The following is a 115,343-nucleotide window of genomic DNA, read 5'->3' on the forward strand; positions in this document are numbered from 1 at the left end:
TGTGGTTAATTGCAAAATAAAAGGCTCTAAGTTTTGGGAACTTAGAGCCTTTATAAGCCATCTGTAGGATCGTTCAACCGATCATTTATCTCTTAACTGATCGGCATTAGCCACAGGAGCCTCCATTTTGCTCTGTGAGGTCTAAAACACTGACTGTGACATGGATACACTGTCATTATCATTAGGTCCCTTGACCTTGACGGTTTGATAGTTTTGAAAATGGCATAATCGCTATAAAATTGATCTACTTCAAAATCTCACACAGCGAAGGCGCTATAGTACATCTTGTCATCTCGTTAGTCTTTGACGGCTAACATGTTGAGCAAGATGACACTTCCTTTTGAAGGCTGACTTTACTTTCTCCTAATCAGGAAACTGATTAATTTTACAATTGGCGTAGGTTAATTGTTTTATAGATATTCCGACCACACAACTTTGTGTGGTTTTTTTTTGCCTCAATTTCACGATTGTCCTCCCTCCTAGCCATCGCTTATCTATTTCAAATACGGAGGTGTTGGTGGTCATGCCCAAGCCACATCGCCCTTTGAGCGTTGGTATATACAAATAACGTCAAGTCGCAGAAGAATAGAACTACTTGCTTCACGTTTATTTAAACGTACGTTTGATAATTTTAACAACTTGATTACAATGATTCAGGTCAGACCTCTTGTATTTAAGGAGAAACAATGGGCAAGCAGGAAGTGAAAACACGCCATGGTGAACGTGTTGCTATTGTCGCAGGGCTTCGAACCCCTTTTGCTCGTCAAAGCACGGATTTTGGCCAGGTACCAGCGGTCGATCTAGGCAAAATGGTAGTGAGCGAAATGCTTGCTCGAACCGATATCGATTCAAAGCTAATTGAACAAGTTGTATTTGGCCAGGTGGTTCAAATGCCTGAAGCACCAAACATTGCACGTGAAATCGTTTTAGGGACTGGTATGCATGTCCATACCGATGCGTACAGTGTGACCCGCGCGTGCGCGACCAGTTTCCAAGCAGCGGTAAACGTTGCAGAAAGCATTATGGCTGGCAGCATTGATGTTGGTATTGCTGGTGGTGCGGACTCTTCTTCTGTTCTACCCATTGGCGTCTCAAAGAAACTTGCCGCTAACTTACTTGCGTTAAGTAAAACAAAAACGCTGGGTCAAAAATTCAACATTCTTAAAACGCTGAGTTTGAAAGATTTAATGCCGGTTCCTCCTGCGGTTGCGGAATACTCGACTGGTTTGTCGATGGGGCAAACCGCAGAGCAAATGGCCAAATCGCACGGCATCACACGTGCAGAACAAGATGCATTGGCACACCGTTCTCACTCATTAGCGTCTCAAGCATGGAAAGAAGGCAAGATTCAAGATGAGGTGATGACCGCTTTCCCAGAACCGTACAAAAAGTGGATCTCTGAAGATAACAATATTCGCCATGACTCTACTCTCGAAGGTTACGCGAAACTGCGTCCGGCTTTCGATCGCCAATATGGTAGCGTAACCGCAGCAAACAGTACGCCTCTAACCGATGGCGGTGCCGCTGTGATGCTCATGCGTGAAGGCAAAGCAAAAGAGCTTGGTATGGAGATTCTTGGCTATATTCGAGGTTATGCGTTTTCTGCTATCGGGGTCGAGATGGATATGCTGATGGGGCCATCTTATGCGACCGCTAAAGTGCTCGAAAACACGGGATTAGAACTTTCTGACCTCACACTCATTGATATGCATGAAGCATTTGCCGCTCAAGCGTTGGCCAACGTAAAAATGTTTGCTTCCGATAAGTTTGCTCAAGAAAACCTCGGACGTTCAAAAGCGATTGGTGAAATCGATATGGATAAGTTCAATGTGCTTGGTGGATCGATTGCGTATGGTCACCCATTTGCCGCAACAGGAGCGCGCATGATGACTCAAACTCTGCGTGAATTGAAACGTCGCGGTGGTGGGTTAGCATTGAATACGGCTTGTGCTGCTGGTGGTCTTGGCGCAGCAATGATTTTGGAGGTTGAGTAATGAGCGAGCAAAAAGCATTTAGTCTAAAGATTGATGAGCAGAACGTTGCTTGGTTAGCCATCGATGTTCCAAATGAAAAAATGAATACGCTTCAAGCCGCTTTCGCTGATGAAATGAAGGAAATCTTTGCCGAGTTAAAAGATACTAGCGGCATTAAAGGGATGATTGTTCATTCTCTTAAACCAGATAACTTCGTTGCGGGTGCAGATGTACGTATGCTGGAAGCATGTACCACCGCAGGAGAAGCGGAAGCGTTAGCAAAACAAGGTCAAGACTTATTCCAACAGCTGTCTGATTTGCCTTATCCTGTCGTTGCTGCGATACATGGCCCTTGTTTAGGTGGCGGATTGGAACTGGCACTGGCGTGTGATTATCGAGTTTGTACTGATTCAAATGTAACCAAATTAGGTCTGCCAGAAGTTCAGTTAGGTTTATTGCCTGGCTCCGGTGGTACTCAGCGTCTTCCTCGCCTTATTGGTTTGTTGCCATCACTGGATTTGATTCTTACGGGTAAACAGCTACGTGCCAAGAAAGCGAAAAAACTGGGTGTGGTCGATGCATGTGTGCCGGAGACGATTTTGCTTGATGTAGCGAAGCAATTGCTCGAAAAAGGCAAAGTTAAGGGCAATAAAAAACAGTCAATCAAAGAGAAATTGGTGTCTGGCAGTGGATTAGGCCGTAAGTTTGTCTTTGAACAAGCCGCTAAGAAGGCCAACGAAAAAACGCGTGGTAACTACCCTGCGATGACCGCGATCCTTGAGGTCATTCAACATGGTTTAGAAAAAGACTTTGCTCAAGGTCAAGAGCTGGAAGCGAAGCGTTTTGGTGAGCTTGTGATGAGCTCCGAGTCTAAAGCCTTACGTTCGATCTTCTTCGCAACGACGGAGATGAAGAAAGAAAATGGCACCGATGCCGAGCCAGCGCAGGTGAAAAAAGTTGGCGTTCTCGGTGGCGGCCTAATGGGGGCAGGTATTAGCCATGTCACGGTGACAAAAGCAAAAACGCCAGTGCGTATCAAAGATGTTAGCAATGATGGCGTACTGAATGCTTTGAACTACAACTACAAATTGTTTGAAAAGCAGCGAAAACGCCGCATTCTAAGCAAAGCGGGTCTGCAAGCGAAAATGCTGCAACTTTCAGGCGGTATCGATTTTACGAGTTACAACCGTATTGACGTGGTCATTGAGGCGGTATTTGAAGATCTCGACTTGAAGCAAAAAATGGTGGCGGATATTGAAACCAACGCCAAACCAAGCACCATTTTTGCTACCAATACCTCGTCTCTGCCAATTCATAAAATTGCAGAAAAAGCACAGCGTCCAGAAAACATTGTTGGCTTGCATTACTTCAGTCCAGTTGAAAAAATGCCTTTAGTGGAAGTCATTCCGCATGAAACCACGTCAGATGAAACGATTTCAACGGTGGTAGCGCTGGCTAAGAAGCAAGGAAAAACGCCAATCGTGGTCAAAGACAAAGCGGGCTTTTATGTAAACCGCATTCTTGCACCTTACATGAATGAAGCGGCACACATCCTGTTGGAAAATGAACCCATTGAGCAGTTAGACGGTGCTTTGCTTAATTTCGGTTTCCCTGTGGGTCCAATCACGCTGCTTGATGAAGTAGGCGTAGACATTGGCGCGAAGATCATGCCGATCTTGGTTAATGAGTTAGGTGAGCGATTCAAAGGTCCAGACGTATTCGACACATTACTGAACGACGGCCGCAAAGGTCGTAAGAGTGGTAAAGGCTTTTATACCTATAAAGATAAGAAGAAAGAAGTCGATAAGTCGGTTTACAAGCTACTTAAGCTAACCCCAGAATCGAAACTGAGCGATAAAGACATTGCTTTGCGTTGTTTATTGCCAATGCTCAATGAAGCGGTACGTTGTCTTGATGAAGGCATCATTCGTTCGCCGCGCGACGGTGATATTGGGGCACTCTTCGGCATTGGTTTCCCTCCATTCTTGGGTGGGCCATTCCGTTACATGGATCAATTTGGTTTGAAGGAACTGGTTGAGAAGATGAACGAATTTGCAGCGAAATATGGCGATCGTTACGCACCTTGTGATGGTCTTCTGACTCGCGCTGGTGAAGGAAAAACGTTTTACTAGCAAAGATTGCCACCATTAATAAAAAGGCTTGCGTGATGCAAGCCTTTCTTTTTTCTTTCTCTTTTAAATGCGCCTTTCGGCAAACTAGCGTTTATTTCTTTTTGTCTTTCTTGCTTTTGTCATGGCCTTTGCCTGGATTGTCATCGCCATGAATGCTTGAGTTGCCTTTGTCACCCTTATTGCCTTTATTATTCTTGCCTGATGAACAGTCGTCTGACTTAATCGATACATTGTCACCATTAAGGCGCAAGCAATCTTCGCTTAATTCAAAATCATCGCCTTTGATGGTGATGTTTGCGTAAGCTGGGGCAAGTGGCATTAAAACAGCAGTAAGTAATAGTAGCTTTGTCATATTGTCCTCATGTATGAGTATGTATTTTTGAACAAGGTAATTGCAACATAAACGTCATTGCGATATTTACCGTTTTGCACTACTTGGGCTATCCGAGACCACAATCCTTAGGGCGTAGCTGAAACTCTTCAATGGAACCAATTTCTTTTCCAAGATGAATATGTGGCGCATCAGCATGAGCTTTGCCCTGAGAATGCATCACTAATCGGTTTGCTGTGCGCGGCTTCAACTCATTGATAACAAAACGAATCATGTCGGTTCGCGTTAAGCCTTTTAATTCTTGTAACACTTTTTCACGCTGGTTGAACTCAGCGTCTTTATTGCCTATGGCAACCCATAGACGCTGCGCACGACCACGTAACGTGGTATCCGGTGCTGCTATCTGATTCCATAGCCCCCGCTTACTGCTGTGCCATTGATACTCGTTAAGCTCTAACAGCACCATATAAAAGGCATTCAAAAACTCATCTATTGAAGTGACAAGCTCTGCAGGCGCGGCGTGCGGAGATTGCACATACAGCACAATCCCCGGATGACGATTGAGTGGCATGTTACCCGTTCCAACCATATAGCCAAGTTGTTGCTTAGTGCGAATTTCATGGAAGAACGTCGCTGACATCAGATGGTTGGCCAAAGAATAGAGTGCGATACTACGAGCTGTGGTATCTGTACATTGGTGGTATATCACGACCGCTGAATCTTGCTGATTACAGTACACTTCACGCTGAAAACTACCGCGGCCTCCCAACATGACCAACGGACGAAGTGCCTCTTCGTAGCGTTGTTCCTTCACACGTAACGCATTTTTTAGGGTGGTTGCCATGTCATGAGCTTGTTGACGTTGCCAATCGCCGTAAACGAACATTTCAACGTGCAATTCGGAAAGAATCGATTCAACGAATACTGAAAGCTCGTCGACCTCAATCTCTTCTAATGCTTCGACCAAGGTGGCATAAGGGGGATTGTTTGGCTGAAGCAAACCAGTTAATGCATTGAAGAGCTGTGAAATTGGACGATCTTGAGACGAATTTCGCCAATTACGTAATAGTTGTTGTTTAATGGTTTCGAAGCGAATCGGATTGAAATCTCGTGCGGCGAAACGGAGTAGGATCATCTCTAACAGTTGTGGCAGTTTTTGGCTAAAGCCCGATAGCGTAAGTGTCACGCCGCCTTGGTGTGCATACATGTTGTAGCCCATGCCAGCGATCTCAGCTTGATAGGTTTCTTGAGCCAGAGAGTCGAGGAACATTTCCACACATAAACGGGTTTTGACAATATTTTTGGGAGATGCAACCGCATGAGAGCTATCTATCGCAACATAGACTACTCCCTTGGGAACTCGAAACTCATCATCTTGAAGATGCCAAAGTCGGAAACCCTCTAAATCTTCAACCAATTCTGGCAACGATCCGCCATTTTCAAATGGGCGAGGATCCAACTCATAACCAATGTATGGGTTCTTTTCGGGTAAGACGAATTGCCAGCTTGGATCGATTTGATGGTAGAAGCGACGCTGCTCATCACGGAATTTTGTGACAGAGTAAGGGGTAAAATACCATTCGGCCGTGCGGTTGTACTCTAACCCTTTTGCGATCAATGTGATACGGACATTATCTATAACGAGATATTGTAGTAGAGATAGTTGTAACTGCTCATCATAGCCAGACATTTTATAATCACCATAGATGATATCTTCTGGCTGATAGTGCTGCATGTTGATGACGAGATGGCTGACGAGATCGAGTGGACGAGATGGCTCTTGAAAACGGAAAGCCGACTCTAGTACGGCTTGTTTCTCAAGGTAGCGCCATTCGTCCATGCCATCTTGTTTGATCATTGATAAGTACTGGAATACCGCTTGAACGATGTTATCAATATGGTTCACCCCGTCAGGAGTCAGTGTGCAACTTACGGTGAAGTCTCGGTAGTTACTGCCACTTGCTCCTCCGCCTGCAGAAAGAGAGGTTATCCAACCTCGGCTTTTGAGTTCCAGCATTAAGCTTCCTTCACCTTCATAACCCAGCAAGTGGGCAAAGTAGGAGAGGGGTTTCACGGTGTAGTATTGATCCATGCCGGGCATTGGGAAGGTGAGTATCAACTTGCGAAATTCTTTAATAGGTTCTACCTGAACCAAAATACCCGTGCTGTCTTCACCGCTAATTGGTACATCAATAGACTTGCCGACCAGTTGGTGATTTGGGATATCGGCAAACATGGTTTCGACCCATGCCTGTTGCTCGTCAAGCGATTGCGGACCAAACAAGGTTAATGTCATTAGATCTGCGGAGTATTCGGAGTGGTGGAAGAGGACGATTTCATCACGAATCGACTTTCCGTTTCTGTCGCCTAACGTTTCTAAGTTACCGACTGAGAATTTTGAAAAAGGATGCTCGGGATTAATGATCTCTTTATTCACTTGATACAGACGACGTGAATCATCATTGAGTTTGAGCTTATACTCTGATTCGACCGCTTGACGTTCTTTATCTAGTGCTTCTTCATTAAACAATGGCGCAGTAAAAAATTGACTGAATCGGTCGAGTGCGGTTTCGAATGCATTCGGGTTCACATCAAAGAAGAAACACGAGTGTTCGGTTCCGGTCCATGCGTTATTCGTTCCGCCATGTTGACTAATATAGCTTTGAAATTCGCCTACTTTAGGGTATTTTTCTGTACCCAAAAAAAGCATGTGCTCCAAGTAGTGCGCGAGACCTTGACGATCGTCAGGATCATCAAAGTGTCCAACGTTCACTGCCAGTGCTGCTGCTGACTGTTGAGCCGTGTCAGAATGAATCAGCAACACGCGCAGTGCATTACCTAATGTAATGTAGCGGTATTGATTTGAATCGTTTGGACTTAAGTGCACGATGCGTCTCCAGATTTCGCATGACAGTCATTGGGAGCCCTAGGATGGGGCTGCGCAAACCTTGCGCGTCGACAAATGCTGTTTGCTGCGTTTTGTCTTTGGTTAGAATACTGCATAAGCCCAATAGCCAATGCTATCGAGTTCGAGCTATTTGAACCAATGTACTGAGTTCATGGCATCCTCGTATAATGTGATGAACTGAGTATATTCTTTTTAATAGATTGTTAAGAAAGTCGCTATCTTTAGCAAGCGAATTGATATAATGAACCAACAATTATATCAGTGTTTTTGTTTTGATATGACTAAAGTTAGCCCGATATCCTTATTAAAGATAGCAGTCAACCTTTTGGTAGCGATAGCTATCCCTAGGAAATAACATGAAAATTTTTATCTTGCGTCATGGTGAAGCTGAACACTTCGCGGATTCTGACGCCGAAAGACAACTGACCCAAAGAGGCAGATCAGAGTCGGAAGCCGTAGCCCGAGCTTGTAAAGACCAAGGTTTCGCCCAATTTGATAAAGTTTTGGTGAGCCCGTACATTCGAGCCCAACAGACTTGGCAAGAAATCAGCACGCATTTCTCTGCAGCGAGCATTGATACGTGTGAGGATATTACGCCTTATGGTCAGTCTGAGCAGGTCTTTGATTTCGCCAATGCACTGATCGAAGTGGAGAAGTTGGAATCGCTATTGTTTGTGTCTCACTTACCTTTGGTTGGTTATCTGACTTCTGAGTTTGTGAAAGACATGTCGCCGCCGATGTTTCCGACATCTGGATTGGTGTGTGTTGAATATGATCCACAAACACATTCAGGCGAATTGTTATGGCATATCACCCCATAGGTTAGGTGCATAACGAAAGTGAAATAAAAAGGCAGGGGTATCCTGCCTTTGTTTTCCTTACAGAGAAGGTGTTTATTTCTCTGGAATAGAGAGAAGAACGAGTAGCGCACCATCGCCACCGAACTCAAGAGGTGCTTGGTGGAATGCCATCACGTCAGGATGTTGAGCCAACCAAAGTGGCGCTTTCTGTTTTAATATGTGCTTACCGATGCCGTGTTGCACACACGCACAGTGGATCTCGTTTTTCACGCAGTAAGCGATCATCGCACCGAGCTCACGCTTGGCCTCTTGCTGTGTCATGCCATGCATGTCCAAGAAGACGTCAGGGACGTATACACCACGACGAAGACGTTTCACTTCATAAGTGGACACATCGTCGCGCGCATAACGAGTGGGACCTTCTTCATTAAGAAGCGGAACAAACTCATCAGAAAAGTAAAATTCAGCGTCACTCGCTTCACGGTTTGAGCGCTTGATTTCTTTTTGCTTAGTATTTTTTTTTGGTTGCTGGATTATGGTATCCTGTCGCAACTTTTTTACGCCCTGTACTGCATCCTTAAACAAGGCGAAATCGTCATCATGTTCGGTGTCTTTTTTGCTCATTAGGTAAACAATTTCATTTTTACAATTTATGGCAGTATTGTAGCGCTTTTCGGAGGCAATTTTGGATAAGATTTTTGTAGAAGAGGCGGTATCGGAACTGCATACCCTTCAAGATATGATTCGTTGGACGGTAAGCCGCTTTAATGCCGCTAACTTGTTTTACGGTCATGGCACTGATAATGCGTGGGATGAAGCGGTTCAGCTTATCCTGCCAACATTATACTTGCCAATTGACGTGCCTCCACATGTATTGAACTCTCGCCTTACGACAAGCGAGCGTCTGCGTATTGTTGAGCGCGTAGTAAAACGCATCAACGAGCGTACACCAACGGCATACCTAACCAACAAAGCATGGTTCTGCGGTCTTGAATTCTTCGTTGACGAGCGTGTACTTGTGCCACGTTCTCCAATCGGTGAATTGATTCAAGCGGAATTCCAACCTTGGTTGGTGGAAGAGCCAACGCGCATTATGGATCTATGTACTGGTTCTGGTTGTATCGCGATTGCTTGTGCTCACGCATTCCCTGATGCAGAAGTTGACGCGATTGATATCTCTACTGATGCGCTGCAAGTGGCTGAGCAAAACGTGCAAGACCACGGCATGGAGCAACAAGTGTTCCCAATCCGTTCTGATTTGTTCCGCGACCTACCAAAAGAGAAATACAACCTGATCGTGTCTAACCCACCGTATGTGGACGAAGAAGACATGAACAGCTTACCGGAAGAGTTCACGCACGAGCCTGAGCTAGGCTTAGCAGCGGGTACTGACGGTTTGAAATTGGTTCGCCGCATTCTTGCCAACGCACCTGATTACCTAACAGACAACGGTATTCTTATTTGTGAAGTGGGTAACTCAATGGTTCACATGATGGAACAGTACCCACAGATCCCATTCACTTGGATTGAATTTGAAAACGGCGGTCACGGCGTGTTCATGCTAACGCGTGAGCAGCTAGTTGAGTGTGCAGAAGAGTTTAAACTGTACATCGATTAATTGATCGTGAAATGATGATACGAAATGCCGAGCTCTGTGCTCGGCATTTTTTTATCCGCTTTGCACCGGATCGGGAAAATTAAGGCTGTGTTGTTTTTCCACTAAATCGGGCTTTACATCAAAACGTAATAACGCCACTATGATTTCACGAAGAATTGAAAGGATAGCTGCGACGAACTGAAATGTTGGCGTGGCTGACAATAATTTGAGGAAGCAATGGCAGGAAATAGCATCGGACAACATTTCCGAGTGATGACATTCGGGGAAAGTCACGGTATCGCACTAGGATGTATCGTAGACGGATGTCCTCCAGGTCTAGAAATCACGGAAGCAGATCTGCAAACGGATCTCGATCGTCGCCGCCCTGGCACATCACGCTACACCACACAACGTCGTGAACCGGACGAAGTAAAAATTCTTTCTGGCGTATTTGAAGGTAAAACCACAGGTACTTCAATTGGCCTGTTGATCGAAAACACCGATCAACGTTCTAAAGATTATTCAGATATCAAAGATAAGTTCCGACCAGGACACGCAGACTACACATACCATCAAAAATATGGTATCCGCGATTATCGTGGCGGCGGCCGTTCTTCTGCTCGTGAAACGGCAATGCGTGTGGCAGCAGGTGCGATAGCGAAAAAATATCTAAAAGATGAATTTGGCGTAGAAATTCGAGCTTACTTGTCACAAATGGGTGACGTTTCAATCGATAAAGTGGATTGGAATGAAATTGAAAATAATGCGTTCTTCTGCCCAGATGCAGACAAAATAGACGCGTTTGACCAACTTATCCGTGATCTGAAAAAAGAAGGTGACTCAATAGGCGCTAAAATTCAGGTTGTAGCAACCAATGTACCAGTAGGTCTTGGTGAACCTGTATTCGACCGCTTAGATGCAGATATTGCCCACGCGCTAATGAGCATCAACGCAGTGAAAGGAGTGGAGATTGGTGACGGTTTTGATGTAGTTAATCAAAAAGGCAGCGAGCATCGCGATACGCTTTCTCCAGGCGGATTTGGTAGCAACCACGCGGGCGGTATTCTTGGTGGCATTTCAACTGGTCAAGACATCGTCGCGAACATTGCACTTAAGCCAACCTCAAGTATCACAGTCCCAGGTGAGACTATTACAAAAGAAGGTGAGCCAACTCAGTTGATCACTAAAGGTCGTCACGATCCATGTGTGGGTATTCGTGCCGTGCCTATCGCAGAAGCGATGCTGGCGATTGTCGTGATGGATCATTTGTTGCGTCATCGTGGTCAAAACTATGGCGTGACTACGGAAACGCCAAAGATTTAAGGTTGAATCTTATCTCGATAGACAAACAAAAGGCTGCTTAATGAGCAGCCTTGTTTAATTTTGATACAGTTAGATTCGAATGCGACTTTGGTGCCGATGATGCTAAATACGATAAGCCCTAGCGCATCCAAACGACTGACCAGGCCTTTAAGTTTGATCACCCATTTTGACAAACCAGTAGTCAGTACACCTGCGACACAGGTAATCGCTAAGAATTCAGGGGGGGAGTTACCCATCCGAGTGGGTAGTGACCGAGTAGGATATCGTGTGCGGTTCCACCGCCAATAGTCGTTGCACTGGCTACCAACATCACGCCAAACCAATCCATTTTTCTTCAACCGGCACTCAATGCACCAGTCATGGCTTCAGCTGTTATACCAATGATATACAACACACTTAGCAGCATAGAGGACATCCAACAAAAAAGTCACTTTCAGATAAATTCAGCTAATATCCAAACTTGTTGTGTGGCTTTACGCGCTAGATAAAAACGGCGACAATACGCTCTGCATATCAATTTGAAGTACAGAATCGATGATGAACCACGAATATCAAGACCTTATCGCTATCTTCAACGACACGTTTCTTGAATCATTTAACACCAAGTTAGAGCTCGGTGGTGATGAGCCAATTTACTTACCGGCAGACCAAGAGCATCCGCATCATCGGATTATTTTTGCTCGTGGCTTTTACGCGTCTGCGCTGCACGAGATTGCTCATTGGTGTGTGGCAGGACCAGAGCGTCGTTTGCTGGAAGATTTTGGCTATTGGTACGAGCCAGATGGTCGCACAGCAGAGGTTCAAGCCGAGTTCGAAAAAGTGGAAATTCGCCCTCAAGCGTATGAGTGGATTTTAGCAAAAAGTGCTGACTTCCCTTTTAACGTCAGTTGTGACAATCTACACGGCGATTTTGAACCAGATCGTCTTGGTTTTATGCACAAAGTGCATCGCGAAGTCATGGGGATCTTCGAAATGGGTCTTCCTCCTCGCGTAAAAATGCTATCGGATGCGATGCGTGCTTTTTATGACGTCCAACCTTTGGAAAAGTCAGATTTTATTGTTAAATAACCCAGAGAAACGCCATGATTATTGAATTTGAAGAAAACCTACTAGAGCTGATCGATGCTCGAATTGAGACAGCATCGGATGATGAGTTATTTGCTGGTGGTTATTTACGTGGTCACATTTCTCTGTCGGCAGCATCTTGTGAAGATGAAGGCATTAACGACGTGACAGAGCTTAAGTCTCGTATCGAAAACAGCCTAGAAGAAGCACGCTCAGAGTTGACGCCAGCGGATCGCATTATCGTTAACGATCTATGGCAAGAGCTTCAAGCGCAAGCTTAAGCCTCGGCTCGTTCTGTAAGCTTCTCGTTAAAACAAAAAGAGTTGGAATAAACTCTTTCGAAAATTTCGAACCTCTCCTTAAAATTTTTGTGGTTGTTGACCTCAGGTTTCGGTTTATTCTTATTAGATAATAATGTAAACAAGGAACAGCAGCCATGAAAATTATCGCTTTCGGTGCTTCTACCAGCTCTACCTCCATCAATAAAACCCTAGCGACCTATGCAGCAAACTTAGTCGAAGGTGCACAAGTGCGAGTGTTGGATCTCAATAGTTACGAAGTCCCGCTGTTTAGTGAAGATAAAGAGAAAGAAATCGGTCAGGCTGAAGGTGCAAAGGCGTTTCTGAATGATATTGCAGCTGCTGACGCGATTGTGGTTTCATTCGCGGAACATAACGGCTCTTACGCAGCGGCATATAAAAACTTGTTTGATTGGTCGACTCGTATCGAGCGTAACGTATTCCAAAATAAACCGGCAGTTTATCTTGCAACCTCACCTGGCCCTAGTGGCGCACAAACGGTTTTGGCAGCAGCAACGGGGTCGGCGCCGTATTTTGGTGCGGAAGTAAAAGCTGCTCTTTCTGTACCAAGCTTTTATGACAATTTTGATTTAGAGACCGGTGAGTTTCGTAATGAAGAGATCGCCGCGCAAGTGAAATCTGCGGTGGCGACATTGGGCTAAGTATTGGCTCCTCCCCCCTATCGAAAAGAGGGGGGAGGGCAAGACGGATTACAATTCTGTAATTGCCTTACCTTTACGCAGTTTTCTTACCCACATTCGACTTGGGTGCAGTTCAGTCAGCACATCAACAGGCAGTGGCAGTGGATCGCCACAGATTTGCGACGCTAATACTTCTGCCATCAATGGTGCTGAGCTCAAACCGCGAGAACCTAAACCTAAGAAACAGAATAGGTTAGGGAACTGGTGAATGGCTTCCACTTCCTCTTCTTTTTGAAGTTGTAGATCAGCGTATTGCGTTTTGATGGTTTCAAAGTCACCTACATTACCCACAAACGGCAGGTGATCGCGGCTAACACAACGAATGCCTTGGCGTGACATATTACCTGAGGTATCAACCTCTTTCGTCCAAGTTTGATTCGGTAGGCACTTCACCAATTTCTCCGCGTTATCCTTTTGTGCGTCTTCGTCAAACTCGTAATCTAGGTGACTGCGGTCATAGCTTGCGCCGATGCACAAGTGTTGATTATTCGGGTTAACAGGCGTCATGTAACCGTCGTAGCACAGTATCGTTTTCAGCTTAGATAGCGTTTTTGTTGCAGGTGCATGGCTGACTTGACCTTTGACTTGGCCCAATGGCAGATTAGCCGTTTGGGTTAGCGTTTGGAATTCACTGCCGTTGGCAACAACAACAGTCGAGTGCTCGAAGGTTTGACCGTTGGCCGTCAACGTCCAAAGTTGGCGTGTTTCATCCCATTCTAGCGATTCCACTTGGTGTTCGAACTTCGTTTCAAAAAGCGCTGTTTTTTCTAGTTGAGCAATCAAACCTCGGGTTAGTTCAGCAGGGCATAGCCAACCACCCAGAGGGTAGTGAACGGATGCCATGTCGATCGGTAAGCCAATTTTCTCTGCCGTCTCTTCGGCTGAAAGCTTGTGAATCAACTCTGGAGTGAAGTGACCAGCGAGCATCTTTTCCAACTTGTCTGCGGATTTGTCATCCCACATTAGTTGAGTGACACCACACCAATCGTGATCAAACTGAATGTCTTGCGCTGCTTGGTCGACAAACTGACGCGCGAACAAAAAGCCCGGGGCGAACACGCGAGACACGCCTGTGTGTGGACCATTTAGTAGCGGGTACACTGCACCTTGACGATTACCCGAAGCGCCTTCTGCTGGTTGAGCATCTTTACAGTAAAGCGTGACATTCATACCGCGACGAATGAGCGTTTTAGCCAGTGCAGCACTGGCAATGCCGCCACCAATAATGGCAATTGAATCATGCTTTGTTGCAGCGGTACGGTTGAACCAAGGCTTGTAGTTTGAATGTGCTTCGCGTTGCACCATAGAGCCTGCGATCATCTCTCGCTTAGTGCCAAAACCTTTGACTTTTTTCATCACAAAACCAGCTTCGTTTAAACCACGACGCACAAAACCCGCTGCCGTAAAGGTAGCGACACTACAGTCTTGCTTCGCTAATTTTGCCATGTTGTTGAACAGGTTTTGGTTCCACATCTCAGGGTTTTTGCTTGGTGCAAAACCGTCTAAGAACCAAGCGTCCACTAAGCCTTGTTCACTATATGGGACTTGCGGCATGCAGTCTTTAATATCACCGAACCAAAGGTCGAGCGTGATCGCGCCATCTTCTAAAACTATGCGGTGACACTCAGGGACGGCTGCTGGGTAGTGTTGTTGTAGCTTCTCAGCAAATTCTGCCAATTCAGGCCAAGATTGATGTGCTTTTTCTAAGTCAGCTTTGCTCAGTGGGTACTTCTCAAAGCTAACAAAATGCAGCTCTTTTAGTGCAGCCTCTGGATAGGCGCGACGAAATTCAGTAAACCATTGCCACACGGCTAAGAAGTTCAACCCTGTGCCAAATCCGGTTTCACCAATAACAAAACGCCTTTGGTCAAATTCCTGCCATCTTTCTGGTAGATGATTTTGTTTGAGGAACACGTAGCGTGTCTCTTCGAGACCGTTTACGTTGGAGAAATAAACATCATCAAATTGGTCAGAAACTGGAGTACCAGCTTCGTTCCAACCAAGTTCTGCGTTTTTAATCGAAGTCATAATGGTGCAAATATGTGATTTGGCGCGGTTAGAATACAGTGATTGTACGAATTTATGGGAAAGCTGACCACTTTTGTTGACTATCTTAGTTATCATCTAGCGGATTTTTGAATTATAGGAATGTCATAATGAAACGAGTCGTAATCACCGGTATGGGTATTGTTTCAAGTATCGGTAACAACGTCGAAGAAGTTCTAGCGTCTCTTAAAGCGGGTAAATCTGGCATCACTGCGTCTGAGCAGTTTAAAGAACACGGTCTGCGCTCGCAGGTTTGGGGTGATCTGAAAATCAACCCAGCAGAGCACATTGATCGTAAACAGATGCGCTTTATGGGTGATGCGGCTGCTTATGCATACCTATCAATGCAGCAGGCAATTGAAGACGCTGGTCTATCTGAAGAGCAAGTATCAAACGATCGCACAGGTATCGTTGCTGGTTCTGGTGGTGCTTCTGCATTCAACCAAACAGTTGCAACAGATACGATGCGTGCAAAAGGCGTAAAACGCGTTGGCCCTTATATGGTTCCACGTACAATGTCTTCAACCGTTTCTGCGTGTCTGGCAACACCATTTAAGATTCGTGGTGTGAACTACTCCATTAGCTCAGCATGTGCAACCTCAGCACACTGTATCGGCCATGCGATGGAGCTTATCCAACTAGGCAAACAAGACATCGTATTTGCTGGTGGTGGTGAAGAGCTAGATTGGTCACAAACCATGATGTTTGATGCGATGGGCGCACTATCAACTAAGTACAACGAGACGCCTGAAAAAGCTTCTCGTACTTACGATGCTGACCGTGATGGTTTTGTTATCTCTGGCGGTGGTGGCATGCTCGTTATCGAAGAGCTTGAACACGCTCTAGCCCGTGGTGCGAAAATCTACGGTGAGATTGTAGGTTACGGCGCGACGTCTGATGGCTACGACATGGTAGCACCATCAGGTGAAGGCGCAGTTCGTTGTATGAAGATGGCAATGCAAGACGTAGATGGCATCGATTACATCAACACGCACGGCACTTCTACTCCGGTAGGTGACGTGAAAGAACTGGGTGCTATCCAAGAGCTATTTGGTGACAACAGCCCAGCAATTTCTGCAACAAAGGCGATGACTGGTCACGCACTAGGTGCTGCTGGTGTTCACGAAGCAATTTACTCAACGCTAATGCTAGACAACAATTTCATTGCGCCAAGTGTGAATATCTCTCACTTGGATGAAGCGGCACAAGGTCTAGACATCGTAACAGAAGCTCGCGAAGCTGAGTTGACGACCGTAATGTCAAATAGCTTTGGTTTTGGTGGTACAAACGCGACATTGGTAATCAAAAAGTACCAAGCGTAAGCGACCCAAAGCTAACTGAATTGGTTGGGTTTTTATTCTCAGTAATGTAAACCCTGACAAACCAGTTTCCAGACCTGACCAGCTTATCTGGTCGAACAGACGCAGACTCTGTCCCAAGGAGAGCGGGATAGGATCCTTTTGTTCTGGAACGTTGCCCGGCGATATGCCGGGCTTTTTCTTTTTTTTAATTTTGGGGCTGAACGTGCTATTTCTTGAGATTTTTTGGGAAAAGGGCACAATCACTATACTCAAGTGACCTCAAATCCTGATGTCGTTTGGGGATACCACTCTTAAAAATGGATCTTAAACGCTAGCGCTATGAAAATTCTTGTTGATGAAAACATGCCGTACGCTGAAGAGCTTTTCAGCCAACTCGGTGAAGTGATTTTAAAACCCGGTCGTACACTGACAGCCGATGATTTAGTGGATGTAGATGCACTGATGATTCGCTCGGTTACCAAAGTAAATGCGGCGCTGATCAGTAAAGCAAACAAGCTGAAGTTCGTGGGTACAGCGACGGCTGGCATGGATCATGTCGACCAAGCACTATTGCAAGAAAAAGGTATTTTCTTCACCGCTGCGCCAGGTTGCAACAAAGTTGGCGTTGCTGAGTACGCATTCAGCGTCATGATGGTGCTAGCGCAGCAGCAAGGTTTCTCTGTTTTCGACAAAACCGTTGGTATCATTGGTGCAGGTCAAGTCGGTAGTTATCTAGAGAAATGTTTGAACGGCATGGGCATTAAAGTGCTCCTCAATGATCCACTCAAGCAAGCTGAGGGGGATCCTCGCAATTTCACCCCATTAGAAGAACTGATTGAAACGTCAGACATCATCACGCTACACACACCAATCACCAAAGATGGCCCGTATCCGACGCACCACTTGATTGATGAAATCGTTTTGAATGGTCTACGTGCGGATCAAATTTTGATAAATGCAGCACGCGGCCCTGTGGTAGATAATCGAGCATTAAAGCAACGTTTGCTGAAAAATGATGGCTTCACTGCTGCATTAGATGTATTTGAGTTTGAACCAGAGGTTGATATGGAGCTTCTGCCTCTGCTAGCATTCGCCACCCCTCACGTTGCAGGCTATGGTCTGGAAGGGAAGGCTCGCGGTACGACAATGATTTTTAATAGCTACTGTGAGTTTCTAAATAACGAATTACGTGCGCATGCCAGCGATTTACTGCCAACCGCGCCTGTTCCGACTGTGGTTTTGGACAGAGCGTGGGATGAAGCAACGCTGCACAACATCACGCAGTTAATCTATGATGTGCGTAAAGATGACGCGCTTTTCCGTCGTGAAATCAGTAAGCCAGGTTCTTTTGATCTGATGCGTAAAAACTACTGGGATCGCCGTGAATACAGCGCTGTCACGCTAATGGGTAACGAAACATGCAATCTTGCTCCATTAGCAGAACTAGGTTTTCAGGTTGAGGTAAGTCAATGAGCCAGCAATACAATGTTGCCGTTTTAGGTGCGACCGGTGCGGTCGGTGAAACAATTTTGGAAGTGCTTCAAGAGCGCAAATTCCCAGTAGGCGAAATCTTCCTGCTAGCGAGTGAGCGCAGCGAAGGCAAGACTTACCGCTTCAATGGTAAAACAATTCGCGTACAAAACGTGGAAGAGTTTGATTGGTCTCAAGCGCACATCGCGCTGTTCTCAGCTGGCGGTGAACTGTCTGCTAAATGGGCGCCAATTGCCGCTGACGAAGGCGTTATCGTGATCGACAACACCTCTCACTTCCGCTACGAGTTAGACATCCCACTTGTTGTTCCTGAAGTTAACCCAGAAGCGATTGCAGAGTTCCGTAACCGTAACATCATTGCGAACCCTAACTGCTCCACCATCCAAATGTTGGTGGCATTGAAGCCTATCCACGATGCTGTGGGTATTGAACGTATCAATGTATCCACTTACCAATCCGTCTCTGGCGCAGGTAAAGCAGGTATCGATGAATTAGCTGGTCAAACGGCGAAGCTACTCAACGGCCTCCCAGCGGATAAGAAGCAATTCTCTCAGCAGATTGCGTTTAACTGTATTCCACAAATCGACCAGATGATGGAAAACGGCTACACCAAAGAAGAAATGAAAATGGTGTGGGAAACGCAAAAAATCTTTAACGATCCATCAATCACAGTAAACCCAACTTGTGTGCGCGTTCCAGTCTTCTATGGCCATGCAGAAGCGGTTCACGTTGAGACTCGTTCGCCGATTGATGCACAAGAAGTGATTAACCTTCTTGAGCAAACCGAAGGTGTAGAAGTATTCCACGGTGAAGACTTCCCGACACAAGTTCGTGATGCGGGTGGCAAAGACCACGTAATGGTAGGCCGTATTCGTAACGATATTAGCCATCACAGCGGTGTAAATCTTTGGGTTGTTGCGGATAACGTACGTAAAGGCGCAGCGACAAACGCAGTACAAATCGCGGAAGTTTTGATTCGCGATTACTACTAATTACGCTCACAATTGATTTCAAAGCCTCGCACACAGCGAGGCTTTTTTGTTCGAACGAAGTAAATTAGTGTGAGATTAGTACGAATATGGTGAGAGCCACACATTTTTTTCCTTTAAAGCTATAGTTTTGCGTGTGTTATCCGATATATTTAACCGATCACCATTTCAAATCTTTACTAGCACCAAACTGAGCCTTCTATGCGTCAAAATTATAAGTGTTTGTTAGCCGCCCTTGTGTTGATGAGCACGACTCAGACATCGTCAGTGGTTCAAGCCGAAGGAATTCGTCTTGTGGGTCCTTCTGGCGAAGTGCAAGCCTCTCCGAGTTACGCTGGGGAGATTGAACGAGCGTTACCCGCTAATACTCAACCTTCGCGCTTTTTTGGCCCCACCGGTCAAAATGAAACGCTATGGTCGATTGCTTCTCAATTGCGACCTTCTCGTAATGTTTCTGTCCAACAGACGCTGCTTGCCATTTACCGAATCAACCCTCAAGCGTTTGACAATCAGAATATACATGAGTTGATCCCTGGTAGTCGTCTTCGTATTCCTTCATTAGAGCAAGTCCAAAGTGCAACCACAGCACAAGCTGTGGCGATTATGAAAGCCCATGAAGCGAGATCGAATCAGCCTAAACCACCTAAACCTGCACCGGCTAAATCTATCGTCGAGCAGCCAAAGCCAGTAGCAGAAACCACCAAGCCTAAAGTTACGTCGGAAACGGTTAAACCAGAAATGGCCAAACCTAAGCCGGTTAAATCGGTTGAGCTAACCCCATTGGTTCCTACCCTAACCACTTCTCCAGAAGGTGAGAAGCAGGTAAGTGCGCTTAAAGATAAACTTCAGATTTCTCAAGGTGAGCTTGAGTCGCTTGAAGAAAAGAATCATCGTCTTCGCTTAATGCTTTCTGATGTGCAAAACGAAGTAGAAACGCTAAAAACGGAGCTTAATGACGAAGCGCGTATCCGCACGGAAGTAGAAAAGTTACTGGCAGAAGAACGCAAGCGTCTTGATGAGCAGCAACGCATGCAACCAAGTACAATGGATAAGATTCTATCCAATGGCTGGTTAGTGGGACTTGCTGCGCTAATTCCAGGCGCATTGATCGCTTTACTTGTGGTCACGTTGTTGGGTCGCCGTGCGAAATCGGAAGAGGAACAGGCTGCGGCACAGGAGCCCCAAAGTATCGATCCATTAGCGGCGCCACTTGGATTAGCGGCCGCGGAGGAGTTAGAAGAAGAGTTAAGCTTGGATGATGACCTATTTGGTGATGATGAGAGCGCAAACCTATTCGATCAAGAAGAGAAACCAGAAGAGGATGATGTCTTTGGCAATCTTGATGACGATGATCTCGACTTCAACCTAGAAGGTGATGACGAAGAAGACCCATTTGCAAGCATTGGTGACGATGGTGACTTAGATGTTGGTTTCTATGAGTTTGATTCTTCCAACAATGGCATCAAAGTAAACGGTGAAGAGAAGGCCCTTGGGCTGGAAGAGATGGAGCGTGCACTTGATGAGGCTTCTCCAGAGCTAGAGATCGCAGATGATGAGCAAGTAGACTTTGATCTCTCAGATGAAGAAAGTGCCAATGACCCATTTGCAGACTTACTAGCGGGTGATGAGCCGACAGAAGATCTACAAAGTGACAGCATTGATCAGGCACTGCTGGATGATTTATTTGCTGATTTTGGTAGTGATGATCTTAACCTTGATGTAGAAGACGATAAGTCATCCTCTGCGGTTTCAGAGCTGGGCTTTTCTGTCGGTGAAGCCACTGAGGATGAAATCGACAAGTTACTGGCACAATACGATCAGCCAACAACAAATAGTGTCGAAGATCTAAGCAAAGAAAGTGATGAAGCGACACCGGATGAACTTGACCCGTTGGATGAGTTAGAAAATATTGCCGGATTGAGTGATGATCCGTCGATCGAAGAAGATAGTACTGAGCTTCTGGATGAGTTGATTGGTCTTGATGATGAAGACGCTTCAGATGACTTTGACCCGCTAAATGAGCTTGAAAAATTATCGGGCTTTGACGGCATAGAAGATCTTGACGAAGATAGCGTAGATCTACTGGATGAGTTACTTGATGATAACAATACGGATGAAGAGCTAGATGAAGACAGTAAAGAGCTTGACCCATTTGATGACTTGATTCGTGAAGATGATGAGCCAACGAATTCTGATTCCTTAAGTGATGATGATTTATTAGCATCACTCGGTTTTGGTCGTTTAGAGCCAGAGGTGACAGAGGGCATTCAATCACAGCCTCAGTCAATCGTTGAATCAAGTGAAAAGTTAGATGATGAACAGGTACTTGGTCTTGAATCTGGGCTCGATATTGATGCGTTATTGAGTGACAACCAGCCAGAAAGGGAAGTTGAATCCGAGCTTCAAACCGAACCGCTGCGCCAAGAAACCGATCTGGAGCCAGCGCGAGAGGAACCTGTTAATACCTTTGAAGGTAATGACACTTCTGATGACCTAGATTCAATACTTAATGACGAACCACAAGTCTCTAATGAACAAGATGTGCCTTTTGAGGCTGAAACAGCCCTTGATACGCAACATGAATTGGCTGAGGAACGTACTCATTCAGAGTCAGGTGAAGATGCATCAGAGCTTCTCAATAACTATGCTAACGCTTTAGCACAACAGTCTGAAAGCGAAGTAGACGAAGCTCCTGTATTTACACCAACACCCGATACCGTTGAGAACGAATTTGGCATTCCGCAAGAGGAAGATTGGTTAGTTGATGATATTGAGTCAGAAACGAAGCTAGAACAGGAGCCTATAGCTGCACGTTCGACAGAGACGGATATTGAAGATGAAGAATCCAACTTCGATGCTCTAGAGCTACCAGAATTCAACGAAGACGATGCGCTTGCTTCTATGGCGGATGAACCTGCGCAGCCTGAATCAGAAAAGGTTGCACCAGAAGCGGTGGTAACGGAGGCGGTAGAGGAAGAAGCGTTCAACCTTGACGACTTCGATCTTCCAGAATTCAACGAAGATGATGCGCTTGCATCTATGGCAGATGAACCAACCTTGCCAGAATCTGAAACGGCGGAGCTAAGCTCATCTGCGGAAATGGCAGAAGACAATGCAATGAGTTTCGATGATTTGGATCTGCCTGAGTTCGATGAAGAAGATGCATTAATGTCAATGACGGATAATGCAGAAGCTCATCAGCCAGTATTGCAGTCAGATAACGATCATGACGCACTATTTGAAGTATTCGCGCAACCAGGTGCTTTCATTGCTGATTTTGAATCAGAGAAGAATGAGGTTGAAACTGAGCTAAATGACTTCGAAGAAGCCGCAATGGCAAATTTGCTTGCGGAAAACGTTGATTCACAAGTATTTGATGGCAACTTAGACAGCGATACCGTTGCTAGCGCAGGCATGGACTTTGAAACCATGTTGGGCGTGGGTGATGATTGGAATGGTTTTAAGCTTTCCACCGAATGTACCTCTACGACAGCAGAGGTGCCAGAAGATCAGCGTGAAGTATGGGGCTCAGCAGCCGCATTGGCACAACCTGAAATCGCACCGGAGAATTGGGCGGAGCAGGATGACCTCGCAGACTTTGATCCTAAGAAGCATCAATTCATGACCATTGATGAATTAATGGCTCAAGTGGATAAAGACGGCGGTGAGTTTGAAGAGCAAGAACTAAAGCTGGATGTTGGCTTAAATGAATTCCCTGATGTAATTGGTGATATTGGCGACGTTGACGTTGATAGTAATGCAGAAGCTGCAGGTAAACTTGATTTAGCAAAAATCTATTTGGAAATGAATGATCCTCAAGGCGCGGTTAAGTTATTGGAAGAGGCCATCGTCTACGGTGAAGACGATATTCGCCGAGAGGCCAAGCATCTTATCGACGATATTCATGGTCGATAAATAAAAAGAGGCAGCAAGCGCTGCCTCTTTTTGTATCTGGAAGGCGTTGAGTATATACTTCCCGCCCCATTTTAGAGTTCGAAGGTTAAAATGAGAATCGCATTAGGTATCGAGTATAACGGTACAAACTACTTTGGTTGGCAACGCCAAAGAGAAGTGAAAAGTGTCCAAGAAGAGCTAGAAAAGTCACTATCGATTGTTGCGAATCACCCTGTGGAAGTGCAGTGCGCTGGTCGTACTGATGCCGGCGTGCATGGTACTGGTCAGGTGGTTCACTTCGACACCAACGTAAGCCGTAAAATGGTTGCTTGGACCATGGGGGCGAACGCAAACATGCCTAGTGATATTGCTGTCCGTTGGGCGGCAGAAGTTTCTGATGACTTCCATGCGCGATTCTCAGCAACAGCGCGTCGTTACCGCTATATCATCTTTAATCATGCATTGCGTCCAGGTATCTTGAGCTCAGGTGTGAGTCATTACCACGGTGATTTGGATGAAAAGAAAATGCATGAAGCGGGGCAGTACCTGTTGGGAGAAAATGATTTTACGTCATTCCGTGCAACGCACTGCCAGTCTCGCAGTCCGTTTCGTAACTTAATGCACCTGAACGTGACGCGCCATGGTGATTACGTTGTGATTGACATTAAAGCGAATGCCTTTGTTCACCACATGGTGCGGAACATCACTGGCAGCCTGATAAAAGTGGGACGTGGTGAAGAAAAACCAGAATGGATCAAGTGGTTGTTAGAAGCAAAAGATCGCAAATTAGCCGGGGCAACTGCGAAAGCGGAAGGCTTGTATTTGGTGGATGTGGATTATCCTGAAGAGTTTGGATTACCACAAGTGCCGATCGGCCCGCTATTTTTGCCAGATAATTTGAACTAAACTGCGAACTTGTTTCAAAAAATCGGTATTTTAGGCTGGATAAACACGAAAATTGTGCGCTATTAATGATAGCAAAAATAGGTACAACCAGTTTTTTATCTACAGTCGCGGTAAGATATGTTTTAATCCATCTGTAATATTTCGAATTTATATCTTTCGCAATGACGCGGAAGAATTGAGAGAAAAGGTCTTCCATGAGTTGGCTTGAAAAGATTTTAGAAAAAAGCAACCTTGTAAGTTCACGCAAAGCTTCTATCCCAGAAGGTGTGTGGACGAAATGTACCTCTTGTGAGCAGGTTCTATACCATGCAGAGCTTGAGCGTAATTTAGAAGTTTGTCCTAAGTGTAACCACCATATGCGCATGAGAGCGCGTCGTCGTTTGGAATCGTTCTTAGACGAAGGCATCCGTGTTGAGCTTGGCACCGAGCTAGAGCCACAAGACAAACTGAAATTTAAAGATTCTAAACGTTACAAAGAGCGTATCTCTGCTGCACAAAAGAGCAGTGGTGAGAAAGACGCCTTGGTGGTTATGCAGGGTGAACTGCTAGGCATGCCACTGGTAGCGTGTGCATTTGAATTCTCCTTTATGGGGGGATCAATGGGTTCTGTGGTAGGTGCTCGCTTTGTAAAAGCGGTCGACGCTGCGATTGAAAACAACTGTGCACTTATTTGCTTTTCTGCAAGTGGCGGTGCGCGTATGCAAGAGGCATTGATGTCTCTAATGCAAATGGCGAAAACCAGTGCCGCGCTTGAGCGTCTATCTGAAAAAGGCCTGCCATTCATTTCAGTGCTGACTGACCCAACAATGGGCGGAGTATCGGCGAGCTTGGCGATGCTAGGGGACATTAACATTGGTGAGCCTAAAGCACTGATTGGTTTTGCTGGTCGTCGCGTCATCGAGCAGACCGTACGTGAAGATCTCCCTGAAGGTTTCCAGCGTAGTGAGTTCCTGCTAGAACACGGTGCAATTGATATGATTGTTGACCGCCGTGAAATGCGTCAACGTGTGGGTGGGTTGATTGCTAAGCTGACTAACCACAAGTCTCCTTTGGTGGTTTCGGTTAACGAATCTCCAAATGAAGAGCCATATTCTGTACCAGAAGCGGACGAAAAAGGGTAAAGTATCACTAACACAAAAACCAAAGAAATTAATGGTTAAAGTTAGATGACCCAAAACTCTATTCCTCAAGCCACATCCTCCCTGACGGTGTGGCTTGATTATTTAACAAAACTCCATACATCAGCAATCGACCTTGGCTTAGACCGCGTTCAAGCGGTAGCGCAAAAAGCCAACCTCATTAAACCAGCTCCTACTGTGATCACCGTTGCCGGCACCAATGGCAAAGGCTCGACGTGTGCATTGATGGAAGCGATTCTACTGGACGCAGGCTACTCGGTGGGCGTTTACAGCTCTCCGCACCTGATCCGTTATAATGAACGCGTTCGTATCAACGGCGTAGATGCATCAGACAGAAAACACGGTGAAGCGTTTGACTATATTGAGAAGCAGCGCGGCGAGATCAGTCTAAGCTTGTTCGAATTCGGCACGTTAGCCGCACTTCGTATTTTCCAAGTTGAGAAAGTCGACGTTGTTCTGTTAGAAGTTGGTCTTGGCGGCCGTTTAGATGCAACCAACGTGGTTGACCACGATGTCTCGGTTATTACCAGTTTAGCAATTGACCATGTGGATTGGTTAGGTGATGACATCAATGTCATTGGCTTTGAAAAAGCAGGTATTTACCGTTCCGGAAAGCCTGCTATTTGCGGCCAACCAACCCCACCGGCTACTGTCGCGGCTCATGCTGACGATATCGGTGCAGAATTTTTCCAAGTGGGCATTCAATTCGACTACCAACTAACAGCTAAGGGCTGGAAGTGGAGTAGCGGTGCTTTTGCGCTTGAAGACCTTCCTGTTCCATCTTTACCTCTCCCTAATGCTGCGACTGCGTTAATGGCGCTTGGCGCGTCAGAATTGCAAATCACTGACATTAATATTGTTAATGGCTTGAATAATGCTCGGCTTGCTGGTCGCATGCAGGTTCTACAAACAGAGCCAGAAGTTGTTCTTGATGTGGCACATAACCCTCACTCAGCAGAGTATTTGGTTGAGAAGGTAAAAAGCCGATACAAAGGTAAGAATATCCACGTCGTTATCGCAATGCTGCATGATAAAGACATCAAAGCGACAATTGAAGCGCTAACGGTAATTGCAACACAATGGTATCCAGCATCGTTGACTGGGCCTCGTGCGGCGACAGCAGATGAATTGTGCCAATACTTGCCTGAGGGGCAGGCCCAGTTCCAAACCCCAGTAGACGCGTTTGAGAGTGCGAAAAGCAGCGTCGCAGACGATGATGTGATTCTGGTTGTTGGATCATTCCATACGGTGGGCGAAGTATTGGAACATTGGCAATCAAATAATGGGTAATCAAAGGTAATTTGATGGCAAGTAAATTCCAAAGTCGTTTAGTCGGCACCATTGTTTTAGTCGCGGTTGGGGTCATTGTGCTCCCTGACGTGTTAGATGGTAAGAAACTGCACTACAAAGAAGAATTTGCCAGTATCCCTATCAAACCTGAACTTGATAGTGATGTGGAAAACTTCGAAATTTTAGAGCCAGTAGAGGATGTTATCTCTCTGCCAGAATCGCCTGTTACTGCGACAATCAGTCAGTCAGAGGGATCCCAAGGCAGCGTTTCTGAGTCTGACGTTGTTCCTCAACCAGAAGTCGAAAAACAACCTGAGTCGGTTGAAGTGGTAGTTCGTCCAGTTGAAGAAAAAAATCAATATCAAGACTCGGCTTGGATCATTCAGTTGATGGCACTGAAGAATCATGACAATGCCGTCGCGCTTGTCGATGATTTACAGAAGCGAGGTTATCAAGCTCATGTGAAGAAAGAAAATAACTTTACCAGAGTGATTGTTGGTCCTGACGTGTCAAAAAGTAAACTTGAACGACAGGTCAAGGAATTACAAAAAATAACAGGCTCAAAAGGTCAATTGCTTAAATTTAAGCCATTAAATCCATAAGAAAACGTTTGCGTCAGCATTTTTTCTGTTAAAATGCGCGCCAACTTAAGATGAAGAAAACATGAATTGGTTAGATTTTGTCATTTTAGGTGTGATCGGATTTTCAGCTCTGATCAGTTTAGTTCGCGGTTTTGCTAAAGAAGCTTTGTCTTTGGTGATTTGGTTCGGAGCGTTTTTTATCTCCAGTAACTATTACACTAAATTAGCGGTGTACTTCACCAATATTGAAGATGAAATGTTTCGAAACGGAGCCGCAATTGCGGCGCTATTTGTCGCGACTTTAGTTGTTGGTGCGGTGGTGAATTACGTCATTGGCCAACTGGTACAAAAAACAGGACTGTCAGGTACTGACCGACTTCTCGGTGTGGTGTTTGGTGGTTTACGTGGAGTATTGATTGTTTCTGCGGTGCTGTTTTTTATGGATGCGTTTACAGCATTCCCAAGCTCGGATTGGTGGAAAGAGTCACAGTTGGTCCCAGAGTTCAGCCGTATCATCGCCCCATTTTTCGAGCACTTACAAGCAACATCAAGTTTTTTGTCTGGCACTATCTAGTAGTGCCAGCTACTGTCGCAAATCGAGGATTAGGACATGTGTGGTATTGTTGGAATCGTGGGCACAACGCCTGTAAACCAGTCTATTTATGACGCGTTAACGGTGTTACAGCATCGTGGCCAAGATGCCGCTGGTATTTGTACCATAGAAAGCAATCGTTTTCGTCTGCGCAAGGCGAACGGTTTAGTGAAGGATGTGTTTGAAGCAAAACACATGCAACGCTTGCAGGGTAATGTTGGAATCGGTCACGTACGTTACCCAACCGCTGGCAGTTCAAGTGCCTCAGAAGCGCAGCCTTTCTATGTAAACTCTCCTTTTGGTATTACACTCGCTCATAACGGCAATTTGACTAACGCTCATGAAGTTCGTCAAAAGCTGTTTGAAAAAGATCGTCGCCATATCAACACCACATCAGACTCAGAAGTGCTGCTTAACGTTCTCGCTCACGAAATTGATACCGTGAAGGGCAATATAACGGCAGATGACGTGTTCCGAGCGGTGACGAATGTACACCGAACGATTCGTGGTGCATACGCGGTTGCAGCCATGATCATCGGCCACGGTATGATTGCATTTCGTGACCCCCATGGTATTCGTCCGCTTTGTCTTGGTAAGCGCGAAGAAAATGGGAAAATGGAATACATGGTAGCATCGGAGTCTGTTGCACTTGATGCTGTTGGTTTTGACTTTGTACGTGATGTCGCACCGGGTGAGGCGATTTACGCAACGTTTGATGGTGAGCTATTCACTAAGCAGTGCGGAGATAATCCAAAACTTAATCCATGTATTTTTGAGTTCGTTTACTTTGCTCGTCCAGATTCATTTATCGATAAGATTTCTGTGTACAGTGCCCGTGTAGAAATGGGCAAGAAGTTAGGTGACCGTATTCGTGAAGATTACGCAGATCTCGATATCGATGTGGTTATCCCAATACCAGAAACCTCCTGCGACATTGCACTGCAAATTGCTCAAGCGATTGATAAGCCATATCGCCAGGGCTTTGTGAAAAACCGTTACGTTGGTCGCACGTTTATTATGCCAGGTCAGCAGCAACGTAAGAAATCGGTACGGCGTAAGTTGAATGCCATCCGCTCTGAGTTTAAAGACAAGAATGTACTGCTTGTGGATGATTCTATCGTTCGGGGCACAACGTCTGAACAGATCATTGAGATGGCCCGCGATTCAGGCGCAAACAAGGTGTTCATGGTTTCAGCTGCGCCGGAAGTTCGTTTCCCGAATGTTTACGGTATCGATATGCCAAGTGCGACGGAGTTAATTGCTCATGGTCGTGATAATGACAGCATTTGTCAGCAGATCGGTGCTGATGCGCTGATTTATCAGCGATTGGAAGACTTGGTTGAAGCTGTTGCTTTAGGTAATCAAGACATCGCCCAGTTTGATACTTCAGTATTCAACGGTGAATACGTGACGGGTGACATTGACCAGCAGTATTTGGATTTCCTAGATGGTTTACGTAATGATGATGCGAAGGCCGAGCGCGAAATTCAGCAGGATATTGCAAATCTAGAGTTGTATAACGAAGGCGCATAATGCTGTCTTTTTAATATAAAAAAACCAGAGTCTAGGCTCTGGTTTTTGTATCAGATTTCTGCGGCTATTAGTGAATGTGGTAAGCAATCACATAATCGATGAAAAGGCGTACTTTTTCTGGCAGGTGATCTTTGTGGTTATAAAGCATGTAGATGTCACGAGGGTTTGCGCTCCAGTTTGGCAGAACGCGTACTAGATCACCGCTAGCAATAAACTCTTTGATCATCACGTCTGGCATTAGCGTAATGCGAGCCCTTCCGAACAAGAGCTGCGTACCACATTTAGCGCATCTCTTCAGCTGTTGATGTGAGTCGCCGTAATAAAGGAGAGCACTCATGATAAAAACGCTCGCCTGCTTCAGTAAGAGAAAGTTTACGCGCGTGGCGATTTAGAAGCCTCAGGTTAACAGAATCTTCAAGTGCTTGAATGCGACAGGTGATAGTAGCTACCGGAATCATGGTTTTTCGTGACGTTGCAGTGTAGCTCCCATTTTCGACAACCAATCGAAACAGGTTTAGATCATCTAGTTTTATACTTCCCAGGCACGCTACATTACAATTTAGGGTTAATTTATAAATAACTTAGAGATCAAAGTTTGCGTTAAGTCAATATTTTGCACAATTTGCACACACCAGACCTTAACGAATAAAGACCGGTTTGGCATAGAATATTTGTGCAAATGGGGTTTACAAGCTACCTTTTAATCAAGGTGGAAGGGCCTGATATCTTGCTGCATGGTGTTCTGGACGGTCTTAATATAAAGATAATAATGTATAATTTGTTTTTTGACTAAGCTTTGTGAGGTAAAAGGTATGTTTAAGACTCACAGTCAAACGGCAAAGGTCTCAGCGCAGGAAGTGGTTAATCACAAACTGATTATGTTGGTTGACGATGATCCTATATTTCGTGGAGTCACTAGTGCCTATTTGGATTGCCAAGGTTATAGGGTGATAGAAGCCGGGAATGGCTTAGAAGCGCTCAAAATGTTGAGACAGTGCCAGCCAGATCTTGTTTTGTGCGATTTGTCTATGCCTGTTCTAGATGGCATAGAGTTTGTAGAAGAAGTAAGTCTTGAATATCCTTCTATGCCAATGATCGTCGTTTCTGCTACCGATGAAATGTCCGATGTTGCCAAGGCATTGCGCTTTGGAATAAAGGATTTCTTATCAAAACCGATCGCAAATTATCGATATTTATCTCAAGCAATTGATAATACGCTTGAAGATTGTGATCGCCACTTTTCCGAGCAGCGCGATTTTGCGAGTCAATGGTTTAGGGTCGATGATGGTGGCGAAATATCAGAAGAGCAAGAGCTACACTGGCATTTAGAATATTTACAGCAAAACCCCAACGCTGCACGAAACTTACTCCATGCGCTGTTGCCAGAAAAAGATACATCTCAGGGAGATTGGAAGTGTTCATATCGGTTGTTGCAATCGACGGATGTTATGCCTCTCGTTTTTGACTACCGTTGGTTGATAAATGGGCAGTTTGCTTTCTATCTTGTGGATTCAGCATCATCTGAAGATGGCGGCGTTGCGACGACATTGTTGGTTCGAGCTCTTTTTGATGATTATGTACGTAACTTAAGTAGCTTTAGCGCTGACCTTAAGGATATCGCAGAGGTTATTGAGAAAGGCATTCTCTGCTCTGAAGGGACAGGGGTTGTTAACGCAGTATTCGGAATTGCTGATCTTGCGTCTGCAACGGTATCTATTTTGCCTGCTGGCTTGGATAGCCAATGGTCAGATGGGGTCGCCAATCAACACATCGCTGCAAGTAATCGCTTGGGGGATGGCTGCATGAAAAACTTTATTACAAGTGACTTGCCAATTGACAGTAACGGGCAGTTATCGATTGGGTGTCTAGGCACTTCGAGCTTTGGTTTAAATATTACTAGACTTAATCAACGGGTTTGATTCGCTTATGAATGAATAGCAGCACGTTTGTATTGCTTTTTACTATAAGCCCGTTCGGTTTCATCTTTTGTTGCGCATATAACCTTACTCTTTGTCGGTGTTTAACGTTGGTTTATTAGGGTATATTTAACTAATGAAACAATAAGCGCTCACTTGTGTAACGTTTACTTAACGGTGTGCAATGAGAGAAGTAAACATAACTAATGAGAAGATACATCATGGCAGACAACGACGTTAAAGAGCCTTACAATATTTTTTACTTTTTAGGTTTTGTTGCAGTTCTTTTAATCCCAACGCTACCAGCAACGCTGACCTGGATTCGCGTAATGAACGGTTACGCTACTTTTTGATCGAGTAATTGTTTATTGGAGTTCACCATTCGTATTAAGCGCTATCTTTTAAATATAGTTGGTGGACTCTCTGTTTTGCTTGGCATTGCTGGAGTTGCCCTTCCTCTTTTACCTACTACGCCTTTTATGCTCCTCGCTAGTGCTTGCTTCTTACGTAGCAGTCCGCTATTTCATCAGTGGTTACACAAACACAAAACGTTCGGCCCTCTATTGACGAACTGGGATAAAAATAGAGCCGTAACCCGAGAAGTCAAAGCTCGAGGCGTAATTTTTATAGTGTTGAGTTTTGCTATTTCTATCGTTGTAGTGCCTTACATTTGGCTAAAGTTTGTACTTTTAGTGATGCTAATCGTTTTACTAGGCTGGTTTATACGACTCCCTGTGATTGAGTTGGTTGCTGACAGAGAAGAAAATCACTAAGATTGTAGGGAATAGTGTGCCCGCTCTTCGAGTGGGCGTTTGTATTTTCAACACCTGTGACTTTGTGAATATAAGCACATAGTGGTGAAAGCCTATTGTTTATTGCCCTCGTAATATTGCGATAAGAACGGCGGGTAATGAGCCAATCTAAGTAAATCGGTATTATGACTACAGAAACAATTTCTCTGATCAAATCTAGCATTAAAAGCATCGAAGATTACCCTAAGCCAGGCATCCTTTTTCGCGATGTAACGAGCCTTCTTGAAGATGCACAAGCATACCAAGCGACGATTCATCTAATGGTAGAACGTTACAAAGATATGGGCTTTACCAAAGTAGTTGGTACGGAAGCGCGCGGATTCTTATTTGGGGCACCGCTGGCGCTTGAGTTGGGTGTTGGTTTTGTTCCAGTGCGTAAGCCAGGTAAGCTACCTCGTCCTACTATTGCTCAGTCTTACGAACTGGAATATGGCGTAGATACACTAGAAATCCATGTTGACGCAATTGTAGAAGGCGACAAAGTATTGGTTGTCGATGATCTGCTTGCGACAGGTGGCACGATTGAAGCGACAACAAAACTTATCCGTCAGCTAGGCGGTGAAGTGAACCACGCTGCATTTGTTATCAATCTACCAGAAATTGGTGGTGATAAGCGCCTAGAAGGACTGGGCCTTGACGTATACAGCATTTGCGATTTTGAAGGGCACTGATACATTCAATGAGTTATTTAGCTTTAGCGCGAAAATGGCGTCCTAATAAGTTTGATCAAGTGGTAGGACAGAGTCATGTTCTTACTGCTTTAGAAAACGCATTGGCGCAAAATCGCTTACACCATGCGTACTTGTTTAGTGGTACTCGAGGCGTTGGTAAAACGTCGATTGGCCGACTGTTTGCTAAGGGCTTGAACTGTGAAACAGGTATTACTGCTAACCCATGCGGTCAGTGTGATACTTGTCGTGAGATCGATGAAGGCCGCTTTGTTGATTTATTGGAGATCGACGCCGCTTCTCGTACTAAAGTTGAAGACACTCGTGAGCTATTAGACAACGTTCAATATAAGCCTGCTCGCGGACGCTTTAAAGTGTACCTTATTGATGAGGTACACATGCTCTCGCGTCACTCTTTCAATGCGTTGCTAAAAACGTTGGAAGAGCCGCCTGAGTATGTGAAGTTCCTATTGGCAACGACGGATCCTCAGAAGCTGCCAGTGACGATTTTATCACGTTGCTTGCAGTTCCATCTAAAGCCAATTAGCGTTGATGACATTCATCAGCAACTTGATCACATTTTAGAAAAAGAGCAAGTTTCAGCAGAGGCAAGGGCTCTTGGTATGATTTCCCATGCTGCAGACGGCAGTATGCGAGATGCACTGAGCTTAACGGATCAAGCCATTGCGCTAGGAAACGGCGTTATTCAAACTGAAATCGTGAGCCATATGCTTGGTACGATTGATGCCGACCAAGCCATTCATTTACTGGAATCAATCAGTAGTAAACAACCCCAGCAAGCAATGGATAAAATCCAACAACTTGCATCAAACGGTGTAGAGTGGGATGGCTTGTTACAACAATTGGCATCGCAGTTACATCGTGTCGCTATGTATCAAGCATTGCCATCGACGTTGGATCTGGCACAACCTGATGCAGAGAAAATTGATTTATTGAGTAAAGCGCTGACGCCACAAGACGTACAGTTATACTATCAAATTGCCTTAAAAGGTCGTGAAGACCTGTCGTTGTCACCAAACGGCCGTGTGGGCATGGAAATGATAGTATTGCGCATGATGGCGTTTCGCCCATCAATAAGCAGCGGTGCTAATGTCATTACAACGACGGTACAAGCTCAAGCGGTTCCGGTACAAGCGGTGAGTCAGTCGAGAGTAGATGAAACACTGCAAGCGCCAATGAATACTCCGGTACAACCAGCACCGCAAGAGTCACCGCAGTCTGAAGCTCAGGCAGTCGCACATACGGGTGATGCTCCTGAATATCCGCCAGAGCATCAAACCGGTGGATATGGCATGCCACCACCACAATATGATATCGCGCCACGAATGGATGAGTCTTCTGCATCACAACAACAGGCGCAAAAAGCAACTCAACCAGCACAGGAGAGCGCACCTGCACGCCCAGGCTTGGGTGGTTTACGTCATCAGCTACGTTCACAGCGCCAAGGTCAGCAACAGGCAGCCTCTAATAACGGTGGCTCAAAAAAGCCTAAGGCGACATCTGCACAAAAAGAGTCGGTCATTGACCGTCTAGCGCAATTGCATGGCAATTCCGCGCAGGTGTCGCCCGCATCTTCACCGCAAGCGGAATCGTCTACAGTTGAAGATGAAGCGTATCGCTGGCGCCCAACCAAACAGGTTGAGAAAAAAGTGAATACGCAGTTGACACCGACGCAGCTTAAGCAGGCGCTTGAGCATGAAAAAACACCAGAGATGGTGCAAAAGCTGGTTGATGAATCGTTAGAGAAAAATGAGTGGGCGAAGTTAATCAGCCTAATGAATACGCCAAAATTGGTGGAACAATTGGCATTAAATTCGAACTATTACAAAGAAGGCTCAACGGTTTCGCTACAATTAAGAGGCAGTCAAGCACATCTAAATACTGACAGAGCGCAAAGCGAGCTATTAAATGCGCTGAATGCTGTGTTGGGGGAGGAGTGTCATCTAAGCATCGTTATTGGCGAAAGTGGTGAGACTCCTCTAGAGCTGCGAGACCGGCTCTATCAGGAAAAATTACAGCAAGCTCTGAACAGTTTGGAAAACGATCCGTATGTTCAGTTCATCGAGCGTCGATTTGCCGCAGAGCTTGATAGAGATAGTGTTCGCCCTATCTAAAAATTGAACACAGTGGGGTTGAAATCGTAAACTGACAGCCCCATTTACTGATGCAACACCTAATTAAACCAGAGAGATAAACATGTTTGGTAAAGGCGGTATGGGCAACCTAATGAAGCAAGCCCAGCAAATGCAAGAGCGCATGCAAAAGCTTCAAGAAGAAATCGCGAATATGGAAGTAACCGGCGAGTCTGGTGCTGGTCTAGTTAAAGTGACAATCACTGGCAGTCACAGTGTACGTCGTGTTGACATCGATGAAAGTCTGATGGAAGACGATAAAGAGATGCTAGAAGATTTGATCGCTGCCGCGTTTAACGACGCAGCGCGCCGCGTTGAAGAAACTCAAAAAGAGAAAATGGCTTCTGTAACTGGTGGTATGCAACTACCACCAGGTATGAAAATGCCATTCTAATCTGCTGACATTTAATTAAGCGGATTTTCAATGCGTACCAGCCATATGCTGGAGCAATTGATGGAGGCCTTACGTTGTCTACCTGGGGTTGGCCCCAAGTCGGCGCAGCGTATGGCCTTTCATTTGTTACAGCGTGATAGAAAAGGCGGTCTGCAGCTCGCAGATGCGCTAAGTCAGTCAATGACAGAAATCGGTCATTGCACCGAGTGCCGAACGTTCACTGAAGAAGATATTTGCCACATTTGTACCAATCCCAAGCGCCAGGAAAACGGTCAGCTTTGTGTAGTAGAAAGCCCGGCAGACATCGCTGCAGTAGAAGCCACTGGCCAATACTCGGGTCGATACTTTGTACTGATGGGGCATTTATCACCGCTCGATGGTATTGGTCCAAGTGATATCGGTCTTGATGTGTTGGACTATCGTCTGCGCCGAGGTGATATCTCTGAGGTGATTCTTGCCACCAACCCAACGGTTGAAGGGGAAGCAACAGCACATTACATCGCTGAACTGTGTAAAGAACACCAAGTGGATGCAAGTCGAATCGCGCATGGTGTCCCAGTGGGTGGTGAGCTTGAGCTTGTTGACGGAACGACCTTGTCCCATTCGTTACTGGGTCGACACAAGATTTAATAAATAAAAAGCCGCTGAACTCAGCGGCTTTTTTATAAATCGAGGGCGAATCAGTCGTTTGACTCAGTGCCCAGAATATTTTTGTAGATAAGTGCGCCCAGAATACCACCGACAATAGGTGCGACCCAGAATAGCCATAGTTGAGATACCGCCCAGTCACCAAAAAATACCGCTACACCAGTACTGCGAGCTGGATTTACAGAAGTGTTTGTTACAGGGATACTGATTAGGTGGATCAGCGTCAAACATAGGCCAATAGCGATAGGCGCAAAACCTTGAGGGGCACGTTTGTCTGTTGCGCCCATGATCACGATTAGAAACATCATGGTCATCACAACTTCAGTGACGAGCGCAGCCATAAGAGAGTATTGACCTGGAGAGTGTTCGCCATAACCATTTGCTGCAAAGCCGGAACTGACAATGTCAAAGCCTGCTTGGCCCGTAGCGATGATATAGAGTATGCCACCGGCGATCACACCACCAATTACCTGTGCAATGATGTATGGCACAACGTCTTTAGTCTCAAAACGACCACCCGCCCACAAACTGACAGTTATCGCGGGGTTTAAGTGGCAACCTGAAATATGGCCAATCGCGAACGCCATGGTAAGAACAGTCAAGCCAAATGCCAGTGCAACACCGACAAACCCAATGCCTAGCTCAGGGTAGCCTGCGGCTAAAACTGCACTACCACAGCCACCAAGCACTAACCAAAACGTGCCAAATAACTCTGCCATATACTTATTCATGTTGTTTCCTATTTCGGATTTAAATTACTCGTAGAACATAGTAGACACTAGTCAGTAACTGTGAGCAGCATCTGAAAAATTGGCCTAACAGGCAGCTAAAGATAAAGATGTCTCAACTTTGAAACGGAATGTTCAGTGATCGAATTAAATGATCGCTAGGAAAGTACGTGACATAAAGGCGATGGTTCAATTAGGGAGACTTGGTTGGTGATTAAGTCAGTTGTTCTAGTTCCGTAATATTTTTGATCGCGTCTTGATTGGTATTACCACACACGACAGGACACGGCTTAAAGTCATGGCAAACTTTAGGGCGCTCAGGTTTGCCAAAAAGCTTACATAGGTTGTCTTCATTCAATTGAATACAACGTTCTCCTGCTGCTTTGCCCTTTGGCATGCCAGGAATAGGGGAAGAGATACTTGGTGCGATACAGCACGCTCCACAACCCAATCGACAATCCATCTTAACGCCCTCATAAAAATCAGGGGGCAATTATGGACATTTTCAGTCAGATTGGAAGGGGAGGATGGAAATTCACTAGCCTAAATGAGAAACCGTTCGTTCGGTAAACTTGAACTTTTATTGCCAGAGGGGTATAAAACGCATCCTATCCCAATTCGTAATAAGTAGTAAGCGTAATGAACACACCATTTTGGCAAAGCAAATCGTTAGAACACATGACAGAAGAGGAATGGGAATCTCTCTGTGACGGTTGCGGTAAATGCTGTCTACATAAGCTGATGGATGAAGATACGGATGAAATTTACTACACCAACGTGGCGTGTAGCTGGTTGAACAGCAAAACGTGCTCGTGTAAAGATTATCCGAACCGTTTTACTTCAGGTGAAGAGTGCACCAAGTTGACACGTGAAGATATCGATGATTTCACTTGGCTACCACATACCTGTGCATATCGTCTACTTGCAGAGGAGCAGCCACTACCAGAGTGGCATCCGCTTATTACGGGGTCTAAATCAGCAATGCATGCTGCAGGTGAAAGCGTGCGAAATAAAGTGGTGTATGAAATTGAAGTGGTGAACTGGGAAGACCACATCTTAAATCACCCAAACCGACAATAATTGAATAAAAAAGCCTTTCACTATTGAGTGCAAGGCTTTTTTATTTTAACAGCATAATTTTTCTTGCAACCATGAAGGTGCTATGTCGAGCGTCACCCTCTTATAAAACGGTGGTATACAAACAAAAGCACAAAAGCGCCTACAGTGGCGGTAATGATGCTGCCGATATTAATACCATCTGCACCGCCTAATCCGAAGAAACTGCCAAGAAAGCCGCCAACAAAAGCCCCCGCAATACCAAGTACCATAGTGGCAATCCAACCCCCACCATCGTTACCAGGCATCAACCACTTTGCGAGAGCACCAGCAATCAGGCCAAGAATGATCCAAGATAGAATACCCATAAATTCTCCTTAATCGTTATTTCAATCGATATTACTACGCTTAAATCATAGTTCATCTTTTATAACTCGCATTAAACGAGTTACTGTATGAATCCACCACTTTCAATTTGTGCTCAACATACTTCGAGTATTTGTCATAGGAGAGCAAGAATATAAAAATGATTTTCTATCAGTTACATATGGGAATCGTCTTAAAATGTCACAACTAAAAACTAACAGGAATATTGGTGTAAAATTGTCGGGCACTTACTAAATTATGCCCAGCCTCTTACTTAGTGTAGTAAGCTTAAGGTGTTTGATTTCAAAGTATTATACTGTAGTTTTTAGTCGCTCTTATCCAATATCGTCTCTTGCGAGGTAAACATGACGTTTCGATTTCCTTTTGAAGTGCGCTTTCGCTTAAACGCAGTATTCGTTCTGCTTTTTGCGTTATTCTTGTTAATGGGATCCTTTCTTGTTAATGCGACAGAAAGTAGTGAGGTGAAGGAAATTTCGGCCGCAGAAACGTCTATTGATAATATCAATCAAGACATCCGTGATTTATCAGTGAGCTTAAAACAAGCCAGTGGCGATGAACGAGATGCGTTGCAACTTCAGCTGTTTCAAAAAAATGAAGAGCTCAGAAAGCGTCTAGCAAGTGCAATCAATAATCAGTCTATCCCGAACGACAAATTGATTGAGTTAGTTAAAACTCAAGAAAAATACGCGAAAGGGACTTTTGCTTACTTGGCTGATAAAGTTCACGCGCTCAATGAAGAGATCAATACAGCGAAAGATCAAGATAAGCTTCCTTTGATTAATACTTATCGTGAATTACAGCATTATTTGGATGTAAGTTTTGATGCCCGTTGGCAGAATCTAGCATGGCTTGCGCAACTTGGTGTACCAGACGAGCGTGCTGAAACGTTGTTTAAAGACAGCGTGGATAACCGAATGCGGTTATTGTCGGCATCGGTTGAATATTTGAATCAGCAAAAACAGTTTATAGGCGCGCAAATTTCATCTAGCCCAGAATCTGAAAAAGCGACCTTGCAACTAAGCCAGCTGATCATTAAGCAAAGGTTGGATATCGCTACGGACAGTTTGCGTTCACTACTTTCCATTGGAGACAAAGTCGGTTTAGAAACATCAGAATACAAACGCCAGGTACTTGAAGTCACGGGTAGCGTCACCCATGATTTGCTCAATGTAAAAGTGCTGTTATCGATTCTTAGTCATTGGACTAGTTCTGCAGGCGACTGGTTTGTAGATAACGCACCGCAACATCTTTTTCAGCTGTTTGTCTTTGCGCTGATCTTAGTCATTGCTCGCTCACTAGCTAAACTTACGCGTAAGGTTGTGAGTAAAGCCGTTGCTTCGCAGAACCTGAAACTTTCCCAATTAATGCAGGACTTTTTTATTTCGATGTCCGGTAAAGCAGTATGGCTCATCGGTATCATGGTCGGGTTGTCGCAGATTGGCTTAAATTTAGCCCCAATTCTTACCGGTTTCGGTATTGCTGGTGTGATCATTGGTTTTGCGCTGCAAGATACTCTATCTAATTTTGCAGCAGGTATGATGCTGTTGATTTATCGCCCATTCGATGTGGGTGATTTTGTGTACGCTGGGGGCGTAGACGGTAAAGTGAGTCACATGAGTTTAGTCAATACCACCATTCGTACCTTTGATAACCAGATTATTATTGTGCCAAACAGCAAGATATGGGGAGATGTGATAAAGAACGTTACCCATGAGCGTATTCGCCGTGTCGACATGGTTTTTGGTATTGGTTACGCCGATGATTTACTCAAAGCAGAATCTGTACTGGCCGACATTGTGACCTCTCACCCTGCAGTGCTACGTACTCCTGAGCCAATGATTAAAGTGCATACCTTGAATACGTCTTCTGTCGACTTCATTGTTCGCCCATGGGTAAAAACAGATGACTACTGGGATGTGTATTGGGATGTGACCAAAGAAGTGAAATTGCGTTTTGATCGTGAAGGTATTTCGATTCCTTTTCCTCAACAAGATGTGCACTTACATATGGTGAAGGAAAATAGAAAAGAAGCATAAACTTAGAATGACGGTGTTCAGGCTCTGCAAATCGCTGTAGTGCTGCGAAACCAATTCATTCTCACTCAACCCAACATGTTGATGTTTTTTACAATATAAATAAAAAGGAAAGTAAAGTGGCCGAGTTTAAATATAAAAATCTAAGCCAAGAAGAGCAAGACAAGTTAGATGCAGCGACGTTCCGTCGTCTTCTGGCTCATTTAGATGCAAACAAAGATGTGCAAAATATCGATCTTATGATCCTTGCGGGTTTCTGTCGTAACTGTTTCAGTAAATGGTACAAAGCAGAGGCAGAGGCGTTAGGTGCTGACATCAATATCGATGACGCTCGCGAGCGTGTTTACGGGATGACCTACGACGAGTGGAAACAAAACCACCAGCCAAAAGCGACACCAGAACAGATGGCTGCTTTTGAAGCTCGCCAGAAGAAGTAATTGGCGAGTACGTTAAGCCGATATAAAACAGCCCGCTGACTCAGCGGGCTTTTTTTCTATTGGCAATATGATTCTTACTCAGTGATTGGGCCGCAACATGCTGGCTCAACACAGCCTTTTGCTTGGATGATTTCAAGCTGCGCTAGGTAAGGTTGAATATCACCGATGTGCTCTTTTACCCACTCCATATTGTAGTAAGTATCTAGATAACGTTCACCAGAATCACAAAGTAGTGTCACTATCGAACCATTCTCACCACGTTGTTTCATCTCGCAAGCTAATTGTAATACACCGTATAGGTTGGTACCGGTTGATGCACCCACTTTTCGGCCTATTAAGCCTGATAGCCAATGTGCGGTTGCCACGCTTGCTGCATCTGGGATTTTGCGCATTTCGTCAACAACACCAGCAATGAAGCTTGGCTCAACGCGTGGTCGGCCAATGCCTTCGATCTTACTGCCGTTTTCGCCTCGGATGTCCGTATTGCCTGATTGGAAGTAGTCAAAGAATACTGAATTCTCCGGGTCAACCACGCATAGTTTAGTGTCGTATTTTTGGTAACGAATAAAGCGTCCGATGGTTGCTGATGTGCCACCAGTACCAGGACTCATTACTACCCAGCTTGGGATAGGATGATCTTCTAGCTTCATTTGGCTGAAGATAGAGTTGGCGATGTTGTTGTTGCCGCGCCAGTCTGTTGCACGCTCTGCATAGGTAAATTGGTCCATGTAGTGACCGTTTAGTTCTTCCGCTAGACGGCGAGATTCATCATAAATCTGGTCTGAACGGTCAACAAGATGTGCTTTACCGCCGTAGAATTCGATTTGTTCAATTTTCTTGCGCGCAGTGGTCTTTGGCATCACAGCAATAAATGGCAAGCCTAGCAGACGGGCGAAGTAGGCTTCAGAGACCGCTGTACTGCCTGACGATGCTTCAATAACCGTCGTTTCTGGACCGACCCAGCCGTTGCATATTGCATATAGGAATAGCGAACGAGCTAAACGATGCTTCAGTGAGCCTGTTGGGTGCGTACTTTCATCTTTCAAGTAAATGTCGATACCATCTAGAAAGGGTAGGTCAAGTTTGAATAGGTGAGTATCCGCAGAGCGTTGGAAGTCTGCTTCAATTTTTCGAACGGCATTGTTGATCCAGTTGTGGTCAGTATACATAACGTGTCTCCTCGAAAATTTGTAGGGTTTTTGTTTTTATCTGTAGGGATAATCTACCTATTAATAAAGAGAAAAACTTTGCTATTATTGTTTGTATAATCACCATGGATAGAAAAAATTTCTCTTTATTGAGGCTTTTGTAGAAATGAGTTTAGATAGAATTGATAGGCAGTTGCTTTCTTTACTGCAAAGCGATGGCACGTTGTCATTGAATGACTTGGCAGAGCGAGTCAGCCTGACGAGCACACCATGCTGGAAGCGGCTCAAAAAGCTTGAAGATGAAGGATATATTGAAAAGCGAGTGGCACTTTTGAGCGCAGAGAAACTTGATCTCTCTTTTATCGCTTTTGTACAACTAAAAACCAGCGACCACTCCGAAGCTTGGTATCATCATTTTGTGACCACAGTGAGTGACTTTCCAGAAGTGATGGAGTTTTATCGTATGGCTGGGGAGTACGATTATATGATGAAGGTATTGGTAAAAGACATGAAGCGTTTTGATGAATTTTACAAGCGCTTAGTAAACAGCGTGAAAGGATTATCGAACGTCACCTCGACCTTTGCAATGGAACCGATTAAGTATAAGACGGAATTGCCGATTAGTGGCATATAACGAGTAGGGATTAGCAGTTTAGAATGATAAAAAGGAGTGTTTGAGCACTCCTTTTGTTCCACAGAACTAAAGATTAACACTGACTTGAGTTAAGGTTACTTAGTAAAACGCATGACGCCTTCTTGAACAGCAGTTGCCACTAGGTGACCTTGTTGGTTGTATATCTCGCCACGCACTAATCCTCGAGTGTTGCTTGCGGTTGGACTTTCAATCGCGTACAACAACCATTCATCCATCTTAAACGGGCGGTGGAACCAGATAGAATGGTCGATGGTCGCAACCTGTAAATTTGGCGTCATTAAAGACACTTCGTGTGGGAAAAGTGCCGTGACCAAGAACCCCCAGTCAGAAGCATAACCTAATAAGTACTGATGGATAAGTTGATTCTCTGGCATTTCTCCATTTGCGCGGATCCATAGATATTGCTTCGCTTCTGCTTTTTTAGGGTTTAGAGGGTTTATGATATTGACAGGGCGCGTTTCGATCGGCTTTTCACCGCAGACGGTTTTTCGTAATTTTTCAGGTAGAAACTCAGCAATGTGGCTCGCGAGTTCTGTTTCTGAAGGGAAGTGCTCTGGTCCGGGGATATTTGGCATGGTGTTTTGGTGATCAAAGCCAGGAGCTTCGCCATGATAAGACGCGGTGAGGTAGAAGATCGGACGACCATTTTGAATCGCTTTAACACGGCGTGTACTGAAACTACGGCCATCGCGCAGATTTTCTACATCATAAATGATGGGTTTTTCTGGATCGCCAGGATATAGGAAGTAACTGTGGAATGAATGCACGGTACGAGCCTCGTCGACGGTGTAACGTGCCGCTGATAGCGCTTGTCCAATTACCTGACCGCCGTAAACCTGAGGTAAACCTAAGTTCTCGCTTTGGCCGCGGAACAAGCCTTCTTCTAGCTTTTCGAGTTGCAGTAGGCTAAGCAATTCTCGTAGTGGTTTACTCATGATGTCTCCTCACCGTTATTTTTGTTGTTGCTTCAATTATGAAACAAAATCAATTATTTGATAATTTCTAACTTAGTTAAACTATTGTCAAATGACAGAATTAAACGCAGACAGTGTAATAATCTCCCTTTATACTTAGCGCGAATTGATACACACGCAGAGGCATGTATGAAAAAAACACTACTACTTGTTACTTCTTTACTATTCGGTGCTGCACTAGTGGGTTGCCAATCTTCTCAAACAACACTAACGGAATCAGCCGAGGCATCTATGAAGATCATTACAGGTACAGTGGCTTACCGTGAGCGTATTGCATTACCTCCACACGCGGTGGTGACCGTCGCGCTTGAAGACGTATCTCTTGCGGATGCACCGGCAAAAGTTCTTGCAAAACAAACGTTCGAGACAGAAGGAAAACAAGTCCCATTTGCTTTTGAACTAAGCTATGACAGCAATGATATCAAACCAAATCACCGTTACAGCCTACGTGCTCGTATTGAAGTAGACGGCAAACTTCGCTTCATTAACGACACGAGCATTCCAGTGATTACGGATGCAGAGCAAACTCATCAAGCTAACATCCGTCTGGTGGGTACACGCTAATTTTTGCATTAAAGACTCATTAATGGCAGCTTATGGCTGCCATTTGTATTTTTTCAGTGACACTCTTCCAATTTCAGACACCTCAATCCCTTCTGATTCCAGTTTTTCTTTCTGTCTATCGAGATCTCGACCTTTCAATGATATTTTTCCTTGACTGTTAATTACACGAAACCAAGGAAGTTTACTGCCTTCAGGTAAATTCCCAAGCGCTTTTCCGACATGTCTTGCATAGCCGGGATAACCAGCCATTTTTGCTATATCACCGTAAGTTGAAACATTTCCTTTTGGAATTTGGTGAATTACAGCAAAGATTTGGATTAAAAATTGGTCCATACTTATAGTGTCCGCTGTTGTTTGCCAAGGAATGGTAATATACAAGACTTGTATTTCGCTATTCGTTCTTGCTCCTTAACATCATTTGCTGCTCTTCGTTTCTTAGTGTCCGTTGCTATCTCTTTTTTGAGCAGTGTCTTGATTCCAAAGAGTAAGTTTAAAATACAAACAAGGAATTCAAGCTTAGCTTGAACCAAGATTCACTCAACGACCTTTATCCCATTTTGATATGCCGTTGAGTAACCAACTCCGTTGGGGAAGCTAGGAGGCGCTATGATTTTTTCGACACTTCAATTTCTCATTACGACTTTACTTGCTGTGGTATGCACTCGTGCAATCAGTTTAAGTGAAGGCGATATTCCTTTTATTGCTTTGATGATCCCTGCCTTATGGATGTTGCCGCAAGGTGGTCTTGCTGGTCTCGTTCTGTTAGGTGCGATGACGGTTTATGGTGTTACTTTGTCCATGCAGCCAATCGCGTTGTCCGTTGGTGTGCTTGTTCTTTTTCCTCTGCTTATGGTGGTGTTCTCTCGTCGTAGTTCTTTAGGCGTGCTGCTTACAGCGGGCTTGATTGTTGTCACGTTACAAGTTGGCATTATGGTGACACAACAGTCTGACAAGCTCGGCGGTTCGGCATGGCTTACTGTCGTACAAACGCTCGCCGTGATCGTGATGTGGTGGTCGGCAAGGCACTGGAAGCCTTCGGAAAAACACAGCTGGTGGGCGCTATTGTTATTATTGCCGTTATGGCTTGCTGATTTACCTTATGCAGTACTTGTTGCTCTTAGTATCACGGGCATTCTGGCCTCGATGGAAGCTCTGACTAAGATCAAAAACTCTATGCGTTGGGGTAAACTACTTTGTTGGACTTTACCAACAGTGGGCTTTGCGGTGTTGGTGGTGAGCCCAAACATTGAAGTGCCGAACTCTGTCTTTGTTGTTTGGATGTGTTTACTTGGTACGGCGTGGATGACTGACTACATTTTACGCAGTAATGATGAGCAAACGGAGTTATAGAACGAGGGTATTGTTTTAATTAAATAGTGACCCGTACGACAAACTGTTGATATGTTTATGAAATCATTGGCAAAGTGTTATATGTTTTTGCTTTCATAATTTTTGCGTTTATAAAAATAAGAATTTAAACCTAACTATATGATAAATAGTTAATTATTAGAAACGTTGGTCATGGTAAAAGTTGTTCAAAGGTTGCTGTTTTTGGCTTGTTGTTTATTGAGCTTGAGTCTTAAATCCGAGCCCATTAATCCTTCTCATTATCAAGTGGCGACAAAAGCAGATGATGTCGTCACTCGGGTACTGTTTGATGCAATAGCTGCAAAGTTTAATGTGTCGATTCAGTATGTTAATTATTCTAGTTTCGGTGCTGCTCTTGATTCTGTTGCTCACGGAGAGAGTGACTTCGCCGCCAATATTACTTATACCGAAGCTCGAGCACAGCACTTTAGTTACTCGCGTCCGACCAATATCGAATATACTTACCTTTACGCTTTGCACGATGCCACGTTAGATGAAGTTGCGATTGTTGGGGTGCCCCAAGGCACTATTTATGCGGAGCTGATCAAGCAAAATTACCCAGAGTTACGACAAGTGCCCTACCAGGGCCATGAAGAAGCGGTGGAATTACTCCGATCTGGGCGCGTAGATGGCGTTGTTGATGCCATCAATCAACTTAAACCTATGTTGATTGAAGGGTTCGCTGCCAAAATGCTTAATGATTATATTTCGATTAAGCCTGTCTCTATCGTTAGCAAAAGGGGCACCTACCTAGAAGAACTCGATAAATTTGCTCGTTTTATTCATAGCGAAGAGGTGCAAAAGTTATTACGTGAACAAATTGCCCTATACCAATTTGAGTTGCGCCAAGCCGCACTGAGAAAGTCAATAAAACAGCTTCCAATCGACTTAAACCAACCTATTCGAATTAAATTTGAGTCTCTTTTTCCTTATGTCATCTATCAAGATGATGGTTCGGTAAAGGGGTTGACGGCAGATGCGGTCCTGCAAAGTTGTCGTATTTTGGCATTGAACTGTGAGGTTGTTAGTCAGCCGAATGAGAGCTGGGGAACCATGTATCAACAGTTCATTCAAGGTGAGTTTGATATATTGGCACCTTTGATTATCAGTCGAGAACGACGTGAGTTTAGTCATTTCCCACAACCACACTATTGGCCAACATCAGTGATGGTGAAACGCCTTGGTTATAAGACCAACGTTTACTCTGATGTCTCACAGCTTATTTCTGAACGTATTGGAGTCGTTAAAGATGACTTCTTCGATATAATGCTGACGCAAAGGCTACCACTTAAAGATCTGATACGCTATCAAACCCAAGAGGACCTTGTAGAGGCATTGCTTGCCCACGAGGTTGATTATATCGCCATGGATACCGCGATGTTGAATCACTTTTTGCGCCAGAGTGAGCTGATTCCCATTGAGAAAGACAACGCGATTGGAGAGTTTTACCAATCTCAGCTTTCAATTGGTCTTGCGAAAAATGAGCGTGGAGAGCTACTTACACCATTTTTCAGTCTGGCGATTTCGTTGTTGGATTTGGGAAAAATCGTTGCAACCTATGACCTTAGACCGGATTGGCGTACCGCGTTAGAGTATGAGGTTCGCTTAGCAACACAAACTCGATTTCTGTTTTTCTTGCTGCTTATCGTGGCGATGGGGGTCTCATTGTACCTATATAGGCAGTCTAATACCGATAACCTAACAGGCCTTAGAAACCGTCGCTCGCTGCAAGTGACGTATCGTAAAGGTGTCCAAAAGGATTTAACGATTCTTTATTTAGATATCAACAAATTCAAGCAAATTAACGATACTCATGGTCACCGAGCTGGCGATGAGGTTCTAAAATTGTTGTCGTTAAAAATACGTCGAGTGTGGGAAGGGCGCGCTTACCGTATAGGGGGTGATGAATTTATTCTTATCGGTTATCCCCCTAAGGAGCAGTTGGCGAGAGTTATACACGAGCTTAGCTTGCTTAATTTAGAATATGCACAGTTTGGTGAGCTTAGCCAAGTGACTATCTCTGTTGGGGTCTCCGAAAAACGCAGCCGGGTTGTCAGTTTGGAGCAAGCGCTACATTTAGCCGACGAAGATATGTATTTCAGTAAACAAGCATCACGCGATTATTCACTATCACATGAGTTAGCAGCACAAGCTTAACACCTTGAATTGTTCGAGTTTTGTTCAAACGGGTGTGAAAAAAGTAAATTCATCACATTAGCTCTTGCAATCTGAGAGGTGATACTGAATAATCCTCACATCATTTGAGACCAGCTCTCAAAACAGAATTATGGGGCTCTGGTCCTCTCGCAACAATAGCTCGTGAACTCGGTCAGGTCCGGAAGGAAGCAGCCGCAGCGTGTGACTTGTGTGCCGGGATGTGGCTGGGGTCCCACCCTTTATGAAGCCTGCAATATATGTTGTTGCAAGCATCACCTTTAAAAGCCTCGCTTATACAGCGAGGCTTTTTTCGTTTTCGACGTCTCTTTTGGTTCATTTTACTTTATTCTATAATTTGGCTCTCAAGTACATACCATTTTCTCCTGGGATATTTCATGATTTCAAAAAACCAACTAAAACTGCTTCGTGCTTTGGGTCAAAAGAAGCAGCGTAAAGCGCACAGCTTATTTCTGGTTCAAGGTGAAAAAAACGTGCTGGAATTAGCAAACAGTGCACTAAACGTAAAGCATATCTTTGCGACGGCAGAATTTCTTGAACAACATCGTCAAGAGCTAAATGGTTTTGATTGCATCGAAGCATCGCTAGATGATCTTACTAAAGCAAGTACACTAGTGAGTAACAATTCGGCAATCGCTGTGGTGGAAATTCCAAATGTAAAAATACCTCCGGCGAAAGGTTTGATGATTGCACTGGATGGTGTCTCTGATCCGGGCAACTTAGGTACGATCATTCGCGTAGCAGATTGGTATGGCATTAAGCATATTATTGCGAGCACAGATTGTGCGGACCCTTATAATCCGAAAACCATCAGCGCGACCATGGGCAGTTTCGGCCGCGTACAAGTGAGCCTTGTGGACTTACCAAACTACTTAGAAGACGCAAACTTGCCAGTGTATGGCGCTTTCCTTGAAGGCGACAGCGTGCATAAGACGGAATTCTCAGCAGAAGGTATTTTGTTGATGGGCAGTGAGTCTCACGGTGTACGTGAAGCCGCATCTAAGTACGTGACGGACAAAATTACCATTCCGGCGTTTGGTGGTGCCGAGTCACTGAACGTCGCTATGGCAACGGGTATCATTTTAGACAACATGCGTCGTCAACACAGCTAATTGAGTTAACGAACCAGATACAAAAAAAGCGTAACGATTTCGGTCATTACGCTTTTTTCGCTTTAATGCGCTTACTTTTCTAGCATGTCCAACTTGTTTGGTACACCGTTCCACTTTTCCGCGTCATCCATCGCAGGCTTCACTTCCGTTTGTACCGGCCAGATTTCTGCGAGCTCAGCGTTCAGCTCTTTATAGATTTCTTGACCGTCCGGCAGTTCATCTTCTTGGAAGATGGCCGCTGCTGCACACTCGTCAACACATAAGCCACAGTCGATACATTCAATCGGGTTGATTACCATAAAGTTTGGACCTTCGTGGAAGGCATCTGCAGGGCATACCGCGACACAGTCAGTGTACTTACATTGGATACAGTTATCGGTTACGACAAACGCCATGATAATCCGCTCTTAAGTTAGTCAAAATTGAAGAATGGGGATGATACTCATCCCAAGGCAAAATTCAACATTCACTATGTTAAATCCGACTCTCCACTTGGATTTAGTATGACAGACAAACCAATTTCTCGTAAAATGCGCGCCATTGTGAGCTGACCACTATTACGTTCCTCAAATTTAACGAGGGAAATGGGGGTTGGCTAAGACACCGACAACAACGAGACATCAGTATGATTCGTATTAATGAAATTAAACTTCCTCTGGATCATGAAGAAGGCGCGCTACTCGACGCGATTACTAACAAACTTGGCATTGATGCTGAGAAAGTTATCTCTTTTAACGTCTTTAGACGCGGCTATGATGCTCGTAAGAAAACCAATATTCATCTTATTTACACGCTAGACATCATCATTGAAGGTGATGAATCTACACTGTTAGCTAAGTTCGAAAAAGATCCACACGTTCGTCAAACGCCAGATATGGAATACAAGTTCGTGGCGAAAGCACCTGAGAACCTAACAGAGCGCCCAGTGGTGATTGGTTTTGGTCCCTGTGGTCTGTTTGCGGGTTTGGTTCTCGCGCAAATGGGCTTCAACCCAATCATTGTTGAACGTGGTAAAGAAGTACGTGAACGTACAAAAGACACGTTCGGCTTCTGGCGCAAGCGCACACTAAACCCTGAATCAAACGTACAGTTTGGTGAAGGCGGTGCTGGTACGTTCTCGGACGGTAAGCTATACAGCCAAGTAAAAGATCCAAACTTCTACGGTCGTAAAGTGATCACAGAGTTTGTGGCAGCAGGCGCGCCAGAAGAAATCCTATACGTAAGTAAGCCACATATCGGTACCTTTAAACTGGTTACGATGATCGAGAAGATGCGTGCGAAAATCATCGAACTAGGTGGTGAAATCCGTTTTAGTACGCGTGTAGATGATCTGCATATGGAAGATGGTCAAATCACTGGTGTGGCATTATCAAACGGTGAGGTGATTAAATCTCGTCACGTTGTGTTAGCGGTTGGTCACAGTGCACGTGATACGTTTGAAATGTTGTACGATCGCGGTGTTTACATGGAAGCAAAGCCGTTTTCGGTGGGCTTTCGTATCGAGCACAAACAAGCGATGATCGATGAAGCACGTTTTGGTAAAAATGCGGGGCACCCTATTCTTGGAGCAGCAGACTACAAACTGGTTCACCATTGTAAGAACGGCCGTACGGTTTACAGTTTCTGTATGTGTCCGGGTGGTACAGTAGTTGCGGCAACCTCTGAAGAAGGTCGTGTGGTAACGAACGGTATGAGCCAATACTCACGTGCAGAGCGCAACGCAAACAGTGCAATCGTTGTTGGTATCTCACCAGAAGTGGATTACCCAGGTGATCCGCTAGCTGGTATCCGTTTTCAGCGTGAACTCGAATCAGGAGCTTACAAACTTGGTGGTGAGAACTACGACGCACCAGCACAGAAAATCGGTGATTTCCTAAAAGGTCGCGATCCAAGTGCACTAGGTGATGTCGAACCGTCATTCACTCCGGGTATCAAGTTGACTGATCTCTCAAAAGCACTACCTGCGTTTGCAATCGAAGCTATTCGTGAAGCCATTCCAGCATTCGATCGTAAGATCAAAGGATTTGCGTCTGAAGATGGTCTCCTAACTGGCGTGGAGACACGTACGTCATCTCCAGTTTGTATCAAACGTGGTAAGGATTTCCAAAGCGTGAACGTAAAAGGATTCTTCCCAGCAGGTGAAGGTGCAGGTTACGCCGGTGGTATTCTATCTGCAGGTATCGATGGTATTAAAGTGGCCGAAGCGGTTGCTCGTGATATCGTAGAAGCGATGCAAAACGCATAATTTAATCGCCTGTTAAGACGTCTAAAGCCAGCCTAATTTGAGACTGGCTTTTTTATTTCATTCTGCATAGCTAATTGTTTATGGTGCGCATTTTTATTCTGATGCAGCTCTGACTCGACTTGCGCTCAAGCTTTATACACTCTTCGATTTCCCCCTAACTTGGTTTGCCTTTTACATTATATAAATATTCAGCGGTGTATTAATTGCTCCGTCTTATGTATCAATTCAGATAAAGAACAATAGACTAAGCCTATAAATAAAATTGCTAATTTCCATTTAGTAAAATCAAGAAATTAGACGACACTTATCTTAAGGCAGCAATAACGTGCCGATAAGGAGATTAAGAATGCACTCACTAAAAGTAAAAGATTACATGACGTTACAAGCAGTGTCCTTCACCGCAGGTATGTCGCTTACGGCGGCGCTTAATAAGGTGATGCAAAGTGTTACTCTTGGTGGTCCTGTTATCGACGAGCATGAAAAAGTCATTGGATTCCTCTCAGAGCAGGATCTTTTGGATGAACTGATTAAAACCAGTTACCACTGTCAGGATACGCATACGGTTCAAGAATGCATGCACAAAGATGTGTTGTCCGTCTCTCCAGAAATGTCGATCATTGAGTTGGCCGATATGATGAAGGTGGGGAAACCTAAAATGTATCCAGTGGTGGATGATACAGAGAAGCTTGTTGGCATGATCACTCGACGTGATGTGTTGAGGGCCATCGGAAAGTCGCTAGATGAATGCTTCCAACATCCCGTTTAGAAGCAAAACAATGTAGAGATAAGATAGAAAGGCGCCTCGGCGTCTTTTTGTCGTAAAGGAAGGATATGTCCACACAAGATGCCAAGTTTGTTCAAGGCTCTACCATGCGCCATATCTTGGTGATGTCCGGCGCTGGCTCGGTGGGGTTGATGGCACTGTTTGTTGTTGATTTACTCGATATGCTGTTCATCAGTATGCTAGGACAAGTGGAACTTGCTGCTGCGGTTGGTTTTGCTGGAACGTTAATTTTTTTCTCTACCTCAGCCTCTATTGGCACTTCTATTGCGATGGGGGCACTCGTTTCTAAAGCCATTGGTGCGAGAGATCTTGACCGTGCGAGGTTAATGAGCGGTAGTATCATGCTGACCGCTTTTATGATCAGCGTGGTCATCACCATTGGCATGTTTATTCACATTCCAGAGTTATTAGCCGCTATCGGTGCAAAGGGAGTGACTGCTGAGCGTGCACAAGCTTACCTCCACATTCTTTTGCCAAGCGCACCAATACTCGCACTCGGTATGTCTGCGGGTGCGGGACTTCGTGCTGCTGGCGATGCAAAGCGATCCATGTGGGCGACGTTATCGGGTGGCATCATCAATGCGATTCTTGATCCGTTATTTATCTTTGTTTTTAAATGGAACGTCGAAGGTGCTGCTGCTGCGTCGGTGATTGCACGCTTTACCGTATTCGCCGTTTCCTTCTACCCTTTGGTGAAAGTGCATCAATTGGTTGCTTTTCCTCGTTTTAATTTTGTTAGAAGTCACCTCAAAACTATCTTGGCGATCGCTATCCCTGCCATTATCACTAACACCGCCACACCGATTGGCAACGCGATAGTAACCACCTACATCGCTCAATTTGGTGAAGGCTTTGTTGCAGGATTTGCGGTGATAGGTCGTCTAACCCCCGTCTGTTTTGCTGTAATTTTTGCGTTGTCAGGTGCCGTTGGGCCCATCATTGGTCAGAATTTTGGTGCAGACCGCATAGATAGGGTTAAGAAAACGCTCACCGATTCGTTGTTTGTCACAACGGTGTACACTCTGGCGGTATGTCTCTTGCTTTATCTGTTGCAAGATTACATTGTTACGATGTTCAGCCTTACTGGTGATGCAGCGATCATCGTCGCCGCTTTCTGTACTTACGTAGCGATTAGTTTTGTTTTCAACGGAACCTTATTTGTGGCGAATACCTCGTTTAACAATTTGGGTCGGCCGTTGTACTCAACCGCATTGAATTTGGGGAAAGCAACGCTTGGCACGCTGCCTTTTGTTTACTTCGGCGCACAGTGGTATGGCGCACTTGGCGTGCTTTATGGACAAGCTGTGGGTACCGTTATATTCGGTGTTTTGGCTTTGGTTGTGTTGAACAAGCACATTAAAGATTTGATGCAGAATTTTGGCGAAGAGTTGGTGGAAGATGATCCGGCGATGACCTGCGTAATTACTTCTCCATTCTGTTCCCATGATGCGATGTTGATTGAAGAAATTGCAGCGGCGGTTGAAGAAAAAAACGATAATTAGTTTGCTATATTCATGTAATTGATGCTTGACCTTAGACCTAACTCTAAGGTTTATCCTTATCTGTAGGTAAAGTGTTATTACTAATAAGGAAAGCGAACTATGTGTACTAAACATCAAGGTTGCCAATCAGGCAAAATCAAAACAGCGGTGCCAATTAGTGCAGCTGACTCTTGCTGCTCACCTGCAAAACCTACGTTGACAATTTCTCAAGCAAGCGTGACTGCCTCTGGGGATTCTTGTTGCAGCGGTGGCGGCAGTTGCAGTCCCGATCCCGCTGATGAAGAAGGCTCTGCCGAACCCGTCAAATCGTCAGTTCGCAATAGTTGGCTAGTCTCTGGTATGGACTGCCCATCGTGCGCACGAAAACTTGAAAAAGCGGTCGCTTCTGTCGAAGGTGTCGTCCATGTCAAAGTACTATTTGCTACGGAAAAGCTGGTTGTTGATTTTGACAATCATGCTCTTGCATCGGCGATAGAACAGACTGCCCTACAAACTGGTTTTCCCCTGAGTTCGACTGATGCCCCTAAACAAAAAATGGAAAATAAAGGTTGGTTTGGCATCATTAAAGACAATATTCAGATTCTCTCTATAGCAGGTGCAATGGCATTTGCAGGCATTATTTCAGATTTTGAACCGCAGTTAAGTACATGGATCTTTACGTTGACCTGTTTACTTGGGTTGTATCCCGTTGCGCTGAAGGCGGTTAAACTGGCTCGTAGCGGAACCCCGTTTACCATTGAGACGTTAATGAGTGTTGCTGCACTTGGTGCGCTGTATCTTGGTGAAACCGCAGAAGCGGCGATGGTGTTATTGCTTTTCCTTATTGGTGAAAAGTTAGAAGCGTACGCATCCTCTCGCGCTCGAAGTGGTGTACAGGCTCTGATGGATCTGGTGCCAGAAAACACCACGCTAATGGTCGGAGGACAGCGCAAAGAAGTGCCAGCCTCACAACTTCAACCCGGTGACGTGATTGAAGTGGCCCCCGGTGGTCGTATGCCTGCTGATGCCCTACTGCTGACTCTTGCTGCAAGTTTTGATGAAAGTGCGCTAACCGGAGAATCGGTTCCTGTTGAACATGGTGCTGGCGGTAAAATCATGGCTGGCGCTGTGGTCGTTGACAAAGTGGTTCAAGTTCAAGTCACTTCACGCCACGGCGAAAATGCCATTGATCGTATCTTACATCTGATTGAAGAAGCGGAATCGCGTAAAGCACCTCTTGAACGTTTTTTAGACAAATTTAGCCACTGGTATACGCCTTTAATGATGCTGGTATCACTGCTCGTCATCATCACTCCTCCTTTGCTGTTTGCGCAGCCATGGGAAACCTGGGTATATCGAGGATTAGCATTGTTATTGATTGCATGTCCATGTGCTTTGGTGATCTCAACGCCAGCGGCGATCACCTCTGGTTTGGCGGCTGCCGCAAAGCGTGGCGCATTGATCAAAGGCGGGGCTGCACTCGAATTACTTGGTCGAGTTGAGTCGGTAGCATTCGATAAAACCGGAACGTTGACACAAGGTAAACCACAAGTCACGGATGTCGTCGCATTGGGTGTGAGTGAAGATCATCTATTAAGTCTCACGGCTGCAATTGAAATCGGTTCTAGTCACCCATTGGCGGTCGTGTTGGTGAACAAAGCGCAAGAGCAAGGTATTACTATCCCTGAAGCAACAGACAAAACCGCACAGGTGGGCTCTGGTGTTACCGGTATGGTAGGAGGCAAACTGGTGCAAGTGATCTCACCTTCAAAGGCGGATTTTCCATTATCGCAGGAGATCGAGCAGCGAGTGGCCAAACTGGAAGAACAGGGTAAAACCGTCGTTATTGCACGTTATGATCATGATGTGTTGGGTGTGATTGCTTGGCAAGATACATTACGCGAAGATGCGGAGCAAGCCGTCGCAGCGCTGAAGAAACTGGGTATCTCTTCCATCATGCTAACGGGTGACAATCCTCGAAGTGCCGAGTCTATTGCGGATCAAATAGGTCTGGATTACAAAGCAAGTTTGCTGCCTGCTGATAAAGTCCATTATGTCGAGCAGCTCTCTGGTCGCCACACCGTTGCAATGGTCGGTGATGGTATCAACGATGCTCCAGCGATGAAGGCCTCGAGTATTGGTATTGCAATGGGCGGTGGTACTGACGTTGCGTTAGAAACCGCAGACGCAGCGCTCACCCACAACCGCTTGGTCGAACTTCCGGTAATGATCGAACTTTCACGAGCTACTTTAAACAACATTCATCAGAACGTCGCATTAGCGCTTGGTCTGAAAGGCGTGTTCTTGGTGACTAGTTTGTTAGGTATCACAGGGTTGTGGGTAGCGGTATTGGCTGATAGTGGCGCAACTGCGCTAGTTACATTGAATGCATTAAGACTGCTTCGCTTTAAATCTAAGCAAGTTCAATAACTTAAATATTAGCCCGAGGTGCTCATTGTCTTGGTTTTTTATTGGTTACGAAACACACTGGACTCTTGGATGATTGAATTTAAAGGGCGTCATTTTCTATGCAACAAATTGGGTGCAACAAAATGACGTCCCTGCTCACAAAGTGTGACTTGATCCGATTTTATTTGAAAGTTTAAGTTTATTACATTGTTTCATTGTGACTGTGATCACTCAATATTAACAAAAGGTTCGCTACAGTGCTTCTGTACCCAACAACTTATTAATGAGCTTATTGTTTACAAAATAAGCCAAAAAGGAGCGACTTATGTCTCAAGCTGTCTTCCACTTAGGTGTTACTGAAGCCGATCTTAATGGTGCGACTCTTGCTATCATCCCTGGTGATCCGGCACGCGTTCAAAAAATCGCAGAACAAATGGACAACCCAGTATTCCTAGCAAGTCAACGAGAATACACACTATACCGTGCAGAGTTAGATGGTAAGCCTGTGGTGGTTTGTTCTACAGGTATTGGTGGCCCATCGACTTCTATCGCGGTTGAAGAGTTAGCGCAGCTTGGCGTTCGCACTTTCCTACGAGTTGGCACGACAGGTGCTATTCAACCAAACGTAAATGTAGGCGATATGATTGTAACGACCGGATCCGTTCGTCTAGATGGCGCGAGCCTACATTTTGCTCCAATGGAGTTCCCAGCAGTAGCAGACTTCGAAATTGCAGCAGCGATGAAAGCAGCAGTTGAAGAGTCTGGTGCTACCGTTCATATGGGGGTGACAGCTTCAAGTGATACTTTTTACCCAGGCCAAGAGCGTTACGACACTTTCTCTGGTCGTGTGGTTAAGCGCTTCCAAGGCTCTATGCAAGAGTGGCAAGACATGGGCGTTTTGAACTTCGAAATGGAGTCTGCAACGTTGCTAACTATGTGTGCAAGCTCAGGTTTGAAAGCAGGTTGTGTGGCGGGGGTCATTATCAACCGTACACAAAAAGAGATTCCAGATCATTCAACGCTGAAAGAAACGGAAGCTCGCTCAATTAAAGTTGTAGTAGAAGCGGCTCGTAAGATGCTTTAAGTACAACTTAATTGGCATTTAATCAAACGGGAAAAAACCAGAGGCTCGCCTCTGGTTTTTTCTATCTGCAGAATCTTATTTTGCCTGATTACGTGCAATAAAAAAGCAGCGAGAACGCTGCTTTTTTATTTGAACTCAAATGGTTAGATTTCGTCAGAGCCGCCTGCGGCTTTGAACCACGCACTCAGATGCGTTTTGAGATCTTTCAGTTCATCCGGGCCAATCAATGCTAAGCCCAAATCTTCTGCACGTGTAATATCATTATGACGTAACGGGCGGAAGCTCACGAGCATTGCTCGAGCTTGTAGGCCGCCTAATAGATCACGCAGTGATTCTAGCTTGTACAACGTATCATCGCCGTCGTCACGCATGCCTTTGGTTTTACATTCAATGATGTGCAGTTTGTTGTTAACGACGGTCGCAACATCAAGTTCATTACGAACTTCGCTTTCTCCGAGTTTGCGATAAACCTGCACATTCAAAGAACGGTCTTGAATCGTTGGCATGGTGTCTTGAATTTGCTTAACCGTGCTGTGAACTAGCGTCTCTAACCATTCACCATTCGAGAAACGGCGTGCATCTTCATCAGAAAAGGTGAGTACCCCGTTTTCGTAGGTCGCTATTTGCGCTTCGACCAAATCGGTCAGCAGCATGTTCAACTCGCGGTAGCCTTGTTGCTTCTCAGAAAGTTCAACATCCAACTTTTGCTCTTTGCGACAAGTGGTTGCTAGATAGTTCAGCGTCGCAAGGCCTGGGCCAAGCTCTAACGCGTTCGATGCCCAACGCTCCCCAAGCTCGTACAGTTTTTGGTCTAGCTGAGGAGGAAGGTCGATGTGGTGGAATTCGCCACTCGCACCAAAAATAGTCAGGTAATCGGAGATGGTAATGTGATCTTCTACTTGCGTATCGTCTTTGCCATCAGGGTATAGCCAGCAAAGTTTGTCGCTATTTGGTTCCACAACAAAGATTGGCCAATGGTAAGTACGGAACACCTCGTACACAGAAAGAAGTCGATGTCGCAGACCGCAGCTTGCGTTGAGTTTGACTTCTAACCCTCGGTTATGTAAATCCTGTGCCAGTGCTTGAATGGACTGTTTAATAAGAGAGGTATTGACCACAGAAGGAATCTCAAAAAACTCAGAGGTGATTTCTCGCTGTTCTAGTACCGTACTCAGTCGGTGATATACGCCTTCTTGGCTTTTGTCGCCAATAAACACGATATGGGTACTGATAGTACGATTATCTAATAGAGGAGTGATCAATCTCACGGGATCTTGATCAATAATACCAACATGAACAGCCATAGGTTTTCCTTCTTATTTGGCTTGCTCCAACAGAGTAAGTTAATGGATGAGCAGGCCATAATTACCATATGTAGACAAGGCCGTAAAAAAACAAGGGTGACTCTATAAAAAGTCACCCTTCAACAGTCGGTTGGCAGAAATAGCCTAATTAACCATAGTTATACTAAAGCTTAAATTGATGGACCAATTCATTTTGTTGATGTGCAAGCTGAGTCAGTGACTCGTTGGTTTGTGCGATGCTCGTCATGGCTTGGTAGCTTTCATCTGCGATGTGATTGATATCTTCAATATTACGAGCGATATCGGCAGATGTGGCACTTTGTTCAGCAGCCGCATGGGTAATGTGGGTACTCATTTGACTGATTTCCATAATCAGTGCTTGGATATCTTCCATTGAACTATTGGCTTTTGATGCTTGCTCGACAGACATCTCCATGTCATTCATACAACTCTGAATCACTTGATTTGCAGATAACGACCTTGCTTGTAGGTTGCTAATCATCGACTCAATCTCAGTCGTGGATTGGGTGGTCTTGGATGCAAGTACGCGAACCTCATCTGCCACAACAGCAAACCCACGTCCTTGTTCTCCAGCACGCGCGGCTTCAATCGCAGCATTGAGGGCAAGCAAGTTGGTTTGCTCCGCGATATTTCGGATTACATCGAGAATTGACCCAATTTGACCGCTCATTTTTTGGAGTTCAGAAACGGCGGAGACGGATTCATTCAGGCGGGCTTCAAGCTGGTTAATGGTAGAGATATTGCTGCTCATGACATTTCTGCCTTGGTCAGAAGCGGATTCTACACGTTGAACCATCTCTAATGAGCCTTGCGCACTTTGAGCAACTTCTTGGACCGAGTTGGACATTTCTGTCATTGCTGCAGCAACACTTGCTGTCTGAGCTCGCTGCGCATTAAGCTTGGACTGCGCTTGAGATGAAGTTGATTCATTGCTAGTGGCTGTCGAGGCGAGATTCTCAGACGCATCATTAAGCTTCACTAGAATATTATGCAGATTGTCGGCAAGCGTGTTGATGTGACCACTGACGCGGCTGAATTCGTTGTTGTAACGAATGTCGATACGCTGTGTCATGTCACCTTTAGCAAGACTTTCGAGCACTGTTAGAATGCGTGTAAGTGGTTCTCGAACACTGTGAGCGATATGGTAACCAATTGCGGTAGCAAGCAGTACCACCACCACGCCAATCACGATGGCTTTCGTCACACCTTGTGAGTAAATATTTCCTGCATCTGCGAGTGATTCATTCAATTGCTCTGTTGCTGTAGTAGTAAAATGCTCCAGTATTGACATACTAGAGTCGACTTTAGCGGCGAGGTTGGCAATGTTATTGTAAAGTGCTGCTCGTGCAGATAGGTAGTTGTTGTGTTGGTCTAACACACCACCACGCATACCCACGTCACGGGTAAATTGGTCGACAGACTCACCGAACACATCTTTAAGTTCAGGCAACTGAGCCACCAAGCCGTTGAATGCGTAATTCAGATGAGTTACCGCCTTACGGTTTTTTGCTACGGCTTGCGTTACAAACTCTGGATTTGAGCTCGCTAACGCATCTGACGTAATGACTTCTGCATCTTTTAGCTTAATAAAATAGCTTTTTGCCATCACTTTAACAGAGATTCTGGATTGATCGGCCACGAACTCTTTCAGACCAACCGAAAGCTCTGTGTTCAGTTGTTGGAAGCGACGAGAAGACTTTTGCACTTCTTCTTGTGCAACAAACATCGCTTCGTAGTTGTCCATGGCTTCCTTGGCTTCGGAAAAGTAGCTTTGCTCAAGTTCTTTAAGCTGAGAAAAAGGTTCGGCTAGGGAAGGATAGGTTTGGCTAGCAACCTCGAGTTGACTCAGAGTGGCTTTAAATTGTTGTTCAGATTTGACAAAACCCTGACGCATTTCATCCATACGTTGTTTATTTTCGGTCGTTAGAAAGTCCTTAAATGACTTGTCGGCAGAAAGAAGCTCGACGCTGGTTTGGTTAGATAAAGAGACTAGCGGCAGGGATGATGTGGAGACATTCTCAAATTTTCCATGAATATCGTTCATGCCTCCCATCATAATAGCAATCGTAATAGCAAATAGGATGATGATCAGCGTGAAGCCTGCATACATCCGTTTAATAACTGAACCTCGCATAAATGAGCGTCCTCTCCCAAAAAATGGCAAAATAAATAAGAATTTTCTTAAAAGTAACAAAAGTCTTTGGATTTTATGGAATTGTAGGCGCACGTTTTATGACGCACTCGACAAAAAAAGCTTCTCCATAAGTATATATATTGATAACGTTATGTGAACACTGTTTTTTATTGAGCTCATTTTGGGCTTAACGCATACTAAATAAGTTACACACCTTATGAAATGGAGTACCCATGGCGGAAGAAACCATCTTTAGCAAAATTATCCGTAAAGAAATTCCAGCAGAATTACTGTATCAAGACGATCTTGTTACCGCGTTTCGTGATATCAACCCACGTGCGCCAAGCCATATTCTTATCATTCCTAACAAGCTGATTCCAACAGCAAATGATGTGGAAGCAGAAGATGAAGCGATGATGGGACGCTTGTTTACCGTTGCAAGAAAACTGGCGAAAGAAGAGGGCATTGATGAGGATGGCTACCGCTTGATCGTTAATTGTAACTCCCATGGTGGGCAGGAGGTTTATCATATTCATATGCATTTATTGGGCGGCCGCCCTTTAGGCCCAATGGTATTAAGTTAATTATTAAGAGGTGGATGAAGCCTCTTCATCCACTTTTTCATTCCGGTCAGATTACACATTTGTGGAGATAAATGTGAAATATGGTGTGAAGCTATTTGGATTGATTAGCTGGTCCCTACTTACTACTGGGTGCGCGAATTTTTCCGCAGGCAACTTGTTCAGTCATTACAGCGATCAAAATAAAGAAATCTATCAGGCTGTCGTTGCTGGCGAATATGCCAAAGCTGAGCAACTTCAATCGAGTGATGCCGGAGGCGACATACTTGGCAACTTTGAGCACGGCAGAGTCTCTTTTCTTGCTCAAGATTACCCCACCAGCTTAAGCGCATTAGAAGTCAGTGAACGTGCCGTGCGTAAGCAACAAGAACGCGCCACTATTTCAGCAACCGAAACGGTCACCAGTATTGGTTCGCTTGCCGTTAACGACAATTTAAATGAATATCAACCCGCCGATTATGAACTCGGCTTTTTGCATTTATACCTCGGTCTAAATTATTTACAGAAGAATGATCTTGAAGGGGCTTTAGTCGAAGTGCGTCGTGCCAACCTAGTTCAGGAAGAGGCGAGAAAAGCACGTGAGAAGCAACTTAAACAGGCAGAAAAAGACCTTAAAAACCAAGGTGTTTTGACTGACTTAGGGAGCGTGCTTGCCAACTACCCGGATGCAGGCAAAACGCTGAGTGCGGTACAAAACGGCTACTTATTCTATCTTTCAGGTTTACTCTACGAAGCATCACGAGATTTGAATAGTGCGTATGTTGACTATCGACGAGCTTTAGCGGTTATGCCCGATAACAAGCAGGTCATTGAAAGTACGATGTATGCAGCAAAGAAATTGGGTATGCGACAAGACCTGCGTTTGCTGGAAAAACGCTACGGTAGGGCACCATCCACTTTGAGCAAATCTCAAGGCAGAGTGATCATTATTGATGAACAAGGTGTGGTAGAGGCATTGCAGGGATGGCGAATTGACTTGCCGATTTACGATAGTCGCGGTGATGGGGCGATTTACTCTTTAGCGTTACCTTATTACCCCAAAAGTGGATTGCAAACTTTTACAGATATGACGCTTAACGGAAAGCCTTTGCCTGCAAGCACGCTGGTGGATGTTAATGCGATGGCACAGAATGATTTGCAAGAGCGCTTAGCCAGTATCGTCATTCGTCAAGCGATACGTGTTTGGACCAAAGACCGCATCAGGAAAGAGGCAGCACAGGGAGATGACGTTGGCAATCTGCTGTTTAACGTTTGGAATACATTAACAGAGCAGCCAGATACGAGAAGTTGGCAGACGCTACCTGCGCAGGTAAAAACTGCCTCTCAAGTCGTTAAGCCAGGAAAGCAGCGCCTAGATATTGGCGATAAGGTATATCAGTTTGAAGTGCCAATGCAGCAAACAACCTTGGTTTGGGTTTCTCGTCAGGGAACGCATTCGACGGTGTGGCACAAGCAATTAGGGAGATTGTAATGAAAGCGTGGTTTATTAGCTTGGCAGTGATTATCGGTTTAATCGGATGTGCAGATAATACGGCCGGTATTCGAATCGACGGGCAAACACAAAATGTATTTTTTAATAACAATGTGTTGGGCAGCCGTTTGTTGGTCGACAACATAATCACAACCTATGTGGATGACCGTCCAAGAGGTATAGTGCAGTTGAGTAGCAACTACAAAGCGGACCAACATATTCTTTATCGCTTCTATTGGTACGACAACAATGGTCTGGAAGTAAACACCAACTCTGGCCCTTGGCGCAAGATGATCGTACGTGGATATGAACAAGTGACACTTTCTGAGGTGACGGTGAATCCAAACGGCACTCAATTCCGAGTTCAAATCAGAGAAGCTCAAGATAATTAAAATTTCGGCGGCGATGCTGCGAAAATACAACTAAGGAACTTTCATGAAAAAAAGTATTATTGCTCTTTTGGGTCTCGCCGTAATTTTGGGAGGGTGTTCAAACAAAGTCTCTTACGGCGATGCGCAGGCGACAGAAACCACCACCATCGATTTTGGTTCGACGGATCTACAAAAAATTGCTGGAGATATGGTCGACAGCATGATGATGTCAGGTTCTGTCGCGGCTATTACTCGTGACCAGCGTCCTATTGTTTTTGTTGAACGTATAAAGAACAAGACAAGTGAGCATATTGATACCGAATCGATTACCGATACGATTTCTACCAAAATGCTTAACTCTGGTAAGTTCCGTTTTGTTGATATGGCTCGCGTCGAGTCCGTTCGTGAGCAGCTTAACTTTCAAAACAATGATGAACTCGTAAATCAAAGTACGGCCATTCAGTTTGGTAAAATGGTTGGCGCGCAGTACATGCTTTACGGTAATTTGTCGAGTATCGTGAAAAACGCGGGTAGTAATAAAGACGTTTACTACAAGATGACTATGCGCTTGATGGATCTAGAAACAGGTTTAATTGAGTGGGCAGACGAAACTGAAATTAGAAAAGAACAGTCTAAAAGTTTATTTGGCCTCTAATTAGGTCGTATGGCGCAACGTGGAGGAGTGGTTGATGGCGTGGTTTTCTTGGCAACAAGCGAAACAGTTGGATCCGAGCCTTAATGCGCTCGATGGCTTCTTCACGGTACCTCCAGTGAAAGTACAGATTGTCACTGGAGGGTTAACCAATCGTTGTTGGCGATTGGAGTGCTCACAAGGTTTTGCTTATGTTTGGCGGCCAACCAGTCATGTGTGCAAAGCCTTTGCTATTTCTCGTCATAATGAACATCAAGTTCTTAATGCTATCTCACCATTAAATCTTGGCCCTAAGCCAGCATTTTTGCATGAACAAGGCTTGTTGGTTGAATGGCTTGATGGAGAGACGATCACTAAGCCAGGCATTGAGTTGGATGAGTTACTGCCGATCGCAGTAGCCATTCATCAATATCCGTGTCAGACAATCCCTCTCGTCCCTTTCTCTTACCTATCTCGGGTTGATCATTATTGGCTTGAGCTTTGTGGGAGGTATACGGGGACAGTGTTTGAAGCGCTGTATCACAAATGGCGAACCGAGCCGAGTATAGAGCCCATTCCATTGGCACTTTGTCATTTTGATCTTGGTTGTTACAACCTTGTCCGAGGCGATAATGGTGTTAAGGTCATTGATTGGGAATACGCAGGGCTTGCCGACCCAAGACTTGACCTTGCGCTTATTTTGCAATTAGCAGAGGTGCCTATCGAGCAAGGTGTGGCACAGTATTGTCAAACTCGCCAATTAAAAAATGTTTCTATTTGGTTGAAAGGTGTTCAAGCATGGCGTCCTAGAACGATGGTCATGGCAATGTTATGGTATTTACTCGCCTACAAATTGTGGAATGATGAACAATACTTGAACAGTGCACATGAGTTTAAAGACTTATTATGTTTGGAAGATCACTGTTTTGAGAACTGATGGCGTTTTCTCCTTTAACCATGAGGAAATAGTGGTAGTTTAACGTTAAGTGCCAGCATACAGGGAGAGGTACACATGATTATTTACTTGCACGGCTTTGATAGCACAAGCCCAGGTAACCACGAAAAAGTGCTTCAATTGCAATTTATTGATGATGACGTTCGTTTCATTAACTACAGTACACTTCACCCGAAGCACGACATGCAGCACTTATTGAAAGAAGTGTCGAAAGTGATTGAGCAGTCAGATGACCCAAATCCACTCATTTGTGGCGTAGGCCTAGGTGGCTATTGGTCTGAACGAGTTGGGTTTCTATGCGGTATTAAGCAGGTGATTTTTAACCCCAATTTACACCCAGAGAACAATATGGCTAGCCGCATTGACCGTCCTGAAGAATATGAAGACATTGCAACTAAGTGTGTTGAGCAGTTCCGTACGAAGAACAAAGAGCGTTGTTTAGTGATACTGTCAAAAGAGGACGAAGTCCACGATAATTCACAAACAGCGGCGGAGTTGGAGGCGTATTACCGGATCATTTGGGATGATACTCAGACACATAAGTTTAAGAAAATTTCTCACCACCTTCAAACGATGAAGGCATTTAAAGACGCATAACGCCTTCAAGCGACATAGCGGCAATCTTCTAACAGCACTTTTCGAGGTGCTGTTTTTGTATCTGCGTTTCTCCTCCAGTTATGTATGTGCCTATCAAACGCATTACATTTGTTACAAATGATAACTCTGAATTATGATTTATTGCTTTTGTAGCACGGCAACACTACATCAAAGTAGACGAAAATTGGTCAATCCGCATCAAGAGTAAGGATTTTTTGTTGCCATGAAGGGATTGCTCTATATAATGAAGATGGTAAAAATAATTTGATAAATATCAAAAAAAATTGAGAGCAAGTAATAAACTTGCCTATTTGTTGTCTGAGGTCGTGTTTTTCAGGCACGCAAGTCGATGCTAATCATACAATTAACAAGAATAAGTCAATATAAGATGGTATCGGTGTTAATCCAAAGTGAACTTGCCTCTAAACAGAATTCATCGGTTGGGTGCGTTGCGGCAGCATGTCTGTCAGCAAGCATCGGACTGAACCCATATATTCATTTTTTGTAGAGGATAATCATTGTGACACGCATTATCGTTGTAGGCGGCGGTGCTGGTGGTCTTGAGTTGGCGACCAAACTGGGTCGCACTCTTGGTCGTAAAAACCGAGCGCAAATTACATTAGTAGACCGTAAAGCCAGTCATTTGTGGAAACCGTTGTTGCATGAAGTTGCAACGGGTTCATTGGACGAAGGTGTGGACGCATTGAGTTACCGTGCTCACGCGAAGAACCATCACTTCGATTTCCAGATGGGCAGTCTTCAAGATATTGACCGTGAGCGTAAGGTGATCATTTTAAGTGAACTTACAGACGGCCATGGCGAACTTTTGATGCCAAGTCGCGAGCTAGAGTATGACATTTTGGTAATGGCAATCGGCTCAACATCCAACGACTTCAATACACCAGGCGTTCGTGAGCACTGTATTTTCCTCGACAGCCCCGAACAAGCGCATCGTTTCCGCAGTGAGATGAACAACGAGTTCTTAAAACTGCATGCAAAAAGTGGCAACGGCACGGTGGATATCGCTATCGTGGGCGCGGGTGCAACAGGAGTCGAGCTTTCAGCAGAACTTCACAATGCAGTGAAAGAGCTGCGTACTTACGGTTTTGGTGATTTAGACTCTAGCAAGTTAAATGTAAGTCTGGTTGAAGCGGGTGAGCGTATTCTTCCTGCACTTCCACCGCGTATTTCTTCTGCCGCACATCAAGAGTTGGTTAAACTTGGCGTTAACGTACGTACTGCGACAATGGTAACGCAAGCCGAGAAGGGCGGTTTGACGACGAAAGATGGGGAGAAAATTCCAGCACAAATCATGGTATGGGCTGCTGGTATCAAAGCGCCTGATTTCATCAAAGATATCGCTGGGCTAGAGACCAACCGCATCAATCAACTGGTAGTCAAAGGTACGCTGCAAACGACTCGTGACGATGATATTTTTGTCATTGGTGACTTGGCGCAATGCACTCAGCCTGATGGTTCATTTGTACCGCCTCGTGCCCAGGCAGCACACCAGATGTCGAGCCAAGCGTTCAGCAATATCGTGGCGAAGTTAAATGGACGCGAGATGAAGGATTATGTTTACAAAGATCATGGTTCTTTGGTTTCTCTAAGTCGTTTCTCGACGGTTGGTAGCCTGATGGGTAATTTAACAAAAGGCTCAATGATGGTTGAAGGTCGTATCGCTCGTGTAGTGTACATCTCACTCTACCGAATGCATCAAATGGCATTGCATGGTGTGATCAAGACGGGGTTGATGATGCTGGTTGGTCGCATCAATCGTGTCCTTCGTCCAAATCTGAAGCTGCACTAATAGGTAACCCCGGCTAGAGCCAATGCAGATTCCAAGTATAAGCCATCGTATGTCGGTGGCTTTTTTATTTTAAATCACTTGGTAACAGTGAATACACCACACCATCTCTCGGTTTTCCATGAAAGATAAAGCGGTCTCTCGCGATAGTTTCTTTCACTGCGCCAACGGATTCGATCAAAGATTGGCTCGCAGTATTATCTGGATCGCAGACGATTTCGATTCTGGTTAAACTCAGAGTGTCGAAACAGAATTCTGCCAGTGCACTGACCGCTTCTTGAGCGTAACCATTACGTTGGTAGCGATCCGCCACCCAGTAACCAATACTTGCCATATTGAACGTATGATAAAGCTCGTTCACCGCCGCCATTCCAAGTAAATTATTGTGCTCGCGATTGTAGATTCCAAACCCAAGAGCGTCAGTTTTAACCCAGTTCAAGCGGGTGGCTAATAGAAAGTCTTGTGCTTCTTTTAGAGTGATGTGTTTATCAGTCCAATCTAGCCATTTATGTAGGGAAGGGGAATTGGCCAATAAGCTTTGCAGTGAGTGCTCATCTTCTGAAGGGATAAGTCGCAGGGTCAAGCGAGGAGTAATGATTTCGAAATCTGGACTCATGAATGGATATTGCTCCTAGATACAATAAAGCGCAGCAAGCGCTGCGCTTTACTTTAATGTCGGTCGTTATTGAACGCGACGAACTTGGATGATCATCCCCACTAGTGGGTTGTCTAGGTAATGCGTTTCACCACTGCGCATGCGACGTTTTTGATCCAGTCGGTAGCTCTTAAGAAATGTTTCTTGTGTGACGGTTGGCGATATCTCTACTAGGTTACCGACTTGCACATTACCTTCTACTTCACCAAACTCGTCAGAGATTTGCTCTGCGGGTTGTGCTTCTACTCGGACTTCACGAACACTCGGTTCACGCAGGTCCAATGTGGTTTCGGCAAACAAATAGTGCTGAACATAGATTTGAATCTTACCGTCTAACTCGTAAAGTGGGCCGCTGATAACTTCTTCGCTGTAGCCATCGGTCATCAATGTTTGAGCATCGCCAGTGATTGGACTGCCATCCGCATAGTAAGAACCTGAGAAATCGCGACCACCAACGATTCGAAAAATTGGCGCGCTTGCTTTACCGCTGTCTCCTTGTCGCCATGCCACGTGCTTCAGTACTTTAAAGCCGGCATGATTGTTTAGCGCCGCTGCTTGAGCATTGAGTTGGAAAGATGAACGCGGCAACAGTGTTACACCTTTTGAGCTTCGGTAAGAGTCATTATCGAGGCTGCCGACATTACTCATTTCGATGGTTGGCAGTTGGTTTGGCCATGACTCACTGGTGCTTTCAGTGTCGATTGCTCGCTTGAAAATAATCACTTCAATATCAAATTGACGTTGCGCCCAGGATGGCATGGAGACACAAAGAAGCAATAACGGGATCAGTATTCTCATTCGACTATTAGCTCGTTGGTAATAAATTTTGTTTAAAATCATTCAGCAAGTCTTGTACGAACTGAATGCGTTTTCGTCGGTCTGTTAATGGTACGCTAAACTTGAACTTAGTTGGACCTTCCATTGCAAATTTTTGCGGCTGTGATTGCAGCAGTGTAACTAAATACGCTGGATTAATGTCAGCATCCGGGTAAAACTCAATAAATCCCCCCTTATCATGGGCTTCCAGCTTTTTAGCTTTGATCGTTCCCGCTCCAATTTTCAGCTCAGAGACTGTTAGGAGGTTCTTAGTTGCGTCAGGTAATAAACCAAAGCGATCAATCAGTTCGACTTTAAGCTCGGAAAGACCTTCACCGTCCGTTACGCTCGCAATACGCTTGTACATTGACAGGCGAGTGTTTACGTCAGGGATGTAATCGTCCGGCAGTAACGCAGGAATGCGTATCTCGACTTCTGTTTGTTCGCGAAGCAGTTCATCTAGCGATGGCTCTTTACCTTCTTTCAATGCTTCAACTGCTTGCTCAAGCATTTCCATATACAGTGTAAAGCCAACTGATTGAATTTGACCACTTTGCTCATCACCTAATAATTCACCCGCGCCACGAATTTCTAAATCATGAGTCGCCAGTGTGAAGCCTGCACCAAGATCTTCGAGTGAGGCGATGGCATCTAAGCGTTTAATCGCATCCTTAGTCATGGCTTTTGGATGCGGTGTCAGTAGGTATGCGTAGGCTTGGTGATGAGAGCGACCTACACGGCCACGTAGTTGATGAAGCTGCGCTAAACCAAGGTTGTCAGCACGATCCATAATAATCGTGTTTGCGGTTGGCACGTCAATACCCGTTTCAATAATGGTGGTACACACGAGCAAGTTGAATCTTTGATGGTAAAAGTCGTTCATGATGCGTTCGAGTTCTCGTTCCCGCATCTGACCATGGGCTACAGTGACACGAGCCTCTGGAACGAGTTTCTGCAAATCTTCAGCAGCTTTCTCAATGGTCTCTACTTGATTGTGTAGGAAATATACCTGACCGCCACGCATGATCTCACGCAGCACCGCTTCACGAACGACAGACTCTTCACGTTGACGAACAAACGTTTTGATCGCCAGGCGTCGAGCAGGAGGCGTGGCAATGATCGACAAGTCACGCATTCCACTCATCGCCATATTTAAAGTTCGTGGTATTGGCGTTGCAGTGAGTGTTAGGATGTCGACATCCGCACGCATCGCTTTTACTTTCTCTTTTTGGCGTACACCAAAACGGTGTTCTTCATCGACAATCAGAAGACCAAGATCTTGGAATTTTATATCACTCGACAGCAACTTGTGTGTACCTACAACAATATCGACTTTGCCATCGGCGACATCTTGAAGAATGACTTTTTGCTCTTTGGCTGATTTAAAGCGCGATAATACTTCTACCCGGATCGGTAGGTTAGCAAAACGATCACGGAAGTTTTCAAAGTGCTGCTGTGCCAAAAGGGTGGTTGGTACCAGTACCGCGACCTGTTTATTGTTATCGGTAGCGACGAATGCCGCACGCATTGCGACTTCTGTTTTACCAAAGCCAACGTCACCACAAACAAGACGATCCATGGCTTTTGCTTGGCACATGTCGGATAGTACGGCATTGATTGCCATTGCTTGGTCGTCGGTTTCTTCAAACGGGAACGTTGCTTTGAACGTGGCGTACTGGCCGCGATCCAGCTGGAATTTGTAGCCAGGTTTAAGCTCACGTTTTGCGTAAACGTCCAGCAGCTCTGCCGCAACGTCACGCACTTTTTCTGCCGCTTTACGACGCGCTTTTACCCAGGCTTCACCCCCAAGCTTGTGCAGTGGTGCACTTTCTTCTGCGCCACCCGAGTAACGGCTGATGAGATTGAGCGATGACACTGGTACGTATAACTTGGCATCATTTTGATATTCCAGCGTTACGTACTCGGTTTTCATGCCGCCCGCTTCAAGGGTTTGTAGACCAATGTACCGGCCGATACCATGGTCGATGTGTACGACAGGTTGTCCCGGCTTTAGCTCTGCCAAATGGCGGATTACGGTATCGCTGTTGACCGCTTTTTTGTCTTTTCGGCGACGCTGAATGACGCGATCGCCAAGCAAATCACTTTCACAAATCAGAGCGAAATTGAGCTCATTATGAATAAAGCCGTGTTCCGCCGCCCCTAGCGTCAGGCTGAATCGGTCATCAGAGTCGAGAGCTTGGTATAGCGAACCATGAACAACAGGTCGCACTTTAATACCTTGTAGTAGTTCTGTGAGTGCTTCGCGACGGCCTTCTGATTCGACCGAGAAGACGATCTTGCCAGTGAACTGTTCACTGAATTGACGTAGACGCGCAAGGGGTTCTTTGTTTTGTTGCTGTACACCAAGTTCGACAAGTGATTGTACCGCAAGATTCTGGCGACCACCGCGGCTTGCCACTTTATCAAGGCTTAATTGAGCCTGTGGCAACAGTTTTAAGTGGCTAAATAGTTCTTCTTTCTTTAACCACAACTCGTGTGGAGCAAGCAGTGGGCGTAACGGATCAATTTTCTTTTGGTCGTAGCGATACGCGACATCATTTAAGAAGGTGTCTACTGCCGCTTCTATATCACCAAAAATGATCAGTTGAGAATCTTGTGGCAAATAGTCGAACAGTGTTTCGGTATGATCGAAAAATAGTGGTTGCCAATACTCAATGCCTGCCGGCCAAGTGCCTTTGGTGACCTGCATGTAAATCGACTCTGGTTCGCGTCGCGCCTCAAACTGAGTACGCCAACGGGTGCGGAAATCTTCAATCGCAATTTTGGTCGTCGGAAATTCATGTGCAGGCAGCAGTTGGATCTGCTGGATGTCCTCGATGGAACGTTGATTCTCGGGATCGAAGGTTCGGATGGTATCGATTTCGTCATCAAAAAAGTCAATGCGGTATGGATCTGAACTTCCCATTGGAAATAGGTCGATGATCGACCCACGGCTTGCATATTCACCCGGCCCGAATACTTGATCGACATGACGGTAACCAGAATTTTCCAGTTGAACACGCAGTTTGTCTAGTGAGAACTGATCGCCAGTTTTGACCATTAGGGTATGTTTCAGCAAGAAGTCTCGAGGGGACTGACGCTGCAAAACGGTGCTGACAGGGACAATCGTTACCCCGCCACGTTGATGTGGCAGTTGGTATAGACGGGCGATGCGGTCAGAGATGATCTCCTGGTGTGGAGAAAAGTTATCATAAGGCAGTGTTTCCCAATCAGGAAAGAGACTCACTGGTTGGTCAGTAAATTGTTCGATTTCTGCTTGTAGTTTTAGCGCGATTTGTGGATCGGGCACCACAAGTAGCGAGTGACTTGAATGTTGTTTCGCTAGCTCCGCAATCGCCATCGGCAATGCTGCTCCGGGTAGATTACCGAGCTGTTTTTTGTCGCCACGTTCGGAAGGATTGGTGACGGAGAGAATCGTTGCTTTTGTCATGGTAATTATTTGTTATCTCGCTCTAATGAACGCTGACGTAGTAGTTTTTGTTGTTGGTATAGCGCGGCTTTGATCAGTAAATCTTGGTCGGTTTCTCTGAGCAACTTGTATCTAAGCGTGATGACAAAGCCTTGTTCTGAAGGTTCGCACTCTACTACCTGAGCGTAGCAGTAAATGGCTGCTGCCGGATGGTCTAAAAAGAGTTTTACGCGCACGACTTGTTCTACATCTATCTCAATATCCGATCGATAACTCAGTTGACTCGCTCCAAACTGAGTGGTTTGGAATCGCACCATTGCCTCATCTTGCTGCGAGAGCATAAAACTGAGCAGTAGGTTGAGTTTAGCATTTTGTGTGTCAAGCAGGTTGATGACGTGTTTTAGCTCTTTGTTTTGTAGTTCAAGACGCGCCTTGTCTGCCAGCATATCTAATTGGCTGAACTCGCTTGCCACGATAAAAGGGGCAGGGATTTCTGAGACAAACGTGTTTTCGTCTGGCAGAGCAAAGTCAGACCCTAACGCTTCCACGTTGATCGTCAGGTTATGATGTACGGTGAAGTATTCTTGCTCTGTCATAAATCGGTCCTTTTCTGCCAACGAGCACGCTAACTTAGAGATAGGGCTCTGATTATCGCTAATCAGGATAAGTTATCAAGCTTACCTGTTTTTCTGCTGGAACTTTTTGTTCTAAATGCAGACTTATTGCATGTCGTTGACAAATTTAGCGATTATCTTGTCATCTTCATAGATAGAGTAAGGTAAGATACTCGCTAGTGTACTATCTAAACAATCGGTTGATTTGTCCTATATGTATCATCCTATCTCACTGTTTATTGGTTTAAGGTATCTTCGGGGCCGCTCCGGAGATCGGTTTAGCCGTTTTGTTTCTTATATGTCGACTGCGGGCATCACGATTGGTGTGATGGCGTTAGTAACGGTGCTTTCGGTGATGAATGGCTTCGAAGCGCAATTAAAAGATCGCATTCTAGGTGTGCTTCCTCATGCTGTTATCTCGCAGCAGGATGGCAAAACATCACTGACTGATACCTCACCGGAGTTTATCCAACAAATGTCCTCCATTGCTGAGCCTGAACCTATCGTCCGAGGGGAAGCGATAATACAAAGCGCTGCGCAACTAACGGCGGGTTATTTGATTGGCATTGAGCCAAAGCGAGGCGATCCGATTTCGTATCATCTTATTGCCGGTCGGTTATCTTCACTGCAAGCGGGCGAATACAATGTATTTTTAGGTCATAGCTTGGCTCGCGCGCTAAAAGTATCTATGGGCGATAAAGTACGATTGATGGTCACCGACGCAACGCAATTTACCCCTTTCGGCCGAATCCCCAGTCAACGTAACTTCACGGTTGCTGGTATTTTCAATACAGGCTCAGACGTTGATGGCCAACTTATGATCGTTAACATGACCGATGCGGCTAAGTTGATGCGTTTTCCCCAAGATACGGTTTCCGGCTGGCGCGTATTTTTCTCTGACCCATTTATGGTGACTGACTTTGCCGATACACCAATGCCGGAAGGTTGGCAATGGAGTGATTGGCGAGCACAGCGCGGTGAGCTTTTCCAAGCGGTGAAAATGGAAAAGAACATGATGGGCTTAATGCTGGGGCTAATTGTTGGTGTCGCGGCGTTTAACATCATTTCTGCGTTGATTATGGTGGTGATGGAGAAGCAATCCGAAGTCGCGATTTTAAAAACACAAGGGATGACACAATCTCAAGTGATGGCAATTTTCATGGTACAGGGCGCGAGTAGTGGTGTGATTGGTGCGATTGTTGGCGGTGCTGTCGGCGTTGCTTTATCGCTCAACCTAAATGCGATTCTGGAAGCGGCAGGCGTTGCCTTGTTTAGCTTTGGTGGCCATTTGCCAATCGTGATTGATTCATTCCAAATTTTATTAGTGGTAGTGCTAGCGATTGCTCTGAGCTTAGCTGCCACTATTTACCCGTCTTACCGAGCATCTTCTGTTAAACCTGCTGAGGCACTTCGCTATGAATAAGCTATTAGAATGTCGTGATATTCGCAAAATCTACCGAGAGGGTTCGCTAGATACTGAAGTGCTGAAAGGGGTCAGTTTTGATATCGAGAAAGGCGAATTGGTTTCAATTGTTGGTTCATCTGGTTCGGGTAAAAGTACGTTGCTTCATATTCTTGGTGCTTTGGACGATGCGACACAAGGCGAAGTGGACTTTTTAGGGCAGAACCTTTCAACACTGAGTTCGAACAAACAAGCGGCAGTGCGTAATAAGCATCTAGGCTTTGTTTATCAATTTCATCACTTGCTGGCGGACTTTACCGCAGTTGAGAACGTGGCAATGCCGCTTCTAATTGGTGGTACTAAGGTCGATAAAGCGAAAGAAGCAGCCCAAGCTTTGCTAGAGAAAGTGGGGTTGGGACATCGCATGGACCATCGCCCGTCGGAGCTGTCTGGCGGTGAGCGTCAGCGTGTAGCTATTGCGCGTGCATTGGTGAATAAGCCGGATCTTGTCTTAGCCGATGAGCCAACGGGAAATTTGGATCATACTACTGCGCTAGCGATTTATGACTTAATGCGTGAATTAAACCAAGAATCAAATATTGCTTTTCTCGTGGTCACGCATGACAACGAGCTAGCAGCAAAGATGGACCGTCAAATGCATATGCAAGATGGTCTTTTGGTGGATCGTTTTACCACCGAACCTGCGTCTGTGGAGGGGTAGTTTTGTTTTCATCTTTAGCCTTGATGATTGGCGGTCGATTTAGTCGCGCGAAAAAGCGTAACAAGATGGTGTCGTTTATCTCTCTATCTTCAACGATTGGTATCGCCGTTGGTGTGGCGGTGATCATCATTGGTTTGTCAGCGATGAATGGCTTTGAGCGTGAACTGCAATCACGAGTGCTGTCTGTCATTCCACATGGTGAATTGGAGGGGGTCAATGGTCCACTGCACAATTACACTAGAACAATGAACCAAGCCATGACCCATGAGCATGTCGTGGCCGCCGCCCCTTACGTTCGATTCACGGGGTTAGCAGAAAAGGGCAGCAAGCTAAAAGCGATTGAAGTGCGTGGTGTGGATCCTGCTTTTGAACAAGCGGTTTCAAGTATGTCGGATTTTATTGATCCAAAAGCATGGCAAAATTTCTATGCGGGCCAGCAGCTAGTGATTTTGGGCCGTGGTGTTGCGAATGAGCTAAAGGTTGATGTGGGTGACTATGTCACTTTGATGGTCCCTCAGACTGGCAGCACCAATAAAGTCCAAGCGCCAAAACGTGTGCGGGTTAAAGTCGCGGGTTTTCTAACGTTGAATGGGCAAATCGACCACTCATTAGCGCTGGTCCCATTGGCTGATGCACAGCAATACGCGCGTTTGGGGGATGGGGTAACGGGCATTTCACTTAAGACCGATGATGTACTTAATGCGCCATCTATTGTCCGAGAAGTGGGTAACTTAATTGACGTATACGTGTATCTAAAGAGTTGGCAGCAGCAGTTTGGTTTCTTATATCGTGATATTCAATTAGTTCGCACCATCATGTACTTGGTAATGGTATTGGTGATAGGTGTTGCGTGCTTCAACATTGTATCGACCCTCATGATGGCGGTAAAAGACCGTGCGGCTGAAATTGCGATTTTACGTACGATGGGGGCGAAAGATGGCCTGATTAAGCGCATCTTTGTTTGGCAAGGTGTGTTTTCTGGTGTGTTTGGCAGTCTTGTAGGCAGTATTACTGGTGTCTTGGTTGCGTTGAACCTTACCCCATTTATTAAAGGGATAGAAAGCTTGATTGGTCATCAATTCTTGTCGGGGGATATTTACTTTGTGGACTTCTTGCCATCACAGTTGCATTGGCCTGATGTCGCGCTAGTGGCGATGACTGCAATGTTGCTCAGCTTGTTGGCAACGTGGTATCCGGCTTCTCGTGCGGCTAAGCTCAATCCAGCGGCGGTGCTAAGTTCAAAATAAGTAGGCGAGGCTCATTCAAGCTTGAACAGCCGTTAAAGGTTATAAAGCAAAAAGGACCGATATTCGGTCCTTTTCTCTATTATTCAGTTTGCTCAGTGTATTTCATACTCGAGTGACATCAAATTTCATTTCGGACGTTAATCGTCTCTCACTTCGAGCTCTGTAACCTGCGATTTGTATTATAACGTCTTATCTTATTTTACGTTTTTGCCAACTGCGAACGACGGAATAGCGCCATAGGCCTCGAATACCAAAGTAACCGACAATTGCAGAGGTAACCCCACAAATTGCACAGCCCAGTAGGAATGGAGGACCAATAGTGTTCATCTGCTGCATGATGAATTCCCACGATAGTTCGAAATTAAACGGTTGTGGCGGCACATGCATGACGAGCGCCCCAAGCTTGTAAGCGAAATAAAATAGCACGGGCATAGTGATTGGATTGCTGATCCAAACCAAAGCAACGGAAAGAGGCAAATTTACACCTAGCACAATGGCAAGACCTGCCGCCATGATCATTTGGCTCGGCAGCGGTACAAACGCCATAAACAGGCCAACAGCAAAAGCACCGGACGCGGAGCGACGGTTTAAACACCATAGATTCGGGTTGTACAGCACGTTGCCGAAGACCTTTAGTGCTTTTTGGCGTTTGATCAGTTCATGATCTGGCATGAAGCGTTTTATCAGCTTTCTAGGCATAGGACGACATGACTCTCTCAGAAAAAAGTTGGACCTTGGCGTTATTTGTAGCGAGCGTAATTTCGTCTAGCTGGTGGCCGACGATGCCAGATTGGCGTTGGTTGCTGCCGGGAATCATTGCCACTGGCTTAATAATCAAATTACATCGCGGCATTATTAGCATAGGCGTAATTTGGGGTATTTTGGTTGTCGTTGTCCATGGCAATATTATGGAGTATCAAAGACAAGCCCTGTTTCAAGCAGAGGGGAATATTACCATAATTGGTCGAGTTGGCAGCCCTTTTAAGCAAATAAGTCACGGATACGAAGGAATTGCGGAGATAAGTCGGGTGAACTCTCAAAGCCTGTTACCTTTTTTTAAACCGAAAATCCGTTTGATAACCCCTTTCCCACTCCCAGTTAACAGCCGCTTTACGACTCAAGCAACCTTAAAGCCAGTATTTGGGTTAAGAAATGAAGCGGGATTTGATGCCGAAAAACATGCAATGAGTCAGGGCATTATTGCTAGATCAACGGTGTCATCTCAAGCCAAATGGATTGTCCGTACCACACCTTCACTTCGTCAACATGTCATCAAATCAGTTACGGATGATATTTCCCAGCTTCAACATCTCGCCTGGATTCAGGCTTTGGCATTTAGTGAACGCTCACAGCTTACTGAGCAAGATTGGCGTCAGTTGCGCGACAGTGGTCTGCTGCACTTGGTATCAATATCGGGTTTGCATATCGGAATGGCGTTTAGCTTAGGTATGGGATTAGGTTTCGTCGTTCGTTACGGCTTTCCTAACCATATTTTGTTGCCTGCCTTTTTTGGTGTGGCCGTTGCGGTGGGCTATGCATGGTTGGCTGACTTTTCACTGCCTACAATTCGAGCGACCGCTGTTTGCGTGGTTTACGTGATGTTAAAGCTTTTCTTAGTGCATTGGAGCCCTTGGCGAGTTCTATTACTTGCCGTAGCATTACAGTTATTTTGGGAGCCTTTTGCGACGCTCAGCATAAGCTTTTGGTTGTCTTATTTATCGGTGGTGGCGGTACTGTTTGCGGTCAATGTGATTGAACAGAAAAGAGGAAGTTTGTTTTCCAAGCTCAAAGTGCTATTTAGCGTTCAGTTAGTACTTACTTTTTTGATAGTGCCTATTAGTGGTTATTTCTTTTCGGGGACGAGTCTATCAGCGATTATCTATAACCTCATTTTTATTCCTTGGTTTGGCTTTATTGTCGTGCCTTTAATGTTTTTAGCTCTTGCCTGCTCTTTACTGTCTCAGTCTTTATCTGCTTTCTTGTGGCAGTTACTAGACTGGGCGCTTTGGCCGCTGAGTTGGTCAATACAGTTTGCTGTGGGAAGTTGGCAGTTTCTAAGCGCTGAGGCGACGTGGTTGATGGTGGCTTTATGCCTGTTTGTGCTGTTTAACCGTTTTCTCGTAAAGCAAGCTTTGTTTGTTGTCGTTTTGGTCGTGATGAGTGTGGCAGTGTTTGATGAAAGAGAAAACGGTCGTTGGAGAATTGACGTACTAGATGTTGGCCATGGCTTAGCGGTAATTATAGAAAAGGATGGCGAAGTTATTCTATATGACACAGGTAAATCTTGGCATTCAGGAAGCATTGCAGAGCAGGTCATCGTGCCCATATTACATCGAAGGGGATATGATTCGATTGATACTTTCGTCATCAGCCATGCAGACTCAGACCATGCTGGTGGACGCTTAGTGATTGAAACACAGTTTTCTCCGATCCATAAGTTGAGTAGTCAGAATTACACTAACTTTCAGCCTTGCGTTGCTGGTGAGAATTGGCAATGGCAGGGGTTAGAGGTTGAGGTGCTTTGGCCTCCCAAAAGGGTGACGCGGGCTTACAACCCTCATTCATGCGTTATTCGTTTTACTGATCCGCGAACTCACTTTCGACTGTTGTTGACGGGCGACATAGAAGCCATTAGTGAATGGATCTTAATTCGGCAGCCTGAACTGGTCGCTAGTGATGTCGTACTTGTGCCACATCACGGCAGTAAGAGTTCATCCACTTCTGAGTTCGTTAACGCCGTTAAGCCCAAATTGGCAATTGCCTCATTAGCGAAAAACAATCAGTGGGGAATGCCAGCAAAAAGTGTGAAAGCGGCGTATCAGGAAGCCAACGCTCATTGGCTTGATACGGGAGATAAAGGGCAAGTGAGCGTGTTTATTAGTCAAAACAATTGGTATTTTGAAACCAAACGTGGTGATACATTTGAGCCTTGGTATAGGCAGATGCTGCGTAAGGGGGTAGAATAAGAGTCTTAATGTAAGAAAATAAAGCACTTCTATGTCGATAAATACTGATGAAACGACCTGGGCGACGTTTAAGCGTCTTTGGCAATTTATTCGCCTTTACAAATCAGGTCTGATCGTTGCCATCATAGCATTAGTGATTAATGCTATTTCAGATACCTATATGATTTCACTTCTAAAACCGCTTCTTGATGAAGGTTTTGGTAATGCGGAATCAGACTTTTTGCGTACGCTTCCTCTGATCGTTTTCGCCATGATGTTTATTCGTGGTGTGAGTGGTTTTGTCTCTACCTACTGTTTGAGTTGGGTATCCGGCAATGTGGTTATGCTGGTTCGTCGAATGGTGTTTAACCATTTCATGCACATGCCAGTTTCCTACTTTGATAAGGAAAAAACAGGTAATTTGCTGTCCCGTATTACTTATGACTCTGAGCAAGTGTCTGCAGCGACCAGCCAGGCGCTAGTGAGCATTGTCCGCGAAGGTGCAAGTATTATCGGTCTATTGGTACTGATGTTTTATAATAGCTGGCAATTATCGTTAGTTCTATTTGCAGTCGCGCCTTTGGTCGCTTGGGGGATTGGTGTTGTTTCGAAGCGATTCAGAAAGATCTCCAAGAATATGCAAACCATGATGGGTAATGTGACGGCATCGGCAGAGCAAATGCTGAAAGGTCACAAAGTTGTATTGAGTTACGGTGGTCAGGATATCGAAGGCAAACGTTTCGAGAAAGTGAGCAACCAAATGCGTCAGCAAAGCATGAAGTTGGTGACCGCTCAGGCTGCAGCTAACCCTATCATTCAGATGATTGCATCTATCGCGATTGTGGTTGTTTTGTACCTAGCAAGCATCGATTCGATTAAAGAACAATTGACGCCAGGTACTTTCACGGTGGTGTTCTCGGCAATGTTTGGCTTGATGCGCCCGCTTAAAGCACTAACTAGCGTCACGTCACAATTCCAACGTGGTATGGCCGCGAGCCAAACTTTATTTGCGTTAGTCGATCTAGAGCCAGAGAAGAACGAAGGCAAATTTACCGTTGAGCGCGCGAAAGGTGACGTATCGGTAAAAAACGTAAGCTTTACCTATGTGGGTGCGGAAAAACCTGCGCTTGAGAACATCAGCTTTGATATTCCTCGTGGAAAAACCGTCGCGTTAGTTGGTCGTTCAGGCTCAGGTAAGAGTACCATTGCGAACCTGTTCAACCGATTCTACGATGTGAGTGATGGATCTATTACTCTTGATGGTCATGATATTCGGGATTACGAGCTGAAGAACCTGCGTGAGCAATTTGCATTGGTTTCTCAGAATGTTCATTTGTTTAACGATACGATTGCCAATAACATCGCTTACGCAACAGAAGCTAAGTATACAACTGAAGACATTGAAAGGGCGGCTACCTTAGCCCACTCAATGGAATTTATCAGTAAAATGGAAAAGGGTCTCGACACCATGATTGGTGAAAATGGTGCCAGTCTTTCTGGTGGTCAGCGCCAACGTGTGGCGATCGCTCGAGCGCTGTTGCGTGATGCACCAGTTCTCATCCTTGATGAGGCCACTTCGGCACTGGATACGGAATCTGAACGTGCAATTCAATCCGCATTAGATGAGCTGCAAAAAGATAAGACGGTTCTCGTTATTGCCCACCGTCTGTCGACCATTGAAAAAGCAGATGAAATTTTGGTTGTGGATGAGGGTGCTATTGTTGAGCGCGGTACACACGCTGATTTGATTGCAAAAGATGGTGCCTATGCGCAGCTTCACCGCATTCAGTTTGGTGGTTAAGCACTGTGATTGAGAAAATCTGGTTTGAAAACCACCCTTTCAAATACCTTTTTTGGCCACTTTTGTGGCCACTAAGTCTGTTGTTTGGCGCGATCAGCAAATTCAAACGCCGGCAATATCAATCAGGTAAAAAACAAGCTTATAAAGCGCCAGTACCTATTGTGGTGGTGGGTAACATTACAGCAGGTGGTAATGGTAAAACACCAGTTGTAGTATGGCTGGTGGAACAACTGAAAAGACTTGGCTACAAGCCAGGCGTGGTGTCTCGTGGTTATGGCGCAAAAGCTTTGCAATACCCACTCATTTTAGATGCGAATACGCCAGCCCAGCATTGTGGTGATGAACCAAAGCTTATTTATCGCAGAACGGGGGCGCAAGTGGCTGTTGACCCCGTACGTGCGAATGCCGTAAAGGCTTTGCTTGATACCGGGGTTGATATCATCATCACAGATGACGGTCTTCAGCATTATGCGCTAGAGCGTGACATTGAGCTTGTGATTGTCGATGGCAACCGACGCTTTGGAAATGAAAGTTTGATTCCGCTAGGCCCGTTGCGAGAAGGGGTGGAGCGGCTTGAAAGCGTGGATTTCATCATTACGAATGGTGGTCATGCGCAGCAAGGTGAAATTGCGATGTCTCTTGCGCCATCGAACGCCATCAATCTAAAGACCAAACAGCAAGTGGATGTTACAAAGTTGAAAGATATAGTGGCGTTTGCCGGCATTGGGCACCCACCACGATTTTTTCATACACTTAACGTTATGAATGCGGATGTCAAAGTCACCAAGGGGTTTGCTGATCACCAGGACTTTGATCAACAAGAATTAGAAACATTGGCCCAACAAGGGGCGAATGTGATTATGACAGAAAAAGATGCCGTTAAATGCGAGAGTTATGCGCAAGACAATTGGTGGTATCTGCCTGTTTCTGCTCAGTTCGAACCAACGGATGCAGAGCGAATTTTAAAACGAATAAAAGAGGTTAAAGCGACTTATGGATCACCGTCTGCTTGAGATTGTAGCTTGCCCTGTGTGCAAAGGTAAGCTGACGTACGATAAAGATAATCAAGAGTTGATCTGCAAATTGGATCGCCTTGCTTACCCAATCAAAGAGGGTATTCCTGTTCTGCTTGAGCCTGAAGCAAGAACCATGAGCATGGACGAGGGACGTTAATGTCTTTTACGGTTGTTATTCCAGCGCGTTACTCATCTAGCCGTTTACCTGGCAAACCATTGGCAGACATTGGTGGTAAGCCAATGATTCAGTGGGTTTACGAGCAATCATTGCAAGCAGGTGCAGCTGATGTGATTATCGCCACTGACGATGAGCGTGTATCTGCAGCGGCAGAACAGTTTGGTGGCAAGGTTTGCATGACATCACCAAACCACGAGTCTGGCACGGAACGTTTAGCGGAAGTGGTAGAAAAGATGTCGATCCCTGAGGATCACATCATAGTTAACGTTCAGGGTGATGAGCCATTAATCCCGCCATCTATTATTCGTCAAGTGGCGGATAATTTAGCAGGCTGTGATGCTCCGATGGCTACATTAGCGGTTGAAATTGAGTCAGAAGATGAAGTTTTCAATCCAAACGCCGTTAAAGTGGTGGCTGATGAACGTGGCTACGCGATGTACTTCAGTCGTGCGACCATCCCTTGGGATCGCGATAACTTCGCCAAGCAAGAGAAGACGATTGCTAATCCTCTGATGCGTCATATCGGCATCTATGCGTATCGAGCAGGTTTTATTAATACCTACGTAAATTGGGCGCCAAGTGCCATTGAACAAATCGAGTGTTTAGAGCAACTTCGAGTGCTTTGGTATGGTCAGAAAATTCACGTTGCGGTAGCAAAAGATGCGCCAGCAGCCGGTGTAGATACTCAAGAAGATCTCGACACCGTAAGGGCCATCGTGGCTAAGCAAGCGCAATAGCTATTGATAAAATGCTAACGATAAAAGGCTCCTATGTTATTAGGAGCCTTTTGTTTTTTAGTGTCATCTTCTAAGTTGGTTTTAGGATCAAGCGTATCGGTTTGTGCGAAAGCCCTTTAGATATTTGTTTCGTACTGATTTCGTTTAGGACAGGTAGAAAGGATTTCTCTATGTCCTGTATCCTTGATCTCCTCTAAAATAACGTCAAAGCCCCACAATCGATAAACGTGCTTCAATACCTCTTCATAGCTTTTCGCTAGAGGGATGCGGTTATGGGGTACATATTGAAGAGTCAATGAACGGTCACCACGGACGTCGACATTAAATACCTGAATGTTTGGCTCTAAGTTTGCCAAATTGTACTGCGCAGCCAGTGTTTCTCTGATGCGTTTGTAACCCATTTCATCATGAATGGCAGCAACTTCAATGTAGTTCTTACGGTCATCGTCGTTGATAGCAAACAGTTTGAAATCGCGCATCAATTTTGGCGATAGGTACTGACTGATGAAGCTTTCATCTTTGAAGTTGTGCATTGCAAAGTGCAGGGCGTCTAACCAGTCAGAACCTGCGAGGTCGGGGAACCACTCTTTATCCTCGTCCGTCGGCTCTTCACAAATGCGTTTAATGTCTCGGAACATCGCAAAACCGAGCGCATAAGGGTTGATGCCGTTGAAATAAGGGCTGTTGTATGGTGGTTGTGCTACCACGCTCGTGTGGCTATGCAGAAACTCCAAAATGAACTTTTCTGAAACGATGCCTTCATCATAGAGGTGATTCAGAATGGTGTAGTGCCAGAATGTTGCCCAGCCTTCATTCATCACTTGAGTCTGTTTCTGAGGGTAGAAGTACTGACTCACTTTTCTAACGATACGGACGATCTCTCGTTGCCAAGGTTCAAGTAGGGGCGCATGCTTTTCGAAGAAATAGAGCAAATTCTCCTGAGGCTCAGTAGGAAAGCGAACCTTAATATCTTCGTCTTTTGTTTTTGCTTGCGGTACCGTTCGCCACAAATCGTTAACTTGAGACTGTAGATAGGCTTCACGTTCTTCCTGGCGTGCTTTTTCTTCGTTAATAGAAATCTTTTCCGGGCGTTTATAACGGTCTACACCAAAGTTCATTAACGCATGACAGGAATCAAGCAGCTGCTCTACTTCTTTGACGCCATAACGCTCTTCACACTCTGCAATATACTTCTTCGCAAACAGCAAATAATCGATAATTGAGCTTGCATCCGTCCAAGTTTGGAACAAGTAGTTGCCCTTGAAAAAAGAGTTATGTCCATAACAAGCGTGAGCAATAACCAAGGCTTGCATAGTGATGGTATTCTCTTCCATCAGATAGGCGATACATGGGTTGGAATTGATCACGATTTCATACGCTAGCCCCATTTGCCCATGCTTATAGTTCTGTTCTGTTTGAATGAATTTTTTACCAAATGACCAGTGGTTATAGTTAATAGGCATACCGATACTGGAATAGGCATCCATCATCTGTTCTGAAGTGATGACCTCAATTTGGTTAGGGTAAGTGTCGAGACGGTAAAACTCAGCAACACGTTTGATTTCTTTGTGGTAACGCTCCAGAAGGGCGAACGTCCAATCTGGCCCATCTGGTAGCATGTTGTCTCTTCGCTTATTTGCGGCCTCCCTCGAGAGGTTGTTCGTTGCGGTATTCATCGCTAGCCTCCTTACGCCGTTTCTTTTTGGAATAGTTCACGGAAGACTGGGAAGATATCCTCCACAGAGCGAATGTTTTTCATGGCGAAGTTTGGAAATGCTTCTGTCAGCTTTTCATATTCATGCCATAGTGTTTGGTGTGATCGTCGAGTGATTTCGATATACGAATAATATTGGCAATTGGGTAATAAGCGATTGACCAATAAATCACGACACCTTGGGGAATCGTCAGCCCAGTTATCGCCATCGGATGCTTGCGCGGCATAGATATTCCACTGACCAACTGGGTAGCGGTCTTTGACAATTTCATCCATCAGTTTGAGTGCGCTAGATACAATGGTACCCCCGGTTTCTTGTGAGTAAAAAAACTCATGCTCATCGACTTCTTTCGCTTGAGTATGGTGGCGAATATACACCACCTCAACGTTCTCATAAGTTCTGGTTAAGAATAGGTATAGAAGTACATAAAAACGCTTAGCGATGTCTTTCGTCGCTTGATCCATGGAGCCTGAAACGTCCATTAAACAGAACATCACGGCCTGACTTGATGGAACCGGGCGTTTTTCGTAGTTCTTAAAACGTAAGTCGAATGTATCGATGAATGGCACATTATCTATTTTTTTACGAAGCTCTGCGATTTCTTTTCTTAACCGATTCTCTTCGAGCTTTTGAGCTGGCTCGATATGTTCGATACGAGTGAGCTCCACTTCAAGCTCATGCAAAAGGCGTTTTTTGCCCGCAGTCATTGCGGTTCGTCGCGCCAGTGATTGCTGTAGTGAACGGATAATGGCGATATTCGATGGAATCCCCGCAGTTTGGAAGCCTGCTCGATGTGTTTTCCATTCGGTAATTTTGGCAATCTGATTTTTCTCTAAGTTTGGCAGTTCAAGATCCTCAAACAAGATGTCGAGATATTCATCTTTCGATATTTGGAATACGAACTCGTCTTGGCCTTCACCGTCAGGACTAGCATTGCCTTCACCAGCCCCGCCGCCCTGACCACCGCCTTTCGGACGCTCGATCTTGTCACCAGTGGTAAATTGGTCGTTGCCCGGATGCACACGCTCACGCATCCCACCTTTACCCTGATGGAACATGGGTTCGTTAATGTCTTTGTGTGGTATTGAGACGTCTTCGCCCGTTTCCGTATTCGTAATCGAGCGTCGATTCACTGCGTCTGCTACCGACTCTTTGATCTGCTCTTTATGGCGTTTCAAGAAGCGCTGTCGATTAACAGCGCTCTTATTCTTACCATTGAGCCTGCGGTCTATAAATTGCGCCATGAAATAGCCCTCTTCATGTTTCACAAGCGACCTAACTCATTCGCTGGGTTAGGATGACTTACGTACTCGTAGGTACCACTCAGAAAGTAGGCGAACCTGTTTCTCGGTATAGCCTTTTTCCATCATGCGAGCGACAAAGTCGTCGTGTTTCTTCTGATCTTCAGAAGAGGTTTTCGCATTAAATGAGATAACCGGAAGTAGTTCTTCTGTATTGGAGAACATTTTCTTCTCAATCACTGTGCGCAGTTTTTCGTAGCTGGTCCAAACAGGATTTTGACCATTGTTATTCGCTTTCGCACGAAGCACAAAGTTGACGATTTCGTTTCGGAAATCTTTTGGATTTGAAATGCCAGCGGTCTTTTCGATTTTTTCTAACTCGGAATTAAGAGATCCGCGGTCAAACAGTTGGCCAGTTTCTGGATCTCGATACTCTTGGTCTTGAATCCAAAAATCTGCGTAACTTACATAGCGGTCAAAGATGTTTTGACCATATTCAGAGTACGACTCTAAATAAGCCGTTTGAATTTCTTTGCCAATAAATTCTACATAGCGAGGTACTAGGTAACCTTTCAAGAATTCGAGGTACTTTTCTGCGAGTTCAGATGGGAATTGTTCACGCTCTACCTGTTGTTCAATAACGTAGAAGAGGTGAACCGGGTTCGCCGCGACTTCTGTTTGATCGAAGTTAAACACGCGAGATAATATCTTAAACGCGAAACGCGTTGATAGACCCTTCATGCCTTCGTCGACACCTGCGTAGTCGCGGTACTCTTGGTAGCTCTTCGCTTTTGGATCGGTATCTTTTAGTGTTTCCCCATCATAGACCCGCATTTTTGAGAAAATCGAAGAGTTTTCAGGCTCTTTAAGTCGTGAAAGAATACTGAACTGAGCTAAAGTCTCGAGTGTGCTTGGTGAACAAGGTGCTTTAGAAAGCTCACTGTTTTCAAGCAGTTTTTGATAGATCTTCACTTCTTCAGATACGCGTAGACAGTAAGGTACTTTTACAATGTAGACCCGGTCGAGGAACGCTTCATTGTTTTTGTTGTTGCGGAACGTTTGCCACTCAGACTCGTTTGAGTGAGCCAGAATCATACCGTCGAATGGAATCGCGGATAGCCCTTCAGTGCCATTGAAGTTACCTTCCTGCGTTGCCGTCAAAAGAGGATGAAGCACTTTGATTGGGGCTTTAAACATCTCCACGAATTCCATCAAGCCCTGGTTCGCCTTACAAAGCGCGCCAGAGTAGCTGTACGCGTCTGGATCATCTTGGGAGAAATGTTCTAGCTGGCGGATGTCAACTTTACCAACCAATGATGAGATGTCCTGATTGTTCTCATCACCTGGCTCAGTTTTGGCGATACCAACTTGATCTAGGATGGATGGGCGTACTTTCAATACTTTGAACTTAGTGATATCTCCACCAAATTCATGTAAGCGTTTCGCTGCCCATGGTGACATGATCGAGCGTAGGTAACGCTTTTCGATGCCATATTCTTTTTTAAGAATTTCACCGTCTTCTATTGCATTGAATAGGCAGAATGGATGGTCATTAACGGGACTACGCTCGCCATTTGCACTTAGTACATAGATCGGCATCTTTTCCATTAAAGCCTTGAGTTTTTCAGCTAACGACGACTTACCACCGCCCACTGGACCAAGGAGGTATAGAATCTGTTTACGTTCTTCTAAGCCTTGTGCAGCATGTTTTAAATAAGAGACGATTTGTTCTATGGCATCTTCCATACCATAGAAATCTTTAAATGTTTCATAACGTGATATGACTCGATTCGAGAAAATGCGACTCAGCCTAGGATCGAGAGCTGTATCAATGACTTTGGGCTCCCCAATTGCCATCAGCAATCGTTCTGCCGCGTTGGCATATGCGCTTTTGTCGTCTTTACACAGGGATAAGAAATCCTGCAACGACATCTCTTCATCTTTTGAAGCTTCATATCTTGATTGATAGTGGTCGAAAATACTCATGTCGCTTTCCCCTTTAATAGTCAGTCTACCGACGAACGTTGAAGCAGGTTTCTCTGCCATTACATTTGGCCTTCGTTGTACACAGTAATACACCCGGTTATCTCGTTTAGTTTGTGCTAACAGCATGATAGACAACATCAAAGATTTTGCTTTATGGGTAATTATCACTGCAACGAAGTGTGATGAATAGAGACCTTTCAATCACTCCCTTTCTATCTCTAAGCCTAGTCGGGGATTTGCAATTTTGCTTAACAATTATGAATTTATTGCTGAAGTGGGTTGTGAGTCAGGCTGTGATAGCAGGAGGAATTTATCCTGTGAATGAGTTGCAGCCAAATCAATAATTTGCCGTGAGAGTTCGACTTAGGTTGATTGTGAGTCGATGGCAGTATGGGGAAAGAGGAATATGGGGGAGGGGGGAGACGCTTAGCAAATAAAAGGAGAGCTAATGCTCCCCTTATCCGTTGCTTGGGCAATTATGCGCTAAAAATTTGCGCCATTTCATTTGCACAAAGGTGATATTGGCGAGGGCAGTTGCGCCATGTTCTCAGCATTCGGCGGTATTTTTCTAACATCGGCATCTGGCTATTGAAGTGGTGGTCTGCTTTATCAAATTGAGGGTACAGACCTTCTGAATCGACAAGGAAGCGTGTGTAATGCACTTGTTGAGCTTCGGTTGCAATGTCAAAACCTAAGAACTGTAAGCGACGCTGATCAACCTTGCCTTGCTCTTCATCATCAAGCATCTTATTTGATTCTTGCATTGCATGATACATTTCCATGATGTCGATGATTTCACGACATTCTGTTTCTGTAATACAGCCAAAATTTTTGTTCAACTCACGCATTTGTAGCTCATAACCTCGCTCGACGATAGTCTGTAGGCGCTTGTATTTAGGAGCGTTATGTGGATCCAGTTGAGACATTAGGTTGTACTGGTTTGATAGGATCAAACGTTGAGCGTTTGACATTTCCATGGTGACCTCACTAAATAATCTAATACATTTTTAATGTGCTTAGGTTAACGCTTCATACATTGATGAAACATGATCTCAATACATATTTAATATGAAAAAAGGCAATAATTGTCGAATTTGATTCATTTAAAGTAACTTGTTAACAGGTTTGATGAGGTCACACTCAGATGGGGAAGCTTTGACATTGCGTCGGGTAACAAGTGATTTACTTGTGGTAGTGATTGTAAATATAGTCTCTGTCGGAGAAAGCCCTTAACCATTCAGGTTTGAAAACGCTCAGTACCGCTAATGCCATGCCGTTAAGCATCCCTTCAGGGAAGGCAAGTAGAGGAACAAAAGCAAAGTAGTTATCTAAGATAGTTTGCCAGTCGTAGTGGCCGATATAGAGGTGGTAAAAGGCGTTGCCTAGCAAATGTAAGCTACCTGTGATTGCCCCATTGAAGAAGCCAGCGACAAAAATGAAAACGAATATATTTCTTGGTAGGAATTGATAGCTGAGAATGAAAACAAGCTGGCTAATCAATATGGGAATGAGGGCAGACAATACAAGCGAAGTTGGCAGCATAAGCAATGGAGTATCATGCAGCAGATGATTAGCAAGCATTGCTAGAATACACAGCAAGAAAGCCATGCGCCAACCATACATCATGGTCAGCGTTGTGATTGCGAGAAAGTGAATTTGCAAACCTTCTTTTACGCTAGCTTGCGCAGACCACAGAACAATTAACAAGAATAAGGTAGTAAAGACTAAGTGCTGAAAAGGCTTCTCTTGTACCATTTTGGGCCAAACGACTTTGCGAAAATCGGACACACAAAACGCCGTAACGACCCAAATGACAACGATAGTTGAAACTAAATTAAACCAATCCATGTCTCATTTTCCCTACTTAAGATACTAGAGCGCTCTGCTTACCATAGAAAAATACCAGCGACTGCGCTGGTATTGATGCTTTTATTTGCCTAATTTGAATTAGTACTTCACGTTCGAGTGATATTGAGAAAGAATCGATTGAATTTCATCCATCGTCTCTTTTGGCGGTGGATTTACCCCTTCTAACGGGTATTCAAGCCCCAGAGCTTCCCATTTGTGTGCGCCTAACTTGTGGTAAGGCAACAGCTCAACCTTCTCGATGTTATCCATGTCTTTGATAAACTCACCAAGCATGTGCGCCGCTTCAGGCTCATCAGTGTAACCAGGAACAACGACGTAACGAATCCAAGTCTTTTGGCCGCGCTTATGTAGATAGCGAGCAAAATCCAAAACACGACGGTTAGACACACCTATAAAGTCCTGATGAATCTCATCTTTCATGTGCTTTAGGTCAAGCATAACCAGATCGGTCGCATCCAGAACTTCATCCACAACGTCAGTGTGCTTGCGGATATAGCCGTTTGTGTCTAGGCAAGTGTGAATGCCTTCGGCTTGTGCCGCGCGGAAGAAATCTCGAACAAATTCAGGTTGAAGCATCGCTTCACCGCCAGAACAAGTGATGCCGCCACCGGACGCATTCATGAAGTGACGGTAGGTTTTTGCTTCGGCAATAATTTCTTCAACCGTGACATCTTTTCCGTCATGTGTATCCCAAGTATCACGATTGTGGCAGTACTTACAACGCATTAAACAACCTTGCAAGAAGACGATAAAGCGAATACCAGGTCCATCTACGGTACCACATGACTCAAATGAGTGAATACGACCAGTTGTTGACATCTTTTGCTCTCATTTCTAATAGATTATGCCTGTCATTTTATTACAAATTGCAGGGTTAAAACAGTCTTAGAGAGTTTTGGTTGCTTAGATCGTGAGTCCAGAAAGCGGCGAATGAGAGCTCACACACCGGGCTATCTGGATAGATAGGTACTCAACTAAAAGAAAGCGAATAATGAGAAAGAACCAGTGCCATAAACATCCGTTTGCGCTTGTTTATAATCAGGTGTTTTGATAGTGAAAGTTAAGCTTGCACCAAAGTGTTGGTTGTACCAAGCGGCGCCCGTAACGGCACTGGCTTGCCAGTTTTGCAGTGTGACGTCATAAGGCTCGGTTGGCTCAGGGATACCTGAACGGTCACCCTCGATAGTGATGTCGTTGAATCGATAGCGTCCTTCAAAGCCCGTATACAGAAACCAGCTCGACGTGCTTTTGGCTAACATACTGGCTGAAAATGGGCTTTCAACACTGATGTTGGCAGCCCCTAGGCTATTGGCTAAGTTGCTCCCCCAACGGAACATGACACCTTGCGAGATGTCGCTACGAAAGTTACCGACATTGAAGTCATTCACATTGGTGATTTCCCACTGAATATCTTTGCCTTCACTGCGCATTAATTTGTTAAATGCACGGTAGCCAACACTAAACGCGATTTCGTCATCAATTTGATACTCCCAACCTTGCGGGTCGGTTGAGCCTGTTATTCCATGGACAATATCTTGGGCTTTGCCGGAAAGAGAGCTTTCACCTGTTGCACCAATGGTGAAGTTATAACGAACGGCTTGATCTGCTGTGAGGGAAATATAGTTGATTTCTGTATGGAGATAGCCGGCGTAGGGGCGATCATCAGCAAGAGGGTAGTCGGCTTCAATATCACTAGGGGTCCACATTTTGTGGCCTAATACCAATTCTACTTTGTCAACGTTAGGCTGGCTATTAAGGGTGAACCACTTCCATTCGCTATCTTGCGCGAGTTGTGCGGTGGTATAAGAAAGAAAAACACCGTTAGTGTAGTCCTGATCAACACCAAAGATGCCATCGTTATCTAAAACAAAAGAGACTGTGGATTTCGTAGAGGCAATCGCAGTTGGTGAAAGCAAGGCGAGGGCAATTAATTTATTGAGCTTCATATACTTCATTTGCTAGCTTTTTTCGCATAATACGGAAGATTGCGAACAAAATCCTAAGCAATGTCACAACTCGAGAGGTGTATACAAAAAAAGGCCGATGCTTTCCAGCATCGGCCTTTGTTGTATTAATTAACGTGTTAATTCAACCGGTCTTATAGAGACTCAGTGAATGTACGTGCGATTACGTCAGCTTGTTGCTCTGCAGTTAGAGAGTTAAAGCGAACAGCGTAACCAGATACACGGATTGTTAGCTGAGGGTATTTCTCAGGGTGCTTAACTGCGTCTTCTAGCGTTGCGCGGTTAAGAACGTTCACGTTAAGGTGTTGACCACCTTCGATACCCGCTTCGTGGTGGAAGTAACCATCCATTAGACCAGCAAGGTTAGAACGTTGTGCATTTTCATCCTTACCTAGTGCGTTTGGCACGATAGAGAAGGTGTAAGAGATACCATCTTGAGCGTCAGCAAACGGTAGTTTACCTACAGAAGTTAGTGATGCTACGGCACCTTTCTCATCACGACCGTGCATTGGGTTTGCACCAGGAGCGAAAGGAGCACCAGCACGACGACCGTCTGGAGTGTTACCTGTTTTCTTACCGTACACAACGTTTGAAGTGATAGTAAGGATAGACTGAGTTGGGATTGCATCACGGTACATCTTAAGTTTACGGATTTTGCCCATAAACGTAGAAACAAGTTCACATGCGATGTCATCAACGCGTGCGTCGTTGTTACCGAATTTAGGGTAATCGCCTTCGATTTCGAAGTCGATTGCAATGCCATCTTCGTCGCGGATTGGTTTAACTGTTGCGAATTTGATTGCTGATAGTGAGTCAGCTGCAACAGATAGACCTGCGATACCACATGCCATAGTACGACGAACGTCACGGTCATGAAGAGCCATTAGAGACGCTTCGTAGCTGTATTTGTCGTGCATGTAGTGGATGCTGTTTAGCGCAGTCACGTATTGCTTCGCTAGCCAATCCATGAATGTGTCTAGGCGAGCCATCACGTCGTCGTAGTTTAGAACTTCGTCAGTGATTGCTTCAGACTTAGGACCAACCTGCATTTTTAGCTTCTCATCAACGCCGCCGTTGATTGCGTAAAGCATCGTTTTAGCAAGGTTAGCACGCGCACCAAAGAACTGCATTTGCTTACCAACGATCATTGGAGATACACAACATGCAATTGCGTAGTCGTCAGATTGTAGGTCAGGACGCATTAGATCATCGTTTTCGTACTGGATAGAAGAAGTATCGATAGACACTTTCGCACAGAAACGTTTGAAGCCTTCAGGTAGCTGCTCAGACCAAAGTACAGTGATGTTTGGCTCTGGAGAAGGACCCATAGTGTATAGAGAGTTTAGGAAACGGAAGTTTGTACGTGTCACTAGTGTACGACCGTCGATACCCATACCACCCATTGATTCTGTAGCCCAGATTGGGTCGCCAGAGAATAGCTCATCGTACTCAGGAGTACGTAGGAAACGAACCATACGTAGCTTCATTACGAAGTGGTCGATCATTTCTTGAGCTTGTTCTTCAGTGATCTTGCCAGCAGCGATATCACGCTCGATGAAGATGTCTAGGAAAGTCGAAGTACGACCTAGAGACATTGCAGCACCGTTTTGTGATTTAACAGCAGCTAGGTAGCCGAAGTAAGTCCACTGGATAGCTTCTTGAGCAGTTTGAGCTGGCTCAGAAATATCAAAGCCGTACTTAGCAGCCATTTGCTTGATTTGACCTAGAGCACGGTGTTGCTCTGCAATTTCTTCACGAAGTTGCATCGTTGCAGTTAGATCTTCGCCGTTCTCAAAACGCTCTTGAAGAGATTTGAATTGAGCTAGCTTGTCCTTCATTAGGAAGTCGATACCGTATAGTGCAACACGACGGTAGTCACCGATGATACGACCACGACCGTACGCATCTGGAAGACCAGTCAGTACACCAGATTTACGACAAGCTAGGATATCAGGAGTGTAGATATCGAAAACACCAGCGTTGTGAGTTTTACGGTATTCTGAGTAGATTTTTGAAATCATAGGGTCAAGAGTTTCACCGTATGCTTTGCAAGAACCTTCAACCATGCGTACACCACCGTTAGGGATGATTGCACGCTTAAGTGGTTTTTCTGTTTGTAGACCAACGATAATTTCTAGATCTTTTTCGATGTAGCCTGCATCGTGAGCAGTGATGGTAGAGATAACGTCAGTATCGAAATCAAGTGGTGCTTTAGTCGCGTTCTCAATTTTGATGCCTTCCATTACTTTAGCCCAAAGCGTGTTGGTTGCTTCAGTACCTTCAGAAACTAGGAAAGATTCGTCGCCTTCATATGGGGCGTAGTTCTTTTGGATGAAATCACGAACGTTAACTTCGTTTTGCCACTCACCCGCAACAAAACCTTCCCAAGCTTTAGCAAATTGCTCTGCCATGACATACCTACCTTTTTAGTAGAAAAAACACGTACTGGTTTCGCCGTTGAGCCAGCTATCTCCAACGTTACCTGGAGAACAGTACACTCTTAATGAATAACAATATTTATAGTCTTAAATAAGATAGTTTGGGTCATAAAACTATAAATATTGTCACTGCATTTAATGTGGGTTCTATCATACAACAATTTCAGACTATACTAAACTTTTTTTGCAAACCTTAAACTAAATCAATAAACACTAAAAATAATCGATAAAAATTGGGTAGCGACAAGCGCTACCCATATCAAAGTTGAGCAATAAGCTTACAATAGAGCAGGAATGCCGAACTGAGCTTCCAGCATGCCAACCGCAAGCATCGCGACCAAACAGATAGCTAGAACGCCAACAGGGATAACAATCTTATCGACAAACGATAGACGTGAAGCACGCTCTTTGTCACCAATTAGACCGTTGTTATCAAGAAGCATCGTTAGTGCCCAAGCCAGTACAGGGTTAACAACCGCTGAACCGAAGATACAGATGCCCGCTGCTTGTGAATCTTTCGAATCTTTAACCATCTGCATACCCGCTTCAAGAAGAGGTAGAGATACACCGACTAGCAGAGCGACGCGCATTACCGGTGGCCATACCGCAACGTCCATTGGGAAGCCAAGGATAGCAACAACCATAACGATCAAGCCTAGTAGGATTGAACCTGCAGGGATTGGGCGTTTAGCAATAGCTGCAGGGATCATGTACGTCCCCCAAGATGAGGTGATATTACCGCCACCTACCGCAGTACCAACCATTTGACGGATAGAACACATCGTCATCGTGTCATCTACGTCCATCAGTACTTTTTCAGTCTTTTTAGGGTAGTTAAGTTCTTGGAAGATACGGTGACCTAGGAAGTCTGGTGACCACATTGCTACCGCAAGGATTGCAAATGGTAGCGACGCGATGAAGTGTTCGACGTTAGGCAAACCTAGCATCCAACCTTCTTCAGTGCTGCCCCACCAGTAAACTGGGTTTAGGTTAGGTAGACCGGTTTCAGTGACGAATTTAATGTCAAAACCGGCACCTAGAACGAGCGCAATTGATAGACCGGTGAACGCACACACAGGGATTGCAAGCCAACGCTTGTTTACTTTTGCAAGGTAAGCGTACAGTACGATCGTTACCGCAAGAACGATAAGACCAACGTAACCCATGCTACCTGCAGCTACCGTGTCAGATTGAAGGCCAACAGCCCACTCCTGAATTGAGGTGATTTGGCTCATCGTACCCGTTAAGCCTAAGAAGATAAGCAAGCCACCGGCGGTACCTTCAGAGGTGAGGTTCACCAGTTTGGAACCACCTTTTAGGAAACTCAGTAGAAGACCGAATACACCGATCAAGATTGCCAATGCAAGAGGGTGAGCACCCGCGAGAGCGATGGTACCAATTAGAGGGATCATTGGACCGTGGTTACCGGCAAGGTTGGCTTTAGGGTTAATAAAACCAGAAGCAAGTACACAGAAAAGGAATGCAGGGATAAGCATTTCTACACGTGCAACTTCGATAGCAAACTCTTTGCCTAAGCTAACGTGATCCCATGCAGCTGTAAGACCTTCAGCCCAAGACATCATTACCGCAGAATACATCGCGATAATACCGATAGTACCAGCAAGTGCAGGAACAAGGTCTTCAAGCTCAAAACGGAAATCACGACCTGGCAAGTTCAATGCGTAGCGGCGTGGTTTCATGATTTGCAGTTCGTGATCTAGGTAGTCTGAACGGCTTGCGAACTCAGAAGATGGACGATGAAGCTCTTGATAGCTTTTCGTCTCAATATCTGAATCAGAGTGCGCTTTATTTACTGCGTCTGACATAGATTCCTCATATATTTTGAAAAATTATTAATTCTGAATTGAATATTAAAACCCGCGTCCTGCGGTACTTCCTATGCTAGCTATATATTAGTTTTTTTGTTGCACATATACCACGTGCCTAAGCATAGCTAATAACCTGTTGTGTTAAGGCACAAAAAATTCCTCATCATTAGGGCGGAGTTTAGCAAGATAGCCCTTTGGGGTGATTGATTTAGATCACTTTAAGAAAGGATGTGAAAGAAAACTACAGAAAGTGTCTGGCATGCGAACAACTTGGTGGTTTAGTGTGTAATTCGATTACACAAATTGCATAAAATTAGACTTTGTTTTGCGGAAATAATGCTCAATTGAACTTATTGATGCCATTCATAGATGGTGCGAAAAGCTGGCTTCATTCTTGCTTGATTTCGAGCAAAGACGATTTTTTGGCTAATCATTGCCGCTCAGTTTAGGAAGAATACATGAAACAGCTTAATGTGCTGCCGTTAGTGGCAATCATTTCAGGACTTATGGTCGGTTGCGGTGGTGGCAGTGGCGGTGGTGGCGGCGGCGGTGCTACCCCAAGTGATGTTGTGACGTTGACGTTTATTCAGAAAGTAACTACTGAACTTAAACCAAATGATAGTTGTACTCTATTTGGACAGGTGACAGAAAATGGTGTTACCACGTATACATATGCTAGAAAGGCGGCTGACGTAACGGTTTATATTCACGATGCAGTGGGTAACGTTGTTGAAACTAAAAAACCGGATGCTAACGGTATTCTGCGACTGGATAAGTACCCTTTGGAGCAAGGAAGTTATATTACAGTAATCGACTCACCGAGTGGGTATGATCCATTTTATAAAGCTCTTTCAATTCAGAAAAAATACTTAGAGTCGCAATTAATACAGGTGAACAGACCTCAGGTAGATAATTGCTATACAGCAGACTCATCCCCTAAACATAATACTGGGTTTGTATTAGCGACGACGCAAAATGTACAAGCAGATAGTTACGAGTTTTTATCCTCGAGACATAATCGCGGGGTTGTATCGTCTAACTTAAGCGAAGTAGAAAAAAACACAGATGAAGAAGTTCTAATAAAAGGTTATTCCAACAACACTCTGTCCGGTTATACCTTTGCTAGTAAATTTGGTTCGGCTTCCGAACCGTTTATTGTTGCTCTCGAACAACTCGATACAGATATGAACTGGTCGAATCAACTGTCATCAGATTTGGAATCTTTAAAAATTAGTGTATCAAAGGGGAAATACTCATATTCTTGGTATGAACCGAATGTCACGATTGAAGAAGAGTTTTCAATTTCTAGTTTAGAGAAAGGGTTTCATTATCAAGCTGAAGGCATATTGAGTACGGGATGGAAGTTTAAAACGGTCGGTCAAGTAGATGGAACTCTAGATGTTAATCTACCAGACTCTTTGGTCACTCATGATGTCGCACCATCGATTGTCAAATCGGGACTAAATGGTATCGTTGATGTTAAAGGCGTAAATTCATCTAATGAGCTAGTAGTTCGTGCGAAATACACGCAAAGCGTCAGCACCCCGACAATTATGACATTAGAACATGTTATTGTGGCTAGTCCAGATAATGGCGTTATTATAATCCCGGACTTGACAGGAACAGGACTAGCGTCAGAAAACCCACAGTCGTTGACGGTAGATACTTATGAATTTGTAAACTTGTCAGAGGGAGAAATTCAAAGTTTGCTCTCTCAATATGAGAGTACAGACGCTGTTGCTTTTGTAATTAAACCTAGTCAGAAAGCACAGCATGACACTGACCTTCGAACTCTCAAATATACACAGCTGTCACGGTAATTGTTAAAACTACAGAAATCTTTAACCCCTCTCATGAGGGGTTTTTTAATTTATTAAGCGCGTAAATAAGAATACATTGCTAATTATTGAATAATAATCTGCAATATGTGTTTTTTTATCTAGAGTGTACAGGTTAATAATTTGTTGCAACTTTAGTTTGGTGGTGATAATTTGTTCTCATTCAAAGAGGGCGGAGTCCCTTATTGCAGTGACAAAAAACACAGGGAGTAAGGCGCATGAATGATGTACCAGCGCTAGATATTAAAAACCTGCACAAAACATTTGGGCAAAATGAAGTCCTAAAGGGTATTTCTCTTTCCGCTCATAAAGGGGATGTTATCTCCATCATTGGCTCTTCTGGTTCTGGTAAGAGTACCTTCCTTAGATGTATCAACTTATTAGAAACACCGACCGCGGGTGAAATTTGGGTGAATGGTGAACTTATCCAAATGAAGAACAATCGCGCGGGTGAGTCTGTGCCTGCAAACGAAAAGCAGGTGCAACGTATTCGTTCTCGCTTGGCGATGGTGTTTCAAGGCTTTAATTTATGGTCACACCTCACGGTGTTAGAGAATGTGATAGAAGCACCGGTCCATGTTCTTGGTGTTCCTAAAGCACAGGCAATTGAAAACGCAGAGGTCCTACTGAAGAAAGTGGGGCTATACGAGCGCAAAGACTACTACCCAGGGCATCTATCTGGCGGTCAGCAGCAGCGCGCCGCTATTGCTCGTGCTTTGGCGGTTGATCCTGAAGTTATGCTTTTTGATGAACCCACTTCGGCACTTGACCCAGAACTCGTTGGGGAAGTCTTAGGGGTAATGAGAGATTTGGCAGAAGAAGGGCGAACCATGTTGGTTGTGACCCATGAAATGGCGTTCGCGCGTGACGTATCGAATCATGTTATGTTTCTACATCAAGGTTTGGTTGAGGAGCAGGGAGACCCAGCGAAACTTTTTACTAACCCGGATTCACAACGATTACAGCAATTTATTTCATCCATTTATTAGGTAAACAGCCCCTAATTTTTGTGGGCGGCATTCACTTGCCTCCCAAGCACGCACAACAAACAAAACCAAATAAAATAGCAATCACAGGAGTATGGAAATGAAAAAGTGGCTATTAGCAGCAACGCTTGCTGCAACGGCAGTGTCTGGTGTAGCTCAAGCGAAAGAATGGAAAACTGTTCGCTTTGGTATTGAAGGCGCTTACCCTCCATTTAGCTGGACCGAGACCGATGGTTCAATCAAAGGCTTCGACGTAGATATGGCGAACGCTCTTTGTGAAGAAATGAAGGTTAAGTGTCAAATCGTTGCTCAAGACTGGGATGGTATTATTCCTTCTCTGCTAGCACGTAAGTATGACGCGATCATTGCGGCAATGTCGATCACTGAAGAGCGCAAGAAGAAAGTGGATTTCACAGGTAAATACGCACAAATTCCAAACAAATTCATCGCTAAGAAAGGCGTAGGTTTAGACTTTGATAACCTGAAAGATGTCAAAATTGGTGTTCAACGTGCGACTACACACGACAAGTATTTGACTGACAATTACGGCGACGACGTAGAAATCGTTCGCTACGGTTCATTTGATGAAGCTTACCTAGATCTTGCGAATGGTCGTATCGCTGCGGTACTGGGTGATGCATCAGCGCTAGAAGAAGGTGTTATCAACAAAGCTGGTGGCGAAGCGTATGAATTTGTTGGTCCGTCTTTGACTGATCCTAAATGGTTTGGTGAAGGTATGGGTATTGCGGTTCGTAAACAAGACAAAGACCTAACGAAGAAACTGGATGCAGCTATCGTTGCACTACGTGAAAAAGGTGTTTATCAAGAAATCGCAGGTAAATACTTCAACTACGATGTATACGGCGACTAAGCCGTAATTAAGCGGCCGTTGGCTTGTTCCTAGAAGTCGCTAACGGCCGATTTTGAGTTTTAGGGATTAGGAACTCACCTATGCTGGATTTACAAGGATATGAAGCCTCGATCTTAAAAGGGGCGTTAGTAACCATCGAAGTCGCTGTACTTTCTCTGATTTTGGCTGTCGTTCTTGGCATGCTTGGCGCATTAGCAAAGCTTGCTCCTTACAAGTGGGCGAGAGCAATGGCGACGCTATACACCACCATTATTCGTGGCATCCCAGACTTGGTTCTGATGATGTTGATCTTCTTCGGTGGTCAAATTCTATTAAACAACAGTCTTTATTCTATCAATGAAACACTCAATGATTGGTTCACAGCAAGTGATCCTAATCATGAGTGGACCTCTTATTTACCTGATTATATTGATGTCAGCCCATTTATTGCGGGTGTACTAACCATCGGTTTTATCTTTGGTGCTTATATGGCAGAGACATTTCGCGGTGCGATTATGGCGGTAGATAAAGGCGAGTTAGAAGCGGCAAAAGCGTATGGAATGAGCTCGATCATGTCATTCAGAAGAATCCTCTTACCTCAAATGATCCGACATGCACTTCCTGGTTTTGGCAATAACTGGTTGGTATTACTAAAAACGACTGCACTCGTGTCGATCATTGGTCTTGAAGATATGGTGCGTATCAGCTCATTAGCCGCTGGTACAACAAAGATGCCATTTACCTTTTATATGGCAGTTGCAATTATCTTCTTGTTCTTTACTAGTGTCTCTACGGGCTTGCTTAAGCTTGTGGAACGTAAATTCAGCATTCACGCGAGGTAAACCATGGATTTTTCATTGATTGTTGAAAGCTTCCCGGTCTACCTAGATGGATTGTGGACGACAGTATGGTTGGTTTCTTTAGCACTTGTGATTGGTTTGGGCGTGTCGATTCCACTTGCGGTAGCACGTAACAGTACCAATTACGCATTAAGTCTTCCATCTTGGACGTTTATTTACTTTTTCCGTGGGACTCCTCTATTAGTGCAGCTGTACCTCATTTACTACGGTATGGACCAATTCTTCCCAGTAAAAGACACTCTTTGGGAGAATGCATGGTTTTGTGCGCTAGTGGCTTTCGTTCTTAATACTTCAGCTTACACAGCGGAAATTATTCGTGGTGCGATCAATGGCTTACCAAAAGGGGAAGTGGAAGCCGCGAAAGCTTATGGCATGAGCCCGTTTATGACTTATCGTCGTATCATCTTACCAAGCGCATTACGCCGTGCTTTACCTGCGTATTCGAATGAGGTGATCTTCATGCTACACGGTAGTGCGGTTGCCGGCATCATCACCATTATGGATTTGACTGGCGCTGCTCGCTTAGTAAACTCAAGATATTATGCGCCATTTGAGTCATTCTTGACGGCAGGTCTGTTCTACATGGCGTTGACGTTTATTATTCTGTGGTGCTTTAAAATGGCAGAGAAACGTTTCTTGGCGTATCTAAGACCATTAAGCTAAAAGTTTATCACTAGGTTGATACTAACGATAAAAAGAGCGCCAATGTGCGCTCTTTTTATCGTTGGTGAAAGGTCAGGGGCTATTTGAAGGTCGACCAGATAGGAGCATGGTCAGACGGCTTTTCGATTCCTCGTAGTTCGTAATCAACGTCTGACTCGATACATTTGTTAGCAAGAGATGGCGTTGCCAAAATCACGTCAATACGAAGACCACGGTTGTCATCAAAACCTCGAGAGCGGTAATCGAACCATGAGAAGCGGTCATTGACTTCTGGGTGTAAAGTACGGAAAGTATCTTCAAAGCCCCAATCCAGAAGTGTTTGTAACCACTCGCGTTCTTCTGGCTGGAATGAACATTTGCCCGTTTTCAACCAACGTTTCCGGTTTGGTTCTCCGATACCGATATCGGCATCAATAGGGCTGATGTTGATGTCTCCCATTACGATCAGTTGTTCATCATTGGAGTGGTGACCGTTTAGGTAGCTCATTAGATCTTTGTAGAACTGGCGCTTGTATGGATATTTGGTTTCGTGAGCGATATTGTCACCTTGCGGGAAGTAACCGTTGAGTACTGTCACCTTCTCGCCGTTTTCATCTGCAAACGTTGCCATGATCATGCGTTTTTGATGTTCTTCATTGTCAGTAGGAAAGCCCTTCTGCACGCTGATTGGCTCTTGTTTACATAGCATCGCCACACCGTAGTGCGCTTTCTGGCCATGAAAGTAAACGTTGTACCCCATTGCTTCGACATCTTCGATAGGGAAGGCTTCGTCATGAACTTTGATTTCCTGCAGACCGATAACGTCAGGTTGATGCTTATCGATAATGGCTTGAAGCTGGTGAAGACGCGCGCGGAGTCCATTAATGTTAAAGCTGATTACTTTCATTATTTATCCTTCTCAAGGGGATGGTTTGGTCAGAGATTACCATTGAAAATTGGCCTAAGAATAAGAGCGCTGTTAGGTTGTCACTCTAAATAGTCAGTTCTACTTGTTTGAAACAAGCTTGTTTTCTAAGTCATTTTTTACGATTTCGAGCGCTTTAAGTGCGGTTGCAGGATCAATTTTGTTTGTTTCCAATAAATAGATAAGATCAACGGCCAGTTTGACTTCTTCAGGCGCACTATCAAGTGGTGATATTGGTTGGTCAGACATTACTGATGTTTTTCCCTATGAGTAATTTGATTTTCGAGTTTCAGCAGCGCTGCTTGACAGCGCTCTAATCGCTGTTCTGTGGCAATGAGGGCCTTCTGCGCCTCTGAACGCATAAAGCTTGGTGCTATTTCTACCGCACGTTCCTTTTCCAACACCATTTCTCTTAAGCGGCGAGCCCATTCTTGGTGTTGAGCGAGCTCTTGATAAAGCACATTGATAGGCTTGCGGAAGTGACTACTATGCTTAATTTCGTTCTTACGAATTTTAGTGGTGGATATTTCACGTTGGATAGCACTAATTTGCGCAACTAATCGCTCAGTAAGGTACTCGGCACGCAACGTTGTCAATTTGCCTTCGTTCTGCTCCCGGATGATCGCATCCAGTGTCGAGTTTGCTTCTTTTACGCAAGGCACGAGTAAGCGAGAGCGGCAGTGGAACAAGCGCTCGTCAAAAAGTGGAACATGATGTTCACCTCGCTGGCGGTCAAGCGTTGCGGCTTGTTTGGACATCTGTTCTAGTTTTTCTGAAAGTTGATTAATGTTCATGTCAGACCTACAAACCATGCGTCATATGCCAATTTTATAGCAAGTGCGCTAACCACAGTAACAAATACTGGGCGAATAAACTTAGAGCCGAATCGAATCGCAGAGTGCGCACCAACAAAGGCCCCTGCCATTAAACACACGCCCATGGTTAAGCCTAGCACCCAGTTAATATGACCTAAAACCGCAAAAGTGATAAGAGAAGTGAAGTTACTGGTGAAGTTCATCGCTTTAGCCAAGCCTGACGCAAGCAAAATATTCAACCGATATAACGCCATAGAACTGACTGTCCAGAATGCACCGGTGCCCGGCCCAGCAAGACCATCATAAAACCCAATGGTTAGACCTTGCATGTACTGCTTTTTGTTTAGCAATGGACACGGTTCTGGTGTAGGGCTTTGGTGTGTGGAGTTGGGGGCTTTGTGGAATACGGTATACATAGCGGCACCCAGTATAATGAGCGGTAATACTTTTTCTAACCACTCTGTGCTAATCGCATCCACAAAAAGTGTACCGAGTGTTGCACCAATTAATGTGGCAATAAATGCACGGCCCCAGCATTGTGGCTTAAAGAGGCGCTTTTTGTAATAAGTAAAAGCAGCAGTAGAAGAAGCAAATGAAGCGGCCAACTTATTTGTCCCTAAAGCAACATGTGGAGGAAGCCCCAAAGAAAGTAGGGCAGGCACAGTAAGCATCCCCCCTCCACCTGCCACAGCATCGATAAACCCTGCAACAAAAGCGACAAGCGCCAACACCAACAGCATGGTTGGCTCAATCATTTCCATAAATGGTTTTTCTTCTAATATTCTATTTTGCGTTTAAACGGTGGCAGCGAGTCAATGAGTGCTTGTCCGTAGCGTTTGGTTACTAAGCGTCTGTCAAGAATGGTCACTCTACCAGAATCACGCTCTTTACGCAGTAAACGACCAACACTCTGAATCAGCTTTTTACTTGCATCGGGGACGGTGATCTGCATAAATGGGTTACCGCCTTTTTTCTCGATATATTCAGAATGCGCCTGCTCTACCGGTGAAGTAGGCACACCGAAAGGAATTTTGGTGATGATCAAGTTCTCTAACAACTCCCCAGGTAAATCGAGCCCTTCAGAGAAGCTTCCAGTACCAAATAGGATGCTGGTCTTTTGTTTATCAATGAGCTTTTTATGTTTTTTTAGAATCTCTGCACGAGAACTCTCTCCCTGAACTTGTAGCGCCCACCCGCGTTTGATGAAGTCCGCATTTAATGCGTCTGCGACTTGGTTCATCTGCCAATATGAGGAGAATAATACTAAGTTTGCTTTGTTGTCTTCTAAATACTTAGGCAAAATCTCAATAAGATATTCAGTAAACTGAGGTGCTTGCGGTTCGTACTGCATTGCTGGGATAAGCAACTCTGCTTGGTTTTGGTAATCAAACGGAGAGGCCAGCGCCAAAAATTGTGTGCCAGACTCCGGTTTCGCATCCACCCCAACTTGGTGACAGAAATACTGAAAAGAGTTTAGTGCGCGCATTGTGGCAGAAACCAAAACGGCACCAATACAGCGACTCCAAATTTGTTGATCCAACTGCCACCCAATCTCAAGTGGAGACACACTCACTATATAATCGCCTTCACGATCGGGGTGTTTCTCTAACCAACGAGCCAAAGGTGCGCCTTTGTCGCGAGTGGGCTCAGCCATTAAGCGCCAAACTTGAGCGAGGTTCTCTAAACGCTGAATATAGAAGCCCAATTCAGTCAAAGCAGGCTCTGCTAATTTTGATGACAGTTCGCCATCTTTTACGCGTTCGGCAATTAAGTCGGCAATTTTGGCTACGCTTTGGTTCGCTTTCTTACTGAGTTGTTTCAACTCTTTGGATTGGTTTTCCAACCAGGTCGGCAGTTCACCATGCTCAAAGCGATAGATACCTTCTTCAAAATGTGCGGGGTCAAACTGCTTGGTTAATTGGCTTAACGCGGGGATCAGTTCCTGTACGGACTCTTGTAAATCATTTCGAAATCGACCCACGCGCTTTTCATCCGCCAGTGAAGAAAACTTACTGGTGGATTGATTCAGTTTCTCTAACCACGCTGCCGCGCCTTTTAAGCTAGCGGATGCAGACGCATGATCGCGAGCAACGTGAGGCAAGTGATGCGCCTCATCGAACACATAAATGGTGTTTTCCGGTTCAGGCAAGATCACGCCACCACCGAGATCCGCATCTGCCATTACAAGAGAATGGTTGGCGATGATCACGTCGTTTTTGTCTAGTTCCGCACGTGCTTTTTGGAAAGGGCACCCACGGTGAGTCGGCAAGCTATTATTGCAGCTGTGCTTATCACTCACGATCAGCTGCCAGAGTTGGTCATCGATGGATTTTGGCCAGGAATCACGGTCGCCATCCCACTTACCTTGCGCAAGGGACCGATACATGGTTTCCAACAACTCGATGTCTTTCTTCTTCGGTTTAGTTTCAAACATGGCAAGTTGGCCACCATCGACGCCACATGCTGCAGCCAGTTTTTCAGCGCAGCAGTAACGTTGGCGACCTTTAGCGAGAATAAATGAGAACTCTCGATCAGTGATGCGACGAAATAGCGGCAAATCTTTGTTTACTAGTTGTTCTTGCAACGCCACTGTCGCTGTTGAAATGACCACTTTTCGGTTGTTATAAACCGCAACAGGGATGGCGGCCATCAAGTATGACAGTGATTTGCCGATCCCGGTTCCGGCTTCAGCCACCAGAAGACGATTGGACTTATGGTATTGCCCGCATAGCGTTTTCGCTATTTCCGCAACTAAGTAGTTTTGAGCTCTTCTCGGGACAAAGTTGTCGAGTTGTGCTTGCAGATTCTGGTAGCTAGTTCGAATCGATTTCTGAATGTTACTGGTTAGCATACGGGCCTCAAATGCGTTGGAGCCGAATAGTAGCACACATCACTAGTTGTACAGTAGTTCGCGAAATGGAATGCTTTTGTCAAGAATAGAGATCTTGTTCACAAAAAATATGAACTGCAACTAAATGAGACTGATTGTCAATCAAATGCAACATAAACCCAAGGTATTCATCTATTGTATGGTTTATTTGTCTTGTTTTTGTTTTATATTTAGCCTCTCAAAGGGGTATTGTACTGTATTGAGGTTTGTCTTTAGATGTATAAAAGTCAAGATGGTTGTTTGGATGTTAGTCGGATAAAGGAATTGTAATGATGTAAGTGTCTGTTATTATGTTGTTTTTATTTTTTTTGATGATGTGATTTAGAAAGTTTGACAGGCAGAGTAATCTTTTGCACTCTAACGCCCAGATTTTGAAGGCAAAGCATTGTTACGTTTCGATAACAAGCCGCCTCAAAAATATAAAAAAAGGGAATCGGACAAGGATATCCCGAACTAAGAAAAGGCAGTGGATTAATTATGAAAAAGACTCTATTAGCGCTAGCTATCGCAACTACAGCAACTTCTGTTAATGCAGCAGAAATTTACTCTAACGACGATATTAAAGTGGGCCTAAAAGGTGAGGTAGATATCTACCTAACTCAATCTGAAGTTGACAATATCAATGGCGTTGGTTCTGAGAAGAAAGACGCAGACGTATCTACTTGGGCTAAAATCCAATTAGACGCTGAGCAAAAGCTAAACGATCAGTTTACAGCATTCGCATCTTTCGAAATCGAATCTGACGGCAGCAACGCTAAGTTCGATGACGTTTTAGTTGGCTTCAAAACTGACACTTGGGGTATGGCTTTCGGTGAGACTGGCGACCTAGCAGAATCTGCAGACGCTATCCAAAAAGACGATATCACAAACGAAGGTAACTACATGGGCTCAACAGGTGGCCACCACCGTGAGTCTAAAGGTCACGGCGTTGTATTCAAAGGTCAACTCGTTGAAGGTTTCACTGTTGTAGCTGACATCAACACAGTAGCTGAAGATGGTGTTGATAACACTTACGGTATCTCTGCGGATTATGCATTCAACAACTTCTCTATCGGTGCGGCATACATCACTGGTGATGCAGCTAAAAACGTCGACTACTTACTAACAGGTGTATCTGCATCTGCTGAGTTTGGTGGCCTATACCTAGCTGCAACTTACGCACAGTTTGAAGGCAACAAAGGTTACGGTTACTGGGAGGCTTCTGAATACGGTAATGGTGAGACTATGGGTGTAGCAGCTTCTTACCAAATCGACGCTGTTCGTCTATACACTACTTACGCGGTAGCAACGACTGACGAACGTGTAAGCGACACTGGTGTTGTAACTAAAATCTCTGATGTTGATTCATATAACCTAGTAGTTGGTGTTGACTACGCATTCCGTGACAACATCCTATTCCTAGCTGAATACCAAACTGCTGACTTCGAGACAAGTACAAAAACTCTTGACGCTGACGGCGTAACTGCTGGTGTTTACTACACATTCTAATTCGTAGTTAACTATGCTATACAAAAGCCAGCTCTTAGCTGGCTTTTTTACATTTATTGATTAAGGAATCGTCCATGAACAAGTGGTATTTGAGTTTTGCTATTCTATTCTCTGCACCATACGCAACGGCTGCTCTTGATTTAGCTTCTGGTATTTCGCTAAATACTTTGAACGGAGAGGTTGTTGAAAGCGTGGAAGACGCTGTATTTACCGCTGGTGAGAACCAACTCGTTTTAGGTTACACGGGGTATTTGAGCGATAAAGGCAAACGCGAATTTATCAGTACAGTTCCTTACATTATGGTTGTTGATGTTCCTGAAAATGCGGAAATTGATGTTGATCTTGTAAGCCGAAAGTACGAGAAAATCTCAAAAAACGTAGACAGAGAACTTCCTATATTTAATATCTCTGTAAATGGTGATGAAGTCGAATTCGATCAAGAAGTTTTACCTCCTGCTAAAGGCGCATTGCCTTACAGCAATATTCCTCAGCTAGTTAAAGACTACAACCAAAAAAGAGGCTTAGTTTTTGATTCTGGAAAGATTCGTTCACTGAAAGAAGAACTCGCGGCAGTACAAACTGGCGCTGTGGTTGGTGTGACTGTTGCTGCTGATAGCACTGTCCAAGAGTCTGAAAATACACTTCAACTCAAGCTTTGGTATTCAAGAGCTAGTGAAGAAGAGCGTAAAGCATTTCAAAAATGGTTGATTGACCAAAAATAAGAGCAAAAGTTATTAGGGCGAAGTGTTCTCATATAACAGACACCTCGCTTTTTCATTTAGATCTATTCGATTCTTAAATCTCTCTCCACTCACCAGGTTGTAGATCATCCAACACAATCCCGCCCATGGAATAGCGTACCAAACGTAATGTAGGGAAGCCAATATGTGCAGTCATACGTCTTACCTGGCGATTTCGTCCTTCGATAATGGTAATGGCTAACCACGTGGTTGGGATGTTAGCGCGAAAACGCACGGGTGGATTTCTGTCCCAGATGTCCGGCGTTGACATCACCTCTACTTTGGCGGGCAGCGTCATACCATCTTTAAGCTCCACGCCTTTACGTAATTTCTCTAAGTCTTCTTCTTGAGGAGCCCCATCCACTTGCACCCAATAGGTCTTTGGTGATTTTGATGTCGGTTGCGTCAGTTTGGCTTGTAAGATGCCATCATTAGTGAGCACCATTAGCCCCTCACTGTCACGATCGAGCCGACCAGCAGCGTAAACATCTTTCACTGGTATGTAATCGGCAAGCGTTTTACGGCCCTCACCATCGGTAAACTGGCTCAATGTGTCATAAGGTTTATTGAAAATGATCACTTTACGATCTTCTGGGGCAATTCTAGGTTTTGCTATTGATGACGAGCGGCTTAGGCGATTTTGTCTTTTTTGACCTTGTCCTGTGGCGTTGCTTGGCTTTGCCGAGCGTTTAAAATGCCCCGGTTTAGATGGGTGACTACGACGACCTTTTTCATGGCCCGTGCGAGATGACATGTTAACTACCTTGCAAAATTGTAAATGAACTGTGTTTGAAAGTTTTATGTTTTCCTGATATCCGCTATCATTTTCGCGCCTAAAACTAACAAAAGCGCACAGAATAATAGACTATTTCGTGTTATTTGTTTAATGATATAGCTAAGTCGCTTTCAGTGATGGATTTCTGTTAGAAATACAGCTGAAAGTGCGCTTGGCACAAAGTGCACTCATGGATATAGAGTCAAATATAAGAAAGAGTGCGAACCGCATTTTGCGTTGGTGAGGAGAAATGCACTACTAACGTTAAGCAATGCGTCAATTCAACAAACTCAGTGGCTGAGTTATCAGCTTAGTTGAGTGAAAAATAGGGAAATTTCATGCCTACAGAAAAACCTACCATTATCTACACAATCACTGATGAAGCCCCAGCGCTAGCAACCTATTCATTACTGCCAATCATTCAATCGTTTACCGCTTCGTCTGGCATCAACGTAGATACTCGTGATATTTCATTAGCGGGTCGTATTATTGCGAACTTCCCAGAGCATTTAAAACAAGAGCAACGTATTGGTGATGCACTAGCAGAGCTTGGTGAGATGGCTAAGACTCCTGAAGCAAATATTATCAAGCTTCCTAACATCTCTGCTTCTATTCCTCAGCTAAAAGCGGCGATTAAAGAACTCCAGGTAAAAGGTTACGATTTACCGAACTATCCAGAAGAGCCAAATACTTACGAAGAAGAAGCCATCAAAGCGACTTACGACAAAATTAAAGGCAGTGCGGTAAACCCAGTACTCCGTGAAGGTAACTCAGATCGTCGTGCGCCACTTTCCGTGAAGAATTACGCGAAGAAAAATCCACACTCAATGGGTGCATGGTCAGCAGATTCTCAATCTCACGTATCAAGCATGACTGACCAAGACTTCTTTGGCAGTGAAAAGTCGACAACCGTTTCTGGTGCAACTGACGTTAAAATTGAGTTCGTCGCTGCAGATGGTTCAGTAAAACAACTAAAAGCTGCGTTCCCTCTACAAGATAAAGAAGTGATTGATTGTTCAGTGATGAACAAGGAAGCACTGGTTGCATTCTTTGAAAAAGAAATCGAAGAAGCGAAACAGCAAGACGTTCTGCTTTCTCTACACATGAAAGCGACCATGATGAAGGTTTCTGATCCAGTGATCTTCGGTCATGCTGTTAAGGTTTACTATAAAGATGTTTTTGCTACGTACGGCAAACTATTTGAAGAACTCGGTGTGGATGTAAACAACGGTATCGGCGATGTTTACGCAAAAATTGAATCACTACCGACAGAGCAAAAATCTGAAATCGAAGCCGCTATTTTAGCGGTATACGAGACGCAGCCAGAGCTAGCGATGGTGGATTCAGATCGCGGGATTACCAACCTTCATGTACCAAGTGACATCATCGTTGACGCATCGATGCCAGCCATGCTTCGCTCATCTGGCCAAATGTGGGGGCCGGATGGTAAGCAGAAAGACACCAAAGCGATGATTCCGGATCGTAGCTACGCTGGTATTTACCAAGCGGTAATCGACTTCTGTAAAGAGCACGGTGCATTTGACCCAACAACAATGGGAAGCGTACCAAACGTTGGTCTAATGGCTCAAAAAGCAGAAGAGTACGGTTCACATGACAAGACATTCATTCTAGATGCCGCAGGCACCGTACGTGTGGTTGATGCTTCTGGTACCGTACTACTTGAGCAGTCGGTAGAAGAGGGTGACATCTTCCGTATGTGCCAGGTGAAAGATGCGCCAATTCAAGACTGGGTGAAACTAGCGGTAACGCGTGCACGCGCAACAGGTGCTCCGGCCGTATTCTGGCTCGATGAAAATCGTGCGCACGATGCGGAGCTTATCAAGAAAGTTCATGCATACCTACCTGAGCATGATACGGCGGGTTTAGAGATCAAAATCCTTGCACCAGTTGATGCATGTAAGTTCTCATTAGAGCGTATTAAAGAAGGTCTAGATACTATTTCGGTAACGGGTAACGTATTGCGTGACTATCTAACTGACTTGTTCCCAATCCTAGAGTTAGGTACATCTGCGAAGATGCTGTCTATCGTTCCGCTAATGAACGGCGGTGGTTTGTTTGAAACGGGCGCAGGTGGTTCTGCACCTAAACACGTCCAACAAGTTGAGAAAGAAAATCACCTTCGTTGGGATTCTTTAGGTGAGTTTTTAGCGTTAGCGGCTTCGTTAGAACACCTAAGCGCTGTGACGGGGAATGTAAAGGCGCAGGTTCTCGCTGATGCACTGGATAAAGCAACGGGTGAATTCTTGGATAATAACAAATCGCCTTCACGCAAGGTAGGTGAGTTAGATAACCGTGGTAGTCACTATTACCTTGCTTCTTATTGGGCTAAAGCACTTGCAGAGCAATCTGTTGATTCAGAACTTGCTGCTGAGTTTGCACCAGTTGCAAAAGCGCTTGAAGAGCAAGAAGACGCAATCATTTCTGAGTTGAACTCTGCTCAAGGGGTGAAAGGTGAACTAGGTGGTTACTACTCACTCGATGATGAAGTGACAGCGGCACTAATGCGCCCAAGTGCAACTCTGAACGCTATCATCAAATAATCTAGGTTTACGCCACTTCGGTGGCGTATTTTAGTGCTGATAAACTATAAACCCGCTCTTTAGCGGGTTTATTTTCCTCTTCATAAAGTCAGTGCTATAACTAGCCTAAATTAATGAGAGCGAAGGGTTTGTCTGATTGAGCGCTCTAATACCAATCTAGATCAATAACAGGTCACTTTATTGCGCCGGAAAAATAGCTTAGAGCAAGACATAGATTGCAGTAACTCGTTATTCTAATTACTTACAAAATCTATACCGAAACTATCAGCGATTTTAACTAGCAAGAATGATCAATTACTTATTTAGATTGATATAGTTATTTGGCTTGGCTCTCTATTGGCACAACGCTACTCGCGTGTGAACCTTTTGGGCCTTTTTCAATCTCGTATGAGACTTGTTGGCCTGCTTTCAGTGTACGATAACCGTCCATTTGGATAGTCGAGTAGTGGGCAAAGATATCTCCTTCCTCTTCATCTGAACAGATAAACCCAAATCCTTTGGCATTGTTAAACCACTTTACTGTACCTGTAGCCATGCTTTTACATCCCTCATGCATTTTACTGATGTTTTTACTACTCCAAGCCATACCTTTAGCTTGGTATCATTATTAGTTCTCACTAATACACGTCGAGTTGAGCGTTCCATCTAAGACTTTGTCCCAAAGAAAGGCAGTCTTAAATGACGATTTATGCATCAACACTTTCCACTTTAGTCAATGAATCTCAGCAGTCAATAGTGAAATGCAACAATCAAAGTCATATTTTAAAACAAATCTCACTTAAGATTAACAACTTTGCAAACGGTTTGTCGGTCAGAGGCGTGGGGTTAGTTAAAAAGACTGTATGATTTGAATATGCTGAAGGCGCATACTGATCAAGCTGCACAACTTAGTGGAATCTACTAAATGAATAAAAAGTGAAATTTCGGTGATAGAAAGCATAAATTTAATTGATAACTGTGATCTCTTACTTTGCATTAACGTAGTGATAGGGTAAATGCATTGCATGCAACAATACCATTATTAGGGGATGCCTCTGACGGTTTGAAGACCAAAATCTTTATTTGCACCAGTGTAAGAGGTGCATTAATCTCTATATGAGGGCGCAACTTTTTATCTATCAAAGTCCATTTAGGTGCCTTATCTCACTACACCACTCGGCATGCTTATGGTAGATTGTTTTTATAGGTCGAAAACATCAACCCTTTGATAAGATATCTTTGAATTGCCATGAGTAAAAATTTTGAATGGGTGACTCCAGACTCTGATCTTCTGGAGCGAGAAAGTACAAAAGTTCAGCCGCCGAAGCTATACAACGTTGTACTCAATAATGATGACTACACACCTATGGATTTCGTCATAGAGGTACTTGAGCGATTCTTTTCTCATGATCTTGATAAAGCAACGCAAATCATGCTTAAGGTTCACTATGAAGGAAAGGCAATTTGTGGGACATACAGCGCAGAAATTGCTGAAACTAAAGTAGCGCAAGTGACGATGTACTCAAGGGAAAATGAACATCCGCTACTATGTACGATGGAGCAAGCGTAACAAGAAGACTTGCTCGAGCAACCAAGTTGTTCTTTCGGGAGGTACTTATGCTAAATAAAGAACTAGAGTCAAGCCTTAACGGTGCATTCGCTCGTGCACGAGATAAACGTCACGAGTTCATGACTGTCGAACACCTCCTACTCGCATTGTTGGAAAATGATGCAGCCAAGGAAGCCTTATTAGCCTGCAAAGCGGACCTTGATGCTTTGCGTAACGAACTCGATATTTTCATTGATCAAACAACGCCGTTGATCCCGCAAAGTGATGAGACACGAGAAACCCAACCTACCTTGAGTTTTCAGCGTGTGCTTCAGCGTGCGGTATTCCATGTTCAGTCTTCTGGGCGCAATGAAGTGACTGGTGCAAACGTCTTAGTCGCGATATTTAGCGAACAAGAGTCTCATGCCGCCTACCTGCTTAAGAAGAATGACATTTCGCGCTTGGATATCGTGAATTTTATCTCTCATGGTATTACGAAAGCTTCAGGCTCAAGTGAAGATCCATCTTCATCGGACTCGTTCGGTTCTGACAGCCCGGAAGAGACGAATTCAGATGAGCGCTTAGAGAGCTTTGCTACCAACCTTAACCAAGTGGCGAAAGCCGGTAATATTGACCCTCTGATAGGCCGAGATAAAGAGCTTGAGCGTACCATTCAAGTACTTTGCCGTCGCCGTAAGAATAACCCGTTGCTCGTCGGTGAAGCGGGTGTGGGTAAAACGGCCATTGCGGAAGGTCTGGCTTGGCGAATCGTAGAAGGCCAAGTACCAGAAGTCATTCAAGATAGTGTGATTTACTCACTTGATATTGGTTCGTTATTGGCGGGCACCAAATATCGTGGTGACTTCGAGAAACGTTTCAAGACAATTTTGAAACAGTTAGAAAAAGAAGAGGATGCGATCCTATTCATCGATGAAATTCACACCATCATTGGTGCAGGTGCTGCTTCTGGTGGTCAGGTCGATGCCGCTAACCTAATTAAGCCACTACTAAGTAGCGGTAAGTTACGTTGCATCGGCTCAACAACATACCAAGAGTACAGCAACATTTTTGAAAAAGAGCGCGCATTGTCTCGCCGTTTCCAAAAAATTGACGTTGTTGAGCCTTCATTGGATGACACTACAAAGATTCTGATGGGTTTAAAGCCGAAGTACGAAGCCCACCATGAAGTGCGTTACACCAATAAAGCGCTACGTGCTGCGGTTGAACTGTCGGCGAAGTACATCAACGAGCGTCATTTACCAGATAAAGCGATTGATGTCATTGATGAGGCTGGCGCTCGCAGTCGTCTGGCTCCAGCGAGTCGTCGTAAGAAAACGGTTGGCGTAGCAGACATCGAAGCGATGGTTGCTAGGATGGCTCGTATCCCAGAGAAATCAGTGTCATCGTCGGACAAAGACATCTTGAGAAACTTAGATGACAAGATGAAGATGCTGGTGTTTGGTCAAGACAATGCTATTGATGCACTGTCAGAAGCTATCAAGTTGTCACGTGCAGGTCTGGGTGTTGATAATAAACCTGTCGGATCATTCTTATTTGCCGGCCCTACGGGGGTAGGTAAAACAGAAGTCACGGTTCAGTTGTCCAAACTACTTGGTATCGAGCTTCTTCGTTTTGATATGTCTGAGTATGGTGAACGTCACTCTGTGAGTCGCTTGATTGGTGCGCCTCCAGGTTACGTTGGTTACGATCAAGGCGGTTTACTCACTGATGCGGTTCTCAAACACCCTCATTCGGTTGTTCTACTTGATGAGATTGAAAAAGCGCATCCAGATATTTTCAACTTACTACTGCAAGTGATGGATAATGGTACGCTAACGGACAATAATGGCCGTAAAGCGGATTTCCGTAACGTCATCCTTGTCATGACCACTAATGCGGGTGTCGCTGAAACAGAGAAGAAATCAATTGGTTTGATTCAGCAAGATAATAGTCACGATGCCATGGCGGAAATCAAAAAAGTATTTACGCCAGAGTTTCGTAATCGTCTCGACAATATCATTTGGTTTAATAGCCTAGATGAAAGCGTTATTCATCAAGTGGTTGATAAGTTCATTGTCGAGCTTCAGGTTCAACTTGATGCTCGAGGTGTGTCGATGGAAGTATCACAAGATGCACGCCATTGGTTAGCTCATAAAGGATACGATAAGGCAATGGGCGCTCGTCCTATGGGCCGCGTTATTCAAGAGCAGCTTAAGAAGCCACTTGCGAATGAACTGTTGTTCGGCTCGTTGGTTGATGGCGGCACTGTGAAAGTGACGTTGGTGAAAGATAAACTTGAGTTTGAGTACTTAAGTGAGAAAGAAGCGGCGCTTCACTGAAGCAACTGCTTTAAATAGCTGAAAAAGCGTGCGCTTAGTCGCACGCTTTTTTTGTTTATTTAATCTTCCTGCTGAACCCTTTAGTCGTCATTTATTCTTACTCCATAGGGAGTTTGCGAAAGTTCGATTCTTTCTTGGAGAGCGAATGCATGATCTTTTTATTGGCGCACTGAGTGTGCTTTTACTTGGATGTAAGCAAAATGCTCTCGAGTTAGTAAGGTAGGATGAAAAGTTCGAACCTATTATGAGTCTTATTGAACAGGGAAGAGCTTAGTTTGTTGATCTGGCAAGATAGCCGCTTCGAGTAAGACACGTGTTAGTGTTGATCCAACAAGCATCATGATTATTGTAGTGAATCAAAGACAATAAAAAACGGAGCGTAGGCTCCGTTTTTTATTGCATCCGAAAATCTAAGATTAACGAGCGCGGAAGACGATGCGACCTTTAGATAGGTCGTATGGAGTCATCTCTACAGTTACTTTATCACCAGTAAGAATACGGATGTAGTTCTTACGCATCTTACCAGAGATGTGTGCAGTCACAACGTGACCGTTTTCAAGTTCAACGCGGAACATAGTGTTTGGTAGAGTGTCAAGCACAGTGCCTTGCATCTCAATTACGTCTTCTTTAGCCATTTAATCCTCTTTAGAAATTAGGCAATATTAGCGCGCCTATTCTGCCGCTAAATAGTAATTATGTAAAGTTGGAGCGTATTCTACCCTTGCCAACGCTGATTTACTAGCCTTTGGTGACGCTGAAAGCGTGTTTTATAGTTCATCGCTGGACATTCATCGATCTGATATCCCAAATATAGCCAGTGTTTACTTGTCTGCAAGCAATATTTGATTTGGTAAAGTACTGCTAACGTACCGAGAGAGAGCGAAGAGTCGGGATCGAAAAACGTATAAAACGCACTAGCACACTTATTCATAATGTCAGTGACAGCGACAGCGAGTAATCGGTTTGATTCATCGTATATATGAAGAAAGCCTGTCTCTAGCCAACTCGTTTTCGCAAAGCGTGTGAACTCATCTTCTCGTGGTGGATACATAGTGCCCTTTTGGTGTCGTTTAGTAATGTATCGGCTGTATAGCTTAAACCAGTTATCATCGAGATCTGCTTTCATTTCCCAACGTAAAAGTGAGGCATTATTTAACAAACGTCTCTGGCTTTTAGATGCGACAAAGTCAGCGATAGAAACTCTTATCGGTTGGCATGCGTTACAGTGTTCACAATGTGGTTTATAGATCGTATTCCCACTGCGGCGAAAGCCATTTGCCATCAATATTTGATAGTTTTGCTCGGTATGTAAATTGGAATCAAGAGCCACGGCAACGCGTTCTTGTCGTTCGGGTAAGTAACTACAAGAATGGTTTTGAGTTAATCCAATACGAATGTGCTGAAGATCCGTGCTCATGATACAGAGTCCTGCAAAGTCTGTGGTGTAAAAGTTCCCAAAGCGGTCTTTTTATTCCTTAAAGATAGTAGCTTATCTATGAAATCGTCAC

Annotated in this window: 100 protein-coding genes, 1 other RNA gene and 2 pseudogenes (1 of these 103 running past the window's edge); 64 read left to right on the forward strand and 39 right to left on the reverse strand. The window is 44.7% G+C overall.

Annotated features, from left to right (window positions below):
• The first annotated feature begins 686 nt into the window (after nucleotides 1-686).
• Both fadI and fadJ read left to right on the forward strand, forming a co-directional pair.
• Nucleotides 687-1,994, forward strand: coding sequence for an acetyl-CoA C-acyltransferase FadI (gene fadI, locus AK965_RS04660; protein ID WP_099078515.1), 1,308 nt, complete (start codon nucleotides 687-689; stop codon nucleotides 1,992-1,994).
• Entirely contained in the window at nucleotides 1,994-4,105 is a 2,112-nt protein-coding gene (fadJ, locus tag AK965_RS04665) for a fatty acid oxidation complex subunit alpha FadJ (protein WP_099078516.1), read from the forward strand. The genes fadI and fadJ overlap by 1 nt, the downstream gene beginning before the upstream one ends.
• Nucleotides 4,106-4,196: 91 nt before the next feature.
• Here fadJ and AK965_RS04670 read toward each other — a convergent pair whose 3' ends face one another.
• Complete coding sequence (locus tag AK965_RS04670; RefSeq protein ID WP_099078517.1) at nucleotides 4,197-4,457, reverse strand: CG2 omega domain protein; 261 nt, start codon at nucleotides 4,455-4,457, stop codon at nucleotides 4,197-4,199.
• An 88-nt stretch (nucleotides 4,458-4,545) separates the two neighbouring features.
• Nucleotides 4,546-7,323 (reverse strand): insulinase family protein, encoded by a 2,778-nt coding sequence (locus AK965_RS04675; protein ID WP_099078518.1) that lies wholly within the window; start codon nucleotides 7,321-7,323, stop codon nucleotides 4,546-4,548.
• A gap of 377 nt (nucleotides 7,324-7,700) precedes the next feature.
• On the opposite strand from AK965_RS04675, the gene sixA reads away from it, so the two are divergent.
• Nucleotides 7,701-8,165 carry a phosphohistidine phosphatase SixA gene (gene sixA / locus AK965_RS04680; protein ID WP_099078519.1) on the forward strand — a complete coding sequence of 155 codons (465 nt, stop codon included), beginning with the start codon at nucleotides 7,701-7,703 and terminating at the stop codon, nucleotides 8,163-8,165.
• A 72-nt stretch (nucleotides 8,166-8,237) separates the two neighbouring features.
• Here the strand turns inward: sixA and smrB are convergent, their stop codons facing one another.
• Nucleotides 8,238-8,768 carry an endonuclease SmrB gene (gene smrB, locus AK965_RS04685; protein WP_099078520.1) on the reverse strand — a complete coding sequence of 177 codons (531 nt, stop codon included), beginning with the start codon at nucleotides 8,766-8,768 and terminating at the stop codon, nucleotides 8,238-8,240.
• Between the two features lie 61 nt (nucleotides 8,769-8,829).
• Here smrB and prmB point away from each other — a divergent pair, with 61 nt between their 5' ends.
• On the forward strand, nucleotides 8,830-9,762 hold the full coding sequence (prmB, locus tag AK965_RS04690; protein WP_099078521.1) for a 50S ribosomal protein L3 N(5)-glutamine methyltransferase: 933 nt from the start codon (nucleotides 8,830-8,832) through the stop codon (nucleotides 9,760-9,762).
• 216 nt (nucleotides 9,763-9,978) lie between these two features.
• Nucleotides 9,979-11,064, forward strand: coding sequence for a chorismate synthase (aroC, locus tag AK965_RS04695; protein ID WP_099078522.1), 1,086 nt, complete (start codon nucleotides 9,979-9,981; stop codon nucleotides 11,062-11,064).
• Nucleotides 11,065-11,144: 80 nt separating this feature from the next.
• Here aroC and AK965_RS04700 read toward each other — a convergent pair.
• Nucleotides 11,145-11,470, reverse strand: a pseudogene (locus AK965_RS04700) (trimeric intracellular cation channel family protein); the annotation flags it as partial.
• A 131-nt stretch (nucleotides 11,471-11,601) separates the two neighbouring features.
• Here AK965_RS04700 and AK965_RS04705 point away from each other — a divergent pair.
• The 3 genes from AK965_RS04705 (at nucleotide 11,602) to AK965_RS04715 (ending at nucleotide 13,090) form a co-directional block, all read left to right on the forward strand.
• The gene (locus tag AK965_RS04705) at nucleotides 11,602-12,132 is read left to right on the forward strand and encodes an elongation factor P hydroxylase (RefSeq protein WP_099078523.1); all 531 of its coding nucleotides are present in this window, start codon (nucleotides 11,602-11,604) and stop codon (nucleotides 12,130-12,132) included.
• A gap of 14 nt (nucleotides 12,133-12,146) precedes the next feature.
• Nucleotides 12,147-12,410 (forward strand): YfcL family protein, encoded by a 264-nt coding sequence (locus AK965_RS04710; protein WP_099078524.1) that lies wholly within the window; start codon nucleotides 12,147-12,149, stop codon nucleotides 12,408-12,410.
• 155 nt (nucleotides 12,411-12,565) lie between these two features.
• The gene (locus AK965_RS04715; RefSeq protein WP_099078525.1) at nucleotides 12,566-13,090 is read left to right on the forward strand and encodes an NADPH-dependent FMN reductase; all 525 of its coding nucleotides are present in this window, start codon (nucleotides 12,566-12,568) and stop codon (nucleotides 13,088-13,090) included.
• 48 nt (nucleotides 13,091-13,138) lie between these two features.
• Here the strand turns inward: AK965_RS04715 and mnmC are convergent, their stop codons facing one another.
• Nucleotides 13,139-15,157 (reverse strand): bifunctional tRNA (5-methylaminomethyl-2-thiouridine)(34)-methyltransferase MnmD/FAD-dependent 5-carboxymethylaminomethyl-2-thiouridine(34) oxidoreductase MnmC, encoded by a 2,019-nt coding sequence (mnmC, locus tag AK965_RS04720; RefSeq protein ID WP_099078526.1) that lies wholly within the window; start codon nucleotides 15,155-15,157, stop codon nucleotides 13,139-13,141.
• Between the two features lie 128 nt (nucleotides 15,158-15,285).
• Between mnmC and fabB the strand changes: the two genes are divergently transcribed.
• From fabB to purF, 10 genes are all read left to right on the forward strand, one after another.
• Nucleotides 15,286-16,497, forward strand: a complete 1,212-nt coding sequence (fabB, locus tag AK965_RS04725; RefSeq protein WP_099078527.1) for a beta-ketoacyl-ACP synthase I — start codon at nucleotides 15,286-15,288, stop codon at nucleotides 16,495-16,497.
• Between the two features lie 318 nt (nucleotides 16,498-16,815).
• Nucleotides 16,816-17,949: a 4-phosphoerythronate dehydrogenase gene (locus AK965_RS04735; protein WP_099078528.1), complete on the forward strand. Its 1,134-nt coding sequence runs from the start codon at nucleotides 16,816-16,818 to the stop codon at nucleotides 17,947-17,949.
• Entirely contained in the window at nucleotides 17,946-18,959 is a 1,014-nt protein-coding gene (locus tag AK965_RS04740) for an aspartate-semialdehyde dehydrogenase (RefSeq protein ID WP_099078529.1), read from the forward strand. The genes AK965_RS04735 and AK965_RS04740 overlap by 4 nt, the downstream gene beginning before the upstream one ends.
• Nucleotides 18,960-19,157: 198 nt before the next feature.
• Nucleotides 19,158-22,871, forward strand: a complete 3,714-nt coding sequence (locus AK965_RS04745; RefSeq protein WP_099078530.1) for a FimV/HubP family polar landmark protein — start codon at nucleotides 19,158-19,160, stop codon at nucleotides 22,869-22,871.
• A gap of 90 nt (nucleotides 22,872-22,961) precedes the next feature.
• Entirely contained in the window at nucleotides 22,962-23,756 is a 795-nt protein-coding gene (gene truA / locus AK965_RS04750; RefSeq protein WP_099078531.1) for a tRNA pseudouridine(38-40) synthase TruA, read from the forward strand.
• A 194-nt stretch (nucleotides 23,757-23,950) separates the two neighbouring features.
• Nucleotides 23,951-24,877 (forward strand): acetyl-CoA carboxylase, carboxyltransferase subunit beta, encoded by a 927-nt coding sequence (gene accD, locus AK965_RS04760; RefSeq protein WP_099078532.1) that lies wholly within the window; start codon nucleotides 23,951-23,953, stop codon nucleotides 24,875-24,877.
• A 45-nt stretch (nucleotides 24,878-24,922) separates the two neighbouring features.
• Nucleotides 24,923-26,185: a bifunctional tetrahydrofolate synthase/dihydrofolate synthase gene (gene folC / locus AK965_RS04765; protein ID WP_099078533.1), complete on the forward strand. Its 1,263-nt coding sequence runs from the start codon at nucleotides 24,923-24,925 to the stop codon at nucleotides 26,183-26,185.
• A 14-nt stretch (nucleotides 26,186-26,199) separates the two neighbouring features.
• Nucleotides 26,200-26,787, forward strand: a complete 588-nt coding sequence (locus AK965_RS04770; protein WP_099078534.1) for an SPOR domain-containing protein — start codon at nucleotides 26,200-26,202, stop codon at nucleotides 26,785-26,787.
• A gap of 61 nt (nucleotides 26,788-26,848) precedes the next feature.
• A complete protein-coding gene (locus tag AK965_RS04775) occupies nucleotides 26,849-27,340 on the forward strand; it encodes a CvpA family protein (protein WP_099078535.1) in 492 nt (163 codons plus the stop codon).
• 36 nt (nucleotides 27,341-27,376) lie between these two features.
• Nucleotides 27,377-28,891: an amidophosphoribosyltransferase gene (gene purF, locus AK965_RS04780; RefSeq protein WP_099078536.1), complete on the forward strand. Its 1,515-nt coding sequence runs from the start codon at nucleotides 27,377-27,379 to the stop codon at nucleotides 28,889-28,891.
• 67 nt (nucleotides 28,892-28,958) lie between these two features.
• Here the strand turns inward: purF and AK965_RS04785 are convergent.
• A pseudogene (locus AK965_RS04785) lies at nucleotides 28,959-29,424 on the reverse strand (LysR family transcriptional regulator).
• A 279-nt stretch (nucleotides 29,425-29,703) separates the two neighbouring features.
• Between AK965_RS04785 and AK965_RS04790 the strand changes: the two are divergent.
• The 7 genes from AK965_RS04790 to recR all read left to right on the forward strand — a co-directional run bounded on the left by AK965_RS04790 (nucleotide 29,704) and on the right by recR (nucleotide 35,464).
• Nucleotides 29,704-30,810, forward strand: coding sequence for a response regulator (locus AK965_RS04790; RefSeq protein WP_099078537.1), 1,107 nt, complete (start codon nucleotides 29,704-29,706; stop codon nucleotides 30,808-30,810).
• A gap of 203 nt (nucleotides 30,811-31,013) precedes the next feature.
• Entirely contained in the window at nucleotides 31,014-31,160 is a 147-nt protein-coding gene (locus tag AK965_RS04795; RefSeq protein ID WP_172438066.1) for a hypothetical protein, read from the forward strand.
• Between the two features lie 15 nt (nucleotides 31,161-31,175).
• A complete protein-coding gene (locus AK965_RS04800) occupies nucleotides 31,176-31,580 on the forward strand; it encodes a YbaN family protein (protein WP_099078539.1) in 405 nt (134 codons plus the stop codon).
• Nucleotides 31,581-31,744: 164 nt separating this feature from the next.
• Complete coding sequence (gene apt, locus AK965_RS04805; protein WP_099078540.1) at nucleotides 31,745-32,290, forward strand: adenine phosphoribosyltransferase; 546 nt, start codon at nucleotides 31,745-31,747, stop codon at nucleotides 32,288-32,290.
• An 8-nt stretch (nucleotides 32,291-32,298) separates the two neighbouring features.
• The gene (gene dnaX / locus AK965_RS04810) at nucleotides 32,299-34,422 is read left to right on the forward strand and encodes a DNA polymerase III subunit gamma/tau (RefSeq protein WP_099078541.1); all 2,124 of its coding nucleotides are present in this window, start codon (nucleotides 32,299-32,301) and stop codon (nucleotides 34,420-34,422) included.
• A gap of 82 nt (nucleotides 34,423-34,504) precedes the next feature.
• Nucleotides 34,505-34,834, forward strand: a complete 330-nt coding sequence (locus AK965_RS04815; RefSeq protein ID WP_005460082.1) for a YbaB/EbfC family nucleoid-associated protein — start codon at nucleotides 34,505-34,507, stop codon at nucleotides 34,832-34,834.
• 30 nt (nucleotides 34,835-34,864) lie between these two features.
• A complete protein-coding gene (gene recR, locus AK965_RS04820; RefSeq protein ID WP_099078542.1) occupies nucleotides 34,865-35,464 on the forward strand; it encodes a recombination mediator RecR in 600 nt (199 codons plus the stop codon).
• A gap of 50 nt (nucleotides 35,465-35,514) precedes the next feature.
• Here recR and aqpZ read toward each other — a convergent pair whose 3' ends face one another.
• Entirely contained in the window at nucleotides 35,515-36,213 is a 699-nt protein-coding gene (aqpZ, locus tag AK965_RS04825) for an aquaporin Z (RefSeq protein WP_099078543.1), read from the reverse strand.
• Nucleotides 36,214-36,424: 211 nt separating this feature from the next.
• The gene (locus tag AK965_RS04830; RefSeq protein WP_099078544.1) at nucleotides 36,425-36,673 is read right to left on the reverse strand and encodes a YkgJ family cysteine cluster protein; all 249 of its coding nucleotides are present in this window, start codon (nucleotides 36,671-36,673) and stop codon (nucleotides 36,425-36,427) included.
• A gap of 176 nt (nucleotides 36,674-36,849) precedes the next feature.
• Here AK965_RS04830 and AK965_RS04835 point away from each other — a divergent pair, with 176 nt between their 5' ends.
• On the forward strand, nucleotides 36,850-37,290 hold the full coding sequence (locus tag AK965_RS04835) for a YcgN family cysteine cluster protein (protein WP_099078545.1): 441 nt from the start codon (nucleotides 36,850-36,852) through the stop codon (nucleotides 37,288-37,290).
• Nucleotides 37,291-37,382: 92 nt separating this feature from the next.
• On the opposite strand, the gene AK965_RS04840 is transcribed toward AK965_RS04835, so the two are convergent.
• Entirely contained in the window at nucleotides 37,383-37,634 is a 252-nt protein-coding gene (locus AK965_RS04840; protein ID WP_099078546.1) for a GlsB/YeaQ/YmgE family stress response membrane protein, read from the reverse strand.
• Between the two features lie 363 nt (nucleotides 37,635-37,997).
• Between AK965_RS04840 and AK965_RS04845 the strand changes: the two genes are divergently transcribed.
• Both AK965_RS04845 and AK965_RS04850 read left to right on the forward strand, forming a co-directional pair.
• Nucleotides 37,998-39,689 (forward strand): mechanosensitive ion channel family protein, encoded by a 1,692-nt coding sequence (locus tag AK965_RS04845; RefSeq protein ID WP_099078547.1) that lies wholly within the window; start codon nucleotides 37,998-38,000, stop codon nucleotides 39,687-39,689.
• Nucleotides 39,690-39,805: 116 nt separating this feature from the next.
• Nucleotides 39,806-40,123: a DUF1244 domain-containing protein gene (locus AK965_RS04850; RefSeq protein WP_099078548.1), complete on the forward strand. Its 318-nt coding sequence runs from the start codon at nucleotides 39,806-39,808 to the stop codon at nucleotides 40,121-40,123.
• Between the two features lie 74 nt (nucleotides 40,124-40,197).
• Here the strand turns inward: AK965_RS04850 and AK965_RS04855 are convergent, their stop codons facing one another.
• Nucleotides 40,198-41,292, reverse strand: coding sequence for a PLP-dependent cysteine synthase family protein (locus AK965_RS04855; protein WP_099078549.1), 1,095 nt, complete (start codon nucleotides 41,290-41,292; stop codon nucleotides 40,198-40,200).
• Nucleotides 41,293-41,437: 145 nt separating this feature from the next.
• Between AK965_RS04855 and AK965_RS04860 the strand changes: the two genes are divergently transcribed.
• Entirely contained in the window at nucleotides 41,438-41,905 is a 468-nt protein-coding gene (locus tag AK965_RS04860; RefSeq protein ID WP_099078550.1) for an Lrp/AsnC family transcriptional regulator, read from the forward strand.
• 95 nt (nucleotides 41,906-42,000) lie between these two features.
• Here AK965_RS04860 and tesB read toward each other — a convergent pair whose 3' ends face one another.
• Entirely contained in the window at nucleotides 42,001-42,861 is an 861-nt protein-coding gene (gene tesB / locus AK965_RS04865) for an acyl-CoA thioesterase II (RefSeq protein WP_099078551.1), read from the reverse strand.
• Between the two features lie 168 nt (nucleotides 42,862-43,029).
• Between tesB and AK965_RS04870 the strand changes: the two genes are divergently transcribed.
• Complete coding sequence (locus AK965_RS04870; RefSeq protein WP_099078552.1) at nucleotides 43,030-43,464, forward strand: YbaY family lipoprotein; 435 nt, start codon at nucleotides 43,030-43,032, stop codon at nucleotides 43,462-43,464.
• 30 nt (nucleotides 43,465-43,494) lie between these two features.
• On the opposite strand, the gene AK965_RS04875 is transcribed toward AK965_RS04870, so the two are convergent.
• Nucleotides 43,495-43,797: a DNA base-flipping protein gene (locus AK965_RS04875; RefSeq protein WP_099078553.1), complete on the reverse strand. Its 303-nt coding sequence runs from the start codon at nucleotides 43,795-43,797 to the stop codon at nucleotides 43,495-43,497.
• Between the two features lie 273 nt (nucleotides 43,798-44,070).
• Between AK965_RS04875 and AK965_RS04885 the strand changes: the two genes are divergently transcribed.
• From AK965_RS04885 to AK965_RS04900, 4 genes are all read left to right on the forward strand, one after another.
• On the forward strand, nucleotides 44,071-44,814 hold the full coding sequence (locus AK965_RS04885; protein ID WP_099078555.1) for a hypothetical protein: 744 nt from the start codon (nucleotides 44,071-44,073) through the stop codon (nucleotides 44,812-44,814).
• 171 nt (nucleotides 44,815-44,985) lie between these two features.
• Nucleotides 44,986-46,989: a GGDEF domain-containing protein gene (locus AK965_RS04890; protein ID WP_099078556.1), complete on the forward strand. Its 2,004-nt coding sequence runs from the start codon at nucleotides 44,986-44,988 to the stop codon at nucleotides 46,987-46,989.
• Nucleotides 46,990-47,125: 136 nt separating this feature from the next.
• An RNA gene (gene ffs / locus AK965_RS04895) (signal recognition particle sRNA small type) lies at nucleotides 47,126-47,222 on the forward strand.
• A gap of 162 nt (nucleotides 47,223-47,384) precedes the next feature.
• Nucleotides 47,385-48,119 (forward strand): RNA methyltransferase, encoded by a 735-nt coding sequence (locus AK965_RS04900; RefSeq protein ID WP_099078557.1) that lies wholly within the window; start codon nucleotides 47,385-47,387, stop codon nucleotides 48,117-48,119.
• Nucleotides 48,120-48,190: 71 nt separating this feature from the next.
• Here the strand turns inward: AK965_RS04900 and fdxA are convergent, their stop codons facing one another.
• The gene (gene fdxA, locus AK965_RS04905; protein WP_099078558.1) at nucleotides 48,191-48,514 is read right to left on the reverse strand and encodes a ferredoxin FdxA; all 324 of its coding nucleotides are present in this window, start codon (nucleotides 48,512-48,514) and stop codon (nucleotides 48,191-48,193) included.
• Nucleotides 48,515-48,744: 230 nt separating this feature from the next.
• Here fdxA and AK965_RS04910 point away from each other — a divergent pair, with 230 nt between their 5' ends.
• The 5 genes from AK965_RS04910 to udp all read left to right on the forward strand — a co-directional run bounded on the left by AK965_RS04910 (nucleotide 48,745) and on the right by udp (nucleotide 56,122).
• Entirely contained in the window at nucleotides 48,745-50,364 is a 1,620-nt protein-coding gene (locus AK965_RS04910; protein ID WP_099078559.1) for an NAD(P)/FAD-dependent oxidoreductase, read from the forward strand.
• Between the two features lie 346 nt (nucleotides 50,365-50,710).
• Nucleotides 50,711-51,130: a CBS domain-containing protein gene (locus AK965_RS04915; protein ID WP_099078560.1), complete on the forward strand. Its 420-nt coding sequence runs from the start codon at nucleotides 50,711-50,713 to the stop codon at nucleotides 51,128-51,130.
• Between the two features lie 65 nt (nucleotides 51,131-51,195).
• Nucleotides 51,196-52,650 carry an MATE family efflux transporter gene (locus tag AK965_RS04920; protein WP_099078561.1) on the forward strand — a complete coding sequence of 485 codons (1,455 nt, stop codon included), beginning with the start codon at nucleotides 51,196-51,198 and terminating at the stop codon, nucleotides 52,648-52,650.
• A 99-nt stretch (nucleotides 52,651-52,749) separates the two neighbouring features.
• Entirely contained in the window at nucleotides 52,750-55,059 is a 2,310-nt protein-coding gene (locus tag AK965_RS04925) for a zinc/cadmium/mercury/lead-transporting ATPase (protein ID WP_099078562.1), read from the forward strand.
• A gap of 304 nt (nucleotides 55,060-55,363) precedes the next feature.
• Nucleotides 55,364-56,122 (forward strand): uridine phosphorylase, encoded by a 759-nt coding sequence (gene udp / locus AK965_RS04930; RefSeq protein ID WP_099078563.1) that lies wholly within the window; start codon nucleotides 55,364-55,366, stop codon nucleotides 56,120-56,122.
• 143 nt (nucleotides 56,123-56,265) lie between these two features.
• Here the strand turns inward: udp and AK965_RS04935 are convergent, their stop codons facing one another.
• Nucleotides 56,266-57,426 (reverse strand): DUF1887 family protein, encoded by a 1,161-nt coding sequence (locus tag AK965_RS04935; RefSeq protein ID WP_099078564.1) that lies wholly within the window; start codon nucleotides 57,424-57,426, stop codon nucleotides 56,266-56,268.
• 163 nt (nucleotides 57,427-57,589) lie between these two features.
• Nucleotides 57,590-59,581, reverse strand: a complete 1,992-nt coding sequence (locus AK965_RS04940; RefSeq protein WP_099078565.1) for a methyl-accepting chemotaxis protein — start codon at nucleotides 59,579-59,581, stop codon at nucleotides 57,590-57,592.
• Between the two features lie 233 nt (nucleotides 59,582-59,814).
• On the opposite strand from AK965_RS04940, the gene hinT reads away from it, so the two are divergent.
• The 7 genes from hinT to AK965_RS04975 all read left to right on the forward strand — a co-directional run bounded on the left by hinT (nucleotide 59,815) and on the right by AK965_RS04975 (nucleotide 65,997).
• Nucleotides 59,815-60,165: a purine nucleoside phosphoramidase gene (hinT, locus tag AK965_RS04945; RefSeq protein WP_099078566.1), complete on the forward strand. Its 351-nt coding sequence runs from the start codon at nucleotides 59,815-59,817 to the stop codon at nucleotides 60,163-60,165.
• Nucleotides 60,166-60,238: 73 nt separating this feature from the next.
• On the forward strand, nucleotides 60,239-61,633 hold the full coding sequence (locus AK965_RS04950) for a COG3014 family protein (protein ID WP_099078567.1): 1,395 nt from the start codon (nucleotides 60,239-60,241) through the stop codon (nucleotides 61,631-61,633).
• Nucleotides 61,633-62,025, forward strand: coding sequence for a YcfL family protein (locus AK965_RS04955; protein WP_099078568.1), 393 nt, complete (start codon nucleotides 61,633-61,635; stop codon nucleotides 62,023-62,025). The genes AK965_RS04950 and AK965_RS04955 overlap by 1 nt, the downstream gene beginning before the upstream one ends.
• A gap of 43 nt (nucleotides 62,026-62,068) precedes the next feature.
• Nucleotides 62,069-62,659, forward strand: coding sequence for a penicillin-binding protein activator LpoB (gene lpoB / locus AK965_RS04960; protein WP_099078569.1), 591 nt, complete (start codon nucleotides 62,069-62,071; stop codon nucleotides 62,657-62,659).
• A 34-nt stretch (nucleotides 62,660-62,693) separates the two neighbouring features.
• On the forward strand, nucleotides 62,694-63,572 hold the full coding sequence (thiK, locus tag AK965_RS04965; RefSeq protein ID WP_099078570.1) for a thiamine kinase: 879 nt from the start codon (nucleotides 62,694-62,696) through the stop codon (nucleotides 63,570-63,572).
• 75 nt (nucleotides 63,573-63,647) lie between these two features.
• Nucleotides 63,648-64,187 carry an alpha/beta hydrolase YcfP gene (gene ycfP / locus AK965_RS04970; RefSeq protein WP_099078571.1) on the forward strand — a complete coding sequence of 180 codons (540 nt, stop codon included), beginning with the start codon at nucleotides 63,648-63,650 and terminating at the stop codon, nucleotides 64,185-64,187.
• Nucleotides 64,188-64,707: 520 nt separating this feature from the next.
• Nucleotides 64,708-65,997, forward strand: coding sequence for an NAD(P)/FAD-dependent oxidoreductase (locus tag AK965_RS04975; protein WP_099078572.1), 1,290 nt, complete (start codon nucleotides 64,708-64,710; stop codon nucleotides 65,995-65,997).
• A 64-nt stretch (nucleotides 65,998-66,061) separates the two neighbouring features.
• On the opposite strand, the gene AK965_RS04980 is transcribed toward AK965_RS04975, so the two are convergent.
• The 4 genes from AK965_RS04980 to AK965_RS04995 all read right to left on the reverse strand — a co-directional run bounded on the left by AK965_RS04980 (nucleotide 66,062) and on the right by AK965_RS04995 (nucleotide 71,491).
• The gene (locus AK965_RS04980; RefSeq protein WP_099078573.1) at nucleotides 66,062-66,610 is read right to left on the reverse strand and encodes a GNAT family N-acetyltransferase; all 549 of its coding nucleotides are present in this window, start codon (nucleotides 66,608-66,610) and stop codon (nucleotides 66,062-66,064) included.
• 66 nt (nucleotides 66,611-66,676) lie between these two features.
• Nucleotides 66,677-67,447 (reverse strand): peptidoglycan binding protein CsiV, encoded by a 771-nt coding sequence (locus AK965_RS04985; protein WP_172438067.1) that lies wholly within the window; start codon nucleotides 67,445-67,447, stop codon nucleotides 66,677-66,679.
• A gap of 7 nt (nucleotides 67,448-67,454) precedes the next feature.
• A complete protein-coding gene (mfd, locus tag AK965_RS04990) occupies nucleotides 67,455-70,916 on the reverse strand; it encodes a transcription-repair coupling factor (protein ID WP_099078575.1) in 3,462 nt (1,153 codons plus the stop codon).
• Nucleotides 70,917-70,921: 5 nt separating this feature from the next.
• Nucleotides 70,922-71,491, reverse strand: coding sequence for a PilZ domain-containing protein (locus tag AK965_RS04995; protein WP_099078576.1), 570 nt, complete (start codon nucleotides 71,489-71,491; stop codon nucleotides 70,922-70,924).
• A 232-nt stretch (nucleotides 71,492-71,723) separates the two neighbouring features.
• On the opposite strand from AK965_RS04995, the gene lolC reads away from it, so the two are divergent.
• The 3 genes from lolC to lolE are packed head-to-tail and all read left to right on the forward strand — an operon-like array spanning nucleotide 71,724 to nucleotide 74,879.
• Complete coding sequence (gene lolC / locus AK965_RS05000) at nucleotides 71,724-72,932, forward strand: lipoprotein-releasing ABC transporter permease subunit LolC (RefSeq protein WP_172438068.1); 1,209 nt, start codon at nucleotides 71,724-71,726, stop codon at nucleotides 72,930-72,932.
• Nucleotides 72,925-73,632 (forward strand): lipoprotein-releasing ABC transporter ATP-binding protein LolD, encoded by a 708-nt coding sequence (gene lolD, locus AK965_RS05005; RefSeq protein ID WP_099078578.1) that lies wholly within the window; start codon nucleotides 72,925-72,927, stop codon nucleotides 73,630-73,632. The genes lolC and lolD overlap by 8 nt, the downstream gene beginning before the upstream one ends.
• 2 nt (nucleotides 73,633-73,634) lie before the next feature.
• Nucleotides 73,635-74,879 carry a lipoprotein-releasing ABC transporter permease subunit LolE gene (gene lolE, locus AK965_RS05010; RefSeq protein WP_099078579.1) on the forward strand — a complete coding sequence of 415 codons (1,245 nt, stop codon included), beginning with the start codon at nucleotides 73,635-73,637 and terminating at the stop codon, nucleotides 74,877-74,879.
• Nucleotides 74,880-75,068: 189 nt separating this feature from the next.
• Here the strand turns inward: lolE and AK965_RS05015 are convergent, their stop codons facing one another.
• On the reverse strand, nucleotides 75,069-75,578 hold the full coding sequence (locus AK965_RS05015) for a DUF2062 domain-containing protein (RefSeq protein WP_099078580.1): 510 nt from the start codon (nucleotides 75,576-75,578) through the stop codon (nucleotides 75,069-75,071).
• Nucleotides 75,579-75,586: 8 nt separating this feature from the next.
• Here AK965_RS05015 and AK965_RS05020 point away from each other — a divergent pair, with 8 nt between their 5' ends.
• The 5 genes from AK965_RS05020 to kdsB are packed head-to-tail and all read left to right on the forward strand — an operon-like array spanning nucleotide 75,587 to nucleotide 81,556.
• Complete coding sequence (locus AK965_RS05020) at nucleotides 75,587-77,845, forward strand: DNA internalization-related competence protein ComEC/Rec2 (RefSeq protein ID WP_099078581.1); 2,259 nt, start codon at nucleotides 75,587-75,589, stop codon at nucleotides 77,843-77,845.
• Between the two features lie 31 nt (nucleotides 77,846-77,876).
• Nucleotides 77,877-79,625, forward strand: a complete 1,749-nt coding sequence (msbA, locus tag AK965_RS05025) for a lipid A ABC transporter ATP-binding protein/permease MsbA (RefSeq protein WP_099078582.1) — start codon at nucleotides 77,877-77,879, stop codon at nucleotides 79,623-79,625.
• A 5-nt stretch (nucleotides 79,626-79,630) separates the two neighbouring features.
• Nucleotides 79,631-80,638, forward strand: a complete 1,008-nt coding sequence (gene lpxK / locus AK965_RS05030; protein WP_099078583.1) for a tetraacyldisaccharide 4'-kinase — start codon at nucleotides 79,631-79,633, stop codon at nucleotides 80,636-80,638.
• Complete coding sequence (locus tag AK965_RS05035; RefSeq protein WP_005378451.1) at nucleotides 80,619-80,798, forward strand: Trm112 family protein; 180 nt, start codon at nucleotides 80,619-80,621, stop codon at nucleotides 80,796-80,798. Before lpxK ends, AK965_RS05035 begins: the two co-directional genes overlap by 20 nt.
• Nucleotides 80,798-81,556: a 3-deoxy-manno-octulosonate cytidylyltransferase gene (gene kdsB, locus AK965_RS05040; RefSeq protein WP_099078584.1), complete on the forward strand. Its 759-nt coding sequence runs from the start codon at nucleotides 80,798-80,800 to the stop codon at nucleotides 81,554-81,556. The genes AK965_RS05035 and kdsB overlap by 1 nt, the downstream gene beginning before the upstream one ends.
• A 116-nt stretch (nucleotides 81,557-81,672) precedes the next feature.
• Here the strand turns inward: kdsB and AK965_RS05045 are convergent, their stop codons facing one another.
• The 9 genes from AK965_RS05045 to AK965_RS05085 form a co-directional block, all read right to left on the reverse strand.
• Nucleotides 81,673-83,232, reverse strand: a complete 1,560-nt coding sequence (locus AK965_RS05045) for a SpoVR family protein (protein WP_099078585.1) — start codon at nucleotides 83,230-83,232, stop codon at nucleotides 81,673-81,675.
• An 11-nt stretch (nucleotides 83,233-83,243) separates the two neighbouring features.
• Nucleotides 83,244-84,515, reverse strand: coding sequence for a YeaH/YhbH family protein (locus AK965_RS05050; RefSeq protein ID WP_099078671.1), 1,272 nt, complete (start codon nucleotides 84,513-84,515; stop codon nucleotides 83,244-83,246).
• A gap of 48 nt (nucleotides 84,516-84,563) precedes the next feature.
• Complete coding sequence (locus AK965_RS05055) at nucleotides 84,564-86,498, reverse strand: PrkA family serine protein kinase (RefSeq protein WP_099078672.1); 1,935 nt, start codon at nucleotides 86,496-86,498, stop codon at nucleotides 84,564-84,566.
• Between the two features lie 476 nt (nucleotides 86,499-86,974).
• The gene (locus tag AK965_RS05060; protein ID WP_099078586.1) at nucleotides 86,975-87,475 is read right to left on the reverse strand and encodes a YfbU family protein; all 501 of its coding nucleotides are present in this window, start codon (nucleotides 87,473-87,475) and stop codon (nucleotides 86,975-86,977) included.
• Between the two features lie 205 nt (nucleotides 87,476-87,680).
• Nucleotides 87,681-88,346, reverse strand: coding sequence for an energy-coupling factor ABC transporter permease (locus AK965_RS05065; protein WP_099078587.1), 666 nt, complete (start codon nucleotides 88,344-88,346; stop codon nucleotides 87,681-87,683).
• Between the two features lie 99 nt (nucleotides 88,347-88,445).
• Nucleotides 88,446-89,186: a pyruvate formate lyase 1-activating protein gene (gene pflA, locus AK965_RS05070; protein ID WP_099078588.1), complete on the reverse strand. Its 741-nt coding sequence runs from the start codon at nucleotides 89,184-89,186 to the stop codon at nucleotides 88,446-88,448.
• Between the two features lie 155 nt (nucleotides 89,187-89,341).
• Nucleotides 89,342-90,313, reverse strand: a complete 972-nt coding sequence (locus AK965_RS05075; protein WP_172438069.1) for a lipid A deacylase LpxR family protein — start codon at nucleotides 90,311-90,313, stop codon at nucleotides 89,342-89,344.
• A gap of 152 nt (nucleotides 90,314-90,465) precedes the next feature.
• Nucleotides 90,466-92,742 carry a formate C-acetyltransferase gene (pflB, locus tag AK965_RS05080; protein ID WP_099078590.1) on the reverse strand — a complete coding sequence of 759 codons (2,277 nt, stop codon included), beginning with the start codon at nucleotides 92,740-92,742 and terminating at the stop codon, nucleotides 90,466-90,468.
• A gap of 305 nt (nucleotides 92,743-93,047) precedes the next feature.
• Complete coding sequence (locus tag AK965_RS05085; protein WP_099078591.1) at nucleotides 93,048-94,595, reverse strand: DUF3360 family protein; 1,548 nt, start codon at nucleotides 94,593-94,595, stop codon at nucleotides 93,048-93,050.
• Nucleotides 94,596-95,056: 461 nt separating this feature from the next.
• On the opposite strand from AK965_RS05085, the gene AK965_RS05090 reads away from it, so the two are divergent.
• The 5 genes from AK965_RS05090 (at nucleotide 95,057) to AK965_RS05110 (ending at nucleotide 99,795) form a co-directional block, all read left to right on the forward strand.
• On the forward strand, nucleotides 95,057-96,418 hold the full coding sequence (locus AK965_RS05090; RefSeq protein ID WP_099078592.1) for a flagellar sheath protein A: 1,362 nt from the start codon (nucleotides 95,057-95,059) through the stop codon (nucleotides 96,416-96,418).
• A gap of 236 nt (nucleotides 96,419-96,654) precedes the next feature.
• Nucleotides 96,655-97,425, forward strand: coding sequence for an ABC transporter ATP-binding protein (locus tag AK965_RS05095; RefSeq protein ID WP_099078593.1), 771 nt, complete (start codon nucleotides 96,655-96,657; stop codon nucleotides 97,423-97,425).
• A 97-nt stretch (nucleotides 97,426-97,522) separates the two neighbouring features.
• The gene (locus AK965_RS05100; RefSeq protein ID WP_172438070.1) at nucleotides 97,523-98,293 is read left to right on the forward strand and encodes an ABC transporter substrate-binding protein; all 771 of its coding nucleotides are present in this window, start codon (nucleotides 97,523-97,525) and stop codon (nucleotides 98,291-98,293) included.
• Between the two features lie 80 nt (nucleotides 98,294-98,373).
• The gene (locus AK965_RS05105; protein ID WP_099078595.1) at nucleotides 98,374-99,114 is read left to right on the forward strand and encodes an ABC transporter permease; all 741 of its coding nucleotides are present in this window, start codon (nucleotides 98,374-98,376) and stop codon (nucleotides 99,112-99,114) included.
• 3 nt (nucleotides 99,115-99,117) lie between these two features.
• Nucleotides 99,118-99,795, forward strand: a complete 678-nt coding sequence (locus AK965_RS05110; protein WP_099078596.1) for an ABC transporter permease — start codon at nucleotides 99,118-99,120, stop codon at nucleotides 99,793-99,795.
• A gap of 79 nt (nucleotides 99,796-99,874) precedes the next feature.
• On the opposite strand, the gene xthA is transcribed toward AK965_RS05110, so the two are convergent.
• The 5 genes from xthA to dinG form a co-directional block, all read right to left on the reverse strand.
• Nucleotides 99,875-100,681, reverse strand: coding sequence for an exodeoxyribonuclease III (gene xthA / locus AK965_RS05115; RefSeq protein WP_099078597.1), 807 nt, complete (start codon nucleotides 100,679-100,681; stop codon nucleotides 99,875-99,877).
• Between the two features lie 99 nt (nucleotides 100,682-100,780).
• Nucleotides 100,781-100,948: a pleiotropic regulatory protein RsmS gene (gene rsmS, locus AK965_RS05120; RefSeq protein WP_099078598.1), complete on the reverse strand. Its 168-nt coding sequence runs from the start codon at nucleotides 100,946-100,948 to the stop codon at nucleotides 100,781-100,783.
• On the reverse strand, nucleotides 100,948-101,493 hold the full coding sequence (locus tag AK965_RS05125; RefSeq protein ID WP_099078599.1) for a primosomal replication protein: 546 nt from the start codon (nucleotides 101,491-101,493) through the stop codon (nucleotides 100,948-100,950). Before AK965_RS05125 ends, rsmS begins: the two co-directional genes overlap by 1 nt.
• Nucleotides 101,490-102,275: a TSUP family transporter gene (locus AK965_RS05130; RefSeq protein ID WP_099078600.1), complete on the reverse strand. Its 786-nt coding sequence runs from the start codon at nucleotides 102,273-102,275 to the stop codon at nucleotides 101,490-101,492. Before AK965_RS05130 ends, AK965_RS05125 begins: the two co-directional genes overlap by 4 nt.
• Before the next feature lie 14 nt (nucleotides 102,276-102,289).
• Nucleotides 102,290-104,365, reverse strand: a complete 2,076-nt coding sequence (gene dinG / locus AK965_RS05135; RefSeq protein ID WP_099078601.1) for an ATP-dependent DNA helicase DinG — start codon at nucleotides 104,363-104,365, stop codon at nucleotides 102,290-102,292.
• Between the two features lie 516 nt (nucleotides 104,366-104,881).
• Here dinG and AK965_RS05140 point away from each other — a divergent pair.
• Nucleotides 104,882-105,892, forward strand: a complete 1,011-nt coding sequence (locus AK965_RS05140) for a porin (protein ID WP_099078602.1) — start codon at nucleotides 104,882-104,884, stop codon at nucleotides 105,890-105,892.
• A 74-nt stretch (nucleotides 105,893-105,966) separates the two neighbouring features.
• Nucleotides 105,967-106,614 carry a DUF2057 family protein gene (locus AK965_RS05145; protein WP_099078603.1) on the forward strand — a complete coding sequence of 216 codons (648 nt, stop codon included), beginning with the start codon at nucleotides 105,967-105,969 and terminating at the stop codon, nucleotides 106,612-106,614.
• A gap of 73 nt (nucleotides 106,615-106,687) precedes the next feature.
• Here AK965_RS05145 and AK965_RS05150 read toward each other — a convergent pair whose 3' ends face one another.
• A complete protein-coding gene (locus AK965_RS05150) occupies nucleotides 106,688-107,386 on the reverse strand; it encodes a pseudouridine synthase (RefSeq protein ID WP_099078604.1) in 699 nt (232 codons plus the stop codon).
• A gap of 359 nt (nucleotides 107,387-107,745) precedes the next feature.
• Between AK965_RS05150 and AK965_RS05155 the strand changes: the two genes are divergently transcribed.
• Nucleotides 107,746-109,968 (forward strand): NADP-dependent isocitrate dehydrogenase, encoded by a 2,223-nt coding sequence (locus tag AK965_RS05155; protein ID WP_099078605.1) that lies wholly within the window; start codon nucleotides 107,746-107,748, stop codon nucleotides 109,966-109,968.
• A gap of 316 nt (nucleotides 109,969-110,284) precedes the next feature.
• Here AK965_RS05155 and cspD read toward each other — a convergent pair whose 3' ends face one another.
• Nucleotides 110,285-110,503, reverse strand: a complete 219-nt coding sequence (gene cspD / locus AK965_RS05160; protein ID WP_172438071.1) for a cold shock domain-containing protein CspD — start codon at nucleotides 110,501-110,503, stop codon at nucleotides 110,285-110,287.
• 693 nt (nucleotides 110,504-111,196) lie between these two features.
• Between cspD and clpS the strand changes: the two genes are divergently transcribed.
• Complete coding sequence (gene clpS / locus AK965_RS05165; protein ID WP_099078606.1) at nucleotides 111,197-111,517, forward strand: ATP-dependent Clp protease adapter ClpS; 321 nt, start codon at nucleotides 111,197-111,199, stop codon at nucleotides 111,515-111,517.
• A gap of 47 nt (nucleotides 111,518-111,564) precedes the next feature.
• The gene (gene clpA, locus AK965_RS05170; protein ID WP_099078607.1) at nucleotides 111,565-113,835 is read left to right on the forward strand and encodes an ATP-dependent Clp protease ATP-binding subunit ClpA; all 2,271 of its coding nucleotides are present in this window, start codon (nucleotides 111,565-111,567) and stop codon (nucleotides 113,833-113,835) included.
• A gap of 416 nt (nucleotides 113,836-114,251) precedes the next feature.
• Here clpA and infA read toward each other — a convergent pair whose 3' ends face one another.
• From infA to aat, 3 genes are all read right to left on the reverse strand, one after another.
• Nucleotides 114,252-114,470: a translation initiation factor IF-1 gene (gene infA / locus AK965_RS05175; protein ID WP_001040192.1), complete on the reverse strand. Its 219-nt coding sequence runs from the start codon at nucleotides 114,468-114,470 to the stop codon at nucleotides 114,252-114,254.
• A gap of 80 nt (nucleotides 114,471-114,550) precedes the next feature.
• Complete coding sequence (locus AK965_RS05180; RefSeq protein WP_099078608.1) at nucleotides 114,551-115,252, reverse strand: arginyltransferase; 702 nt, start codon at nucleotides 115,250-115,252, stop codon at nucleotides 114,551-114,553.
• Nucleotides 115,249-115,343, reverse strand: partial view of a leucyl/phenylalanyl-tRNA--protein transferase gene (gene aat / locus AK965_RS05185; protein WP_099078609.1) — the final stretch only. Its footprint extends 616 nt past the window's final position; only the last 95 of its 711 coding nucleotides appear in the window; the start codon falls outside the window, past its right edge; the stop codon is at nucleotides 115,249-115,251. Before aat ends, AK965_RS05180 begins: the two co-directional genes overlap by 4 nt.

The organism is Vibrio sp. PID17_43 (assembly GCF_002608565.1).
Classification (GTDB): Bacteria; Pseudomonadota; Gammaproteobacteria; order Enterobacterales; family Vibrionaceae; genus Vibrio.

Bases quoted from the DNA above. Each gene is read 5' to 3' on its own strand.
- folC (WP_099078533.1), top strand. From the start codon at position 24,923: ATGACCCAAAACTCTATTCCTCAAGCCACATCCTCCCTGACGGTGTGG.
- AK965_RS04845 (WP_099078547.1), top strand. From the start codon at position 37,998: ATGACGTTTCGATTTCCTTTTGAAGTGCGCTTTCGCTTAAACGCAGTA.
- fabB (WP_099078527.1), top strand. From the start codon at position 15,286: ATGAAACGAGTCGTAATCACCGGTATGGGTATTGTTTCAAGTATCGGT.
- AK965_RS04885 (WP_099078555.1), top strand. From the start codon at position 44,071: ATGATTTTTTCGACACTTCAATTTCTCATTACGACTTTACTTGCTGTG.
- infA (WP_001040192.1), bottom strand. From the start codon at position 114,470: ATGGCTAAAGAAGACGTAATTGAGATGCAAGGCACTGTGCTTGACACT.
- AK965_RS05140 (WP_099078602.1), top strand. From the start codon at position 104,882: ATGAAAAAGACTCTATTAGCGCTAGCTATCGCAACTACAGCAACTTCT.
- fdxA (WP_099078558.1), bottom strand. From the start codon at position 48,514: ATGGCGTTTGTCGTAACCGATAACTGTATCCAATGTAAGTACACTGAC.
- AK965_RS05050 (WP_099078671.1), bottom strand. From the start codon at position 84,515: ATGGCGCAATTTATAGACCGCAGGCTCAATGGTAAGAATAAGAGCGCT.
- AK965_RS05100 (WP_172438070.1), top strand. From the start codon at position 97,523: ATGAAAAAGTGGCTATTAGCAGCAACGCTTGCTGCAACGGCAGTGTCT.
- purF (WP_099078536.1), top strand. From the start codon at position 27,377: ATGTGTGGTATTGTTGGAATCGTGGGCACAACGCCTGTAAACCAGTCT.
- ycfP (WP_099078571.1), top strand. From the start codon at position 63,648: ATGATTATTTACTTGCACGGCTTTGATAGCACAAGCCCAGGTAACCAC.
- AK965_RS04955 (WP_099078568.1), top strand. From the start codon at position 61,633: ATGAAAGCGTGGTTTATTAGCTTGGCAGTGATTATCGGTTTAATCGGA.
- msbA (WP_099078582.1), top strand. From the start codon at position 77,877: ATGTCGATAAATACTGATGAAACGACCTGGGCGACGTTTAAGCGTCTT.
- AK965_RS05045 (WP_099078585.1), bottom strand. From the start codon at position 83,232: ATGAATACCGCAACGAACAACCTCTCGAGGGAGGCCGCAAATAAGCGA.
- AK965_RS04715 (WP_099078525.1), top strand. From the start codon at position 12,566: ATGAAAATTATCGCTTTCGGTGCTTCTACCAGCTCTACCTCCATCAAT.
- aqpZ (WP_099078543.1), bottom strand. From the start codon at position 36,213: ATGAATAAGTATATGGCAGAGTTATTTGGCACGTTTTGGTTAGTGCTT.
- thiK (WP_099078570.1), top strand. From the start codon at position 62,694: ATGGCGTGGTTTTCTTGGCAACAAGCGAAACAGTTGGATCCGAGCCTT.
- AK965_RS05075 (WP_172438069.1), bottom strand. From the start codon at position 90,313: ATGAAGCTCAATAAATTAATTGCCCTCGCCTTGCTTTCACCAACTGCG.
- kdsB (WP_099078584.1), top strand. From the start codon at position 80,798: ATGTCTTTTACGGTTGTTATTCCAGCGCGTTACTCATCTAGCCGTTTA.
- AK965_RS04940 (WP_099078565.1), bottom strand. From the start codon at position 59,581: ATGCGAGGTTCAGTTATTAAACGGATGTATGCAGGCTTCACGCTGATC.
- AK965_RS05015 (WP_099078580.1), bottom strand. From the start codon at position 75,578: ATGCCTAGAAAGCTGATAAAACGCTTCATGCCAGATCATGAACTGATC.
- AK965_RS04840 (WP_099078546.1), bottom strand. From the start codon at position 37,634: ATGGGTATTCTATCTTGGATCATTCTTGGCCTGATTGCTGGTGCTCTC.
- AK965_RS05065 (WP_099078587.1), bottom strand. From the start codon at position 88,346: ATGGATTGGTTTAATTTAGTTTCAACTATCGTTGTCATTTGGGTCGTT.
- AK965_RS05110 (WP_099078596.1), top strand. From the start codon at position 99,118: ATGGATTTTTCATTGATTGTTGAAAGCTTCCCGGTCTACCTAGATGGA.
- AK965_RS05105 (WP_099078595.1), top strand. From the start codon at position 98,374: ATGCTGGATTTACAAGGATATGAAGCCTCGATCTTAAAAGGGGCGTTA.
- accD (WP_099078532.1), top strand. From the start codon at position 23,951: ATGAGTTGGCTTGAAAAGATTTTAGAAAAAAGCAACCTTGTAAGTTCA.
- AK965_RS04985 (WP_172438067.1), bottom strand. From the start codon at position 67,447: ATGAGAATACTGATCCCGTTATTGCTTCTTTGTGTCTCCATGCCATCC.
- hinT (WP_099078566.1), top strand. From the start codon at position 59,815: ATGGCGGAAGAAACCATCTTTAGCAAAATTATCCGTAAAGAAATTCCA.
- AK965_RS04790 (WP_099078537.1), top strand. From the start codon at position 29,704: ATGTTTAAGACTCACAGTCAAACGGCAAAGGTCTCAGCGCAGGAAGTG.
- lpoB (WP_099078569.1), top strand. From the start codon at position 62,069: ATGAAAAAAAGTATTATTGCTCTTTTGGGTCTCGCCGTAATTTTGGGA.
- AK965_RS04835 (WP_099078545.1), top strand. From the start codon at position 36,850: ATGAACACACCATTTTGGCAAAGCAAATCGTTAGAACACATGACAGAA.
- AK965_RS04830 (WP_099078544.1), bottom strand. From the start codon at position 36,673: ATGGATTGTCGATTGGGTTGTGGAGCGTGCTGTATCGCACCAAGTATC.
- smrB (WP_099078520.1), bottom strand. From the start codon at position 8,768: ATGAGCAAAAAAGACACCGAACATGATGACGATTTCGCCTTGTTTAAG.
- pflB (WP_099078590.1), bottom strand. From the start codon at position 92,742: ATGGCAGAGCAATTTGCTAAAGCTTGGGAAGGTTTTGTTGCGGGTGAG.
- AK965_RS04735 (WP_099078528.1), top strand. From the start codon at position 16,816: ATGAAAATTCTTGTTGATGAAAACATGCCGTACGCTGAAGAGCTTTTC.
- lolC (WP_172438068.1), top strand. From the start codon at position 71,724: ATGTATCATCCTATCTCACTGTTTATTGGTTTAAGGTATCTTCGGGGC.
- fadI (WP_099078515.1), top strand. From the start codon at position 687: ATGGGCAAGCAGGAAGTGAAAACACGCCATGGTGAACGTGTTGCTATT.
- dinG (WP_099078601.1), bottom strand. From the start codon at position 104,365: ATGCTAACCAGTAACATTCAGAAATCGATTCGAACTAGCTACCAGAAT.
- AK965_RS05060 (WP_099078586.1), bottom strand. From the start codon at position 87,475: ATGGAAATGTCAAACGCTCAACGTTTGATCCTATCAAACCAGTACAAC.
- AK965_RS04710 (WP_099078524.1), top strand. From the start codon at position 12,147: ATGATTATTGAATTTGAAGAAAACCTACTAGAGCTGATCGATGCTCGA.
- AK965_RS04935 (WP_099078564.1), bottom strand. From the start codon at position 57,426: ATGGCTGTTCATGTTGGTATTATTGATCAAGATCCCGTGAGATTGATC.
- AK965_RS05180 (WP_099078608.1), bottom strand. From the start codon at position 115,252: ATGAGCACGGATCTTCAGCACATTCGTATTGGATTAACTCAAAACCAT.
- dnaX (WP_099078541.1), top strand. From the start codon at position 32,299: ATGAGTTATTTAGCTTTAGCGCGAAAATGGCGTCCTAATAAGTTTGAT.
- AK965_RS04925 (WP_099078562.1), top strand. From the start codon at position 52,750: ATGTGTACTAAACATCAAGGTTGCCAATCAGGCAAAATCAAAACAGCG.
- pflA (WP_099078588.1), bottom strand. From the start codon at position 89,186: ATGTCAACAACTGGTCGTATTCACTCATTTGAGTCATGTGGTACCGTA.
- apt (WP_099078540.1), top strand. From the start codon at position 31,745: ATGACTACAGAAACAATTTCTCTGATCAAATCTAGCATTAAAAGCATC.
- rsmS (WP_099078598.1), bottom strand. From the start codon at position 100,948: ATGTCTGACCAACCAATATCACCACTTGATAGTGCGCCTGAAGAAGTC.
- clpS (WP_099078606.1), top strand. From the start codon at position 111,197: ATGAGTAAAAATTTTGAATGGGTGACTCCAGACTCTGATCTTCTGGAG.
- sixA (WP_099078519.1), top strand. From the start codon at position 7,701: ATGAAAATTTTTATCTTGCGTCATGGTGAAGCTGAACACTTCGCGGAT.
- AK965_RS04980 (WP_099078573.1), bottom strand. From the start codon at position 66,610: ATGAGTCCAGATTTCGAAATCATTACTCCTCGCTTGACCCTGCGACTT.
- AK965_RS04775 (WP_099078535.1), top strand. From the start codon at position 26,849: ATGAATTGGTTAGATTTTGTCATTTTAGGTGTGATCGGATTTTCAGCT.
- AK965_RS05020 (WP_099078581.1), top strand. From the start codon at position 75,587: ATGACTCTCTCAGAAAAAAGTTGGACCTTGGCGTTATTTGTAGCGAGC.
- clpA (WP_099078607.1), top strand. From the start codon at position 111,565: ATGCTAAATAAAGAACTAGAGTCAAGCCTTAACGGTGCATTCGCTCGT.
- AK965_RS04745 (WP_099078530.1), top strand. From the start codon at position 19,158: ATGCGTCAAAATTATAAGTGTTTGTTAGCCGCCCTTGTGTTGATGAGC.
- AK965_RS04705 (WP_099078523.1), top strand. From the start codon at position 11,602: ATGAACCACGAATATCAAGACCTTATCGCTATCTTCAACGACACGTTT.
- AK965_RS04860 (WP_099078550.1), top strand. From the start codon at position 41,438: ATGAGTTTAGATAGAATTGATAGGCAGTTGCTTTCTTTACTGCAAAGC.
- AK965_RS05150 (WP_099078604.1), bottom strand. From the start codon at position 107,386: ATGTCATCTCGCACGGGCCATGAAAAAGGTCGTCGTAGTCACCCATCT.
- AK965_RS05130 (WP_099078600.1), bottom strand. From the start codon at position 102,275: ATGGAAATGATTGAGCCAACCATGCTGTTGGTGTTGGCGCTTGTCGCT.
- AK965_RS04920 (WP_099078561.1), top strand. From the start codon at position 51,196: ATGTCCACACAAGATGCCAAGTTTGTTCAAGGCTCTACCATGCGCCAT.
- AK965_RS04795 (WP_172438066.1), top strand. From the start codon at position 31,014: ATGAGAAGATACATCATGGCAGACAACGACGTTAAAGAGCCTTACAAT.
- AK965_RS04915 (WP_099078560.1), top strand. From the start codon at position 50,711: ATGCACTCACTAAAAGTAAAAGATTACATGACGTTACAAGCAGTGTCC.
- fadJ (WP_099078516.1), top strand. From the start codon at position 1,994: ATGAGCGAGCAAAAAGCATTTAGTCTAAAGATTGATGAGCAGAACGTT.
- AK965_RS04670 (WP_099078517.1), bottom strand. From the start codon at position 4,457: ATGACAAAGCTACTATTACTTACTGCTGTTTTAATGCCACTTGCCCCA.
- AK965_RS05090 (WP_099078592.1), top strand. From the start codon at position 95,057: ATGAAACAGCTTAATGTGCTGCCGTTAGTGGCAATCATTTCAGGACTT.
- AK965_RS05145 (WP_099078603.1), top strand. From the start codon at position 105,967: ATGAACAAGTGGTATTTGAGTTTTGCTATTCTATTCTCTGCACCATAC.
- AK965_RS04855 (WP_099078549.1), bottom strand. From the start codon at position 41,292: ATGTATACTGACCACAACTGGATCAACAATGCCGTTCGAAAAATTGAA.
- AK965_RS05035 (WP_005378451.1), top strand. From the start codon at position 80,619: ATGGATCACCGTCTGCTTGAGATTGTAGCTTGCCCTGTGTGCAAAGGT.
- udp (WP_099078563.1), top strand. From the start codon at position 55,364: ATGTCTCAAGCTGTCTTCCACTTAGGTGTTACTGAAGCCGATCTTAAT.
- AK965_RS04900 (WP_099078557.1), top strand. From the start codon at position 47,385: ATGATTTCAAAAAACCAACTAAAACTGCTTCGTGCTTTGGGTCAAAAG.
- mfd (WP_099078575.1), bottom strand. From the start codon at position 70,916: ATGACAAAAGCAACGATTCTCTCCGTCACCAATCCTTCCGAACGTGGC.
- AK965_RS04740 (WP_099078529.1), top strand. From the start codon at position 17,946: ATGAGCCAGCAATACAATGTTGCCGTTTTAGGTGCGACCGGTGCGGTC.
- AK965_RS04995 (WP_099078576.1), bottom strand. From the start codon at position 71,491: ATGACAGAGCAAGAATACTTCACCGTACATCATAACCTGACGATCAAC.
- xthA (WP_099078597.1), bottom strand. From the start codon at position 100,681: ATGAAAGTAATCAGCTTTAACATTAATGGACTCCGCGCGCGTCTTCAC.
- AK965_RS05085 (WP_099078591.1), bottom strand. From the start codon at position 94,595: ATGTCAGACGCAGTAAATAAAGCGCACTCTGATTCAGATATTGAGACG.
- AK965_RS04815 (WP_005460082.1), top strand. From the start codon at position 34,505: ATGTTTGGTAAAGGCGGTATGGGCAACCTAATGAAGCAAGCCCAGCAA.
- AK965_RS04770 (WP_099078534.1), top strand. From the start codon at position 26,200: ATGGCAAGTAAATTCCAAAGTCGTTTAGTCGGCACCATTGTTTTAGTC.
- AK965_RS04875 (WP_099078553.1), bottom strand. From the start codon at position 43,797: ATGGACCAATTTTTAATCCAAATCTTTGCTGTAATTCACCAAATTCCA.
- mnmC (WP_099078526.1), bottom strand. From the start codon at position 15,157: ATGACTTCGATTAAAAACGCAGAACTTGGTTGGAACGAAGCTGGTACT.
- cspD (WP_172438071.1), bottom strand. From the start codon at position 110,503: ATGGCTACAGGTACAGTAAAGTGGTTTAACAATGCCAAAGGATTTGGG.
- tesB (WP_099078551.1), bottom strand. From the start codon at position 42,861: ATGAGTAAACCACTACGAGAATTGCTTAGCCTACTGCAACTCGAAAAG.
- AK965_RS04890 (WP_099078556.1), top strand. From the start codon at position 44,986: ATGGTAAAAGTTGTTCAAAGGTTGCTGTTTTTGGCTTGTTGTTTATTG.
- truA (WP_099078531.1), top strand. From the start codon at position 22,962: ATGAGAATCGCATTAGGTATCGAGTATAACGGTACAAACTACTTTGGT.
- AK965_RS05125 (WP_099078599.1), bottom strand. From the start codon at position 101,493: ATGAACATTAATCAACTTTCAGAAAAACTAGAACAGATGTCCAAACAA.
- AK965_RS04910 (WP_099078559.1), top strand. From the start codon at position 48,745: ATGATTCGTATTAATGAAATTAAACTTCCTCTGGATCATGAAGAAGGC.
- AK965_RS05095 (WP_099078593.1), top strand. From the start codon at position 96,655: ATGAATGATGTACCAGCGCTAGATATTAAAAACCTGCACAAAACATTT.
- AK965_RS04870 (WP_099078552.1), top strand. From the start codon at position 43,030: ATGAAAAAAACACTACTACTTGTTACTTCTTTACTATTCGGTGCTGCA.
- aroC (WP_099078522.1), top strand. From the start codon at position 9,979: ATGGCAGGAAATAGCATCGGACAACATTTCCGAGTGATGACATTCGGG.
- AK965_RS05155 (WP_099078605.1), top strand. From the start codon at position 107,746: ATGCCTACAGAAAAACCTACCATTATCTACACAATCACTGATGAAGCC.
- AK965_RS05055 (WP_099078672.1), bottom strand. From the start codon at position 86,498: ATGAGTATTTTCGACCACTATCAATCAAGATATGAAGCTTCAAAAGAT.
- recR (WP_099078542.1), top strand. From the start codon at position 34,865: ATGCGTACCAGCCATATGCTGGAGCAATTGATGGAGGCCTTACGTTGT.
- lolD (WP_099078578.1), top strand. From the start codon at position 72,925: ATGAATAAGCTATTAGAATGTCGTGATATTCGCAAAATCTACCGAGAG.